Source organism: Bradyrhizobium commune, from assembly GCF_015624505.1.
In the GTDB taxonomy this organism is placed as follows: Bacteria; Pseudomonadota; Alphaproteobacteria; order Rhizobiales; family Xanthobacteraceae; genus Bradyrhizobium; species Bradyrhizobium commune.
Window position 1 is genome coordinate 5738536 of the sequence record NZ_CP061379.1, and the last position, 113679, is coordinate 5852214.

Here is a 113679-nt window from a genome sequence, read left to right on the forward strand (position 1 = left end):
GGGATGAAACGATTTTCATCCGAGCCGACAAGGCGCTGAGCTATGGCGAGTTGATGGAGGTCATGAACATCATGCGTGACGCCGGCTATCTGAAGCTGGCTTTGGTCGGGCTGGAAACTCCGGCAACGAAACCATGAACGCGCACACCCTGCATCTGCCCGAGCGGTCGGGCTTCTCGCGCTGGAGCATTGCCGGCCTGACGATCCTGTTCGCGCATGCGGCACTGGTGGCTGGTGTTGCGCTCTGGTATGCCCACCGGCCGCCGGCCGAGCCCAACATCATCCCCGCCATCACCGTGTCCCTGGCTCCGGTCGAGGCGAGCTCGCCCGAGATCCAGGACCAGGACATCGCTGTCGGGCCGGCCATGCAGCAGGCGGAGGAGGTGCCGAAGGAGCCGCCCAAGCAGGAGAAACCTGTCGAACAGGTGGAACAGCCGCCACCGCCGCAGCAGCAGGCCGAGGTCACCTTGCCGCAGGAAGCGCCCAAGCAGGTCGAAGAGCCGAAGCCTGAGCCGGAGCCGCCCGCGCCGGAAACCCGCGCGCCGCCGAAAACCGAACACATCGGACAATTCAGTCAGGCCAGCGCCAACGCCTATAACGCGCTGGTGTTCGGCCACCTGCAACGGTTCAAGCGCTATCCCGCCGCCGCGCGCGGCGCCGCCGGCACGGTGACCGTGCGGTTTGAACTGAATCGTGCCGGCGACGTCATCGACAGCGAGGTGGCAAAGTCTTCCGGCAATGCGGTGCTCGACCACGAGGCGCTCGACCTCCTCCAGCGCGCCAGCCCGTTCCCGGCATTTCCGGCCGCCAAGCCGGGGGCGCGAGACAGTTACCTCGCGCCCGTGAGTTTCGCCCGCTAAGGCTGCTCTACTGAGGCTGTCACCGACAGTCGCGCGGGCGTCGAAAAGCAAACGCCATACGTCAAGAACTGAAACGATGATTTTCTACTATTTCCGTTTCGCCAGCCGAGCCGCCAACACATCATTGCTCCACAGACAGGAGCTTCCAATGACCCAGCAGGCCAGCAAGACCAGCCCCCCGCTATCGGTGGGCGCCGATGTGAGCGGGATCGAGACACTGCTCGTCCGCAATCTTCCTGAGGTCTTCGGCGAAGGCGATCCGGAGCGCCGACGGCGCGCCATCCGGGACCTCTACGCCGAGGACTGCGTGCTGTATGTCCCGCCCGGCACGTTCGTCGGTCACGACGCGCTGGACAAGTTCGCCGGCGACCTTCGCGCAACGCATCCGCATTTCGTCTACACGCCGCTCGGCGCGCCTCAGGCGCTGCACAATTCAGGACGTTTGGCCTGGGGATCGGGGCCGAAAGGCGAGACGCCTGCCTACACTGGTGTCGATTTCGTCATCGTGCGCGACGGCAAGATCGCGGCGCTTTACGTCTATCTCGACCAGCCGCCGACATGACGCACAAGCAGGAAGCACGTCGGTTACCTCGTCGCGCGCGAGCCGTTTCTCAAATCGCCACTGGTCCACGGGAAAAGGACCGTTCGAGGTCTCCGATAACATGACGAAGGTGCCGGCCAGGCGCCAACCGCTCTTTTCGTAGAACCGCGCCGCCCGCGTGTTGCCGATCGCGCATGCGAGCCACGCCGTCTCCACGCCGCGCGCGGCGAGCCGCGCCTCCGCGTCGGCGATCAGCGCCGGAGCGACACCCGTGCCGTGCGCCTCGAGCGACACGAAGAGCTGGTACAGCTCGTCACCCCTGAGGACACATAGGCCGAGCGGTGCGCCGACTGGCCCGATGGCATAGACATCGGGACGCGCGGCCGCGAGCCGATCGCGAAAACTGGCAAGCGTGCGGAGGCGGATCAGCTCAGGCGGCGCAAAGCGCGCATGCGAATCATGCCAGACGTCGTGCCACAGTCGTGCGAGACGATCGATCTCATCGGCGCCAGCGGACCTTACTTGCATCTGCATCACTCCCTCAGTCCGCCGAAGTCGCGCATCTCCCAGTTCCGAAACAGTTGCAATACCAGTTGCTCGCGCGCTATCTGGACACCTGGGTTTGATATCAGCTACCCCCGCGCCTTGCTCCAGTCGGGGCCGACCACACCGGAGACGCCCTCGAAGGCGCCGTCGACGAGCTCGAACACGAGGACGCGGGCGGCATCGACCGGGCCCGGCATGGTGATGCGGCCCTTGGGCACGGACTTGAAGCCGACCCGGCTGTAATAGGGCTCGTCACCGACCAGCAGCACGATGGCGTGGCCCTTTTCTTTCGCGTCCTTGAGTGCACGCTCCATCAGCAGGCGGCCGACGCCGCGGCCGCGGAACGGCGGCTCGACGGTCAGCGGCCCGAGCATCAGTGCCGGCGTGTCGCCGATCAGGATCGGCATCTGCCTGACGGAGCCGACCAGCAGCGTGCCGATGCGGGCGGTAAAGGAGATGTCGAGCAGATGGTCGACGTGCTCGCGGATGCGATAGGCGCTGAGCACGAAGCGGCCGGGGCCGAAGGTGCGCTCGTGCAGCCGTTCGATCGCCTGGGCGTCGCCGGCAGCTTCGGGAGAAATGGTGAATGAGAGATCGTTCATCTTGCCTGGCGAATTAGCATCTGGACGTCGAGACGTCCATGGGAGCGCCGCGCGTCAGTTCCTTTTCAGCGCCGGCTGCGACAGGTAGGCCAGCATCTTCATCTCGCGCCGGCCTCGCGTGACCGTGTCGAGCACGAGTCCGGACGAGACCGACAGCAGGGCCACGATCATCAATCCCATCGACAGCACGGCGGTCGGCAGCCGCGGCACCAGGCCAGTCTCGATGAAGGTGACGATGATGGGGATCGCGAGGATGATCGCGGCCAACGCCAGCAGAATTCCGATCACGGTGAAGAAGCGCAGCGGCCGCTCCGAACGATACAGCTTCAGCATGGTGCCGAGAATGCGGAAACCGTCGCGCCAGGTGTTGAGCTTGGAGAACGAGCCTTCGGGGCGTGCGTAATAGGGCGTCTCGACCTCGGCGACCGGCAGCGACAGCTCCAGCGCGTAGACCGCGAGCTCGGTCTCGATCTCGAAGCCATCGGAGAGCACGGGGAAGGATTTGACGAAGCGACGTGAGAACACGCGGTAGCCGGACAGGATGTCCTTGAAGGCATGGCCGAAGGTGGATGACAGGAAACCGGTCAGCATGCGGTTGCCGGTGCGGTGACCGAGCCGGTAGGCGGCCTCGGCCCGATCGATGCGAAGGCCGACCACCATGTCGAGATGCTCGTCGACGAGCTTGTCGATCATGCGCGGTGCGCTCGGCGCGTCGTAGGTCGCATCGCCATCGACCAGCACGTAGACGTCGGCCTCGACGTCGGCGAACATCCGGCGCACCACGTGGCCCTTGCCCTGCCGGCGTTCGCTGCGCACGATGGCGCCGGCGTCGCGCGCCACCGCAGCGGTGCGGTCGCGCGAATTGTTGTCGTAGACGTAGATCTCGGCCGACGGCAGCGCCTTGCGGAAATCGGCAATCACGGTCGCAACCGCCGCTTCCTCGTTGTAGCAGGGCACCAGCACCGCGATGCGAAGTGGCGTGGACGTCATCGCGACAACACTCCGAGGCTTGTCTGCTCGCGCCGGATTGGCGCGGCCTGCCGTGCATCTTGTTGCTGCTGCATCAGACAGGCGAACGATACGCTCCACAGCGACAGCATCGCGATCGGCACCACGTAATAGGGCGTGAAGACGGGGTGGCTCAGGAAGAAGACGAGATTGACGGCGAGGTTGGCGGCGACGACGAGCGCAACCTGCCGCACGCTGCCCTCGCCGGCCCGCAGCAGCCATGCGGTTGAGCCGATCGCTAGCAGCATCAGCACGAACTGCATGTCGCGCAGATAGTGGCCGAGCACGGCGAGGTCGAAGGCCGGCGCGACCACGTCGGCGCTGCCATAGGTTGTGGCGAGCGGGCTGCCGGCATTGATGGCCTGGGCGATCAGGGTCGGGGCCATGCCGATGAGCACACCAGCGCCGAAGCCGAGACCCTGCAAGAAGGTGGCGAGCTTGCGCGACCACACGAAGGGAATGCCGAGGAAGAGGAAGTAGCCGGCCGCGAGCAGCGCGTTCGGCAATCTGAAATTGACGGAGGCGCCGAGCAGGAGACCGATCAGCGCGATCAGCCAGACGCTGCGTTTCTCCCTGCTCAGCCACAACGCGGTCAGGAATCCCGCGACAGCGCACAGCGCCATGGTCGGCGCGACCGAATAGCTCGCCTTGGCGGGATTGATCATGAGGTAAACGGACAACCCGCCGAACACACCGGCACCGAGCGTCGACGGGAGCGTGCGCGCCATGAAAATCCCGAGCAGCGCAAGGCCGCACACGATCAGGCTCGCAGCCACATAGAGCGGCACCACCTGATGGCCTTCCGGGAACAGCGCCAGCAGGAATCCGGTGCCCGGCGGATATTGTGTCACGACCTTGCCGCTTGGCATCGGGTTGTGACAGGGCCATTGTAGCGGGTCCTTCCACGCGGCGTAGCCGATCTCCTTCATCTTGCCTTCGAAATAGCGATCGTCGTCCCTGACGGCATCGGTGTTCAGCCCGTCGGCGCCGAAGCGCTGGAACAGATGCGCCTGCCGGAGATAGCAGATGTCGTCATAGACCCCGCGCGCCTCACTCCAGCGCGACATCGTCACGATGTTGCTGGCGAGGATCGCGAGGCAGATCAGGCCGAAGGCAAGCTTTGCGAGTTTCATCCGGTTTCCGTGGCGGCCGTTCGGGCCGGTTACTAGCATAGCCCGCCGTCAACGCCACGTCGCCATCGGCGGCTTGCCGTCCAGGACCTCCGCCAGCCGCAGCCGCGTCCCTAGCGTGGTCTCCTCGGGCAGGGAATCGGCTGCGAAGAAGCCGCATTCGACGATCTCGCGATTGGGCTCCGGCAGACGATCCTGCCTGAACTGCCTGATGACGTAGACCGCCACATGGTCGCGGCGGGAGACGTGGCTGTTGAGGAAGATGCCGTGCAGCAAGGCCTCCCCGGTGAGGTCGATATCGCCCTCCTCCTTGAGCTCGCGCCGCATCGCCTGCTCCATGGTCTCGCCGTAGTCGACACCGCCGCCGGGCAGATGCCAGCCGGTGACGTAGCTATGCCTGACCAGAAACACCTTGTTGTCGGCGTCCAGCACCACGGCTCGGACGCCGAGCGTCATGCCGCGGACCACCAGGAAATAGGCGTGGAAGAAGCGCCGCAGCAGCGGCTCGAATTTCCGTCGCGCGCGGTTCACGAGATCCGCCATCAGGCTCCCTTGATGCCCCGTGTCAGGCTTCCCTTGCGTGACGAGCGCGACCTTGCCATTACAGCAGGGGAATAGCGAGGCAATCGCGCGCCATGGCACCTTTCACGCTCGCCCATCTCTCCGACCCGCATCTGCCGCCGCTGCCGAAACCGCGGTTGATCGAGCTCGCCGGCAAGCGTGTGCTCGGCTACGTCAACTGGACGCGCAACCGCCATAAATATCAGCGCCGCGAGGTGCTCGACGCACTCGTTGCCGATGTCCAGGCGCAGGCGCCCGACCACATCGCGGTGACCGGTGATCTCGTCAATCTGGCGATGGAGGCGGAGTTTGCGCCGGCGCGCGCCTGGCTCGACGGCGTCGGCCCGCCCGACCGCGTCACCACGATTCCCGGCAATCACGACGCCTATGTGCGCGCGACATATCATCGCTTCGGCGAGACCTTTGCGCCCTATCTTGCGAGCGACGACGGCAGCATCGGTTTTCCCGCGATACGTCGTCGCGGGCCGGCGGCGCTGATCAGTCTCTCCAGCGCCGTGCCGACGCCGCCCTTGATGGCGACGGGCACGCTCGGGCGCGATCAGCTGGCCTCTCTCGAACAGGTGCTCGGCCGGCTCGCGGCCGAGGACGTCTTCCGCGTGCTGCTGGTGCATCATCCCCTGATGTCGAACGCGCGGCAGAAGCGGCTGACAGATTCCGCAGCGCTGCTGGCGCTGTTGAAACGTCATGGCGTCGAGCTGATCCTGCACGGGCACGACCACATTCATTCGACGATGTGGTTCGAAGGCCCCAACGGCAACATTCCCGCGATCGGCGTGCCGTCGGCCTCCGCGCTCGCGCACGGGCGCTATCCCGCGGCCGCGTATAATCTGTTCGCGATCGAGAAGGACAATGCCGGCTGGCGCTGCGAGCAGATCGTGCGGAGCCTCGATCACGGCTTGCAGATCCGGGAGATCAAGCGGGCGCGAGTGATTTAGTTCGTCGTCATTGCGAGCGAAGCGAAGCAATCCAGAGTCTCTCCGCGGAAACATTTCTGGATTGCTTCGCTTCGCTCGCAATGACGGAGACAGCCTCACCAGCTCCGCAGCGCCGCCAGCACGGCGACGCCGAACAGAGCGGCGGCGCCGAGGATGAAGCCGAGCACGAACGGCCAGATGCGCGAGCGCCGCGGCGGCTCTGCCGCGGCGGGCGCGGGCTCCGGCTGCACCACCATCGCGTGCTCGCGCTCGATCATGCGGCGGGCAACATAGTCGGTCACGGCATCGACGATGACGGCCGTGTCGTGCGATTCGGCGAGCACGATGCGGCCGAAGCGGGTGTCCTGGACGAAGCGGTACATGCGCTTGTCGCGCCCCATCATGATGTGGGCGACGACATCGATCCACAGCCTAGGCGTATCGCCCTGGCTGATGCCGCGGTCGAACAAATCGATCTGCTCGGGCACCTGCGCGAACAGGGGATCGAGCGCGTCGTTGAGGATTTCCAGCCGCGCCACCTCGGCGTCCCTGAGATCGACGACGACCCCGGTCCGGTCGGCGGCCTCGATCCGCGCGCGCAACAGCGCATCGCGTAGCCGCACCGGGCGCGGCTGGCCGGGATGGGTCCCGCTGGTCTCGGGCTCTGACATTGTCCGCCTTGTCCTCGACTTTCCGCCATTAACCTATCAGCAACCATTACGTCCGCAAAGGGCCCATCATTCCAGAGACTTACAGCACCCACAGGGCGTTGACCTGTGCCAAAAACAGACGATCCCACCCGGCTTGCGCCGGATGGGACCCTCCGTCCTTGGACGTCTTCTTGAGTTAGTCAGGCGGCCGTCAGGCCGAGACCCGCGACGGCTCTTCCACGATCGAGAAGCGGACGCCGGCCTTGTGGCGGTTCTCTTCCGAAACCGAACGCCAGGCGTCTTCGGCCTCCTTGCGGGTCTTGAAAGGACCCTGGACCTGGGCCGAGCCTTCCACGAGCTTGTGGAAGTTCATCGAGCCGAACTCGCCGCCGATCACCCAGAAATTGCTGCCTTTGGTCATTGTCAGTCTCCTGTTGGTTGGCGTGACGCGTTAGCCGAACTGGTTCATGGTATTGTGGGCGCCGCCCGCCTTCAGGGCAGCTTCACCTGCGAAATATTCCTTGTGGTCGTCGCCGATGTCGGAGCCGGCCATGTTCTGGTGCTTGGCGCAGGCGATACCCTGACGGATCTCCTGGCGCTGGACGTTCTTGACGTAGCCCAGCATGCCCTGCTCGCCGAAATACTCGCGTGCGAGATTGTCGGTCGAGAGCGCAGCCGTGTGGTAGGTCGGCAGCGTGATCAGGTGATGGAAGATGCCGGCGCGCTTGGCCGAATCCGCCTGGAAGGTACGGATGCGCTCGTCGGCTTCAATCGCCAACGGCGTATCGTCGTACTCCGGCTTCATCAGCTCAGCGCGGTTGTACTTGCTGACATCCTTGCCGGCTTCCTTCATCGCGTCGTAGACCTGCCAACGGAAGTTGAGGGTCCAGTTGAACGACGGCGAGTTGTTGTAGGCGAGCTTGGCGTTCGGGATGACCTTGCGGATGCGGTCGACCATCTTGGCGATCTGCTCGATATGCGGCTTCTCGGTCTCGATCCACAGCAGATCCGCACCGTTCTGGAGCGAGGTGATGCTGTCGAGCACGCAGCGGTCCTCGCCCGTACCGGGACGGAACTGGTAGAGGTTCGAGGGCAGCCGCTTCGGACGCATCATCTTGCCGTTGCGATTGATGATGACGTCACCGTTGCGGGCATTCTCCTCGGTGATTTCCTCGCAATCGAGGAAGCTGTTGTACTGGTCGCCGATATCACCGGGCTTGTGGCTGACCGCGATCTGCTGCGTCAGGCCGGCGCCGAGCGAGTCGGTGCGGGTGACGATGACGCCGTCTTCGACGCCGAGCTCGAGGAAGGCATGGCGGCAGGCGCGGATCTTGGCGATGAACACCTCGTGCGGCACGGTGACCTTGCCGTCCTGATGACCGCACTGCTTCTCATCAGAGACCTGGTTCTCGATCTGGAGCGCGCAGGCGCCCGCTTCGATCATCTTCCTGGCAAGCAGATAGGTCGCCTCCGCATTGCCGAAACCGGCATCGATGTCGGCGATGACGGGGACGACGTGAGTCTGGAAGTTGTCGATCTTCTCGATCAGCTCCTTCTCACGGGTCGTGTCGCCTTCCTTGCGCGCCTTGTCGAGGCTGCGGAAGATGTCGTTGAGCTCGCGCGAGTCCGCCTGACGGAGGAAGGTGTAGAGCTCCTCGATCAGGGCCGGCACCGAGGTCTTCTCGTGCATCGACTGGTCGGGCAGCGGACCGAACTCGGAGCGCAGCGCCGCGATCATCCAGCCGGAGAGGTACAGATAGGTGCGATCGGTCTTGCCGCCGAAGTGCTTCTTGACCGAGATCAGCTTCTGCTGGGCGATGAAGCCGTGCCAGCAGCCGAGCGACTGGGTGTACTTGGTCGGATCATTGTCATAGGCGGCCATGTCGGCCCGCATCAGCGCCGCAGTGTAGCGGGCGACGTCGAGGCCGGTCTTGAAACGGTTCTGAAGCCGCATGCGCGCGACGGCTTCGGCCGACACCCCGTTCCAGGTCGGCTGATTGTTGAGGAGCGCCTGGGCCGCCTCGACCTCGCTCTGGTACGACGCGGGACCCTGGAGGGTGCTGATGCCACGGGGCTGGTAGTTCATGTGTTCGATCCTTTCGCGCTCGATGGCTCGGTTTGCCATCGACAATCTTGACAATGCATTGCGAAATGCGTGTCAGGAGCTAAACGCGAGAAAGGGAAGTTCGTACAGTGGGCTTGTAATTGAATGGTGATGTCATGTAACATCGGAACATGTAATAGATGTTATTTTGTAAATTTTGTAAAATTTATAGGTCAATAAAGCTGCCCTTAACACGCCTGGAGACCTAAAGATGCCCGCCGAGTCCGGGAAGAAACTGTTCGTCGGCCCGCGCGTTCGGCGGATCAGGCAGCAATTGGGGCTGTCGCAGACCCAGATCGCCGAAGGGCTCGGGATCTCGCCGAGCTACATCAACCTGATCGAGCGCAACCAGCGTCCGGTGACCGCACAGATCCTGCTGCGGCTGGCCGAGACCTACGACCTCGATTTGCGCGACCTTGCCACCGCCGACGAGGACCGCTTCTTCGCCGAGTTGAACGAGATCTTTTCCGATCCGCTGTTCCGCCAGATCGACGTCCCCAAGCAGGAACTGCGCGACCTCGCCGAACTCTGCCCCGGCGTTACGCACGCGCTGCAGCGGCTCTATGCCGCTTATACCGAGGCGCGCCAGGGCGAGACGCTGGCGGCAGCGCAAATGGCCGACCGCGATGTCGGCACGCGCTACGAGGCCAACCCGGTCGAGCGCGTGCGCGAGCTAATCGAGGCCAACCGCAACTATTTTCCGGAGCTCGAGCAGGCCGCCGAGACTCTTCGCGACGAGCTGAACGTGCCGGCCGAAGGGCTGTACGCCGCGCTCGCGGCGCGATTGCGCGAAAAGCATTCGATCCAGACCCGCATCATGCCGGTCGACGTGATGCGCGAGACGTTGCGCCGTTTCGACCGCCATCGCCGCCAGCTCCTGATCTCGGAGCTGGTCGACCTGCCCGGCCGCGCCTTCCAGCTCGCCTTCCAGCTCGGGCTTGGTGAATGCGCGCAAGCCCTGGAGACCATCATCGGCCGCGCCGGCCCGCTCGACGACGCGCCGCGGCGGCTGTTCCGCATCACGCTCGGCAACTACTTTGCGGCGGCCGTGATGATGCCCTACCCGGCGTTCCTGGCTGCAGCCGAAGCGCTCAACTACGACATCCATGTGCTGGCGCAGCGCTTCAATTCCGGCTTCGAGCAGGTCTGTCATCGCCTCACCACGTTGCAGCGGCCGAATGCACGCGGCATTCCGTTCTTCCTGCTCCGCGTCGACAATGCCGGCAACGTGTCGAAGCGCTTTTCGTCGGGCACGTTCCCGTTCTCAAAATTCGGCGGCACGTGTCCCTTGTGGAACGTGCACTCGACCTTCGACACGCCGGATCGCCTGTTGAAGCAGGTGATCGAACTCTCCGACGGCACGCGCTATTTCTCGATCGCGCAGATGGTGCGCCGGCCGGTGGCGCCGCACCCGCTGCCGCAACCGCGCTTCGCCATCGGGCTCGGCTGCGAGATCCGCCACGCCGCGCGCCTGACTTACGCCGCCGGCATCGATCTGGAAAAGACGGAAGGCACGCCGATCGGCGTCAACTGCCGCCTCTGCGAGCGCGAAAACTGCGCCCAGCGCGCCGAGCCGCCGATCACGCGCACGCTGATTCTGGACGAGACGACACGGCGGGTCAGCTCGTTTGCGTTCTCGAACGCAAGGGAGTTGTGAGCGGCGGCGGAAGGCGCAAGCCACAAACTCAGTGTCGTCCCGGCGAAGGCCGGGACCCATAACCACAGGCCATAGTTTAGCGAAGACAGATCATTTCCGATCTTGCGCCACAACTTCCGCCTCGGCGTATAGGTCCCGGCCTTTGCCGGGACGACATAAGAGGGAGTTCGCGCCAACGCTACGCCAGCGTGTGCACGATCACAGGCCCCGCTGCGGCGCTGGCGTGGCCGGCGAGCAGCGGGCCGAGATCCTTCTCGATCCAGGCGATCGCGCGCCGGTTCGCCTCCTCCGCCTGCTCGAACTTGTCGAAGATGGAAATTGCGGTCACCGTGTCGTCGCCGGCATAGACGACGTAATAGGCCCGAAAGCCGTCGACGTCGCTGATGATCGGAACGGCGCCGTCCTTGATGCGGCGCGCCAGCTCTTCCGCACTCCCGCTTTTCGCCTTGGCCTGACGGATGGCGGCATACATGGCTTCCTCCCTTCCGGCTACTTGAACAGGGCCTGATGCCCAGGGGCGGATGTTACGCCGAAGCGCGCGGCCGATCTACGCCTTGGTTAACCCGAGGCTAATCCGTCTCCGCGATCTGCAACCAACGATTAAGCACGCCTCAACATCGGTGCCTTAGTCTCGCCCCACTCACTTTTCGCAAACAACGGCAGCCTATCCTGCCGCGTCAAGTGACATCAGGGGGTTCATCATGCGCATTGCGTTGCTGCTGACCGCGACCGTTGTCGGCGCGCTCTTTGCCAATCCATCCAACGCCGGATCGCTCGACGCCGGCGCGGCGCAGGCGCTGCCGCCCGGCTTCCAGAGCTACCGCGGCTACATGTTCGACCTGTCGGAGAACTCCGACCGCAAGGATGTCGACAAGCTCACCGACAATGTGAAGCAGCAGATCGACGTCGTCGAAGCCTCCGGCCTCTCGCCGCGCGTGCTGCGCTTCTTCCGCACCGTCCCGATCGTCGCGAGCGAGATGGCCTGCCTCGACGAAGGTGCCGCAACCGCGTGCTACGGCCGGGTCACGCCGGACATCCAGCGCACCGCGCCCCGGGCGCTGACCGTGTGGGACCATGACAAGCAGCGCTGGACCAATCCGAATGCCGTCGACCTCGCGGTCGATTCGGGGCTCGGCGTCATCATGCTGCGCCCGGACATGATGCGATACGAGAAGGAGGCCGTGCTGCTTCACGAGCTCCTGCACGCCTATCACGCGCGGCTGTTGCCGGACGGCTACGCCAACAAGGGCGTGATCGGCTACTACGCCTTGGCCAAGTCCAAGGACCAGCTGCCCAAGGAATCCTATGCGATGAAGAACCCCATGGAGTTCTTTGCGGTGACCGGGAGCATTTTTCTGTCCGGAAAGAGCGAATTCCACGATCCCAAGACCCGCGAAGCGCTCAAGGAGAAGATGCCGGACTACTACAAATATCTGGTCGGTGTGTTCGGCTTCGACCCGGATCCGGCGGCTTCGAGCGGACCGGTCGCGTCGCTGAAGTGACACCGGCGCTCAGGCGCCAGGACGACCCCAAGGGCCGCGCGAAAAGCGCGGCCTTTCTGTTTTGCAAACCGGAAGCTGCGGATGACGCCCGGCCGGCAATTGCCAAGGTAGGGCCCGATCTGCATAGTCCCGCGCGCATCGATATCGTTTCAAGAGGATGGAAGAACATGGCGGACGCCGACCTGGATGTCGTGATCCGGCAACTGGCCAGACAGCTGCATACGGGCCTGATGACCCGCGCCAAGGAGCGGCGGGACCGCTTCAACGGCCTCGCGGCCAAGGCCAAGGGCAAGGAGACCGGCGACCGCTTCAAGATGATGGCCAAGGCCACGATGGAGCAGGCCACCGCCGCCGCCAGGCGCCTGCAAATGTCCGCCGATAACGTCGCCGACAGCTATGCGAGATCGATGCGGCTCGCCGCCAGCACGCCGGTTCCGGCGAAGGCGGAGAAGACGCCGGCGAAGGAAAAGCCGGCGAAGAAGGCGAAGAAGAAAACCAAGAAGGCGTAGCCGCTGCGGAGAGAGACTTCTCTCACCGCCGCGGCACGGAGAGACGCCTGGGCTCGGCGCTTGACAGCTCCGCAAGTTTCGCGCGCGCAGCGTCATGCGCCCTTGTGTCCCGGCCCGCGGGCAGCGCCAATGCCGCTTCGAAATCGGTGCGGGCATCGTCGGCCTGGCCGCGGGCGAGGTACGCCAGGCCGCGGTCAAGGCGGACCTGCGCGTCGGCCGGGTCGAGACGGACGGCGGTGCTGTAGCTCAGGATGGCGCGGTCGAGATCGCCCTTGGCGGCCAGCGCAACGCCGCGCTCGTGATAGGGCTTGGCAAGCTTGGGGTCGAGCGCAATCGCCTCGTCATAGTCGGCAATCGCGAGCTCCGGCTCGCCGTTCTGCCGGTAGGCCTGCGCGCGGTCGCGATAGAGCGAGGCGCGGTTGGGATTGAGATGGATGGCCTCGTCGAAATCGGAAATCGCGCGACCGTAGTCGCCGTGGCGCAGCGCGATCCGACCGCGCCCCTCATAGGCAAAGGCGATCAGCGAGCCGCGGAACGGCGAGAAGCCGATCACGGCCGAGCAGATGTCTGGCTCGTCTTCGTCGCCGCAATTCACGACCGTATGCGTGGACAGCCCAACGAGCACGCCCAGGACGATCAGCAATGGCACGGCAGCTTTGGTCATCTTCGACGGTGGCCGGCGAGAGGCCAGCCACGCATCCCCTTTCGAAGGAACACTCCGGAAAAGTGTTAACACCGGCGGGGACGACACACTGTGCGCCAGATCACAAAGGCGGCGTGATGTTATCGCGTCGCAAAAACAGCCATTGTGAAATAGGGCCGCCTGAGAACTCGGCCAAGGACTAGGCCAAGACCCAGAAAAAACCCTTCCAGATCATCATAGCAAGAAAACCGCACCAGCAGATCGTCACCGCGGCCAGTGACGTCAGCAACAAAGCGCCTTCCATGCGTTCGGAAAGGCCGTCCCGCGGCGCAATATCGCGTTCGACCACCTGCTCCATCTGCAACGGTACCATGCGAACCTCCGGCAATTTTGCATTCGCAAAAGTCTGCCACTCGGCAAGCATTCCAACCTGTTGCTCCCCCAGCCAAGGCGAGCATCACTGGTCTGGCGCAACGCGCGACAAAGCGCAATAGACATTTCGGATAGTGCGCAGCAGCAATCTACAGCCTGACGATGATGTCAGCCGATGCCGGCAATGCGGCGTTGAATCAGAAATTTCGCGCCTGAATTGCAGCGTCGAAAATATGCGCGACCGCTGCGGCTCGCCGCCGCCTCATCCCCAAGGACCACGTGAAGGACCACGTGAAGGACCGCGCGAGGACGAGCGGCCCCACGGGCTTTGCGGCGGATAGTTTTCATTGGCGCCGACCGAGGGCGCGGCATGCGCGCCGAGCTCGGACGCCAATTGCTGGAGCGCCGCGATACGGTTCTGCGTCGAGGGATGCGTGGCGAAGAGACTGTCGACGCCATGGCCCGACAGCGGATTGATGATGAACATGTGCGCGGTCGCAGGATTGCGTTCGGCATCATGGTTCGGCACCTGATGTGCGGCGCCTTCGATCTTCACCAGCGCCGAGGCGAGCCACATCGGCTGGCCGACGATGCGCGCACCGAGATTGTCGGCCGCATATTCGCGGGTGCGGCTGATCGCCATCTGCACCAGCATGGCGCCGAGCGGCGCCAGGATCATCATCAGGATCGAGCCGACGATGCCGGGGCCGTTATTGTCGCGGTTGCCGCCGAAGAACATGCCGAATTGCGCCAGCATGGAGATCGCGCCCGCAATGGTCGCGGTGATCGTCATCAGAAGCGTGTCGTGATGCTTGATGTGTGCGAGCTCGTGCGCGATCACGCCGGCGAGCTCCTCGCGGCTGAGCTGACGCATCAGGCCGGTGGTGACGGCCACGGCCGCGTTCTCGGGATTTCGCCCCGTGGCGAACGCGTTCGGCTGCGCCTCGTCCATCAGGAACACGCGCGGCATCGGCAGCGCGGCGCGGCCGGCAAGCTCGGCGACGAGGCCGACCAGCTCCGGCGCGCTTTGCCGGTCGACCTCATGGGCCCCGTACATCGAGAGCACCATGCGGTCGGAGTTCCAGTAAGTGAACAGATTGGTTGCCGCAGCAATGACAAGCGCGATCATGGCGCCGGCAGCGCCGCCGATCAGATAGCCCACGCCCATGAACAGGGCGGTGAGGCCTGCGAGAAGCATCGCGGTACGAAGATAGTTCATGGCCGTCTCCCAAGGCGGCCGCAGGAGCCGAAGCGCTGCGGGCCACCAAAGAGGAGGTAGGAATTCCCCCGGCCGGCCCGCAAGGTTTCAGGGTGCGTCGCGGAGCCGCGGCACTTGACCCGGCCCGGGACACCCGGGCACGATCGAGGGCATGCGCTTCGAAATTCTCGGCGAGATTACCGAGGTCGAAACCTTCGCCAGCGGCTCGGATATCCGCGAGATAGCCCGGCTCCGGCGAATCTATGGGCGAGGACGTTGGCGAAAGCGCAAGGGCATCGCTCAGGTGCGATTATCAGATGGCTCTACCCATCTCGCTGAGATACATTGGTACGAGGCCGCCGGCCTTGGCCGCAAGGAATTCAAGATCAAGAACCTGCTCTGACAATCATGACGAAATCGCGAAGCAAGCAACTGGTGATCTGCGTGGACAATGAGGGCTACGCGGCGTCGCTCGAGAAGCGCAAGATCTATGTGGCGCTGCGCGATCCGGTGGCCGAGAAACTCGACATGCTGCGGATCGTCGATGAGTCCGGCGAGGACTACCTCTATCCGAAGACCTTCTTTCGCGAGATCGCCCTCCCCCTCGCTGTGAAACGCGCCGTATTGGCGGCCTAGCAGCTCCCCGACAGCACCAGAGATATCGATGCCGATGAACTGCCTTGGTTCTCGCCTTGCGGTCGTGACGATCGCGGTCTCATTCGCCCTCGCCCTTCCTGCCTCCGCCCAATTCGCGCCGCCGCCCGCAAAGCCCGCCGCTCCCAGAGCCACGGCACCCTCGCAGCGCGCGGCATCGTGCCACAATGGCGCGAGCTTCGATCGCTTTCTTGCCGACGTGAAGAACCAAGCGCTTGCCGCCGGTGTGTCGCAGCGGGCGCTGAGCGAGGCCTCGCCCTACCTCGTTTACGACCAGGGCATCGTCAACCGCGACCGTGGCCAGCGCGTGTTCGGCCAGCTCTTCACCGAATTCGCCGGCCGCATGGCCGCGCCCTACCGGATGCAGAACGGCCAGCAGCACATCAAGCAATACGCCGCCGCGTTCGCGCGCGCGGAGAAGGAGTATGGCGTGCCGCCGGCGGTGATTGCCGCGTTCTGGGGACTGGAAAGCGATTTCGGCGCCAATATGGGCAATTTGCCAATGCTGAAATCGCTGGTGTCGCTGGCCTATGATTGCCGCCGCTCGGACATGTTCGTGGGCGAGACCATTGCCGCGCTGAAAGTCATCGACCGCGGCGATCTCACACCGGACGAGATGATCGGCTCCTGGGCCGGCGAGCTCGGCCAGACGCAATTTCTGCCGACGCATTACGTCAACTACGCCGTCGATTATGACGGCGACGGACGGCGCGATCTGTTGCGCAGCGCGCCCGATGTGATCGGCTCGACCGCGAACTACATCGCCAACGGCTTGAAGTGGCGACGCGGCGAGCCTTGGCTGGAGGAAATCAAGGTGCCGCCGAACCTGCCCTGGGATCAGACCGATCTGACCGTACAGCAGCCGCGCTCAAAATGGGCACAGCTGGGCGTCACCTACGCGGACGGACGGCCGTTGCCGAACGACAATCTTGCCGCCTCCGTGCTGCTGCCGATGGGACGGACCGGGCCGGCCTTCATGGCCTATGCGAATTTCGCGGCCTACACCGAATGGAATAACTCGCTGATCTATTCGACAACGGCCGGCTATCTCGCCTCGCGCATCGCAGGCGCTGCGCCGATGCGCAAGCCCGCCGGGCAGGTCGCGCAATTGCCGTTCAACGAACTGAAGGAATTGCAGCAGCTTCTGGTGCGCGCCGGCTTCAATGTCGGCAAGGTCGACGGCGTGCTCGGCCAGCAGAGCCGCGCCGCCGTGAAAGCGATGCAGATCAAATACGGCCTGCCGGCCGATTCCTGGCCGACCGCCGAGCTTCTGGCGCGCATGCGCGGCGGCACGGCGCAGGCCCAGCCGGCGGGCATGGTGCGGTAGAATTTTCGCACCGCACAAGGCGCTTCCGCGATTGTAATTTTCCATGAGGCTCCCATGTGAGTGGCTCAGGTTTCCCCTGAGATTTCCCCTCATTCGAGCGAGCACCACATGTCCTTCTACGACGCCGTCGTCCCCGCCTATTTGCAAATGCTGAACAGCCTGACCGGCCTTCTGACGAAGGCTGAGGCGCATTGCGCGGCCAAAAAAGTCGACCCGAGCGTGCTGCTGGGATCTCGCCTGTACCCGGACATGCTGCCGCTGTCGAAGCAGATCCAGCTCGCCAGCGACTATCCGACCAGGGGTTGTGCGCGGCTGACGCACAGCGAGGTACCGTCGACGCCCGACACCGAGACGACGTTTGCGGAATTGAAGCAGCGGCTGGCGAAGACGATCGATTATGTCAAATCGTTCAAGCCTGAGCAGTTCGAGGGCGCCGATACCAAGGACGTCACCTTCCCCGTCGGCCCTGACAAGACCATCACGATGAAGGGGCAGCAATTCCTGAGCACGTTCTCTCTGCCGAACTTCTATTTCCACGCGGCGACCGCCCACGGCATCTTGCGTCACAATGGCGTCGAGATCGGCAAGCGCGATTTCCTCGGCGCGAACTGAGCCCGCGCCGCGACGGCAGTGGAAATCCGCTGCCGTGGCTTCCATTGCACACGAATTATGCTACGCGGGTCTGGCCGCGTAGCTCGCCTGCACTTTCCGAATGGCTCCTCCCTTGCGCTGATTGCCGCAATGCACAAGTGTTCCAGATCTCTCACCCCCTGGAAGCATCCCCCATGAGCCGTCCGACCAAATTGTTTGAGACCTACAAGCTTGGCCCGATCACGCTGGCCAACCGCCTGGTGATGGCGCCGCTGACGCGCAACCGCGCCGCGCCCGGCACCTTCGTACCCTCCCCACTCGCCGCAGATTATTACGGCCAGCGCGCCTCGGCAGGCCTTCTCATTACGGAAGCGAGCCAGGTCTCCCAGCAGGGCCAGGGCTACCAGGACACCCCCGGCATCTATTCGAAGGACCAGGTCGCCGGCTGGCGCAAGGTCACCAACCAGGTGCATGAGCGCGGCGGCAAGATCTTCATCCAGCTCTGGCATGTCGGCCGCATCTCGCATGTCGACCTCCAGGCGGATGGCGCAGCCCCGGTCGCGCCGAGTGCGATCCGCGCCAAGGGCAAGACTTTTGTAAACGGCGGCTTCGCCGACGTCTCCGAGCCGCGCGCGCTCGAACTCTCCGAAATTCCAGGGATCATCGACGACTTCAAGCGCGCCACGAAGAATGCGCTGGAAGCCGGCTTCGACGGGGTCGAGATCCATGGCGCCAACGGCTATCTGCTGGAGCAGTTCGCCAAGGACGGCGCCAACAAGCGGACCGACGCCTATGGCGGCTCCATCGAAAACCGCGCCAAGCTGATGCTGGAAGTCTCCAGGGCCGTCGTGGCGGAGGCTGGCGCCGAGCGCACCGGCATCCGCATCTCGCCGGTGACGCCGGCCAACGACATTTCCGACTCCAATCCGCAAGCGCTGTACGACCACATCGTCGACGGCCTCAGCGCGCTGAAGCTCGTCTATCTGCATGTCGTCGAAGGCGCCACCGGCGGCCCGCGCGACATCGCACCGTTCGACTATGCGAGCCTGCGCAAGCGCTTCGCCGGAGCTTACGTCGCCAACAACGGCTATGATTTCGAGCTCGCGACCAAGGTGCTGGATGCGAATGCGGCAGACCTCATCGCCTTCGGCAAGCCGTTTATCTCCAACCCCGATCTGGTCGAGCGGTTGAAGGCGGGCGCCCCGTTGAACGACTGGGACAAGAACACCTTCTACGGCGGCGGCGCGAAGGGATATACGGATTATCCGGCGCTCGCGGCGGCGAAGTAGTTGCTCTCGCTCTCCCTCTCTCCGCACATGCGGGGAGAGGGAAGGCGTCCTGTATTGCTGGGTCGTCGCATCCTTGCTCTAATGCAGCCATGGACGACACCGAGACACTCATTCGCCGCGCGACTGTAGCGGTCAATTCGGGCAAGCCGGATGAAGCGCAACGTCTGTGCGAACAGGGCCTCGCACGTGATCCCGGCGATCCCGTACTGCATCATCTGCTGGCCGCCGTATTGTTCTCCAGGGGTGTCATGGCCCCGGCTCGTGCGCATATCGACGTCAGTCTTGCCAAGCGGCCGAACAACGCTCCGGCCCGGCTACTGGCCGCCCGCATCGCGCGCAGCGAAGGTCAATTCGACGCCGCGCTCTTGCATCTCGATGCCGCGATCGCCGCAGGCCCGCAGCGCGAGATGTTCATCGAGAAGGCACGAACGCTCGATATGGCTGGGCTGCGAGATCAGGCACGCGGAGCCTGGCAGGCGATCCTCAAGGTCATCCCTGGTCATCAAGAGGCAACGGCGCGGCTTGGCCTGCTGGCATGGGAGGACGGCGACCCCGCCACCGCCGCAAAACTGCTCGCGCAAGCGACCGCGACGAATGCGCCGGCATCCGTGTGGTTCAATCTAGGCCTCGCGCGACAAGACCTGCGTGACCACCGTGGCGCGGCAAGCGCCTATTGCAAGGCGTTCGAGCTCAAGCCCGACCATGCCGAAGCTGCACTCAATCTCGGCATCTCCCTCCAAGAGGTTGGAGGCCTTGACGCCGCGATGGACGCGTACGGGAAGGCCTATCGCCTGCGCCCACAGCTGTTCGGCTCCATCGCGATGGCACTGACCTCAGCCTCTCACGGCCGGTTGTGGCTCGACGAGGACCAATTACGCCGCGCCTTAGGAGGTTAGGCGCCCGCGTTTCGCTCGAAAATGCTTGCGGTAGACGTTGGGCGCAGCCAGCACATCGGCAACGACCTTCGCGTAAGCTTGCTGATGCGCCTCGTCGAAGGGCTCGAACACCAACTCCGGCGCTTGTCGCGGAACGGCAAAGCACTGCGCAATCGGCGTGCCTTTTGCCAGGACCCCTGAGAAATCCGGTTTGATCCATACCGCCGGAAAGTTGATGCCGCCGTCGTGGAATCGGTCGGCGTCGACCAGGCCCGAAACGAGGCGGAATGGCAGATCATCGCGGTTGACGGGATGCGTCGCGAACAGCGACCAGCCGGGCTCGAGCTCGATGGTCCAGAAACTGTTGAACTTGAGCGCAGATCGTCCGTTGGCGAAAGGCGCAGCGGCGAATTGCGCGGCCGGATGGAAGCTGAGAGGCGCGCGTGGATGTCCGGCCGTTTCCGGCTCGGGGATGTCCCAATCCCATGAAAACCCTCCAGCCTCGATCCGGATGTCGCACGGCAGCGGAATCATGATCCCGTAGGCCATCGCATCGACGAAGGGCGGACATTGCTTGACCGTGCGGATGTCCCGGCCGTGAATGTCCGAGTGCGCTTTCGTCGGCATCGCGCGCAGCCAGTCGGGCAACGCCGTGCGCGCGGGGTAGGGCCGGACCAGATGATCGGCCAGCCTGGGATCGCAACGGAACGTCATGCGCATGGCGAAGTCTCGTCTCCGGATCTTTATCCGTTAATTCAGATCACAGCCGTCAACAAGGCAAGGGGGCCACAAGACAAAAGGCCGGGATCGCTCCCGGCCTCCCGCTTTCTGGACGGCCGGGACGAAACCCGGCCATCACAATGTCTGGCGAATTACTTCGCTTCGGCGCGCTTCGGCGGCGAGGCCGGCCACGACTTGATCAACGTGTCGTAATCGACGGTTTCGCCCTTCGGCTTCTCGTTCGCCAGCTTGCGCTGGGGAGCAATGTTGCCGTCCTTGGCCGATTTGGCGAACCAGTATTCGGCCGTCTCCTTCTTGTTGAGCTTCGGACCGCAGGCACCCTGCACGCCCGACTTCTCGAGACGCTCCATCACCGAGTCCTGAGCGGCTGCCAGCGCATCCATCGCCGCCTGCGGCGTCTTCGCACCGGACGACGCGTCGCCGATGTTCTGCCACCAGAGCTGAGCAAGCTTCGGATAGTCAGGCACGTTGTTGCCGGTCGGGGTCCACTGCACGCGCGCGGGCGAGCGGTAGAACTCGATCAGGCCGCCGAGCTTCGGCGCACGCTCCGTGAACGACTTGTCCCAGATGTCGGATTCACGGATGAAGGTGAGACCGACATGGCTCTTCTTCAGGCTCACCGTCTTGGAGACGATGAACTGGAGATAGAGCCAGGCCGCCTTGCGGCGATCGGCCGGGGTCGACTTGAGCAAGGTCGCCGATCCCACGTCCTGGTAGCCGAGCTTCATGCCTTCCTTCCAGTACGAACCGTGCGGCGACGGGGCCATACGCCACTTCGGCGTACCGTCCGCGTTCATCACCGGCAGGCCGGGCTTCACCATGTCGGCGGTGAAGGCGGTGTACCAGAAGACCTGCTGGGCAATGTTGCCCTGCGACGGCACCGGACCCGACTCGGAGAAGGTCATGCCCTGCGCCTGCGGCGGAGCATACTTCTTCATCCAGTCGAGATATTTGACGATCGAGTAGACCGCCGCCGGGCCGTTGACGTCGCCGCCACGCTCGACGCTCGAGCCGACCGGACGGCAGCCTTCCATGCGGATGCCCCACTCGTCGACCGGAAGGCCGTTCGGAATGCCCTTGTCACCATTGCCGGCCATCGACAGCCAGGCGTCGGTGAAACGCCATCCGAGCGAAGGATCCTTCTTGCCGTAATCCATGTGGCCATAGATCCGGGTGCCGTTGATCTCCTTGATGTCGTTGGTGAAGAAATCAGCGATATCTTCGTAAGCCGACCAGTTCACGGGAACGCCGAGATCGTAGCCGTACTTGGCCTTGAACTTGGCCTTGTAGTCGGGGTTGGTGAACCAGTCGTAACGGAACCAGTAAAGGTTCGCGAACTGCTGGTCGGGCAACTGATAGAGGTGGCCGTTCGGTGCGGTCGTGAACGACTTGCCGATGAAGTCGTTGACGTCGAGCATCGGGTCGGTGACGTCCTTGCCGTCCTTCGCCATCCAGTCGGTCAGGTCGACGGCCTGGCCGTAGCGGAAGTGCGTTCCGATGAAGTCGGAGTCGTTGATCCAGCCGTCATAGACGTTCTTGCCGGACTGCATCTGGGTCTGGATCTTTTCGACGACGTCACCTTCCTGGATGATGTCGTGCTTGACCTTGATGCCGGTGATTTCCTCGAACGCCTTGGCGAGCGTGCGGGATTCGTATTCGTGGGTCGTCAGCGTTTCGGAGACGACGTTGATCTCCATGCCCTTGAAGGGTTCAGCGGCCTTCATGAACCACTGCATTTCCTTCATCGCATCGTCCTTCGACAGGGTCGACGGCTGGAATTCGCTGTCGATCCACTTCTTGGCGGCGGCTTCGTCCGCGCGCGCCGGCGCGGCAATCGTCATCGAAGCTGCGATCAGCGCGAGCGCGCTGGTCATGGTCAGAAGACTGTCCTTGGTCGTCCTCAAGTGTCGCATATAATGTTTCCTCCGGTTGCAGCGACAAACTAAATCCAGGCCCGGGTAGACCCCGGATCTGCTCTTTCTCGCCTGCTTCAGACGGTGCGAAAAATCACCGCGCCTGAAACAAGCGAAATCACGGTTGCGAGCCAAAGGCTCGTAATCTCAACTCCCTCTTCCCCGATAGGCAGAGTAGCAATCGGGTCGGTGCCCACGAGACCGATCCACAACAGGTGGATGACGGCAGCCACGATCAGCGAGACGAACAGGCGATCGCCGCGCGTGGTCGGAATGCGCAGCACGCCGACGCGTTCGGCCTCGGGATACGCGGCCCCAAGCCAGGTCATCACGGCAAGCGTGCAGGCGAGCGCCGCAAAGAAGATCGCGGTCGGCAGCGTCCAGGCCATCCATGCGATGGATTCCATTGTCGCCTCCCTAGACCCGGCCGAGCGCGAAGCCGCGCGCGATATAGTTGCGGACGAACCAGATCACGAGAGCTCCCGGAATAATGGTGAGCACACCGGCTGCCGCCAGAAGCCCCCAGTCCATGCCCGCCGCCGACACCGTTCGCGTCATGACTGCCGCGATCGGCTTGGCGTTGACCGAGGTCAGCGTGCGCGCCAGCAGCAGTTCGACCCAGGAGAACATGAAGCAAAAGAATGCCGCGACGCCGATACCGCTCGCGATCAAGGGCACCAGGATCCTGATGAAGAAGCGAGGGAAGGAATAGCCGTCGAGGAAGGCAGTCTCGTCGATCTCGCGCGGCACGCCGGAGACGAAGCCCTCGAGAATCCATACTGCCAGCGGCACATTGAAGATGCAGTGCGCGAGCGCTACCGCCCAGGGCGTATCGAACAGCCCGATCGCCGAATAGAGGTTGAAGAACGGCAGCGCATAGACCGCCGCCGGCGCCATCCGGTTCGACAGCAGCCAGAAGAACAGATGCTTGTCGCCGAGGAAGCGATAGCGCGAAAACGCGTAGGCCGCCGGCAACGCCACGGAAATCGAGATAATGGTGTTGATAACCACGTATTCCAGCGAATTGACGTAACCGGAATACCAGCTCTCGTCGGTGAAGATGCGCTTGTAGTGCTGGAGCGTCGGGGCGTGCGGCCACAGCGTCATCGTCGAGACGATCTCGGCGTTGGTCTTGAAGCTCATGTTGACGAGCCAGTAGATCGGCAGCAGCAGGAAGATCAGGAACAGCCCCATGATGAGGCGGCGGCCGGGGATCGAATGCATCACACGGCTCCTTCCTGCGGCTTCCGCTCAGCGCCGGCATTGGTCATGACGGTGTAAAATATCCAGCAGACGATCAGGATGATGAGATTGTAGACCAGCGAGAGCGCGGCCGCCTTGCCGAGGTCGAACTGGCCGAGCGCAATCTTGACGAGCTCGATCGACACGAAGGTCGTCGAGTTGCCGGGCCCGCCGCCGGTGACGACGAACGGCTCGGTATAGATCATGAAACTATCCATGAAGCGCAGCAGCACCGCGATCAGCAGCACGCGGTTCATCTTCGGCAGCTGGATCGCCTTGAACACGGCCCAGCGCGAGGCGCCGTCGATCTGCGCAGCCTGATAATAGGCCTCCGGAATCGACTTCAGGCCGGCATAGCAGAGCAATGCGACGAGGCTGGTCCAGTGCCAGACGTCCATCACGATAACGGTGACCCAGGCATCGATGTCGTTGGAGACGTAATTGTAGTCGAGCCCGATGTGGTTGAGGACATAGCCGAGCAGGCCGATGTCGGGCCGACCAAAAATCTGCCAGATCGTACCGACCACGTTCCATGGAATCAGCAGCGGCAGCGCAAGAGTGACGAGGCAAGCCGCAACCGTCCAGCCCTGCCGCGGCATCGACAGCGCGACAACGATGCCGAGCGGCACTTCGATCGCAAGGATCACCAGCGAGAAGAACAGATTGCGGCCGAGCGAGGCGAGGAAGCGGCCGCCGAGATCGGTCGAGGGATCGAGCAACTCCTTGAACCAGCCGACACCGTTCCAGAAGAACTGATTGTTGCCGAAGGTGTCCTGCATCGAATAGTTCACCACCGTCATCAACGGCAGCACCGCCGAGAAGGCGACGACCAGGAACACCGGCAGCACCAGGAACCAGGCTTTTTGGTTGACGGTCTTGTCCATCAGGCGGCCCCCTCCACCAGAAGGCTGTCCGCATAGACGTGGACATGCGACGGATCGAACTTCAGCCCGGTGTTGCCATCCGAGCTCGCGAAGCCGGCAGGCGCGCGCGCGGCGAGCTTGGCGTCACCGAGACGCGCACGGGCAAAGCGGATGCGGCCGAGATCGTCGATGCGTTCGATCTTCGCCGTCAACAGGCCGGGTGCGGGCGCAACGGCCTCGACGAATTCTGGGCGTACACCGATCTCGATCTTGGCGCCCGCCGGCAGATTGTCATAAGCGCGATTGAGCGCGATGACGTGGCCGTCGATCCGTGCCTCCCGCCCCTTCACCTCGGCCGGCAGGATGTTCATGCCCGGCGAGCCGATGAAATAGCCGACAAACGTGTGCGCGGGCTTGTCAAATAGCTCGGCCGGCGTGCCGCTCTGCACCACGCGGCCGTCATGCATGACAACGACCGTGTCGGCGAAGGTCAGCGCTTCGGTCTGGTCGTGGGTGACGTAGATCATCGTGAGGTCGAGCTCGCGATGCAGCGCCTTCAGCTTGGAGCGGAGCTGCCATTTCAGCTCGGGATCGATCACGGTGAGCGGCTCGTCGAACAGCACGGCAGCGACGTCGGCGCGGACGAGGCCGCGCCCGAGCGAGATTTTCTGCTTGGCGTCGGCGGTGAGGCGCGTGGCCTTGCGGTTCAGATAGGGTTCGAGATCGAGCAGGCGGCCGATCTCGGCGACGCGCTTGTCGATCTCAGCCTTCGGCACCCCGCGGTTCTTCAGCGGAAACGCCAGGTTCTGCCCCACCGTCATGGTGTCGTAGATCACCGGAAACTGGAACACCTGGGCGATGTTGCGCTTCTGGGTCGACAGCGGCGTGATGTCCTGGCCGTCGAACAGGATCTTGCCGCGCGATGGCGTGATGATGCCGGAGATGACGTTGAGGAGCGTGGTCTTGCCGCAACCCGACGGCCCCAGCAGCGCATAAGCGCCGCCCTGCCGCCAGGTCATGGTCACCGGCTTCAGCGCAAAGCTCTCCTGCGGCGCATCATTGCCGCCGTAGGAGTGCGCGAGATCGACGAGGTCAATGCGTGCCATGGCGCATCCCCCCTTACGAGCTCGGAGCGGCGACCAAACGGTCGGCCGCATCGAAGACAAAAACGTCATTCGGATCGAGCACGGCATCAATGGTCTGGCCGGGCTCGAATTCGTGCACGCCGTGCAGCACCGCAACCCAGTTCGATCCGTCGCGGGTCAAATGCACGAAACTCTCCGAACCGGTGATCTCGGTCACCGTCACCGTGGCATGGAAGGCATGGCGGTCGGCCTCGCCATTGGCAAGCGCGAGCTGATGCGCGCGAAAGCCGACGCGGTAGGCGCCGTCGGCGAGCGACGAATAGAGGCCCGAGGCCGGCGAGGCCGTGCCGCCGGCATATTGCACAGAACCGTTCTTCTTCTCGATCCCGACGAGGTTGAGCGGCGGATCGGAGAACACCTGCGCGACGCGCAGGGTCTGCGGCCGGCGGTAGACATTGGGCGTCTCGCCGATCTGGAGCGCCTGGCCCTCCCACATGCACACCGTGTTGCCGCCGAGCAGAAGCGCCTCGCTGGGCTCGGTGGTGGCATAGACGAAGATCGCGCCGGAGGCCTCGAAGATGCGCGGCAGCTCGGCGCGCAGCTCCTCGCGCAGCTTGTAGTCGAGATTGGCGAGCGGCTCGTCGAGCAGCACGAGGTCGGCGCCTTTGACCAGCGCGCGTGCGATCGCGGTGCGCTGCTGCTGGCCGCCGGAGAGCTGGAGCGGCGTGCGCTTCAGGAAAGGTTCGAGCCGCAGCAATTTTGCGGCTTCCGCCACGCGCGTCTCGATCTCGGCGCGCGGCTTGCCCTGAACGCGCAGGGGCGAAGCGATGTTCTCGTAGACCGTCAGCGAGGGGTAGTTGATGAACTGCTGATAGACCATGGCGACCGAACGCTGGCGCACGTCGGCGCCGGTGACGTCCTTGCCGTTGACCAGAACCCTGCCCGTGGTCGGCTTGTCGAGGCCGGCGAGCAGCCGCATGATCGAGGTCTTGCCCGACAGCGTCGGCCCGAGCAGCACGTTGAGCGTGCCGCTCTCAAACGTCAGCGAGACGTCGCGGATGTGCGCGACCCCGTCGACGGTCCGGGTCACGTGATCGAGTGTCACGCTCATGAGCGTCCTCCTGCTTCCAGCAGCGGACTTTGCGGCACGGCGTGGGTCCTGATCCAGTCGTCGAGAGCGGCAATTTCGTCGGCAGATAGTCGCAGGCCGAGCTTGGTGCGGCGCCAGACAATGTCCTCGGCGGTCACCGCCCATTCATTGGCCATGAGGTAGCGCACCTCGCGTTCGGTCAGTGTTGCGCCAAAGGCCTGGCCGAGATCGGCGGCCGATCTTGCATCGCCGAGCAGCTTGATGGCGCGGGTGCCATAGGCGCGCGCAAGCCGCCGCGCATGCTCATGGCCGAGGAAGGGATAGCCGCGTTGAAGCTCGCCTATCAGGCCGTCGACGGCCGACACATCCATGTCGCCGCCGGGCAGCGGCCATTTGCCGGTCCAGCCCTCGCGCGCCTTCGCACTGCGAAGATAGGGCGAAAGCCGTTCCAGCGCCTCTTCGGCGAGACGGCGATAGGTCGTGATCTTGCCGCCATAGATCGACAGCAGCGGCGCGCCGCCGGGCGTGTCGAGCTCGAACACATAGTCGCGGGTCGCAGCCTTCGCCTCGCTGGCGCCGTCGTCATAAAGCGGACGCACGCCGGAATAGGTCCAGACCACGTCGTCTTGCGTCACCGGCTTGGCGAGATATTCGCTTGCAGCGGCACAGAGATATTGGATCTCCTCCGGCGTTGCCTTCACCTTCGACGGGTCGCCGTCATAGTCGCGGTCGGTGGTGCCGATCAGCGTGAAATCGTCCTGGTAGGGGATGACAAAGATGATGCGGCCGTCGGCGTTCTGGAACATGTAGGCGCGGTCGTGGTCGTAGAGCTTCTTCACCACGATGTGCGAGCCCTGCACCAGGCGCACCTTTGCTTTCGCGTTCACGCCGGCGCCGCGGCCGAGCACCTCCTCGACCCAGGGGCCGCCGGCATTGACCAGCGCACGGGCCTGGACCTGCGAGCGCGCGCCGGTCAGCGCATCGACCATGCTCACGGTCCAGACGCCGTCGGACTGGCGGATCTCGGTGGCGCGCGTGCGGGTGCGGATCTCAGCGCCCTTGTCGGCAGCGTCGCGCGCGTTGAGCACGACGAGACGGGCGTCATCGACGAAGCAGTCGGAATATTCGAACGCGCGGCTGTAGCGATTCGGAATCAGTGGTTTGCCGACCTCGTCGCGCCGGAGATCGACCGAGCGCGTTGCCGGCAACAGATGACGGCCGCCAATATGGTCGTAGAGGAAGAGGCCGAGGCGTAAGAGCCAAGCGGGCCGCAGCCCCGCGTGATGTGGCAAAACGAAGCGTAAAGGGCGGATAATGTGGGGCGCGATGCCCCAGAGAATTTCACGCTCGATCAGCGCCTCGCGGACCAGCCGAAACTCGTAATATTCGAGATAGCGCAGACCGCCATGCACCAGCTTGGTCGACCAGGACGACGTCCCGCTCGCCAGATCGTTCATTTCGCACAGGAAAACCGTGTTGCCGCGGCCCACCGCGTCGCGCGCGATGCCACAGCCGTTAACACCGCCTCCAATGATGGCGAGGTCGAAAATACGCTCCAACAGACGCATCCCCCGGCGACCCGCTCGTTCCGTCGAGCGGCTACTTTCGTTTTTGATTAGATCACACCGAAAAACGAAAGCAAGACGAAAGAGAGGGGACAGGAAATGAAAATGGAACTTTTTAATGGGCAATCGGCCGTTCGACTGAGCAGCCTGGGGGCAGCTCGACAGGCAAATCGCTCTTGAAATCGCCACGCCGTAGCTAATATAGTTATAATAGTCATATTGGTCCGCATCAGAATGACAGATCACAGCACCGCGCCCGATTCACCCGCGACGGATACGTGGACGCTTGCCAATGCCAAGGCACGACTGTCCGAAGTGATCGACCGTGCCCAAACCGGCCCCCAGATCATCACCCGCCATGGCAAGCCGAATGCCGTGGTCGTTTCCGCGGAGGAATGGTCGCGCAAGACCGCGCGCAAAGGCACGCTGGCCGAATTCCTGCTGGCCTCTCCGCTGCACGGGGCCGACCTCAAGCTTGAACGCATGCACGACGTCCCCCGCGACGAGATGCCGTGAACCTGCTGCTTGATACCAACGTGCTGTCCGAGGTTCAGCGACCGATGCCCTCTCCCAAGGTCTTGGCATGGCTTGATACGATCGACGAGGATCGCGCGTTCATTAGTGTAGCCTCGATTGCCGAACTTCGCCGTGGCATCGCATTACTGGAGGATGGCCGCCGGCGCACGGCGCTGGCCACCTGGTTGGCTCACGATCTACCAGAGCGTTTTGCCGGGCGCATGCTGCCGATCGACCACGCTGTGGCTGAGCGCTGGGGTGACCTGATGGCGGAGAGCCGCAGAAGCGGCGTCGCGCTATCGGTCATCGACGGCTTCTTTGCCGCCACCGCACTTGCAAATGGCCTCACGCTCGTCACGCGTAATGTAAAGGATTTTGCAGCATTCGGCGTGCAGCTATTCAATCCCTGGGACGACGTATAGGAATCTATCTTAACCGCACCACAGGCGCGGCTTCAGGCGCCGCATCCTGCGCATCGGCCTGGCCATCGTCGATATCCGCCCCCTTCGGCATCGCCTCGACCACTTCGATGCCCTTGCTGTGGCAGATGGTGGCGAGGCGCTCGGGCAGCTCCTGGTCGGTGACGAAGGTCTGGATCTGGGTCATGTGGGCGATGCGGACCGGCGCGCTGCGCCGCAGCTTGGTCGAATCAGCGACCAGCATGACGCTGCGGGCATTGGCGATGATGGCCTGCGCCACCTGCACCTCGCGGTAGTCGAAGTCGAGCAGCGCGCCCTCCTCGTCGATCGCGGACGCGCCGATGATGGCGTAGTCAACCTTGAACTGGCCGATCAGCTGTGTCGCGGTCGAGCCGACCACGGCGCCATCGGCGCGCCGCACCGTGCCGCCGGCGACCACCACCTCGATGCGCGGATGGCGATAGAGCAGCATCGCGACGTTGAGATTGTTGGTGATGACGAGCAGATCCTCATGCGAGGTCAGCGCGCTCGCGACCTCCTCGGTCGTGGTGCCGATGTTGATGAAGAGCGAGCAGCCATTCGGGATCAGGGATGCGGCCGCCGCCCCAATCGCCTTCTTCTCGTCGGCCGCGACGAAACGGCGCGCCTCATAGGCGAGGTTTTCGACGCCGGAGGCGATGATCGCGCCGCCATGAATGCGGGTCAGCGAGCGCCGTTCGCAGAGATCATTGAGATCCTTACGAATGGTCTGCGCCGACACTTCGAACCGGCGCGCGAGCTCTTCGACCATGACGCGGCCCGAGGCGCGCGCGATGTTGAGGATTTCGGCTTGGCGATGGGTCAATCCGGTCACGGCAAATGGCCTCAAATCAGAATGATGCATGGTGCGGCGGTTCGCGCGCGCGGTCAATGCGCGCGCCGATCACGGTTAATGGATGACGCCCCTCACCACGCCATGACACGCGCCAGGCGTGCGAGCAGTTCGGGATCGTCGAAGGCACTCGCGGAGGCGACCGCGCCGGCGGCAACAAGGTCAGCATCGCTGAGGCTGGTCCGGATGCCGATGGTCGGAATGCCGGCGGCGGTTGCCGATTGCACGCCGGAGCGGGAATCCTCGAACGCGATCGAGGCAGCCGCACTGGCGCCGACAAAACGCAGGCCCTCCTGATAGGGCAGCGGATGCGGCTTGCCGTGCGGCAGCTCGTCGCCGATCACGAGCGCCTTGAAGCGGTGCATGATGCCGAGGCCAGACAGCAGCAGCTCGGCGTTCAGCCGCGGCGCGTTGGTGACAGCGACCATGGGAATGCCGGCGGCATCCGCGCGGTCGAGCAACGGCATCAGCCCGGGCAGCGGCTCGATCTGCCCCGCGACGAGGGTACGGAACACTTCCTCCTTCTCGCCGAGGATCGCGGCGCGCCTGTCCACAGTTTCGTCGGGCAGAAAGCGCTCGCCAATCGACGCATTGGCAAAGCCTTGTAGTTCCCTCGAGAAGCGCGCGTGATCGAAGACATGGCCGCGAGGACCGAGCACGTGGTTGAACGCCTTCAAATGTAGCGGGTCGGTGTTGGCGAGCGTGCCGTCGATGTCGAACAGCAACGCCTTTCTCATCTCCCTGCCGAGAGTCTCGATCATGTCCGTACTTTCCAGAATGCGCGGCGCATCAATGCAGAAGGCGTATCAATAGAGCTTCGCGCGTGCAATGGCGCATCCACATGACCATGCGGTGACACTCGACAAAGCCGCGTGCGGCTGCAACACTCACGGCAAGATCAAAAAGGAGGAAACGATGACGATCAACCGGCGCGACCTGGCGCTCTCGACTCTTGCTGTCTCGGCCCTTGCACTCGCAACACCGGCGCTAGCGGCCTCTGCCGACGAAGACGCCGTGGCGAAGAAGGTCGAGGCCTTCCGCCTCGCCCAGATCGCGGCCGACCCGAAGGCGCTCGGTGCGCTGTGCTGGGACGATCTCAGCTACAGCCACTCCAGCGGCAAGGTCGAGGACAAGGCGACCTTCATCGCGAATGCCACCGACGGAAAATCGAAGTTCCTGTCGATCGACTACAAGGACCCGACCATCAAGGTCATCGGTCCCGCCGCGATCGTGCGCTTCCATTGGATCGCGGAACAGGAGATGGCGGCCGATGGGAAAAAAGTGCCGACCAATCTTCACATCCTGATGAACTGGCAGAAGCAGGGCGACGAGTGGAAGCTGTTGTCGCGGGCGGCAACGAAGTTGTGATCGTTTGCTTTCCCTCTCCCCTTGTGGGAGAGGGTGGCTCGCCGCGATAGCGGCGAGACGGGTGAGGGGTTGCCGCAACGAGCACCCCTCTGACTTTTGAATTTGTGGAGATACCCCTCATCCGGCGCTTCGCGCCACCTTCTCCCACAAGGGGAGAAGGGATGACGGAGTTCGCGGCGCCTACGCCGCCTCCTTCACATCACCGTTAACCAGCTTGCGCGCGGCGCGCTCGGCTTCGCGGGCGTTGCGGAAGAGCTGGCCTTCGAGGCGATTGAATTGATGAGACGAGGCGAAGAAGCAGTAGCCGCCTTGGCCGCGAACGACGATACCCGCGGTCTGCGAATTGACTTCAATGATGTAGCTGTCCGGCATGCCCGTAGATTCCTCAGTGCGGGCAAATAACGGTACATCTGCCCAAAGGTTCCTGAGGGCAAATGAACCGGTTTCCACCCCGAATCGACACGCGATTGAGTACGCCGGGACCTCATCCCTTTTATGACCCGTTCTTGGCAAAGAAGCGACGCGATGACTTAGTGATGCCGTGATCGCTAACAGCAATGACATCGAGGATGAGGGACCGCGCCGCGCGCTTACTTCGCGATCGGTGTGTCGATCGAGCGAACGGGCTGCGGGCGGCCATGTTCGTCGATCGAGACGTAGGTGAAATTGCCGTCGGTCACGAGGAACGGATGCTCCTCGCCGCGGCGAAGCGCCCAGGCTTCGAGATGCACCGTAAGCGAGGTGCGGCCCACGCGCACGAGATTGGCGTGGACCGAAACGAGATCGCCGACATAGACGGCTTTACGAAAATTCATCGCCTCGATCGCCACCGTCACGGTGCGCGACTTCGCGACCTTCGAGGCGAACACGCCGCCACCGACGTCCATCTGGCTTAGCAGCCAGCCGCCGAAGATATCGCCATTGGCATTGGTGTCGGCGGGCATCGCCAGCGTGCGGATGCAGAGATCGCCGCTTGGCTCGGTGTCGGCCTGTTCGCTCATGTGCCTCTCACTTGAAGTGGTCCCAGCCCGCATCGGGCGCGAAGCGTCCGCCGAATCGCTCAGTGAGCGCCTGCAAGGTGGATACGACATTCTCCACGCCGCGTGTGCGCGCATAGTTCACCGGACCGCCTCGGAACGGTGCATAGCCCGTACCGACGATCATGGCGCCGTCGACTGCATCCGGATCGTCGACGATGCCCTCACGCAATGCCGCAACGCAGACATTGGACATCGGCAGCACCAGACGGTCGATCATCAGGTCGGTGACGCGCGGGCCGGTCTCCGGCAGCGGTGATTTCTCCGCCTTGCCATCCTTCCAGGTGTAGAAGCCCTTGCCGGTCTTGCGGCCAAGCTCGCCCTTGGCGACCTTCTCGCGCAGCCAGGCCGGTGTCGGCGGCAGCAGGTCCCCGAACTTGGTGCGCAGCATGTCGCCGACGTCGAGACAGATATCGAGCCCGACCTGGTCGGCCAGCTCGATCGGGCCCATTGGCATGCCGAACTGCTCGGCGGCGGCATCGATCAGGCGCTGGTCGGTCTTCTCGTCCAGCATCACCATCGCTTCCAGCATGTAGGGCGTCAGCGCGCGGTTGACGAGGAAGCCGGGCGAGCTCTTCACCGCGAGCGGCAGTCGATCGATCGCGCCGACAAAGGCGAGCGCCTCCGTCAGCACCTGCGCGTCATTGCCGTCGTGGCTGACGACCTCGACCAGTTGCAGCCGCGACACAGGATTGAAGAAGTGCAGGCCGACCAGCCGCTCCGGCCGCGCCAGCGTGGTGCGCAAATCCTGGAGTGGAATGCTGGACGTGTTGGTCGCAAGGATCGCGCCCGGCTTCATCCGCGGCTCGAGCCCGGCATAGACCTTCTGCTTGAGCTCGAGCTTTTCCGGGACAGCCTCAATGATGAGATCGGCGTTGCGCACGCCCTCACCGTCCATGTCGGGGATCAGGCGATCGAGCGCGTCGCGTACCTCGGTCGGCTTGCGGATGATCTTGCCGTAAAGCTCGGCGGCGCGCTTGACCGCGCCCGCTATCGGCTCCGCCTTCATGTCGGCGAGCGAGACGCGCAGCCCCTGCCCCGCGCACCAGGCGGCGATGTCACCACCCATGGCACCGGCGCCGATGACGTGGACGTGCTTGACCGTGTTGCCGCTACCGGCCGCCTTCCTCATCTGCTCGCGCAGGAAGAACACGCGGATCAGATTCTGCGCCGTCGGCGTCACCATCAGCTTGGCAAAGGAGGCCTGCTCCGCCTTCAGCATCGCGGCCTTGCTGCCGCCATGCGTCTCCCAGAGATCGATCAGCGCGTAAGGCGCGGGATAGTGCTCGCGGGGTGCGGCCTTCGCCGCCTCCGAGCGCATGCGCTTAGCCAGCAGCCCACGCACGGGACCGAGATTGGCCGCGCGCGTCAGCAGCCCGGGCTCGGCTCGCTTCAAGCGGCCGAACAGCACATCCTTCACGGCGCCACGGACATGGCGCTCCTGCGTCACGGTGTCGACGAGGCCGAGCGACTTAGCGCGCCGCGCATCGATGGTCCGTCCGGTCAGCATCAGCGCCATCGACTGGGTGGGGTTGACCAGCGCGGTGAAGCGCGCGGTACCGCCGAGACCGGGATGCAGGCCGAGCATCACCTCGGGAAAGCCGAACCGGGCGCCGTCGATGGCGATGCGCGACTGACAGGCGAGCGCAACCTCGAGCCCGCCGCCGAGGCAGAAGCCATGGATCACCGCGACTGTCGGCAGCCTCAAGGCCTCGAGATGATCGACCACCGCATGCGCGGCGCGGATACGCGTCTCCACCATCTCGGGATCTGACGCGCCCCGGAATTCGTTGACGTCGGCCCCGGCAATGAAGCCAGACGGTTTGGCCGAGCGGATCACGAGACCGGCGGGACGCTCGGTCTCGATTGCCGCAAGAACGGTGTCGAACTCCTCCATCAATTCGGCGGACAGCGTGTTGGCGCTGGCGCCGGCGCGGTCGAACAGGAGCCAGGCAACGCCATCGGCATCGCGCGTCAGCTTGAAGTTCTTGTACGGACCGTCGGCTGCGGGCTCAGGCCCGAGCGTCAGCACGCGGTCGCCGAGCGCGGTCATGATCTTCGAATCCATGGTCACACCGCCTCGATCAGCATGGCGCCGCCGAGCCCGCCGCCGATGCATTCGGTGGCAACGCCCCGCCGCGTGCCGAGCCGCTTCATCGCGTTGACGAGATGCAGCACGATGCGGTTGCCGGAGGTGCCGACGGGATGGCCGAGCGAGATCGCGCCGCCATCGACATTGAGTTTTTCGCGGTCGATCTCGCCGGCGGCGCCGTCGAGGCCGAGAATCTCGCGGCAGAATTTGTCGTCGTTCCAGGCGGCGAGACAGCCGAGCACCTGGGTGGCGAAGGCTTCGTTCAGCTCCCAGGTTTCGACGTCCTTGATGGTGAGGTTGTTGCGTGCGAGCAGCGGCGTTGCCGACATCACGGGACCGAGCCCCATGATGCTCGGATCGAGCGCGGCCCAGTTGCTGTCGACGATCACGGCCTTTGGCGTCAGCCTATGCTTTGCCACCGCCTCGTCGGAGGCGAGGATCACCCAGGAGGCACCGTCGGTGATCTGCGAGGAATTGCCGGCGGTGACCTGGCCCCAGGGACGCTCGAACACTGGCCGGAGTTTTGCGAGCGTCTCGGTCGTGGAGTCCGGCCGCACGCCATCATCATGATCAAAGAACTTTCCGTCGCGGGAGAATGCTGTCTCGACCTCGCCCTTCAGAAAGCCCGCGCCTTGCGCATGCGCAAGCCGGCGATGGCTTTCGGCGGCGTAGGCATCGGACTGTGCGCGCGTGATGCCGAAAAGATGGCCGACGACCTCGGCGGTCTGGCCCATGTTCAATTCGGTGATGGGATCGGTCAGTCCGCGCTCGAGGCCGATGATCGGCTTGAGATAGCGAGGTCGCAGCCTGAAGGCAGCCGCAAGCTTCGCGGCCACGCCCTTGGCGGTGGCAAGGCCGGCGAACCAGCGCACGCCGGAATTGGGCCAAACCAGCGGCGCGTGGCTGAGCGCCTCGGTACCGCCGGCCAAAATCATGTCGGCATGGCCCTCGCGGATATAGCGGTAAGCCGTGTCGATCGATTGCATGCCGGAGCCGCAATTGATCTGCACGGTGAAGGCGACCATGTCCTCGCCCATGCCGAGCCGGAGCGCCGCGACGCGCGCCGGATTCATCTCGTCGGCGATCACGTTAACGCAGCCGAGGATGACCTGGTCGAAGGTGTCGGGCGAAAACGGCTGGCGCGCCAAGAGCGGCCGGCCGCATTGCACGGCAAGATCGACCGGCGTGAAGGGGCCCGGCCCCGAACGCGCCTTCAGAAACGGCGTCCGGCTGCCGTCGACGATGAAAACCGGTCGTGCCATTAGCTCGCCGCCCTCTGTTCACCGAGTTCCTGGAAGAACTGATGCACGTCGCCGGTTTTCTTGTAAATCGGCGACAGCGCCTCCGGCGCGAAATCATCGACCTCGACGACTTTTTTGACGGCCTCGTGAGCAACTGCAAGCTGTTCGCCCTCGGCCTGCGTGATCACGCCCTTGGCGACCGCCTCCTTCCAGTCACGGATATGCGCGGCGCGCATGCGCTTGGCGATCGCATCGGTGGCCGCCACCAGCTTGAACGCGCGCTCCAGCCGGGCGAAGCCGCCGTCGTCGTCGACATGGGCCATACCTGGCGTGAAGCGGTCGCGCACGGCCGAGGGCTCCAGCACGAGGCTTGCGCATTGGTGCACCACGCGGTCGGAGGGGCCAAGCACGCGGGCGCCAAAGGGCTGGACCACGAGCTTGAGAATGCCGGCGACGAAGCGGTTGGGCAGATTGGCGAGGATTTCCGCCAACCTGTTCTCGATGGTCTTGAAGCCGGACGCCATGCACCATTCGAGCGCGGCAAAGTCCTCCTTCTGCCGGCCCTCGTCTTGCCAGCGTTTCAGCGCGGCCGAGAGCAGATAGAGCTCGGAGAGGATATCGCCGAAGCGCGCCGACAGCATCTCCTTGCGCTTGAGCGCACCGCCGAGCGTGAGCAGCGCCATGTCGGCGCACAGCGCGAAGGCCGATGAATAGCGCGAGAGCTGACGATAGAATTGCGTCGCATCGCCCGCATCCGGTGCCGGCGCAAACATGCCAAAGGTCCAGCTCCGGCCGAAGGCGCGGAACAGGTTCTGAAAACTGTGGCCGACATGTTTCCAGAATACCGTGTCGAAAGCGGTGAGCCCACGCTCGCGATCGGCGTCGGCCAAGGCATTCATCTCGTCGAGCAGATAGGGATGGGCGCGGATAGCGCCTTGGCCGAACACAATGAAATTGCGTGTCAGGATGTTGGCGCCCTCCACCGTGATGCCGACAGGCACGGCGCGATGCAGATTGCCGAGATAGTTTTGCGGCCCGTCGATCACAGCCTTGCCGCCATGAATGTCCATGGCGTCGTCAACCGCGATCCGCATCCGCTCGGTCGCGTGCAGCTTCATGATGCCGGAGATCACGGCGGGATGAATTTCGGCATTCAGCGCCGCGCAAGTGAGCCGCCGCGCCGCGTCGAGCTGGTAGGCGGTGGCAACGATGCGCGCGAGCGGCTCCTCGACGCCCTCGAACTTGGAGATGGAGATGCCGAACTGCTCGCGGATGCGGGCATAGGCACCGGTGGTGCGCGCGGCATAGGCGGCACCTGCCGCCGACAGCGACGGCAGCGAGATACCGCGGCCGGCGGCGAGCGCCGTCACCAGCATCTTCCAGCCCTGCCCGAGGCGCTCCTGGCCGCCAATGACATAGTCCAGCGGAATGAAGACATCGCGGCCCCAGTTCGGGCCGTTCTGGAACACCTGCATCGCCGGCAGATGGCGATGGCCGATCTCGACGCCGGGCAGATTGGTCGGGATCAGCGCAGCGCTGATCCCGAGCTCTTCCTGATCCCCCACGAGGTGGGCGGGATCATAGGCCTTGAAGGCGAGACCCAGCAGCGTCGCGACGGGACCGAGCGTGATGTAGCGCTTGTGCCAGTTGAGCCTGAGGCCTGTGACCTCGCGACCTTCAAAAATGCCCTTGCAGATGATGCCGGTGTCGAGCATCGCGGCGGCGTCGGAGCCGGCCTCGGGGCTGGTAAGGCCGAAGCAGGGAATGTCGCGGCCGTCAGCGAGCCGCGGCAGCCAACGCTCCTGCTGCTCCTTCGTGCCGAAGCGCATCAAAAGCTCTCCGGGCCCGAGCGAGTTCGGCACCATCACGGTGACGGCGGCCGCGATCGAGCGGGTCGAGATCTTGCGCACGATTTCCGAATGCGCGTAGGGCGAAAAGCCGAGGCCGCCAAATTCCTTCGGAATGATCATGCCGAAGAGTTTTTCGCGCTTGATGAAAGACCACACGTCTTGCGGCAGGTCGCGCCATTCCCAAAAAATCTTCCACTCGTCGAGCATGGCGCAGAGCTCGTCGACTGGACCGTTGAGGAAGGCCCGCTCCTCATCGGTGAGCGTCGCCTGCGGCACCTTCAAAAGCTTCCACCAGTCGGGATTGCCGGTGAAGAGATCGGCATCCCACCAGACGTCGCCGGCCTCGATCGCCTCGCGCTCGGTGTCGGACATCGACGGCAGCACGCCGCGCGCCCAGGAGAAGATCGGCTTCGTGATGGTGTCGCGGCGGAAGCTCATGGCGGACCTCATGCATCGGCGCGGTTGTCGGGCATTTTAGCGGAAACTGGCTGGCGCGAGTGAACACTTCGCCTGCAAAAAGAAGCGAATTGACGCGGCCGGGCGGCCGCCCGGACCATAACGGCCGGGGTGTGGGGGCAGTTCCGGGAGGGGATTGGGCTGAATGTCTCCCCACGTCATTCCGGGGCACGCGAAGCGTGAACCCGGAATCCATGCATCCGCAGAAGAATGGATTCCGGGCCCGTGCCTGACGGCGCGCCCCGGAATGACAGTGGGAGCGGGCCTAGTCCGGCCGGACCATCTCGAACATGTTTTCCGGCTTGATCTCGAAATAGTCGCCGCGGCGGCCGGCGCGCACGATCGGGCGGGCGGCGGCGGTCTGATAGACGCCGTCCTTGATCATGGCCTTGTCGATGTGGACGGCGACGACCTCGCCGAGCGTCAGCCAGGCGTCGGCCTCCTTGCCGTTGGCGCCCTTGAGGCGGACGATGTCGGAGACCTTGCACTCGAAGGCGACCGGGCTCTCACCGACCCGCGGCACGTTGACGAGCTTGCCGGGCACAGCGGTCAGCCCCGCGATCTCGAACTCGTCGACCTCGGGCGCAACATGCGCGGCGGTCGCGTTCATGTGCTTGGCGAGATCCATGGTGGCGAGATTCCAGACGAACTCGCCGGTCTGCTGGATGTTCTCGACCGAGTCCTTCCAGTGGGTGGAAGAGAAGCCGATGATCGGCGGCACGTAGCAGAAGGCGTTGAAGAAGCTGTAGGGTGCGAGATTGACGTGGCCCTTGGTGTCGCGGGAGGAGATCCAGCCGATCGGCCGTGGCGCGATGATGGCATTGAAGGGATCGTGCTTGAGGCCGTGGCCCTTGGAGGGCTCGTAGAAGTGGAGGTCTTTATCGATCACGCGAGGTCTTCCCTGATCCTGGTAGCCCGCCAGCGCAACGCTGAACCATCCCGGATTGCGCCTCGCTCCATCCGGGCTCCGTCAGCCTGCTTATAGGAGAAATTCCAGCGCCCGTCAGTGGCGCGGCGACAGACCCGCGATGACGAAATCGATCATCTGGTCGATGGTCGGGCCCGGCTTGGTGGCGCACTGGGCGATCATCTGGGGGTGGAAGAAGCGCATCATCGCGGTGCAGGCGCACATGGAGGCCAGCTCCAGGTCCGGGGCCTCGAACTCGCCGGAGGCCGCACCCTGCGCGATCATCTGGCCGATCGAGGTGGTGATCAGCTCCATATGGGCGACACAGACCTCCCAGTCCTCCTGCATCGCGATCTCGACCATCTCATGCAGCTTGTTGTCGCCGACATAACGCTCGGTGTTCATGCGATGGATGGTGGTGAGCAGCTCGCGGAATCGCTCCAGCACCGGACCGGGCTTGGCCACGATCCGCTGTGCCTCGAGCTCGACCTCGCCCATCAGCGAACGGGCCACCGCCTGGTGAATCGCCTTCTTCGATTCGAAGAAGCGATAGACGTTGGCGGGGCTCATCCTGAGCTCCTTGGCGATGTCGCCGACCGTGGTCTTCTGATAGCCGATCAGGCGGAACAGCCGCTCGGCCACCTCGAGGATACGGTCCCGGGTGTCGCCTTCGATATGTTCCGAAATCAGGGCCATCAGTCAGGACTCGTTCGTCAGTAGTCTTCTCACTTATTCAGCCGCTTCAGCAAGCGGAATTGCTGAATGGTCATCGCTGCCATGCTGCGACGCAGCAGGCTGTTCGGGCGTACCAGCCTCGTCCAGGCTCTTCCTGAACCACAGGGCATAGAGGCCCGGCAGGTACAGAAGCGTCAGGAATGTCGCGACGAACAGGCCACCCATGATCGTGATCGCCATCGGGCCCCAGAAAGCCGAGCGCGACAGCGGGATCATGGCGAGAATCGCGGCGAGCGCCGTGAGGACCACCGGGCGGGCGCGGCGGACGGTCGCTTCCACGATCGCCTCGCGGCGGGTCAGGCCGTGGGACACGTCGGTTTCGATCTGATCGACCAGGATCACCGTGTTGCGCATGATCATGCCGGCGAGCGCGATCAGGCCGAGCAGCGCCACGAAGCCGAACGGGGCGTTGGCCACGTTGAGGCCGAGCGAGGCACCGACGATGCCGAGCGGTGCGGTCAGGAACACCAGGAACAGGCGCGAGAAGCTCTGGAGCTGAATCATCAGCAGCGTCAGCATCACCATGACCATCAGCGGGAAGAGGATGAAGATCGAGGCGTTGCCCTTGGCGGATTCCTCGAACGCGCCGCCCGGCTCGATGCGATAGGCCGGCTCGAGGCTGTCCTTGATGGCCTGGAGTTTGGGCGTGATCTGGTTGGTGACGTCGGGCGCCTGCACGCCGTCGATAACGTCGGAGCGCACGGTGATCGCCATGTCGCGGTTGCGCCGCCACATGATCGGCTCCTCGTGGGAGTACTCGATCTTGGCGATCTGCTGGAGTGGTACGGCCACGCCGTTCTTCGAGGTGATGGTGAGATCGCCGACGCCGCCGAGGTCGAGGCGCTCGGACGGGACCGCGCGGGCGACCACGCCGACCTTCTCGATGCCGTCGCGGATGGTCGTGACCTGCGCGCCGGAGATCAGCAACGACAGCGCCTGCGACACGTCCTGCGGGGTCAGGCCCATGGCACGGGCGCGATCCTGGTCGACGACCAGCTTGAGGTAGGGCGACTGCTCGTTCCAGTCGAGCTGGACGTCCTTGACGTTCTTGTTCTCGCGCATGACGTCGCGGACCTGGTAGGCGATCTCGCGCACCTTGTTGGCGTCGGGACCGATCACGCGGAACTGCACGGGGAAACCGACCGGCGGACCGAAATTGAAGCGGTCGACGCGCACGCGTGCTTCCGTCAGCATGCCGTCGGCAACCGCACCCTCGATCTTGGCCTTGACGCGCTCGCGTGCCTCGACGCCCTTGGCGACGATGACGATCTCGGCAAAGGCCTCGTTCGGCAACTGCGGATTGAGGCCGAGCCAGAAGCGCGGCGAGCCCTGGCCGACATAGGCGGTATAGGTCTCGATATCCTTGTCGTCCTTGAGCAGCGTCTCGGCCTTCTTCACTGCCTTCTCGGTGACGTTGAAGGCAGTGCCCTCGGGCAGGCGCAGCTGGAGGAACAGCTCGGGCCGCTCCGACAGCGGGAAGAACTGCTGCTGGACGTGGCCGAAGCCGACGATCGAGGCGATGAACACGCCGACGGTCGCGACCACCACCGTGATGCGGTGGTTGACGCACCATTGCACGATGGCGCGCAGGCCACGGTACATACGGGTCTCGTAGACCGCATGCGGATCGTGATTGTGGTGTGCCTTCAGCTCCGGCAGCAGCTTGACGCCGATATAGGGCGTGAAGATCACCGCGACGAACCAGGAGGCGACCAGCGCGATCGCCACGATCCAGAAGATGCTGCCGGCATATTCGCCGACCGCGGAATTGGCAAAGCCGATGGGGAGGAAGCCAGCGGCCGTGACCAGCGTTCCCGTGAGCATCGGAAACGCAGTGGATTCCCAGGCAAAGGACGCCGCGCGCATGCGGTCCCAGCCCTGCTCCATCTTCACCACCATCATCTCGACCGCGATGATGGCGTCATCCACGAGAAGACCGAGCGCGATGATCAGCGCACCCAGCGTGATGCGGTGCAGGTCGAGCGACATGGTGTTCATGACGATGAAGACGATGCCGAGCACCAGCGGCACAGACATCGCGACCACGATGCCGGTGCGCCAGCCGAGGGCCAGGAACGAGACGAACAGCACGATGACGAGCGCTTCCATGAAGGAGTGCACGAACTCGCCCACCGCATGCTCGACCACCTTGGGCTGGTCGGCGATCAGGTTGACGTCGATGCCCTGCGGCACGGCCTTCATGAATTCGGCGGTCGCCTTCTCGACGTCCTTGCCGAGCTCGAGGATGTTGGCGCCCTTGGCGGTGACGACGCCGATGCCGATCGCGGCCTTGCCTTCCTGGCGCACGACGAAGCTCGGCGGATCGACATAGCCATGGGTGACGGTGGCGATATCGCCGAGGCGGAACACGCGGCCATTGCTCTCGACCGGGGTCTCGGCCACCGCCTTGGCGCCGTCGAGCGCACCGGTGACGCGCAGCGGCACGCGCTGCGACGAGGTCTCGACCGTGCCGGCCGGCGTCACGTTGTTCTGCTTGGCAAGCGAATCGAACAGCGCCTGCGGCGTGATGCCCAGCGTGGCGAGCTTGGCGTGGCTGAACTCGACGAAGATGCGCTCATCCTGGTTGCCATACATGTCGACCTTGGTCACGCCCGGCACCTTGAGGAGGCGCTGGCGGAAACCTTCGGCGACCTTCTTGAGCTGAGCATAGTCAGCGCCGTCGCCGGTCATCATGTAGAGGATGGAATCGACGTCGGAGAACTCGTCGTTGACGACGGGTCCGAGAATGCCGGAGGGCAGCTGGCCCTGCACGTCGACCAGCTTCTTGCGCAGCAGATAGAACAGATACGGCACGTCCTTGGGCGGCGTGGAATCGCGGAAGGTGACCTGGAGCGCGGTGAAGCCGGGCTTCGAATAGGTCTGCACCTTCTCGAAATAGGGCAGCTCCTGGATCTTCTTCTCGATGGGATCGGCGACCTGCGCCTGCATCTCCTGCGCGGTCGCGCCCGGCCACAGCACCGAGACGTTGACCACCTTCACCGTGAAGAACGGATCCTCGGCGCGACCGAGCTTCTGATAGGAGAAGAAGCCGGCGACGCCGAGCACGAGCATCAGGAACAGGACCAGCGTCGGATGGCTGACGGCCCAGGCCGAAAGGTTGAAGCGCTTCATCGCTCTCTCCGAAAAGACGATCCAATTGCCGAAACGACAGCCACTCTGTTCAAGGCGTCGTCGCGAGGCAGCGAAGCAATCCAGGGGGCTGGGCAGGTTCTGGATCGCTTCGCCGCTTCAGCCTTCGCATTTGCGCTTGGGCCGAAACTCACCTCACACGACGTAACGCGTAAGAAACACTCAGAACGACAGTGACGACACGATCCGAACCTTCTGGCTCGGATCAAGCTTCTGCACGCCGAGGGCGACGATCTTGGCACCCTCTTCGACACCGCTGGTGACGACGACGTCGTTGCTCTCGTAAGACTTCACCACGACCGGCTTCAGCGCGACCGCGCCATTGTCGTCGACGACGTAGAAGGACGGCTTGCCGCCTTCGTTGAACAGCGCCGACAGTGGCAGCCGCGCGACGCGCTCGGTTGCGGCATCCGACAGCGTCAGCGTCGCGGTCATGCCGAGTGCGACCTTGTCGTCGGCTTCGGGCAGCGAGAATTTTGCGAGATAGGTGCGCGTGGCGGAGTCCGCTGTGGGCGCGATCTCGCGCAGCTTGGCCGTATATTTCTTGCCCGGCTCCGACCAAAGAGTGACGCTGGCGGCGCCCGACTTGGCACGTCCGACCAGCGTCTCAGGGATCGCGACGACCGCTTCCTTCTCGGCAAAGCGGGCGACGCGGATCGAGGTCTGGCCTGCGGCAACGACCTGGCCGGGCTCGATCAGCGTTGCGGTGACGACGCCACGGGCGTCGGCGTTGAGCGTCGCGTAGGAAAGGGAGTTCTTGGTCAGCTCGACCGAGCGGACGGCGCGGTCGAGGCGCGCGCGGGCCTCGTCGGCGGCGGCGCGGCTCGAATCCATCGCCGCATCCGTGGTCCAGCCCTTGGCTTTCAGATCCTTGGCACGCTGCTCGGCAGCGGCGGCCTGCGCCAGCACACCGGTCGCGGCGGTCTGCTCGGCGACGGCCTGCTCAGCCTGGAGTTTCAGATCGACCTCATCGAGGGTGGCGAGTGGCTGGCCGATCTCGACGGTCTGGCCGACTTCCACCAGGCGTTTCGCAACTTTACCCGCGACTCGGAACCCCAAGTCACTCTCGATCCGGGGCCTGACCGTACCCACGAAGCTGCGCTCCGGGGTCTCGGCATCATAATGGGCGGTCGCGACCAGGACCGGCCGCGGCGGCTCGGCTTTTTGCGCCACGGTATCGTTGCATCCGGCCAGGGAGGCTGCCATCAGGGCCAGCGACACACCTGCCAAGAGCCTGGAATAGCTCGACAAAACGGACCGGACGAACATCGGAAGACACTCCTGCGGCTGCGATGAGAGGAATGTCAACTAATCACTGATAAAAGTCAATAATCGTCAGTCATCAGGAAAGCGTGATCGTTAAGGGGTGGTAACCCCTCTCTATCGCCCTGGCGAAAGCCAGGGCCCATTACCCCGGAAGTCGATTATCTTGAGAGAACGTCTCCCCGCGTGCCCCAAGAGGAGCCGCGGGATATGGGCCCTGGCTTTCGCCAGGGCGACATCTGAGCAGCTACCGCCCCTGTTCGACGAACTCGTGCTTGGTCTCGTGGCCACCCACGAACACCAGGATGCCGGCGATAAGGGGCAACACGGCAAGCACCAGAAGTCCCGTCGAGGTCTGACCGGTGGCTTCCTTGACCCAGCCGATCAGATACGGTCCGCCGAAGCCCGCGAGATTGCCGATCGAGTTGATCAGCGCGATGGCTCCGGCCGCGGCCGTGCCGGAGAGCCAGGAGGTCGGCAAGGTCCAGAACACGCCGAAGACACAGAACACGCCGATTGCGGCGAAGGTCAGCGCCACCATCGTCATGGCGGGATCGGTGAGATAGCTGGAGATCGCGAGGGCAATCGCGATCAGGATCATGGGCGCGCCGACATGCATCACGCGCTCGCGTGTGGCGTCGGAATGCCGGGCCCACAGGATCATCGCAATGGTGCCGAACACATAGGGGATCGCGGTGACGAAACCGGTCTGGGCATTGCTGAGACCAAAGGCTTTCACGATCTGCGGCAGCCAGAACTGCATGCCGTAGAGCGCGCCGACGAAACCGAAATAGATCAGGCTCAGCATGATCACCTTCGGTGAAGACAGCGCTTCGCCGAGCGTCAGATGCTTCACGGCCTGCTTGGCGGCGATCTCGGAATCGAGCCGCCCCTTGAGCCAGGCCTTCTGCTCGGCCGAGAGCCAGTCTGCCTTCTCCGGCTTGTCAGTGAGATAGAACCAGGTGACGATGCCGAGCAGCACCGAGGGGATGCCCTCGAGGATGAACAGCCACTGCCAGCCTTTGAGGCCCATCGCGCCGTCGAGCCCGAGCAGCAGGCCCGAGACCGGCGCGCCGATCACGGTCGAGATCGGCACGGCGACGGCGAAAGCCGCGAGGAAGCGGGCGCGATATTCGGCTGGATACCAATAGGTGAGATAGAGGATGATGCCTGGGAAGAAGCCGGCCTCGGCGACGCCGAGCAGGAAGCGCAGGACGTAGAAGCTCGTCGTGCCGCTCACCAGCGCCATCAGCGCCGAGATGATGCCCCAGGTCACCATGATGCGGGCAATCCAGCGGCTCGCGCCGAACTTCTCCAGCGCCAGATTGCTCGGCACCTCGAAGATGAAATAGCCAATGAAGAAGATGCCGGCGCCCCAGGAGAAGATCAGCGGCGTGAACTTCAGCTCCGCGTTCATGGTCAGCGCGGCGAAGCCGAGATTGACGCGGTCGAGATAGGAGAAGAAGTAGGCCAGCACAAGAAACGGAATCAGGCGCCAGGAGATGGCGCGGATGGTCGAGGTCTCGATTTCCGACCTGGCAGCGCCGGCGGAACCGGCATAGGTCGTGGTCTGGCTCATGGCTTCCCCCTTGGGTTGTTGCTTTTATGGGCTGAGGGGCGGTTTTCAGCATCGCGGGCGAAGAGTCAATGGAGCGAGCAATGCGCGGGGCGCAACCAGACAAATCGATTGCGCCGCTCCGGACATCGCTGCTCCGCGCCGCCCTCGCGCTGGTCGTGATCGCCTGCGGCCTGTCCCTGCGCTGGTACGGTTTTCCGCTCGGCCTTCCCGCGTTCGTGGTGAAGTATGGCGGCTCGTTGTTGTGGGCGACGATGGTGCTTTTGCTGGTCGGGGTTCTGCTGCCGCGGCTAACTCGGACGCAGATTGCCGCCATCGCGGCCGCGATTGCGATCGTGGTGGAGTTCTCCCGGCTGGTGCATGCGCCGTGGCTGGACGCGTTCCGGCTGACAACCGCCGGCGCGCTGCTGCTGGGGCGCATCTTCTCGCTGTGGAATTTGGTGGCGTATGCGGCCGGGATTGCGATTGGCCTTTGGCTCACTTCGCAAACGGCCGGCTCGACCCGCGAATGATCAGCTCCGTCGGCACGGTGAGACCACGACCGCGCTCGATCTCGTCGCCTCGCATCCGCTCCAACAGCATGGTCGCGGCATGGCGGCCCATCGCCGCCAGATCCCACGCGATCGCCGTAATCGGCGGCGTGTGCAATTCGGCGAGGTCGGAGTCGCTGCCGGCCACCACTGAAATCCGATCGCCGACGGCAAGGCCCATCGTCCGTAACGCGCGCAGGCAGCCGCCCAGCATGTCCATCGCAGCGACGAAGAGGGCCGTCGGCGGATCGGCGAGGCTCATGAGCGAGGCCGTGGCCCGATAGACGTCTTCGCTCGATAGCACATCGTCGCGCAGCAGCCGTGGATCCGGCGCGATGCCGGCCGCCGCATACGCCGCACGAAATCCCTCCACACGGCTTCGGGACGGAAAGGCCTTGGTATCGCCGACCAGCATGGCGATGCGCCGGTGTCCGAGACCGAGCAGATGGCCCGTTGCGAGGCGCGCGCCCTCGCGATGATCGGCCGTGACGCGATCGAGCGCCTCGATGCGATCGCGGTCGATGAGCAGGACCGGCATCGCCGCCTCCGACAATGCCCCGCGCACGTCCTGGTGCTGCTCGTCGCTCAACGTCATCATCACGCCGTCCACCCGGCGCCTGCGGAAGGCGCGGAGCAGGGCGATCTCGACGTCGGGGCGATTGGTCGTGCTCGCCAGCAGCAGGGTGTAACCGGCCTCGCGCAGGACCGCTTCGGCCTCCTTGATGAACAGCGCGAAGCGCGGGATGTCGAAATCGCGAATGATGCAGGCGACGAGCCGCGACCGTCCCGCACGCATGCTCTGGGCCGTGACATCGAGCTCATAGCCAAGATGCGCCATGGCCCGTTCGACGCGCTCGCGCAGCTCGGGCGTCACCGTCGGATGATCGTTGAGCACGCGGGATACGGTGCCGACCGCGACGCCAGCCTCCCGGGCGACGTCTCTGACTTTCACGGTTTGCGATCGACGGGCGTGTAACGGCATGCCATTTTATGAACCGGTTCATCAATCCAGGCAAGCTTGTGCGTTTACATTTGCCGCATATTTGGTCAGTCCGCATCCTAGCTACCTTCAAAAGCTGAAGCCAAAATGAACCGGTTCATTGACACCACGCCAGAACCCGGCACAATGGCCCTCGGCGGTGAAACGCCGCGCGAGGAGACCTCATCCATGCCGCAGCCCAAGATCGCCTTTGTTGGATTTGGCGAAGCCGCACGATGCTTTGCGACGCATCTGACGGCCCGGATCGGTACGCCAATGGTCGCGTTCTGTCAGGGCAAGATCAACATGCCGCCCTACTCCGAGGCCTTTCGAGCGCTGGCCGCCGGTTGCGGCGTCACGCTGGTCGGACGGCTCGAGGATCTGTCGGAGGCGGACGTGATCTTTTCCGCCGTGGTCGTCGCCGTCGCGGCCGAGACAGGCGAGGCCATCTCCAGGATCGTGCGTCCGGGCTCTCTCGTGGTGGACATCAACGCGGCGACCCCGCGCACGAAAAAACGTGTCGCCGAAGCCGTGGAGGCGCGCGGCGGCGTGTTCGCGGATGCGAACCTGATGGGCTCTGTCGACCTCTACGGCGCAGCAGTCCCGCTCTATGCGTCCGGCAGCGGCGCCGCACGCTTCGCGGAGGTTTTCGAGCCACTCGGCTTTCGCATCGAAGTGGCCGGTCCCGAAGCCGGAACGGCTGCCGCCGTGAAGATGCTGCGGAGCGTGGTGACGAAGGGCATGGAGGCGCTGCTGATCGAGGCGCTGACTGCTGCAACGCTCGCGGGCGTGCGCGAGGAAACGCTGCGCGGGCTTTGCGCGTCGATGGATGCCACCACGTTCAGCAAGTTCCTGGACATGTGCGTCCGCTCCGACGTGCTGCATGCCGAGCGCCGCGCCGTGGAAATGGACGGCGTGGCGGCGGGCCTGCGGGAACTGGGCTTCAATCCCCTGATGACCACGGCCACGACAGAGCGACTACGGGCCTCCGCGCAGCTAGGCTTGCGGGAGGAGTTCGCGCGGCGCTCCGGCTATTCGGCCGACGAGGTGCTGGACCGGTATGCGCACAGGCTGTCCGGGCGTTGAGACGAGCTGGGTCGCTTACTCCGCCAATTGAAACCGCTCGAAGCGATCGAGCTCGTCCTCGATCTTCTGCTTCAGCTCCTTGCGCCCCGCCGTCTTCTTGCCGCTGCCGATCCAGGTCCATTTCTGCATCAACAGCTTTTTGCCCTGCCGATCGGTCTTGAGATCGAGCGCGGCGACGAACTCGTCGCCGACCAGCACGGGGAGCGCGAAATAGCCGAGCTTGCGCTTGGCCTTCGGCACATAGGCTTCGAACAGATGGTTGTAGCCGAAGATGAGATTGGTGCGCTTGCGCTGGATGATCAGGGGATCGAACGGCGAGAGGATGTGGACCAGATCCGGTGGCACCTCGGCAGGCATGAGCGCCGCCGGCTGCGCCCAATGCTCCTGCTTACCGGCGCCGTCGAGAGTGACCGGGGCCAGTTCGCCGCGGCGGACGCGTGCGGCGATGAGCGCTGCCACTGCCTTCTTGCTCGGCGCGTCGAGATGACAGATCGAATCGAGGCTCACCAGGCCTTGCGACCGCAATGCACGATCGAGCAGATAGGCCGTGATCTCCTTCCCTGAAGCCGGCGTCGGCAGCTTGTCCCAGCCGAAATGCCGCGTCATCAGCTCATAAGTCTTGAGCATGCCCTGGCGCTCGCTCACCGTCGCGACGCCGGTATAGAAGGCGAGCTGCAAGGCCCGCTTCGAGGGTTTTCGGCTCTGCCACAAATGCTCCTTTTCGGTAAGCACGTCATCCTCGATATCGCGGATCGTCAGCGGGCCGGCGCGCAGGAGCCGCATCACCTTGCGCGTGTCGGCTGGCGTGACCGATGCGTACCATTTGTGCCCATCGCGGCGGTGCTCGCGCATCGCCGGCAGGAAGAAGCGAAAATCGTTCGACGGAACGTAGGACAGCGCATGCGTCCAGTATTCGAACACGCTCTTGTCCACGCTCTGGGCCTGGCGCAGATCGGCGCGGCGGTAGGACGGGATGCGACTGAACAGGATGTGGTGATGGCAGCGCTCAATCACGTTGATCGTGTCGATCTGCACATAGCCGAGATGGGCGATCGCATCCGCCACGGCAGCCGCGCCCTCCCCGAACGGCGCGCGCACGTCCAGCCGCTGGGCACGCAGCCAGATCTGCCGGGCCTGTGACGTTGAGAGCGGAAGGGGCTTTGGCGCGCGGGACATTGCGGGAGGGAATGTAGCGAGATTCGCGCCGGGAAAAACACACCGACGCAGGCCCACAAAAGAAAATGCCGCGCTGCCATCTGCTGACAGCGCGGCCAGATGAAGTGGCCGCGGCCTACTTCATCATCATCGCCTTCTGCGCCTTCATATAGTGCATGCAGCTGCTCTTCATCTTGCCATTGCTCATGTCGGTGTTGGCCATGGCCATTTCCTTGTTCGCGGCTGTCTTGCCGGCCGTGTCGGCGGGGCCGGTCATCATAGCCATCGATTTCATCATGTTATCGCTGGTGCACGCCATCATCGCGGCGGATGCGGGTGAAACGGACAGAGCTAACGCGACAAAGGCTGCGGCGGTGAGCAAGGTCTTCATCGAAAAGTCTCCTCAAGTAAAACGAAACCGGCGTCATGCCGGCCTTCGCAATTACGTATTCTCTCGCGCTGACGTTTCGCGGAGAAGACAATTTTCTTGCTGCGGTGCGAAGGTGGACGAGCTCAGCGGCCGTCCTTCGGCACCCTGGGCCGTTCGCTGAGGCTGCCGGTGGCGATGTCGGGCTCGCAGGAGGCCTTGCCGCGCCCCTCGGCCTGGCAGCGGTAGACGCTGCCGGTGAGGCGATCGACCAGCCACATATTCTCGTCAGTCGGACCTTCGAGACCGACATAACGGGACGAGAGTCCCGTGATCAGCGTCGAGAGCAGGATCGCCACCGCGATCATCGCCGCGCCGATATAGACGGGCATGGCGCTGAGGAACACAGTCCGATCCGGCGGGCCGCTGCGATAAGACTGGTAGTCGCTTGGCCTCGGCACTGGACGGAACTCGGCTCCCCTCGTCGGTTGGCGGTGAAGAATTCTGCTAGGCGCGCATCTGGCCGATTTCTTGTTCGCGAGCGGGCCATGCGGCGACCGCTTTGCGACGATCGGTGTGCGCAGGTTTCCAATGCAAAAGCGGCCCGGATCGGACCGCTTCGCGCATCGTGGTTAGCCAGATCAGCGTCCGAACAGGCCGCCCACCATGTGGCCCAACATAGCGCCACCCAAGCCGTCACCAAAGCCGCCACCTCCGCCGCCACCGCCACCGCCTCCGCCGCCGTACGAGCGGCGGCTACCGCCGCTGGAAGCGCGGCGACGCACCGGCTCATCGTCGGAGTCGTTGGACGCACTGGAGCGGGCCGGCTTCGTGACGGTCGGCCGATCGACGGCGGTGGCGTTGCGCGTGGTCGTGGAGGAATTGGCCTTGATCGCAGCGATGCGGGCCAGCGCCAGCGACTTGAAGGTGCCGTTGGGATAGCTGGTCAGGTAAGCGTTGAGCTCCTCGACCTTGTTGCTGTCCTTGACCGAGCGCCAGTACTCGAGCTCAACGTCGCTGGCCTGGGCCACGACCACCGGCGCTGCGCCGGCAACGGCTGCGGGCGTCGCGGTCGGATTGAGGTAGACCGCGCCGGTGAGATTGGTGTGGCCCCACGGCAACTGCGTCTTGTTCGTCTCGTAATTGACTTGGGCGCGGACCTTGGTCATGGCCTGCTGGATCTCGACGCCGGGGGAAGCGATGTTGGCGACGAGCGCGCGGGTAAAGGGGCTGTTGGTGCCGGCGTCACCATCGAGCGCGGTCTGGCCCGGTCCGGTCGCAAACGCGATAAGCGTGCCTTCGCCGGACTTCATCTCGGCAAGTCCGCTTGCAACCGTGACCGAGCGCGTCGCCTTGGCGGAACGGATCTTTGCGGCAAAGGGATTGTCGCGGCAGGCATCGAGGAACACCAGTTTCACCTTGGCATCGGCCATGGTCTGGTCCAGCGTGACATCGACATTGATCGCCGCGCCGAGCTTGACGTCCATCTCGGATTTGAGGTCGGCATCGATCGGCAGCAGATAGTTGGTGCCGTTTACTGCGATGCCGTGGCCGGCATAGAAGAACACCGCCACGTCGGCGCCTTCGCTCTTCTTGCCGAATTCGATCAGCTTCGCCGTCATGGCGTCGCGCGTAAGGTTCGCACCCTCCACCACGTCGAAGCCGACATTGCGCAGCACCTGCGCCATCGACCTGGCGTCGATCGCAGGATTGGGAAGCTGCGGGACATTCGTATAAGCGGCGTTGCCGACCACGAAGGCGACCCGCTTGTCGGCTTGCGCCGCGTTGCCGGTGAAGACGAGGGCCGCGAAGGCCGCTGCCGCGATCAGAAAGCGCATGGTCTTTTTCCTCGGATCCAGAACCATCGATGGCTGGACTCTGATCGCTTCCTTTCAGGAGGGATGTGACCTAAATCACGCAAGGATTGCGGCGGTCCGAACCGGCGCCAAAATGGGCACGACCCCTGCTATTCGCGCGGGAGGGGTGCCGGCCGGCCGGTTTGGAACGAGCTCCCAGAATTCCCGCGAAATGCGCTAGAATGGGCTCGGAAACCCGCAATTTCCAACGTGACGAGCATCACATCGGAGCATTTGAACCTGGCCTATGCTCGCAGCATCAAATCGCCATCAGGCGTAAACAGCGAGGATACGACAATGACCCATTTCAATAAGTTTTTTGGACTGAAGGCGATCACGCTCACGGCCGCTCTGTCGTTGACGGCGGGTCTGGCTTTCGCTGGCGACAACAACATCACGTCGAGCCAGATCGTGGATGCCTTGAAGCCGAAGACCGTGACCCGCGGCCTGTCCGTCGGGCCGCAGACCGATCCGACGGTGCAGGCCAAGGAAGCTGCCTTCCTGAACACCGTGCGCAACCGGCAGACCCGTTCGCTCTCGATGAACGAGCGCGATCAGATCGCCGAGCTCGCCGCAACCAAGCCGAACATCGATCTGGAGATCCAGTTCGACTACAACTCGGCCGACATCGCCAAGACCTCGGTGTCGTCGGTGCAGGCGCTCGGCAAAGCGCTGTCCGATCCGTCCTTGAAGGGCTCGACCTTTGTGGTCGCCGGCCACACCGACGCGGTTGGCGGCGATGAGTACAATCAGGGCCTCTCGGAACGTCGCGCCGATACGATCAAGAAGTACCTGGTGCAGAACTACGGCCTCAACGGCAACGAGCTCGTCACCGTCGGCTATGGCAAGACCAAGCTGAAGGACACCGCGAATGGCGCCGACCCCATCAACCGTCGCGTCCAGGTCGTGAACATGGAGACCAAGACGGCGTCCAAATGATCGCCGCAACCGACAAGCCGCCTGCCCGCAACGGCAGGCGGCTTTCCGTTGTCAGATCCAGCTCTGAAACAGCATCAGCCGGTTGAAGGCCTGCATCGAGGTGCCGATGAAGGCCGCCGAGATCGGCAGCATCACCGTAAAGCCGATCGCGGCGGCGCCGACATAGGCCCACAACAGCCAGCGCGGCAGCCCCTCTCTTCGCAGCACATAGACGAGCGCAAGCGACGCCGCGGTTCCGGCCGGCAGATAGTAATAGATGAAGCCGAGCGTCCGCGGCAGCAGCGCCCAGGCGAGCCAGGGACCCAGATAGAACGCTGCGATCAGGAACGCGTCCCATCGCCGCGCGACGACGAAATCACGCAAGACGACCACAAGCGCGAGCAGCGCTGGCCACAACACCAGCGGATTGCCGAGAAAGACGATCGCGGCGACGTTGTCTTCGGCGGTCTTGTCGAACAGGAACCACACCGGGCGCGCCAGCAACGGCCAGGACGGCCACGAGCTCATATAGGTGTGGCCGGCGATCGCGGTCGTGGTGTTGTCGGCCAAGATCCGGCGCTGCGCCTCGATCAGATCCGAAAGCGAGAACCCGTAAAGAGGAACGAAGGCTGCAAGATAGGTCACCGCCGGCAGCACCAGGAAGCAGAGCGCAACATGGTGCAGTCGAAAATCGGGCCAGAGGTCAGGCCGGTACCAGTCGCCCGGCCTCGCATCCGCAAACAGCGTGCGCCAGCTCTGCATCAGGCGGACAATTGCAACGATGACGATGCAGACGCCGAGCGGGAACAGGCCGTTCCATTTGCAGGCTGCGGCAAGGCCAAACAACGCGCCCGCGATCGCGAACAGCGCATGCGGCCGTTCTCTCCGAAAGCCGTGCATGAAGGCGGCGGTCGCGAGCAGACTGAGGCCGAGCGCAAAGATGTCGAGCATCGCAATGCGCGACTGCACGTAGAGCATCTGGTTGAAGGCCGCGATCAGCGCGGCCGCGATTGCAGGTCCCTGCGCGGAGAACAGCGCGAGTCCGCAGAGATAGATCGCGACGATCGCGAGCGCGCCGAACAATGTCGACGGATAGCGCCAGCCGAACGCGGTGTCGCCGAAGGCAGCGATCGATGTCGCGATCAGCTCCTTCGCCAGCGGTGGATGCATCGGATTGAGCATCGGTTGTGATGGCGTGAATCCCAGCATCTGCCGCGCGGCCGGCACATAGTGCACTTCATCGAAGACGAACTTCTCCGGCGCGGTCAGGCCGATCAGCAGCGCGAGATGCGCGATCAGGAAAATCGCGACGGCGATCACTGCGCTCCGCGACATCTTCGGAACTGCGGATAATTCGAGTGGATGCTGTGGGGCTATCTTGCGTGGCAAATCTGCGTCACCGCGGAGAAAAAGAAAGATCGCACTCATCATTGAACGCATTCCGCCGCAACTGTCACTAAGCATGACGCAGGTCCCGCCGCTTGTGATAATTACGCCACATCAGAAGCGCGCGCGATCCGGTACGATCAGGGACACATCGATCGGTTGCGAAATGAATTTGCGTTTTCTGCTTTTCCCCACCCTGTTGTCGGCAGCATTGTGCGCAGCGTCTGGTGCTCAAGCGCAAACGCGCGTCGGCGAAGCCGTCCTTGTCCAGAATGAGGTCGTGCGCGTGGCTGCGACCACGACGCCGATCAATGTCGGCGACAGCATGCTGCGCGACGAGACCGTGCGCACCGGCGCCGACAGCGCAGCGCGCTTCGTCATGGCCGACAGCACCAATCTGTCGCTTGGGCCGAGCGCGACGCTGAAGCTCGACCGCACCGTCTTCAACGACGAGCACAGCTATCGCGACGTCGCCATCCGCCTGGCCACCGGCGCATTCCGCTTCGTCACCGGGCATTCGGAGAAGACCGCTTACAGGATCACGACGCCGCTCGCGACCATCGGCGTGCGCGGCACGATCCTCGACATCCTCTCCCAGCGCGGCCGCTCCGTCGTTGTGCTTCAGGAGGGCGCGGCCAGCGTCTGCACGCTGAACTTCCAGTGCATTCAGCTGACCCAGCCCGGCGACACCGCGATCATCACTTCGACCGTCGGCAAGGTCACGATCACCAAGACCAGCGCGCCACCCTGGACCTTTGCTGCGACCTGCACCGCCAATGCCGGGCTATGCTCCATCAACCAATATGCCGACGCTTCGCCGACCATCACGCCCGCCGTCCATGACGACGGCATGCTGTGCGGGCGCTGATGACGGTGAAGCTCGATCTCAGACGCCTGGTCCTGGCCTGTGCGCTCGGCGCTGCCGCTGCGCTCGCACTGTTTGCGCTCGATGCGCGCCCGGCCGCAGCCCAGACCACTTGCGAGTCCGAATGCGGCGAGCCGACGCCCTCTCCGTCGCCGACCTATTCGCCGTCGCCAACGCCGAGTCCGTCGCCGTCGCCAAACCCCGATCCATCGCCAAGCCCATATCCGTCGTCAAGCCCGACGCCGACCGGCTCGGATTCCAGCAGCAACTCGGTCGGCGGCCTCGCCAATCAGCGCTTCAACCAGATGATCACCAACCGGGTGCTCGGCACGGTGCTGCTCGGCGTCAACGAGCAGGTCAATTGCAGCGACTGCATCAGCGCGTTCGGCTCGGCCGGCTCGTTCTCGGCCGGTATCCACGGCCGCAAGCAGCTCACCAACAATCTGTCGCTGCTCGCGGGCATCGCCTACACGCAATACAGCGAGGGCGGCTACCACATCACCAGCGCGCCGATCGGCGCCTTCGCGCTGCGATATGACTTCACCGACTGGGGCTCGTCGCGTCCGTTCTTCGACGTCGGCACGATCCTGACGCCCTGGGAAAAGGCGCGCTATACGCGCAGCTACAACACCAGCCTTGGACCGGTGAGCGTGACGAGCTCGACCGACGCGTCGAACTATGCGGTCTATGGCCGTGCCGGGTGGATGAGCCGCCTGTCACCGCGCGACGAGGTCGCGGCCTCCGTCGAGGTCTGGCAGCTCTGGCAGCGCGTCTCCGGCTACGCGGATAGTGCGGTGGCATTCAATCCGTTCGACGCCACCATCGCGACTGGCACTGACCGCACCAGCCTGGTCAAGATCGGCGGCCAATGGACCCATCTCTACGCCGGCAACATCGAAGCCGACATCAATGGCGGCTGGGTGCAGTCATTCGCCAGCCACAGCGGCATCGTCGCCACCGTAACCGGCGACGGCACGGTGGTGCCGACCATGGGCAACCAGGGCTGGTTCGAATATGGCGGCCGTCTCGGTTTTCGCGTGCAGAAGGGCTGGATCGTGGACCTCTTCGCCAACGGCACGCTCGGCCCGCAGCCGGTGGGCAACACCATCCATGGCGGCGTGGGGCTGAGGATCAACTACTGAGATCCTCGCACGGTCTCGTAGGGTGGGCAAAGCGGAAGCGTGCCCACCTTCTCTCTCGGCCGGGGACGGATGGTGGGCACGGCGCAAGCGCGCCTTTGCCCACCCTACGGCATCTCGCGTCACGCCGCCGACCTGCCCTCGAACGCGCGCCGCAAGACGTCCACGTCCAGCTTCACCATCTTCATCATGGCCTGCATCGCGCGCGCGGCCGCGGCCTTGTCGGGGCTGGTCAGGAAGTCGAACATCACCTTCGGAACCACCTGCCAGGACACGCCGTAACGGTCGTAGATCCAGCCGCATTGCTGCTCCTTGCCGCCATGGGCGAGAATTGCACTCCACACGCTGTCGACCTGGGCCTGATCGTCGCAATGAATCATCAGCGAGAACGCGTGGGTGTAGTCCACCTTCATCCCGCCATTGAGCGCGACCAGGGGCTGCCCGGCCACCGTGAACTCGACGACCACCACGGAGCCCTCCTTGCCGGACGGACCGTCCGAGACGTTGTGCTGGACGTGCGTGATCTCTGAATCCGGCACTAGCGAGACGTAGAATTTTGCGGCTTCCTCGGCGTCGCCGTTGAACCACATGCAGGGCACGACCTTGGACATTGTGAATGCTCCTCCTTGGCTTTTCGTAGTGGTTTCGATCAGGCGTTCGCCATGGCGGGCTGCGTCGGGGCCGCCGCGAGGTCCATCCAGTTCACACCCCACATATGACCATCAGGATCCTCGAAGCTGCGGCCGTACATGAAGCTGTATTCGTCTTTCGGACTGGGATCGGCTATCCCGCCCGCTGCTTCGGCTTTGCCGACGATGTCGTCGACCTCGTCGCGGCTGTTGGCGGACAGACAGAGCAGTACCTGGTTCGAGGTCTTGGCATCCGCGATGGGCTTAGGCGTGAACTGGCGGAATTTGTCGTGGGTCAACAGCATGGCGAAAATGGTCTCGGAGAAGACCATGCAGCTCGCCGTATCGTCGCTGAATTGCGGGTTCCTGACCGCGCCAACCGCCTCATAAAAGGCCGTGGCGCGCTTGAGGTCGGTCACCGGCAGATTGACGAAAATCATCCTGGGCATCGGAAGCTCCTTGGGAGGGGTTCCGCCCAAGGACGGATCGCCCGGCGGCCATCCGACACGGCTTCCAAATTTTTTGACCCGGGCCTGCGTAGTTCTGCCGCAGGCCCCCTCGTCAGGTCTTACTTCTTCTCGTTCGGGTCCCGGTGCACGGGATCGATCCACAGCACGGTCTCGGGCTTCTCGACCGGCTCGATGTCGAGGTTGATCGCAACCGCCTCGCCATCGCTGCGCACCAGCACGCATTCCAGCACCTCGTCGCGGCTGGCGTTGATTTCCTGGTGTGGCACGTAAGGCGGCACGAAGATGAAATCGCCGGGGCCGGCCTCGGCGGTGAATTGCAGGCTCTCGCCCCAGCGCATCCGCGCCTTGCCTTTCACCACATAGATGACGCTTTCGAGATGACCATGGTGATGCGCGCCGGTCTTGGCGTCGGGCTTGATGCTGACCGTGCCCGCCCACAATTTCTGCGCACCGACGCGGGCGAAATTGATCGCGGCTGCGCGGTCCATGCCGGCCGTCGACGGCACGTTCTTGTCAAGCTGGTTACCGGGAATGACGCGCACGCCGTCATGTTTCCAGCGATCGTCAGGATCGTGGTCATGGTGGGAATGCGAATGGTCATGGCCGGTCATGGGATTTTCTTTCTATTGGTTCCGTGCGGGCGAAACTAACCAAAGCCGCGACGTCAAGCCATACCAAAATAGGAACTCTCGTAGACGTCAAATGTTGTCCCGGCGAGCAAACTGGAAGGAGAGTTTCATGGGTAGCACGAGCGACAAGATCAAGGGCACCGCCAACGAAGCGATCGGCAAGGCCAAACAGGGCATCGGTGAAGCCACCGGTTCCGAGCGCTTGCAGGGCGAAGGCGCGGTCCAGGAGGTGAAGGGCAAGGGCCAGAAGGCCATGGGCGACGCCAAGGACACCGCGAAGGAAGCGATCGATCGCGCTGCTGCGGCCGCACGTCGCGCGGCGGAGTAGCGCGTACCGTGAGAATCGAAAAGACCGGCCTTTCGGCCGGTCTTTTTGTTCGTGCGTTTATTTCACCGCGAGCAATTCGACGTCGAACATCAGCGTCGCGTTCGGCGGGATCACGCCGCCGGCGCCGCGCGCGCCGTAGCCGAGCTGCGGCGGGATGATCAGCGTGCGCTTGCCGCCAACCTTCATCGAGGCAACGCCTTCGTCCCAGCCGGCGATGACGCGGCCCTTGCCGATCGGAAACTCGAACGGCTCGTTGCGATCAACCGACGAGTCGAATTTCTTGCCCTTCTGGCCGTTCTCGTAGAGCCAACCGGTGTAGTGCATCACGCAGATCTGGCCTGCCTTGGGCGAGGCACCGGTGCCGACGACGCTGTCGATTACTTGCAAGCCTGTAGCTGTGGTCATGGTCTTTCCTGCGGTCTGGGCCGAGGCCGTGGTGGAAACGAAGCCGGGCACGCCGCCGATCGCGGTGATCGCGAGGGCCGACGTGATGGCGAGGAGTGCGCGCTGAAAACGCATTAGACACCTTCCGTTTGAGGCGGGAGGTGTCTAGCGCAACAAGGATAACGTTTCCAGCCGTAACGTTTGCAGATCTGGCGCCTCGCTCAGTAGCCGAGCGCGCAGCCGTCCTTGCGCGGATCAGAACCCCCGGTGAGCGTACCCTTGTCCCAATCGATCCAGATCGCCTGGGCACCGCCGAGCGGGCCGACCACGTTGGTGGTCTTGTGGCCGAGCTTCTTCAGGCCCTCGACAATCTCGGCCGGGACGCTGTCCTCGAGCTGATACTGGCCCTCGTAGTGCAGGCCGCGCGGCATGTCGATCGCCTCCTGCACGTCGCAGCCATAGTCGAGGACGTTGGTGAGGAGATGGGTCTGGCCGGTCGGCTGGTACTGGCCACCCATCACCGCAAACGACATCGTCGAGCGGCCGCCCTTGGTGAGCAGGCCCGGCATGATCGTGTGGAGCGGACGCTTGCCACCCTCGATGCAATTGGGATGACCCGGCTGAATGCGGAAGCCGCCGGCGCGGTTCTGGAACAGCACACCGGTCTTGTTCGACACGATTGCCGAGCCGAAGGAATGCGCGACCGAATTGATGAACGAGCAGACATTACGGTCCTTGTCGACCACCGTGATGTAGATGGTCGAGGGATTCATCGGCGGCGCGACGTTGGGCAGGTCGAGCATGCCGTCCATGCGGATCTTGCTGATATACTGGTCGGCAAAGCCCTTCGCGAGCATCTCGGCGACGTTGATCTTCATGTGAGCGGGATCGGCCACATGCATCTCGCGATTCATATAGGCGATGCGCGCTGCCTCCGCCTCGAGATGGAAGCGCTCGACGCTGACGGGCGCGTATTTGGTCAGGTCGAAGCGCGACAGGATGTTAAGCATCAACAGCGCAGTCACGCCCGGGCCGTTCGGCGGGCACTGCCAGACGTCGTAGCCCTTGTACATGGTGCCGATCGGCGTCGTCGTTTCGGTGGTGTGTGCGGCGAAGTCGTCGAGCGTGTGCAGTCCGCCGATGCCGCGCAGGGTCTCGACCATGTCTTCCGCGACCGCGCCCTTGTAGAATGCGTCACGGCCGTCCTTGGCGATCACGCGCAGCGTCTTGCCGAGCTCGGGCTGGCGGATGACGTCACCGGCGACCGGCGGCTTGCCGCCCGGCAGCAGGTAGCGCACGGTGTTGGTGCCGCTCTTCAGCTTCTCGAACTGGTTCTTCCAGTCGAACGCGATGCGGGGCGCGACGACATAGCCCTCCTCGGCCGCCTTGATCGCGGGCTGGAGCAGCCGGTCGAAGCCGAACTTGCCGTGATCGCGCAGAACGGTCGCAAAGGCGTCGATCACACCGGGGATCGAGACCGCATGCGCCGAGGTCAGCGGCACGGAATTGATCTTGCGTTCGAGATACCAGTCGGCGTTGGCGGCCTTGGGCGCCCGGCCGGAGCCGTTATAGGCTGTGATCTTGCCTTCGCCGCGCGGCTGGATCAGCGCAAAGCAGTCGCCGCCGATGCCGGTCGATTGCGGCTCGATCACGCTGAGCACGGCAGAGCCCGCGACCGCCGCGTCCACCGCCGTGCCGCCCTCGCGCAGCACCTCGATCGCGGCCAGCGAGGCCTGCGGATGCGAGGTCGCGACCATCGCGTTGGTGGCGTGGACCGTGGACCTGCCGGGGAAGTGGAAGTTTCGCATCGAATTCTGCTCTCTTGAAGCCCTCTTGGGCCGTGGGCGCCGTCTCGGAAAAACCGGGCCTACATGACACATTCCGGCCGGTCCGGGCAATCCTGGCATACCAGAGAAATGGCTGCCATCCGCTGAGGGTATAGACGGTCATTAACCTTCGCCTCTGCGGGTTTTCTGGGCGCCGGCCGCCTGCTAAACGAGCCGGCATGACTTACAAGGTTTGCGCCTTCTACCAATTCGCCGCCCTGCCCGATTACCGCGAGCTGCGCGAGCCGCTACGGGCATTCTGCGCCGGCCTTTCGCTGAAGGGCAGCGTGCTGCTGGCCGCGGAAGGCATCAACGGCACGATTGCCGGCGCACCGGAGGCGATCGACGCCTTCGCCCATGAGCTCGCCCAGGCCGGCCTGTTCGGCGGCAGGCTGAACAATCTCGAATTGAAGTTCTCGACCGCCGAGGCGATGCCATTCGGCCGGCTCAAGGTGCGGCTGAAAAAGGAGATCGTCTCGCTTGGCGACGCTGCCGCCGATCCGACGCGGCAGGTCGGCACCTATGTCGAGGCCGCCGAATGGAATGCACTGATCTCGGCGCCCGACACGCTGGTGCTCGACACCCGCAACGCCTTCGAGGTCGCGATGGGCACGTTCGAGGGCGCGGTCGATCCCGCCATCAAGAGCTTCGGCCAGTTCAAGGATTTTGCCGCCGAGAAGCTCGATCCGGCGAAGCACCGCAAGATCGCGATGTTCTGCACCGGCGGCATCCGCTGCGAGAAGGCGAGCGCGCATCTGCTCGCGCGCGGCTTTGCCGAGGTCTATCACCTCAAGGGTGGCATCTTGAAATATCTGGAAGAGGTGCCGAAGGCGCAGAGCCGCTGGCGCGGCGAATGCTTTGTGTTCGACGAGCGCGTCGCGCTCGGGCATGGCTTGCGCGAACGGGCCCTACGTCAACAAGAATTGGACGCCGCACGTGACGAATGAGATCAAGACGCTGATCGAACGCATCGACACGCTGGAGACGCGCCTCGCCTATCAGGACGACACCATCGAGACGCTGAACCAGACCATCACTGCGCAGTGGAAGCAGATCGACGTGCTGACGCGGCAGCTCGCGCGGCTGAACGAACGGCTTCAGGAGGCCGAGGCGAACGCGCCGGGCCACGCCAACGAACGCCCGCCACATTATTGAGCGGGATTACTGCCCGGACGCCCTGGCCAGCAGGGTCGTGACCTCGCCCGACATCATCAGGCGGTCACGGCCGGCGTCCTTCGCGGCGTAGAGTGCACGGTCGGCGGCCTCCACCAGCGATCCTGCGCCCGCCGTGCGCTCGAAGGTCGGCCGGCAGGCCGCGCCGCCGATCGAGACGGTGACACAGGCCGCCGCCGGACTGGAAGCATGAACGAGACCTGCATCGTGGATGGCGCTGCGGATCCGCTCGCCGATCCGGGCGCAGCCGGCGGCATCGGTGTTCGGCAGCAGCATGGCGAATTCCTCGCCGCCGTAGCGGGCCGCGAGGTCGCCGACACGCTGCATCTCGGCCGCGATGATCTTGGCGACCACGCGCAGGCAGGCGTCGCCGGCGGGATGGCCGTATTCGTCGTTGTAGGCCTTGAAGTGATCGACGTCGATCATCAACAGGCCGAGGCTGGAGCGATCGCGATAGGCGCGCGCCCATTCCTCGTTCAGCCGCTCGTCGAAGCGGCGGCGGTTGGCAAGCGTGGTCAGGCTGTCCTCGATCGCGAGCGTCTCGAGCCTGGTCTCCAGCTGCTTCTGCTCGGTGATGTCGCGCGAGATCGCGACCACGCCGTCGACGCTGCCATTGTCCTTGCGCGTCACCCGCATGGTCGATTCGAGCCAGACCTCGCCATTCTGCCGGTGCGTGTTGCGATAGGTCACGCGGGCTTCGTCCTTCTCGCCACGCTTCATGGCATCGACGATGGCCTGGACCTGCGACACGTCCTCAGGATGGATGCCGGCGAGCGCGTTCGTGCCGATCAGCTGGTTGGCGCGCCAGCCGACCACGCGGTTCGACGACGGCGAGACGTAGCGCAGCCGCTCGTCCAGCCCGATGCGGGTGACCATGTCGCTGGAGCCTTCCGCGAGCAGGCGGAAATGCGCCTCCTTCTCGACCAGGGCGGCGGCCATGCGCTGGCCGCGCTGCAACTGCCGCACCAGCACCGCGCCGATGATCGCGATCAGCATCACCAGCGCGAGCACGTAGAGCATGCGGGAGATCGCGGCGGCGCGCCACGGCGCGAGCAGCTCTTCCTTGTCCACGGTGGCGAGCAGGACGAGCGGATAGTGGCCGGAGCGCTTGAAGAAGCTGACGCGCTCAGCGCCGTCCAGCGGCGACTTGAAATGATAGGCGCCGCTCGGCCGCTGCAGGCTGGGGTCGCGGAACAGCGGCGTGTCGGCGACGCTGCGGCCGACGAATTTCTCGTTGCTCGGGTTGCGCGCGATGATCAGGCCGTCGCCGTACATCAGCGTCACCGAGCTGTTACGGCCGATCTCGAACTGCTCGTAGAAATGCGAGAGATATTTCGAGCCGATCGCCGCGAGCACCACGCCGCCAAAGCTGCCGTCCGGCTTGTTGAAGCGGCGCGACAGGGTGACGACCCATTCGCCGTCCAACAGGCTCTTCACGGGGTGGCCGACAAAGGCCTCGCGCTTCGGCGAGAGCTGGTGGTAACGGAAGAACGCATCGTCACTGAGCGTCGAGGCGATGGTGCCGGGCGCGGTCAGCCAGTTGCCCTGATCGTCGATGATGGCGAGGCTGTGGACGCGCTCCATCGCCTTCTTGCGCGCCTCCAGCAGGTTCTTCAGCTTGGCGATCGTGGTGGGATCGGCGCCGTCCATCTCCAGCCGGCTGACGACGCCGACGACGCCGGAATCCAGCAGATCGAGGCTGTCCTCGGCATGCTGCGTCAGCGAACGGGCGACGTTCGCCATCTCGGTCTCGGCGCCTCTCAGCACGGTCTGGCGTGCCGACCATTCACTCCAGCCGCTGATGCCGAGGATTGCCACGCAGGCGAGCACGACGAACGCCGCCGCGCGCAGCGGCAGGCGGCTCCATCCGGCTCTCTGTGAGGCGACGTTCATGCGGCAAAATTCTCCGATCGGGGGAACTTCTGCCGCTTCTGTTATTGAACCCTGAAACGCTTGCCGACATTCGCCGGCATATGCGGGGGTTCCCGTACTCCTACGGACAGTAGCCTCGGCGGATCGCTAACAATGCGTTATCGAACCTGTCGGAAACCGGCGAGCCCTGAGCCTTAGCTGAAGATCGCCTTAACCTTCTCCCACAGCGACGGGTTGTCGGCATCCGCATCGGCCTTCGACGGTGTCGGCTGGGCGGCACTGACCGGATCGGACGCGGGAAAGCTGTCCTCGAGCCCGGCATCGAGCCTGGCATGGCCATCGGCCGCGAGCGCTTCGCGAAGATCGTCGGCGTGCTTGTCGTGCGGTGCGGGGTTGAATGTCTCAGCCATGGATTCCTCCTCCATTGACCAAGCCAACGCGGCGCATCTGCGCTGGTTCCTCTGTTCCCCCCGGGCCGGGCGGTGTATCAGGAACCTCAATTCTCCATCAGGACAGTTCGTGCCCCAGTCTGCGACAAAGCCCTTTATCGATGTGCTCTCCGGCCAGCGCCAGGCGATCCCGCCGGCCTGGATGATGCGGCAGGCCGGCCGTTACTTACCGGAATATCGCGAGGTCCGCGCCAAGGCCGGCGGCTTCCTCGATCTCTGCTTCAACCCGGAGCTTGCCGCCGAGGTCACGCTGCAACCGGTCCGCAGGTTCGGCTTCGATGCGGCGATCATCTTCTCCGACATTCTGGTGATCCCCTACGCGCTCGGCCGTTCGGTGCGCTTCGAGGTCGGCGAGGGTCCGCGGCTCGAGCCGCTGGATGATCCCGGCAAGGTCTCTGCGCTCGCCGCGCAGGCCGACTTCGGCAAGCTGGCGCCGGTGTTCGAGGCGCTCAGAATCGTGCGCGGCGCGCTCGATGCCAGGACCGCGCTGATCGGCTTCTGCGGCGCGCCGTGGACGGTTGCGACCTACATGGTCGCGGGCCAGGGCACACCCGATCAGGCGCCGGCGCGGATGATGGCCTACCGGCATCCGGAGGCGTTTTCGAAAATCATCGACGTGCTGGTGGAGAACTCGATCCACTATCTGCTGGCGCAGCTAGAGGCCGGTGCCAACGCCTTGCAGATCTTCGACACCTGGGCTGGCGTGTTGCCGCCAGTCGAGTTCGCGCGCTGGTCGATCGAGCCGACGCGGCGCATCGTCGAAGGCGTGCGCGCGAAAGTGCCGGATGCGAAGATCATCGGCTTCCCCCGCGGCGCCGGCGCGCAACTGCCTGGTTATGTCGAGGCGACCGGCGTCAACGCGGTCAGCATCGACTGGACCGCGGAGCCAGCGTTCATTCGCGAGCGCGTGCAGTCACGCGTCGCCGTGCAAGGCAATCTCGATCCGCTGGTGCTGATATCAGGCGGCGCGGCACTCGACCGTGCGGTCGACAATGTGCTGGCGAACTTCGCTGCGGGGCGCTTCATCTTCAATCTCGGCCACGGCATCCAGCCGGAGACGCCGATCGCTCATGTCGAGCAGATGCTGAAGCGGGTGCGGGGGTAATTTGTCCCGCCTCGAGGGCCGGAAACAAAAACCGCGAAAACAACCCCATGCACAGTACAAATCATTGAGGAATTTCGCTCTGCGCGGCCACAGGCCCAGCGGCCGCGACGTTTGACTCGTCGGGCAAAACAGGAGCACGATGGCATGACCCCGCCGATCGTGAGGGCAGCCGGCTTCAACGAGCTGCCGACTCAAGACCTCCAAGAATCTCACGGGCGCGCTTGATTGAAAAATCGATGCAACCGGCTTTTCAGTCTCGGGCGCGACCAGATAGCAATCGAACGCGCCTCCTTCCTTCGCGCAAATCTTGCTGAACATGATCTGCATGTGAAACTTCGCCGCGCTACTCCGGTCGGATCTTCGCAAGACTGATCACTCTGGCCCACTTCTCGGTTTCGCCGGCCATGACCGTGCCGAAGTCTGCGGGCGAACCGCCCAGTGCCGTCGCATCGAGGCTGCGCAGGCGCATCTTGAACCCGGAATCGGCCAATGCGGCGTTTGCCACCTTATTGAGCTGATCAACTATCCCGGTTGGCGTGTCTTTCGGCGCGCCGATGCCGAACACCGAGCTTGCCTCGTAACCGGGCACGAATTCGCCGATGGCTGGAACACTCGGCAACGCTTCGGATCGCGCTGCCGTCGTTATCCCGAGCGCACGCAGCTTGCCGCTACCGATGTACCCGATCGACGGCGCCAGGTTCACAAAGACGACCTGCACCTGGCCGCCGAGCAGATCCGTGATCGCGGGTGCCACACCTCGATAAGGCACATGCTGAAGATCAAGTCCTCCGGCTTCCTGCTTGAACAATTCCGCGGCGATATGTGTGATCCCGCCCACTCCACCCGAACCATAAGAGAGTTTTCCCGGATTGGCTTTGGCATGGGCGATGAACTCTGAAATCGTGTTGGCGGGAACCGATGGGTGTACCACCATCACCAGGGCGCCACGGGTCAGACCTGCGACCGGCGCGATATCCCGCAGGAAGTTGAAATCAAGATTTTCGTAAAGCGTCGCATTGATCGCGTTGGGCGAGCCAACCAGCAGGAGAGTGTGGCCATCCGGCGCCGCACGCACGACTGCATCAGTTGCGATGTTGCTTCCTGCTCCGGGCCGGTTCTCGACGATGAACGGCTGGCCGAGCTGCTCCGAGCACCATTGCGCCACCAGACGCGCAAGGATGTCATTTGGGCCACCCGCGGCGAAGCCAACCATGATCCGGACCGGGCGGGACGGATACGTATCCGCGCAAGCGTGGCCGGACAGCAGAGGAGGCGCGGCCAGCCCCATTGCAAGGTGCAGAAACTGACGTCGGGAGGGACGCATTGGGTTTGCTCCGTCGAACCTGCACACGCGCCGGCTCTCCTCAACGGCTGAGGATAGTTGATGCTGTCATAAGCGCATAAGGCTATTGTCGGATGACACCATCTCAAAACGGAAATGGGTGCTTTCATGCAGATGAGCGATCGCATCGGAAGACGAATGAAGCTGCACGACCTGCACGTGCTGATGGCGGTGGTGCAGGCCGGCAGCATGGGCAAGGCGGCGCTCATGCTCGATACCACCCAGCCCAATGTATCGCGAGCGATCGCGGAGCTTGAGCGTACGTTTGGCGTTCGCCTGCTGGATCGCCACCGGCGCGGCATCGAGCCGACCGAGTGCGGCCGTGCCCTGCTCGATTGCGGCACCGCCGTTTTCGACGAACTACGCCGGGGCGTGAAGAGCATCGAATTCCTGGCCGACCCCACCGCCGGAGAAGTGCGGATTGGAAGCACGGCCTTTCTGGCGGCCAGCCTTGTTTCCGCTCTCGTCGATCGGCTCTCCCGGCGTCATCCGCGGATCAAATTTCAGCTCGTGACTGGCTACATAGAGGCGCTGCACCGCGACCTGAGCGAGCGCAAAGTCGATCTGTTGTTCGTGCGGAGTGGTGGCCCGATTGCCGACGAGCGGTTGCACTTCGAGTTTCTTTTCGAAGAGCGCTATGTTGTCGCGGCGGGTGCCAAAAACCCATGGACACGGCGGCGCAAGATCCAGCTCCCCGATCTGGCGGACGAGCGTTGGGTGCTTCCACCGCGAGAGAGCGTGATCGGATCCATCATCACGCACGCTTTTCTCGCCCGCGGACTTGAGTATCCACGCGCGACGGTCGTCACCGATTCCCCCCATATGCGGGTCAGCCTGCTGGAAACAGGACGCTTTATCACGGTTTTCCCGGCTTCCGCACTGAAGTTTCTCACCAGGGGAGCGGCGCTCAAGGTCTTGCCCGTTGAACTGCCGGCGGCACGTCGACCGAACGGGATGGTCACCGTCAGGGATCGCGCCGTCAGCCCGCTTGTGCAGCTCGTCATGGACAGCGCCCGTGAGCTCGCAAAGCCAATGGCGAAACGAACGTGACAGACACAATGTCTGCTTACGGCCGTAGCAGACGTTGCCGCCCTCGGTACTGATGTTGACTTGCGACCTGTGGCTGACCTTACGCCCTTAGGTCAGAACGGCTTCGACCACGCTCACCGGCGATTGTGTCGCCACGACGCGACTGAGGCGGAAACCAGCCTTGTCCAGCAGACGGGAATACTCGGCTTCCGTGCGCTCCTGGCCGCCGATCAGTACCAGCATCACCATGTCCAGTATTTTCCCCGGATGTGGAGCGTCACCGGCAGGCAGGACCATCTCGACGATCAACAGCCGGCCGTTGGGCTTCATGGCTTTGCGGCAATGGCCGAGAATTGTCAGGCATTGGTCGTCGTTCCAGTCGTGCAGGATGTGCGACAGGAGGTAGGCATCGCCCTGTGACGGCACCGACCGGAAAAAATCACCAGCCTCGACGGTCACGCGATCGGCAACACCATTCGCTTTGAGCAACTTTTCCGCATCGGCCACGACGTGCGGTCGATCGAACAAAACGCCTCGCGGCTCCGAGTGCCGCGTCAGGATGGCGGCGAGCATATTGCCGGACGCCCCTCCGACGTCGACGACCGTCTTGAATGTTGAAAAATCATAGGCTGCCGCCACCGCCGGAGGCTCGGCTCCATGAAGCCCGACCATTGCTCCACTAAACACTGATGCGGCTTCGGGATGTTGAGCAAGATAGTCGAAAAACGGCATTCCCTGTGCTTTTTCAAATCCCGTTCGACCCGTTTGCAAGGAATGGAGAAGGTTGGCAAAGCCGCTTCCAACCCAGCTGCTGCCTGTCATGAGCAAGGTCGATCTTGCTGAGCCCGGAGCGTCTGACTTCAAAGCCTCGCCGAGCCTCGTTAACGAGAAGCGCTGTCCACCAACTTCAGTGAGAAGCCCAAGACTGGCGATCGTCCTCATCAATCTGTGCAGGGACGGCGCATGGAGTGCCAACGGCTCGGCCAGTTCGGCCGCGCTCTTTGGGCCATCAGCAAGTCTATCCGGCAACCCCAGCCTTGCGGCGATGTGCACGACATTGGCAACTGCTCCAGCTGTCCCCATTTGTATCAGCTGAACATGCGGTGAAAGGGACGGAGACGCCGCCTGAATCGATTCGATCATGACTTACTCCCGGTTCGCAGATGCATCGGGCGACATTTCGGGCCAGGCGAACGTGTCAGCGCATGGACGGGCGCGCTTAACTTGCAGCTTACTTTTTCCTTATCGGCAGCTTATTCTTTGGGTTGCAATCGGTGCTGCCCCGACGATCGGAGGCCAGCCGAGGGAGCGATAGATTGCGCTTTTTGTTCGAGAGTTTCGTATTCGATACGGACCGGCGCGAGTTGCATCGCGGCCCGGATGTTGTTGCTCTCGCACCACAAGTATTCGACCTGCTCGAGTTTCTGATCCGCAACCGGGAGCGCGTCCTCAGCAAGGATGACCTCATCAATGCCATCTGGAACGGGCGCAGCGTCTCCGACGCTGCGCTGACAACTCGCCTGAATGCTGCGCGCAGCGCGATCGGCGATTCCGGCGGCGAACAGCGCCTGATCAAGACTCTGCCGCGAAAGGGCTTCCGTTTCGTCGGACCGGTCCAGCAGGAGCATGGGTTCCCTGGTGCGCCGGTCGCCAACGACGCTCAGATCGAACCCTCGAAGCCCATTCTAGCGCTTCCAGAGAAACCTTCCGTCGCCGTGTTGCCCTTCCAGAACCTCAGCGACGACCCGGATCAGGACTATTTCGTCGACGGCATCGTCGAGGATATCATCGCGGGATTGTCGCGCTCCAGACTGCTGTTCGTGATCTCGCGAAATTCAAGTTTCACCTACCGAGCAAAAGCAATTGATATCAAGCGGGTCGGCCGTGAGCTTGGCGTTCGCTACGTGCTGGAAGGCAGCCTACGCAAGGTAGGGAAAAAAATTCGCGTGACCGCACAACTGATTGACGCAACTACCGGTGCGCACATCTGGGCGGACAAGTTCGACAGCGATCTTGAAGCGATTTTCGATGTGCAGGATCGACTGACGAGCAGCGTGATCGGCGCGATGTCTCCACAACTCGAGCGCGCCGAGATCGAACGCGCACGGCGCAAGCCGACGGAAAGCCTCCAGGCCTATGACTATTATCTGCGCTCCAAGTTCAACATCTACCAGTGGACCCGGGAAGGCAGCGATAGAGCTCTCAGGATGACGAGACTGGCCATCGCGCTCGATCCTGAATTTGCCGTTGCCTACGCTTCCGGGGCCAACATCTTCGGTCAGAAGAAGGGGTTCGGTTGGATCGAGGACGCGGCAAAGGAACGGGCTGAAAGCCGACAGCTGGCCGAACGGGCGATGCAACTTGACCAGGACGATCCGCTGGTGCTTGCGCACGCAGCCGAAGTGTATTCCTACGTGCTTGAAGAGCCCGAGACCGGTTCGGCTTTGGCCGCAAGGGCGGTCGCACTCGATCCCAACCTGGTGATGGCGCGCCTTTGGGCCGGCTGGGCACAGGTTTATCTCGGCGATCATGACGCGGCGATCGAGCAATTCTCGGCGGCCATTCGCTTAAGTCCCATCGACCCCCATCTGTTCGTGCCGCAAACAGGAATGGCATTCGCTCATTTCTTTGCCGGGCAGTATGAAGAAGGTCTGTTCCTGGCCACGAGAGCGATCCAGCGCCAGCCGAATTTTCCGGGCGCACAGCGAATACGAATGTCGAGCCTGGCGATGGCCGGGCGCATGGACGAGGCCCGTTGCGCTTGCGACGCAGTTCTGCGAGCCGACCCTGCCTTGCGGGTTTCCAGCATCAAAGCCGCGCCATTTCGCCGACACGAAGACGTCGGGAAATTGAGCGAAGCTTGGCGAATAGCCGGCGTGCCCGAATGACCGCTTATGGTCGGCGCCAACTGGCTCGCTCGAAAGCTTATCGTTAACCCTTAGGAACGTCCGCATACAGCTTCGGTTGGCGGGCCCGAGGTCAAGCGCTTTGTGGACCATCGCGACATATTGCGATGCCGCGTCAACTTTGTCGCTGCAGGTGCAAAGCGGGCGTTGCCTTGGCCGCATCAGCCCACTGGATTTATGGGCAGACGACCTAGCCCGGCCGGCTGCGGTCGATGATCTCGGCGGCGCCCTTGTCCAACAGATCCAGTCCGACGCTACGGCCGAGCTCACGCGGCCGGTTGGCGGGGCCTGTGCGCGACGCCTCGATGATGGTGTTGCCGGAGAGATCGAGCACGGAGGCCGTCAGCGACATCTGGTCGCCGGCGATGGTCGAGAAGCCCGCGACCGGCGAATTGCAGTGACCGTTGAGCACCCACAGCACCTCGCGCTCGGCATCGGCGCAGGCGTGCGCTGAGGGATCGTCGATCGATGACAGGATCTTTCGCGTTTGCCAGTCGTGCGCCGCGCATTCGACGGCAACGATGCCCTGCCCGGCCGCGGGCAGCATTTCAGCTGCCGTAAACTCATAGGCCATGCGATGCGAAAGACCAACGCGGTCGAGGCCCGAGCGCGCCATGATCAGCGCGTCCGCGGGACCGACCGCACCGCCATCCGGCAATTTCTGCTTCTCGCCATTATCGAGCTTTCGCACGCGCGTGTCGGCGGCGCCGCGGAAGTGGATCACTTCGACATCCGGGAACAACCGCCGCGCATAGGCGGCGCGGCGGACGGCGTTGGTGCCGATCTTGAAACCCTGGCCGCGCGACTGGCGCAGTGCTTCCAGCGTCACGCCGTCGCGCAACACCAGCGCGTCGCTCGCGGGATCGCGCGACAGCGTGGCGCCGATGACGAGGCCGGGCGTGTCCTCGTTGCCGGGCATGTCCTTCAGCGAATGCATCGCCGCCTGGAGCTCGCCCGACAGCACGGCGGCGCGGATCTGCGCGACGAAGGCGCCGCCCTTGCCGCCATGGGGCAACAGCTTGCTGGTCTGGTCGAGATCGCCGGTCGTATCGAACTTGACGATCTCGACCTCGAGATCGGGCATGGCGGCGGTCAGGCGGCGCGCGATCTCTTCCGTCTGGGCCAGCGCCATCGCGCTCTTGCGTGTGCCGATCTTCAGTCGAATAGCCAAGCTCTTGTCCCCTCGAGACGCGCGGATTTACCGCGCATCCTCCAATATCATGTCGGAGGCCTTCTCCGCGATCATGATGATCGGCGCGTTGGTGTTCCCCGACACCAGGTCCGGCATGATCGACCCATCGACCACCCGGAGACCTTCGAGGCCTCGCACCTTCAGCCGCTGGTCGACCACCGCGAGCGCGTCGTTGCCCATACGACAGGTCGAGGTCGGATGGTAGATGGTGCTGCCGCGGTCGCGGCAATAATCCAGAATCTCGGCGTCCGTGGATACCTTCGCCCCGGGATCGTACTCGCCAGTCACGAACGGCTTCATCGCCGGCGCGTTCAGGATCTTGCGCAGGATCTTGATGGCTTCGACGTTGGTGGTGCGGTCGGTCTCGGTCGACATGTAGTTGATGCGGATTTCCGGCGGCACGGTCGGGTCCGCGCTCTTGATGCGCAAGGAGCCGCGGCTTTCGGGGCGGAGCTGGCAGATCGACGCGGTGAAGCCGGAAAAATCATGCAGCTTCTCGCCCATCTTGTCGGTCGAGAACGGCAGGAAGTGAACCTGGACGTCGGGCGAGGCCAGCCGTGGATTGGTCTTGAAGAACGCGCCCGCGGTGCCCGCCGCGATCGTCAGCCAGCCCTTTCGGAACAGCGCATAGCGCGCGCCGGCGAGCGTACGGCGGAGCGGATTGTTGACGGTGTCGTTCAGCGTGATCTTCTGCGAGCAGCGCATCACGATGCGGATCTGCATGTGGTCCTGGAGATCGTGGCCGACGCCTTGCGCGTCGAGGACCACGTCAATGCCGTGCTTGCGCAGGAGATCGCCGGGGCCGACGCCGGAGAGCTGCAAGAGCTGCGGCGAGTTGTAGGCGCCGCTCGACAGCACGATTTCCTTCCGCGCCCGCGCGCGGCGCACATTTGCGCCCTGCCGGTACTCGACGCCGACCGCGCGGCGACCCTCGAACAGCACGCGCTGGCCGAGCGCTTCGGTTTCAACCTTGAGATTGCCGCGCGTCTTTGCAGGCCCGAGATAGGCCATCGCCGTCGAGGCGCGGCGGCCGTTGTGCGTCGTGGTCTGGAACAGGCCGACGCCTTCCTGCGTGGCGCCGTTGAAATCAGGATTGTAGGGCAGACCGGTCTCGACGGCAGCGTCGATAAAGCCTTTCGACAGCGGATCGGTCACCACCATGTTCGAGACCGGCAGCGGACCACCGGTGCCGTGATATCGATCGGCGCCGCGCGTCTGGTTCTCGGCCTTCTTGAAATAGGGCAGCACATCGTCATAACCCCAGCCGGCATTGCCGTGCTGGCGCCAGCGATCATAGTCCTCGTGCTGGCCGCGGACATAAAGCAGGCCGTTGATCGAGCTCGATCCGCCCAGCGTCTTGCCGCGTGGCTGGAACACCTGACGGCCCTTCAGCTCGGGCTCCGGCTCGGTCTGGTACATCCAGTTGACGGTCTTTTCCTTGAATAGCTTGCCGTAGCCGAGCGGCACGTGGATCCAGATGTTGGAGTCCTTGGGGCCCGCCTCGAGCAGCAGCACACTGTGCCTGCCGTTCGCCGACAGACGGTTGGCGAGCACGCAGCCGGCGGAGCCGGCGCCGACGATGATGTAGTCGAATTCGGGATCTGACGGCGCGAGGGAGGAATTTGCGTTCATGCGCTACTGTTCTTCTTGTTGGCGTGGGCGTTTCCAGTGTCTCCTCACTTCTCCCCATGGGAAAGGTGAACCGAGTTCTGTGTTGGCACCGTCCACATAACTCATTCGTCACTGGGCGTGTATCATGAAATGCTCAGCGGTCCCGATCTTCGCTCTAGGGCGTGGAGCGGACATCGCCCCGAGGCCCTGGGGGCAGCCTCCTGATCCAAAGCGGAAGCTGCTTCAAGCCGCGTATGCGGACGTTCGCTTCGCTGTCACTCAACGGGAGAATTGAACAGAGAGGAAACTCTGCGTCTCCTCGACTGCCTTCCTGGCCGCTTCCGCATCGTACTTGAGCCAGTGCCCGTACATTTCCCTGCCGTCGGCGAAAGCCGGGACGCTAAAGGCGTGATAGGCACCGGGATAGACGACCAGCTTAACGGGTGCACCCCTGTCGGCCCGCCTCTTCATCCAGAGTTCGCAGTCCCTCGCAGGCAACCAGTCGTCGAGTTCGCCGATCAGGATTAATGTGGAAACGACGAGTTCCTCGGAAGCAAAGCCGCACGCCGGAAAATAGGCCACCGCGGCCTTGAACTTTAGATCCCGAGGAGCGTCGAATGTTTCCACGTGGTGGGGCGACGCTAATTCCAGCGCAACCGTTGCACCCATCGATCCTCCAAGGACAGCGATACGTTGAGGATCGACAAAAGGAAGTTTGGAAAGATAGGATAGAGCGCCTAAGGCATCCCCTTGGCGGGCAAGCATCAGGGCAGGCATCGGTTTGGTGCAGGCGTCCTTGATGCCACGGGTCGCAAAGCTATCGACTGCAAGTGACACATACCCCAAACCGGTCACGGATTGAGCGATGGACTTTCGGTCATCTTTCGAAAGTCCATCGCATCCATGGAGAGACACAATGGCTGCGAATGGGCCGTCGCCCTCAGGTTTCGCGAGGTAGCCCTCGATCGTATCCGCCGTCTTCGGGGCTTCGCCACGCTCACGCGCCAAGCGCTGCTGGAGCTGGCCAACGCGGACTGGAGCACTTTCGAACCTGACCAACTCTTGTGCCATGGTGACGGCGTTCGTGCAAACGCACGTAACCAATACTGCTAAACGAAGACATGCTCCGGCTCGTGTGCCCATTTTACCTCGCCCCGTCTTCGTAACAGGGTCAACGTACCAGAGTTATGTCAGTCCATCCAAAGCGTAAATTCAGGACTGAAGACATGCGTCGCTTGAGCCATTGTTAAACTTGGTACCGCGAAGTCCGCCTTTGGCTGTAAAGCCGACAGCGGTCTAGGAGTACGCGCCCCAGCAGAATCACGCGCGCAGACGCAGCGCCTCGACCAGCGACTTGAACGCACGGGCATATTCCGCGCCCGCCCTTGCGATATCGGCGCGTCCGGCGCAGGCGACCGCGGCTTCCGTCACCGCGCCGAGCAATAGCCGCGCCAGCGGCTCGACCGGCTGCTTTGCAATGAGGCCGGCCTCCATCGCCACCGCGAGCGCGCGCGGCATTTTTCCGCCAAAATGCTGCGCGTCGATCTCGCGCCAGCGCTCCCAGCCGAGCACGGCGGGGCCGTCGCGCAGGATGATCTGGCCGGTCGGGCCCTTGGCGGTGGCGGCGAAATAATGCTGGGTGCCGGCGACCATCGCCGCCAGCACGTCCTTCTCGGCGCGCGCGGTGCGGTCGATCTCCGCGACGAGATCGCGCGAGACCAGGTCGAACACCGCTTCGAACACCGCCTCCTTGGTCTTGAAGTGATGATAGACCGCGCCCTTGGCGACGTGGGCTCCTTCCGCGACCTCGTCCATGGTGGTCGCGGCAAAACCGCGGCTCCCGAACAGGCGGCGCGCCGCGTTAAGGATCGCCTCTGTTGTCGCCGCCCGCCGCTCCGCCTGTTTCGCCATATGGCTCTCGTCTACAGCGCGATCAGTTGAAGGGGGAGCGAGTTCGGCCACGAGCGGCGCTCTTTCCGTTCCCTCCCCCCTTGTGGGGGAGGGTCAGGGAGGGGGGTGCCACACGGGGACTCTATCGATCGCACATCCGCTCGGTGCATCTTCAACAACTGGCACTCTTTGCTGGGCTACCCCTCTCCCTAGCCCTCCCCCACAAGGGGGGAGGGAACGCACCTTCGTCGGCGCGTGAGCCGGGTCTAATCCTCACAGGCTCTAATCGAATTCGCACCTCGCGGCCAGTTGACTTTTCGACCATCGGTCGGTATTTACCGACTATCAGTCGGTTTTAAGTGGGAGGTGCACCATGCCGAGCCGTGACATTGTCGAAGCGTTTGTAAAGCGGCTGGAGGACGGGGATTTCGTCGGCGCGATCGAGCAGTTCTATACGATGGATGCTGCCACCTACGAGAACAACGCCGCGCCGACGGTCGGGCGGGACAGACTGGCAGCGAAGGAGCGCGGCGTGCTGGCTGCCTTCAAGGAGGTCAAGGCCGTCCGTGTCGGGCCGAGCATGATCGAGGGCGATCATGTCGCGACACGCTGGACATTCAGCTTCACCAACGCGGAAGGCACGACGCGGATTCTGGATGAGATCGCGTGGCAGACCTGGCGGGGGGACGAGCTGATCGAGGAGCGGTTCTACTACGACCCGAAGCAGCTGGGGCGGTGACCTCCGCAGACGTCAGGATGTCCCGGCGCAATCCCGAATAGACGCAGAGGCAAAAGTTGGCCCGCAATTGCCTGCGGGCCAACTCTCCGCAACCATCAGACGACGCCGGTAGCGCGCGATCCGATGCCGTAACGCGGTGCCGGCTTCGCATTGCGAAACTTCGGCGATATCTCCCGGCGATCTGCTTCCCAGCGCGTCCACAATTGCGCGTCATGCAGACCCGGAATGGTCACGAGCTCACCGGCGTCGAGGCCGGCCAGCGCCGCGTCGACGCAGTCTTCCGCAGACATGGTGATCTCGGACGTCTTCTGCGGCGGGTAGCCGGCGACGTCCCAGAACTCGGTCGCGGTCGCGCCGGGCAGCACCGTCTGCACGCGCACACCCTTGTCAGCCAAATCCTTTTGCAGCGAATGACCGAAGCTCAGCACATAGGATTTCGATGCGCTGTAGACGCCGTTCAGCGCCTCGACCGCGATGCCGACCACCGAGGAGATGTTGACGATCGTCCCGGCGCCACGGGCCACGAAGGCCGGCGCAGCCGCATAGGTGAGACGGGTGAGTGCGGTGACGTTCAGATCGATCATCGCCTCCATCGTGTCGACGTCGGCCTGAAGGATCGACGCGACGGAGCCGACGCCCGCATTGTTGACGAGCATGGTGATGGCTGGATTGTCGCGCAGCACCGCCTCGACCTTCGCAAGGCCGGCCTTCTCATTCAGATCGGCGGACAACACCGCGACATCGCGACCGGTCTCGCCGCGAAGCTTGTCGGCGACCGCAGTCAGCCGCTGCTGGTTGCGCGCGACCAGGATGAGGTCGCAGCCGCGTTTGGCGAGACGATCGGCGTAGACCGCGCCGATGCCGGACGATGCCCCGGTGATCAGGGCGGTGCCTTTGGGAGTGGTCATGGGTGTCTTCCTTTCATCGTCGCTCGGGATCGAGCGCTTGGAAGGACAAATACGGTTGAATCCTCACGTCTCAAATGTCATATAAACGGCGATTTAGGACATTAAGTTGGAACATCGAGGCATCCGCCATGCGCGACATCGCGTTCGTTGTGTACCCCGGCTATTCCGTGATGGCGCTGGCCGTCGTTACGGCGTTCGAGGTCGCCAACATTCTGGCTGACGAGCCGCTCTACGACCTCCACTTCGTCTCGGAGCGAGGGGGCAAGGTCAAAACCTCCGCCGGCATGATGCTCGACAGCGAGCCCTTTACCGACAAACCATTCGACACGCTCGTGATTGGCGGAGCGACGACCCTCGTCCCGTTGTCGCCCGAGTTGATCGCCTTTACGAAAGACGCACCCAAGCGGCACCGCCGCATCGCCGCGGTCTGCACCGGAGCTTTCGTGCTGGCAGAAGCCGGCCTGCTCAACGGACGACGCGCCACCACGCACTGGATGCACGCGCGGGACATGCAGCGCCAATTCCCCGACGTGAAGATGGATGAAGACCGCATCTTCATCAATGACGGGCCGATCTGGACGTCGGCGGGAATGACGGCCGGCATCGATCTCGGCCTGGCTTTGATCGAGAACGACCTTGGGCCGGAGCTGGCAAAATCCGTCGCCCGCAAGCTCGTGGTCTATCATCGGCGCGGCGGCGGACAGTCGCAGTTTTCGGCGTTGCTCGAGCTGTCGCCCAAGTCGGATCGCATTCAAACGGCGCTCGCCTATGCGCGGGACAATCTGCACAAGCCCCTGACCGTGCCCGAGCTCGCCGATGCGGCGCATCTCAGCCCGCGGCAGTTTAGCCGGGCATTCCACGCCGAAACCGGTCAGTCGCCGGCCAAGGCGATCGAAAATCTGAGGGTCGAGGCCGCACGCAATCTCATGGAGCAGAGCCGTCACTCGATCGACATCGTCGCGCGCCAGACCGGCTTCAGCGACCGCGACCACATGCGCCGCGCCTTCCTGAGGGCCTTCGGGCAGCCGCCACAGGTGCTGCGCCGTCACGCGCGGCTGGAAGCGATCGATGATCCGCGGCCTGCCGATAACAGATAGCACACCAGGACTCGTGCAACAGGCCTGCCGTTACAGCCGTAACGCGGGGCGCCGCATTTGTATCGATTTGTTATCGATACTCCGGCTTGAACACGCAGAAGTGGTCACGGCGGCCGTGACGAACGGGGATAATTCATAGTTCGTCAAAGGTTTGCGGCGAATTCTCCCGATTGAGCCGAAACCAACGGCCCATGCTGCTGCAGGCTCTGGAATGCGGACTCAATCGACCACCATTTTCGCGCGGCTGTTTGCCGGCGATCTGTCCGTCTTCGGCGGTCCTGCAACCGACGAGGCGATTGCCGGTCATATCCGCGCCGAACAGATGTCGCTGGTGCTCGGCTATTCCGTCGGCATCATGCTGGCGAACGCCTGCAACGCCGCCGTGCTCGTGGTGGCGCTGCGGCACTCGCCGGACTGGACATTCGCGCTGGGCTGGGCCGTCGTCGTGGCCGGTGCGGCCATCACCTTCGGCCTGCAATCGCATGCCGCGCGGCGCATCACCAAGCCACAATTCGTCTCGCGCCGGGCCATGCACCGGCTGGTGCGCAACGCATCCATGCTCGGGGCCGCCTGGGGCATCGTGCCGGTCGCCTTCTTCGCGAATGCCTCCGCCGGCGGACAACTTGTCATCACCTGCCTCTGCTCCGGCATGCTGGCCGGCGGCGCACTGGCCTTTGCCACCATCCCGATCGCGGCCATCGCGTTCACGACGCCCATCTTCATCGGCATCGCGATCTGTCTCAGCCGCGACGGCGACCCGGCCTATGTGCTGATGGCCGTGCTGGTGGTGGTCTACGGCACCGTTCTGCTGCGCGCCGTGTTCGTCAATTCGTTCGCGTTTGCCCGGCGCGTGATCCGGCAGATCGAGGCCGAGCGCACGGTGCGGCAGGATCCGCTCACGCACCTGCCCAACCGCTTCGCCTTCAACGAGACGCTCGATGGCGCGCTCAAGCGCCTGGCGCTGTCCGGCGAGGAATTCGCCGTGCTGCTGCTCGATCTCGATCGCTTCAAGGAGGTCAACGACCGCTTCGGCCATCCCGCCGGCGACGAATTCCTGGTCCAGGTCGCGAACCGCCTGCAACGCTGCACCCGCGCGGCCGAGCATGTCGCGCGCATCGGCGGCGACGAGTTCGCGCTGGTGATGGCCAATCTGGCCCGCCCCGAAGATGCGCTCGACATCGCCGAGCGCTTTGTCGCGTCCTTTACCGAGCCGTTCCTGATCGAGGGCTGCGAGATCGTCGGCGCAACCAGCGTCGGCATCGTGCTGGCGCCGCGCGACGGCACCACGCCGCTCGACATCATGAAGAACGCCGACGCCGCGCTCTACCGCGCCAAGAAGGCGGGACCCGGCACGGTCTGCTTCTTCGAGGAGGCCGACGACAAGGCCTCGCGCGACCGCAAGGCGCTGCAAGCGGACCTCGCCGGCGCCGTCGCGCGCGACGAGCTGTTCCTGGTGTTCCAGCCGTTCCTCGATCTCGACGACAACCGCATCACCGGCTTCGAGGCGCTGTTGCGCTGGCAGCATCCGTCGCGCGGCCTGGTGCCGCCGAGCGAGTTCATTCCGATCGCCGAGGAGACCGGCCTGATCCACGAGATCGGCGAATGGGTGATCCGCCGCGCCTGCGCGACGCTTGCCCATTGGCCGGAAGACATCCGGGTCGCCGTGAATTTTTCGGCCGCGCAGTTTCACAGTGCCGGCATCCTCCAGACCATCGTGCAGGCGCTCGCCGACGCCAAGGTCGCCCCGCACCGGCTCGAGATCGAAATCACGGAATCGATGCTGCTGTCGAAATACGGCTCCGCCGCCTCGATCCTGAATGCGCTGCTGCAGCTCGGCGCCACGGTGGCGCTCGACGATTTCGGCACCGGCTTCTCGTCGCTGACGTACTTGCGCAAGCTGCCGTTCAGCCGCATCAAGATCGACCAGTCCTTCATCCGCGACATGCTGGTGCAGCCCGACTGCGCCGCGATCGTGAAGTCGGTGATCTCGCTCGCGCGGGACTTGCAAATCGGCGTGGTCGCCGAAGGCGTCGAGACCGCCGACCAGCTCGAATATCTGCGGCAGTTCAGTTGCGATGAGGTGCAGGGCTATCTGATCGGCCGGCCGGTATCGGCGGTGGACGTTCTGGCGCTGCTCGAGACGAGGAAGTTTCGGGCGATTTACGCGGCCTAGGCGCCCTCAGATCGCATCCGCCCGCAGCAGCGTGTCCACCGTGATCGTGCCCCGCGCGCGAGAGACGCAGGCGCAGATCTTCGCGTTGCTTTGCTTCTGATGATCGCTGAAGAAGACGTCGCGATGATCGATCTCGCCGTCGACGGCGACGACGTCGATGGCGCAGAGGCCGCATTCGCCGCGCTTGCAGTCGTACATCACCTCGTGGCCGCTGGCGTTGAGCACGTCCAGCATCGAGCGCTCGCGCGGGATCTCGAGCTCGACATCGGAGCCCTTCAGGCGGACGCGAAACGTCTCGGTCGGCAGCGTGCCGCTGGAGCCGAAGGTCTCGTAGCGGAGATCGGGAAGCGGGTGGCCGGCGCCAATCCAGGCGTGGCGGGCGGCATCGAGCATCCGCATCGGGCCGCAGAACAGCGCGAGCGCGGCTTTCGGCAATGAGGCGAACAGCGCGTCGAGATCGAGCCGCCGGCCTTCGTCGCTGGCATGGACCACCAGGCGGTCACCAAGCATCGCGGCGAGATCGTCGAGATAGGCGGCCTCGCTCCGCGAACGCACGGCATAGTGCAGCGTGATATTTGCCCCGCGCCGCGCCAGCGCCTGCGCGGCCCCGAAAATCGGCGTGATGCCGATGCCGCCGGCAACCAGGCAATAGGTTTCGCGCGTCCAGTCGACGGCGAGGAGCGACGACGGTTGCGTGATGTCGAGCCGCGCGCCGGGCGCGAGCTGCCACATGTAGCGCGAGCCGCCGCGGGAATCCTCAGCGCGGCGCACTGCGATCCGCAAGCCGCGCGGCGAGGCCTCGCCGACCAGCGAATAGGAGCGCGTCTCCGGCTGGCCATCGATGGGGACGCTGACATTGATGTGGCTGCCGACCGGATAGGCGGCGCCGTCGAACTGATCGGGCCTAATCAGGAATTCGCGGATGCCGGGGGCGAGGTCGCGGGTCGCGACGAGCGTGGCCGGAGTCCAGGTTTCGATGAAGCGCATGGTGACTGCCCTCAATCGGTTGCGGTCTTGATCAGCGCAAGCGCCGGCAAGAGGTCGAGATGGGTGCGGTTGCGCAGCGCCAGCCGCAAGTTTCGTACGGCGAGCCGTGCGTGCTCGCGCATCACGGCCTCGGCGCGGGCGCCCTCGCGGTTCTCGATCGCGTCGATCACGACACGGTGGTGTTCCTGCCCGATGATCAAGATCTGCTGCGCCTCCGGCAATGCTGACTGCGCCATCACAAAACCGCTCGGGGATGCGAACGGCAGCGCCGAGGCGCGATCGATCTGCCGGATCAGCGGCGGGCTGCGCGACAATTCGGTGAGCAGCGCGTGGAAGCGCGCGTTCAGCGTGACGTAGGACGAGAAGGCATCGACCGAGATCGGCACCTGGCGCAGCAATTCGTCGATCGCGGCAAGGCATTCCTTCAGCGGCTCGAGCTCACGCGCGGAGACGCCGCGCTCGGCGGCGAAGCGTGCGGCGAGGCCTTCCAGCGTGCCGCGCAGCTCGATGGAATCGGAGATGTCGCGCTCAGAGAACGCTTTCACCATGAAGCCGCCGGAGGGGATCGCCTCCAACAGCCCCTCTTCCTCCAGCCGCACCAGCGCCATGCGCACCGGGGTGCGCGAGGCGCCGGTGGTCTCGACCGCCTGGAGCTCGGAGATGCGTTCGCCGGGGCGCAAAGATCCCGCCAGGATCTGGTCGCGCAGCGCGAGCTGCGCCTTCACCGTCTGCGAGACGGAGCGGTCGACCTCGCGCTCGGCCATGCCCTACTCCGCGGCCTGGAGATGCTGAGGGGTGTTTTCCTTCGCGACCAGCTTGTCGATCAGCTTGCGCGTCCACATCGCGCCGGCGTCGATATTGAGGTTGTAGAAGACGCGATCCGGATTCTCGTCCATCGCGCGCTGCTGCGCCTCGAGGATCAGCTCGTCTTCGTGGAAGATGCCGGAGACGCCTTCGCGGATCTCGGTGGTGATGCGCTGCTCGCCGAGCTGATAATTGCGGACGAAGGCCCAGAAATAGTGGCAGGTCTTCTCGGTCTCCGGCGTGACGGTGTTGAGCACAAAGCCGTTGACGCCCTGCGAGCGGTCGCCTTCTGGCGCGCCGGTGCCGGCCGGCGCGACGCCGACGTCGATGGCAATGGTGCACGGCGCCTCGAAGCGGATGATCTGCCAGCGGTCGACCAGGCCGGACTTGCCGAGTTGCTTGGCCCAGAACGGCGGCGCCTCGATGCCGTGCATCCAGCGCGTCACCGTCACCGTCTTCTCGCCATGGGTGACGTCGAACGGCGCCTCGGCGACCGCGTCATTGCCGATGGAGGAGCCATGCACGAAGGTCTCGTGGGTGAGGTCCATGAGATTGTCGAGCACGAGGCGGTAGTCGCAATTGACGCGGATGGTCTTGCCGTCGCCGGCCCAGGCCGGGTCGTGGTTCCAGTGCATGTCGGGGACCAGGGCGGGATCGGCGAGTGCCGGATCGCCCATCCAGAGCCAGATGTAGCGGTGACGCTCGACCACGGGATAGGCGCGCACGCAGGCCGACGGGTTGATGGTCTCCTGCGAGGGCATGAAAGTGCAGCGCCCCTGCGCGTTGTATTTGAGGCCGTGATAGCCGCAGACGACGGTGTCGCCTTCGAGCCGGCCCTTGGACAGCGGCACCAGGCGGTGCCAGCAGGCGTCCTCCAGCGCGGTCACCGCGCCATCGGCCTTGCGGTACATCACGACACGCTTGCCGCAGATCGTGCGCGGCAGCAGCGCCGCCTTCACGTCGGCGTCCCAGGCGGCGGCGTACCAGGCGTTCATGGGGAATGGTTTTGTCACCGGCGATCTCCCAGGGTTTATGTATGCGTTATGTATACAATAGCTGGGAGATAGAATCGTTCAAGGCTAACTTTGGCGTATCAAAATACCTCTATCTAGTTTGCTGTATACATATGTAACGTTAGTATGGAAGGGGGCGGGGCGGCCCGCCTCGGACCCTACCTCCCGAACACCTTGTTCAGCCCGGCCTGGGCCTCGTCCTGGATCCGCTTCAGGTGCTCGGTGCTGCGGAAGCTCTCGGCGTAGATCTTGTAGACGTCCTCGGTGCCCGAGGGCCGCGCGGCGAACCAGCCGAAATCGGTCTCGACCTTGATGCCGCCGAACGGCTGGCCGTTGCCCGGCGCCTTGCTCAGCGTGGCGCGGACGGGGTCGCCGGCGAGATCCTTGAGGCCGAGCTGCTCGGGCGTGACGGACTTCAAAATGTTCTTCTGCGGCGTGGTGGCGGCGACGTCGATGCGGGCGTAATGGGGTACCCCTAACTCGGCGGTGAGGTCGTTGAAGAGCTGGCTCGGGTCGCGGCCGGTCTTCGCCATGATCTCGGCAGCCAGCAGGCCGAGGATGACGCCGTCCTTGTCGGTGGTCCAGACCCCGCCGTCGCGGCGCAGGAACGAGGCCCCTGCACTCTCCTCGCCGCCAAAGCCGAAGCCGCCGGTGAGGAGACCATCGACGAACCACTTGAAGCCGACCGGCGTCTCGACCAGCTTGCGGCCGAGCTTCTTGGCGACGCGGTCGATGATCGAGCTCGACACCACGGTCTTGCCGATTGCGGCATCCCGGCCCCAGTTCGGACGGTGCGCAAACAGATAGGAGATCGCGGTCGCCAGATAATGGTTCGGATTCATCAACCCGCCGGTGCGCGTGACGATGCCGTGACGGTCGGCGTCGGTGTCGTTGGCAAAGGCGACGTCGAAGCGGTCGCGCATGGCGATCAGGCTCGCCATCGCGTAAGGAGACGAGCAGTCCATGCGGATCTTGCCGTCCCAGTCCACCGTCATGAAGCGGAAGGTCGGATCGATCGCCTCGTTCACGACGGTCGCCTTGAGGCCGTAGCGTTCGATGATGGGGTGCCAGTAATGCACGGCGGCACCGCCGAGCGGATCGATGCCGATGTTGATGCCGGCGGATTTGACCAGGTCGAGATCGACGACATTGCCGAGGTCGGCGACGTAAGGCGTGATGAAGTCGTAGGCGTGGACGTGCCCGGATTTCTTCGCTTTCGCATAGTCCATGCGCGCGACGCCCTTCAGCCCATCGGCGAGATAGGCGTTGGCGCGCTTTTCGACGATTCCGGTCACATCGGTGTCGGCCGGGCCGCCATGCGGCGGATTGTATTTGTAGCCGCCGTCTTCGGGGGGATTGTGCGAGGGCGTGACGACGACGCCGTCAGCCAGCCCCGATGTGCGGCCCTTGTTGTAGGTCAGGATCGCGTGCGAGATCACCGGCGTCGGCGTGTAGCCGCCGTCCTTGTCGACCATGACATCGACGCCATTGGCCGCGAACACTTCCACCGCGCTGGCGAGTGCCGGCTCGGCCAGCGCATGGGTGTCGATGCCGATGAAGAGTGGGCCGGTCAGCCCCTTCTCCTTGCGGTAATCGCAGATCGCCTGCGTGGTGGCGAGGATGTGGCCCTCGTTAAACGTGTTCTTCAGCGAAGTGCCGCGATGGCCGGATGTGCCGAACGCCACCCGCTGCGCGGGATCCGATGCATCCGGCTTGTTGGCGAAATAGGCCGTCACCAGCCGCGGAATGTTGGCGAGCGCGTCCGGCGAGACCAATTTGCCCGCCGCGGGATGAACATCAGCCACTGGGAATATCCTCGTCCTGTCGAGATTGCAGGCCAGCATAGCATCGGCCGGGCCCCCGCCAAGGCCACAACACGCGCGAGGGGGATGGTGTTCCTTGCCGTAGCGTTGATCGTGCTATGATCCGCACCATCACGGCCTTTCGAATCGTCCCATGGCTCTTGCGCGAAAACTGTTTCCGCTGATCGCCTGGCTCATCCTGGCCGGCACGCCTTTGCGCGCCGCGGAGTACTACACCGAAGACCTCCGCATCCCGATGGCGGAGACCGGGCCGCAGGGGCTGGAGGCGTTCCTGGTTCGCCCGGCGGGGACAAAGCGCTATCCGCTGGCGCTGCTGAGCCACGGCTCGCCGCGCAGCTTTGACGACCGCGCGACGATGTCGGCGCACAAATATTACGGCATTGCGCTGGAATATGCCCGGCGCGGCTTTGCCGCGCTGATCGTGCTGCGGCGCGGCTACGGCACGTCGCCTGGCGGGCGCGTCGACAGCGTCGGCGGCTGTGCCAATGCCAATTATTTGCCGGCGACAGCCGTTGCGGTCGCGGATTTGCGCGCGGCGATCGATGCGATGGCCAGGCGGAGCGACGTCACGACATCGGGCATGATAGCGGCCGGCCATTCCACCGGCGGGCTTGCCACCGTCGCGCTGACCGCGCAGGCGCCGGCGGGCCTCGTGGCCGCGATCAGCTTCGCCGGCGGCCGCGGCTCGCGCGACGACGACGACGTCTGCAACGAGGATGGGCTGGTGCAGGCCTTCGCCACCTTCGGCAAGACCTCGCGGGTGCCGATGCTGTGGGTCTATGCGACCAACGATCTCTACTTCGGGCCTGATCTGGCGCGCCGGCTCTATGACGGGTTCCGCGCCGGCGGCGGCAACGCAAAGTTCGTCGCGGCGCCGCCTTATGGCGATGACGGCCATTATCTCTATTCGGTGGTGAGCCGCCCGCAATGGACGCCCTATCTCGACGCCTTCCTGCGCGAGCGCGGGCTCGCTCACGAGATCCTGAGCCCTCCCGATCCGCTGCCGCCACCGGCCCAGTTCAACGAGGCCGCGAAGGCCGAGTTCTCGCGCTATCTCGCCAGCGCCATGCCGCACAAGGCCTTTGCGGTGTCACCCAATGGCGGATACGGCTGGCGTTCGGGCCGCGCCACGACCGACGACGCGCAAAGCGACTCGCTCGCGGCCTGCATGAAATGGTCGCCGACCTGCACGCTCTATGCGGTCGACGACCGGCTCGCCGGCACGCGACAGACCTCCACCGACCAGGGCTCGCGCGCGCGATAGCCATGCCATCGCCCAAGCCCCCTGCGCCGATGTCAAATCGGTTGTTAACTCGGACGATATAAGACGTCACCCATGCTGCAGGACCTCGCACATCCAAAACACCACGCGACGTGGCGACACGCCACGATGGCCGTGCTGTTGCTGGCCTCGACCTGCGTGCATGCGGCGGACGATGTTGCGAATGACGTCGACACGACGTCGGCGATCGCCCGCGACAATGCCGATCTCGGCGCCGGCGAGACGGCAACCTCACGGGCCGCGATCCGAAAGATCATCGAGCGCGAAACCGCCAGGACCAATCTGCCGGCCGACATTGCCGAGGCCGTGGTGTTCGTCGAGAGCGGATACAATTCAGCCGTGGTCGGCAGCGTCGGCGAAGTCGGCCTGATGCAGGTGCGGCCCGAAACCGCGGCGATGCTCGGATTTCGGGGCAACAGTTCAGAGCTCGCAGAGCCGGATATCAACATCCATTATGGCGTGATCTATCTCAGCCGCGCCTGGCGCCTCGCCGCCGGCGACCTCTGTCGCGCGCTGATGAAATACCGGGCGGGCCACGGCGAGGAGACGATGACGGCGCGTTCGCAGGTCTATTGCAATCGCGCCCGCAACCGTCTTCTTGCGATGAACTCGGCGGCGCTGGAGACCCCGATTGCGGCCGTCCCGGATGTGGCACCGACGCCAACAGCGGCAGCACCGGCAAAGGCAGCGGTGACGACAACAAAATCAGCGCGCGATCCGAAGGTGCTGGCGCAGCCGAAGGACGTTTATGCGCGCTACCGTCAAGGCACGGCAGCCGCAAGCCGCGCCTATTGGGCCGCGCAGGAAGCCCGGGTCAGCCTCATCAAGGCGCGCATCGAAGCCAGGTGGAAACGGGTTGCATCGCGCTGAACCCTTGACGAGCCCGTCAAGGCCGATGGAAGATTGCTGACGCCCATTGTTCGGGCGGCCGTACCGATTGGACGAAGTGTTTTTTGCGTAAACCCGAATAGAGACCATGCACAACAGTTTGAGAGTATTGTTCGCGATCTTCGCGACCGCAGCCGTGGCGACATCCACCTTCATCGCCATCCGGCTCGTCGTCGGCTTCAGCGGCTGAACCGGCGCCGCTAGAGCCGCTCGCTGAGCGCGAGCTTGTAGCCGACGCCGGTGACGGTGGCGATCACGGGTGTGCCGCTGCCGACGAGCTTGCGGCGCAGCCGCGCCACCAGCGCGTCGACCGTGCGGATGTCGACCTCGGCCTGACGGTTGCTGACCACCTCGATCAGATAATCGCGGCTGAGCGGACGGCCGTCGGCGCCGACGAGTGCGGCGAGCAGATCGAATTCGGCGCGCGTCAGCGCCACCGGCTTGCCGTCGCTGCCGAGCAGCTCGCGCCGCGTCAGGTCGATGATCCAGTCGCCGAAGGCGATCGAATTGTGGTTGCGCGCCGCCTTGCGGTCGATCGAGCGCCGCCGCAGCACGCTGCGCGCACGCGCGAGCAGGTCGCGCAGATTGATCGGCTTGGTGACGTAATGGTCGCCTGCGATCTCGAGGCCGAGAATGCGATCGACGTCGGTGTCGCGGCGGGTCACGAAGATGATGCCCGCGTTGCTGGTGGCCTGAATCTCCTTGGCGAGGTCAAAACCGTCGCCGTCGGGCAGCTGCACGTCGAGGAAGACGAGATCGGCGCGGCCGCGCAGCGCCTGCCGGCATTCCGCGCAGGAGCCGGCGCCGACCACGTCGAAATTGTTGTCGCTGAAATAGCCGACCAGCATGGTCCGCGTCACCGGATCGTCTTCGACCACGATCAGTCGCTCGCGCCCGAGGGGGCGCAATTCGTGGAGTGCGGATTCAGCCACGATGTTGGATATCCTGTGTGCCTGCGACCCGGACTGGAAAGTCAGGTCGTCGCGCGATGCGCTGTCCTGTGAACGGGCATTCACGGCCTGATCGAGCCCCCGAAGCTGCCTGGCGGAATACTAGGCTTGTTGTGCTGCCCAAACAATATTGGTCATGGTATTGAAGTATTAACTATGAATTGCCCCACACTTCTCACTGGGCGCATCTTTACGGGTGTCCCTGCTTGCAAGAACAGCCTGCACGCCTCGGCACCAACAGCCCCGCACATGAGGCCTCGGACTCAACCGCCGGTTAACGTAAAAAAAGGCTTCAGCTTCGGTTTGGCCCGCCCCGCCTCTATGCTTGCTCATCGCAAGCGCGAGAGAAACGCGTGACCACGGAGCAGGCGTGATGCAGGGGCAGGCCCGGTTGGCTGCCGGTCGGACCGATCAGGGTGCAACGCGCTTCGGTCGTTCGCATACGCTCGACGTCCTGCGTGGCATCGGCATCGCCGGCGTGATGGCGATCCACATCTCACAGTCGTTTCCGTCGAACATCCGCGCGATCGACTTCGCCTTCATGTGCGGCTGGGCCGGCGTCAACGTGTTCTACTTCGTCAGCGCCATGACGATGTGCCTGATGTGGACGCAGCGCACCGAAACGAATCCCACCCGCAAATTCTACATCCGGAGATTTTTGCGCATCGCGCCGCTGTTCTGGCTCGCGATCCCAGTCTATCTCGTCATCAACGGGACGGGCCCGAGCACCAACGCGCCAAACGGCATCGGGCCGCTCCAGGTGATCATGACCGCGACGTTCCTGCACGGCTTCTGGCCGGACAGCGTCAACAGCGTGGTGCCGGGCGACTGGTCGATCGCGGCCGAGATGATGTTCTATCTGATCTTCCCGTTCGTGATCGCGGCGTTCGGGTCGCGCCGGCATCTCTATCTCGCGCTCGCGCTTCTGCTGCATCTGATCAATGTCTGCCTGTTCAAGCCGTGGGCGTTCGCGCTGTTCTCGGCCTATTACGGCCCCGGCCACGAGGCCTTCGTCTGGAACGCGCTGCATATCAGCTTCCTGAACCAGCTCCCGATCTTCCTGGTCGGATGTGCATTGTTCTTCGCGCTTCGCGACGGCTTTGCGAAGTTGGATGCCGCGATCTTCGCCGGCTTCATCGTGCTGTCCTTTGTCGCCAACCGCGCGACCGGCTCGCACGAATTCAACTATCTGATGATCAATCTCGTGCTCGGTGCGCTGGTGTTCTGGTGCATCCGCTTTGCGATCCGCTCTGGGCCGATCGAGGCGCTCGGCCGCAACTCCTACTCGATGTACCTGTCGCACTTCGCGGTGATCTTTGGCCTGCGCCAGGTCTGGCCGCTCGCGGACGGGCTGCCCTCGTTGCTGCTCGCGTATGTCGTCACCGCCGCGCTCAGCTATCTCGTCGCGCGCGCGACCTGGCATCTGGTCGAACGTCGCGCGCAGGATCTGGCGCATCGGCTGACGGCGTTGGCGGCCAAGCCCGTGCCGCGCGCGGAGGCTGTGACGACGGCGAGCATCGCCATGAACGGCCGCAGCGCCGGCGTCTAAACGACGGGCCTCAGGACGTCCCGACCTCGATCCGGAATGACAATCCTTCCTCGGCACCGGGCGCGATGAGCATCAAGCCCGGCTTGTCCGTGAATTCGCCGTCGAAGCCTTTGGGGCTGGCATAGCCCCGCCAGGGCTCGATGCAGAGGAACGGCGCGCCTGAGGGCTTTGACCAGACGCCAAGCTCGCGAAAGCCGCGCCAGGACATCTTCAGCCACGGCCCGCCGCCCTGCCCGGCCGCGTAGCGGACCGCGTCGCTGTTGACGGGATCGATGATGACGGCGTCGGTGGCAAACAGGGATTCCGACAGCGCAAGCACAGTGCCCCGCACGGGGCTAGGATCCGGCGCCGCGAGCAACAGTCCACCCTCGACACGGCGGATCGGTGATGGCTCCTCTTTCGCGAAAGTCAGCGCGTAGCTCTCTTTCGGCAACCCAGGCTGAAGCGGCCAGTTGAAAGCGGGATGGCCACCGACCGACACCGGCAGCGTCTGCCCGCCGGGATTGACGATCGAAAGCGCCAGATCGAGACCCGCGTCGTCGATCGTATAAGTCGCCGTCAGGCGGAACGCGAACGGATAGAGCGCGCGCGTCGCATCGCTGTCCTCGAGCACCAGCACGCAGCGGCGCTCGCCCCGCTCCGCCCACGCAAAACGGCTGTCGCGCGCAAAGCCGTGCTGGGTCATCCGATACGTCTTGCCTTGGTGCCGCAACTCGTCATTGGCGAGACGGCCGACGATCGGAAACAGCAGCGGCGCATGACGCGGCCAGGCCGGGCCCGCCTGCCAGAGGAATTCGGTGCCGGCGGCGTCTTTCAGCGAGCATAGCTCGGCGCCGTGGGCCTTGATGGTGGCGGTGAGGCTGGCACTGCGGATGGTGCGGGTGTCGTCGGTCATGATTAGAGATCTCCAGACTTTCCGAACTTTTCACACCAGCACTTAAGCAACGACTGGATTGGGCAACTCACCATTGGCCGAGCGGCACACAGGCTCGATCAAATTGGGTTCGTTCTGCCAAATTTGCGTTTGCTCCTCAACTCCGCCATCCATCAGTTCCGTGCCGCAAAGCCGGCCTGCCGCGCTACGGCGTTGCCTATGGGCTCGACATTCGTAGCGTTCCAATGCCACCAAGCGCCGCACCTGTTCCAGGGACGGAGACTGCAGATCTAGTGCTGCGAGTAAGGCTTTCCGCACAGCTGCAACCCGCAGCAATTGCGCTTGGGCTCGTGCCACTTCCAGCGCTGCCAGCATTTGCATCTGGCTGGCGCCTTCCGGCGTCAACAGTTCTGCCAAACTGTAAGCTTGCGTCCCGACTGGAAGATCAGCGGCTGCGGGAAGTGAAAGACCATGGCGCAGGGCATTGCGGCTCGACCTTAACCGTCCGGCTAGACTTTTCGGCCCGGTACTCCGCTTGGCATTCTCGCGGTTCGCTCTGATCTGCTTTTCAGCGGCCTCGGGTCATTGGTCCAGTTAGATTGCAGCGTGATAGTCACATGTATGGGGCAAGGGCGGCTGCGATGTCGGGCGCCTTGGCCCGCAGGGTCTCAGCATCGTACGGCATCCGCCCTGCAGAGAACTCACGCTCCAACTGCCTGAAACTCGGGCCTGCCTTCTTGGCCGAAGCCGTCTTGGCCGGTTCACGGGGCGTTTTTTGAGTTTTGACAATCGAGGGCGTCACGACCTGTGGCGCGGCCGCCTTGGCAGGTTCGGGCTGCTTGGGAGGCTCGATATTTTGGACAGCTGTCTCGACCGGCACCGGCTTCGCTTCGGGCACCGGCTTCGCTTCGGGCAGCGACTTCGCTTCGGGCACCGGTTTCGACTCCGACCTGACTTCCTCCAACTTGGGTTCCGAACCAGCCGCCGCCTCAACGACCGGCGACGTGGCAACGACGACCGGCGCCTCCAAGGGCACAGCGGTTGGCGCGGGGCGCTCGGGGATGCCCCGCTCGGACGTCTGCAGCGGAGCCGGGGCGGAAGGTGTCACCGGCTCGGCCAAAGCCCCAGAGTGGGTTGGTTCCACCGGCTCGGTCGAAGCCGCGGGGTGGGTTGGTTCCATCGCTTCGGACGTCGATGCTGACGCGAGGGCAGGTCCCGTCGTGGGTTGCGCTTGGCGCTGCAGCACGGCGTCTCGCGCCTTGGCTGTAAATTCGGACTGCGCTTTTGCCAACAGGGCATCAGAGGCGCCGCTAGGCTGGTAGTAAAGCGCAGTCACCACGACCGACAATGCAATGGCAGTTCCGATAGCGATCCCGAGCTTGCTCATTTTAGTCTCCCCTTGATGGGACTGTCTTAGCCGGTGGCTCCGGTTGTGGCTGTGACGTTGGTCACAGGACGTTCGGTCGTAGCGGCGAGCGCAACTTTGTTACCGCGGATGTTGCCAATGACCTCATCACGCGGGCCCTGGATAATCGCCTGCCCGAACGACATCACCAGCAGCTTGTCGACATGCGAAAGTAGCAGGTTACGGTGGGTAACGGCAATCACCGTGCAACCGGCGGCCTTCATCGCCACCATGGCCCGGCCGAGAGCCCTCTCGCCCTCCTCGTCTAGATTGGAGTTGGGCTCGTCGAGAACGACAAGGCGCGGCCTGCCGTACAGCGCGCGGGCGAGACCAACGCGCTGGCGCATCCCGCCTGACAAGGCCACTCCGCCCTCGCCAAGCAGCGTATCGTAGCCATTGGGCAATCGCAGGATCACCTCATGGGCGCCCGCCGCCTGCGCAGCCGCAACGACGGCGTTTGGTTCAACCTTCCCGAGGCGAGCAATGTTCTCGGCAACAGTCCCGGAGAACAGCTCGATGTCTTGCGGCAAATAGCCGATGTGTTTGCCGAGCCGGTTCTGATCCCACTGGCTGTATTCGGCGCCGTCGATCCGCACCGTACCCTCTCGCAGCGGCCACACGCCGGCAAGCGCGCGAGCAAGTGTCGATTTGCCGCTGCCCGAGTTGCCGATGATCGCCATACTCTCGCCGGCTTGCAGGCTGAGCGACACACCCTTGACGGCGGGGCGGCTCGCATTGGGCGGCCAGACGACGGCATTGGTGACTTCGAGGTTGCCCTTTGGAGCAGGAAGCTCCGTCGGTGTTTCACCGATCGGGAGAGCCTGAAACAGGTTCTCGAGGCGGTTGTAGGACGTTCTGAAGGCGACGATTCGTTTCCACTGACCGATCACCTGCTCGATCGGCGCGAGGGCGCGGCCCATAATGATGGATGCGGCCATCATGGCACCGGGTGATATCTCCTTGTCAATGGCGAGCCATGCGCCGACGCAAAGAAGCGTTATCTGCACTGTGAGCCTGGCAAATTTCACCAGCGCATGAAGCGCGGCGCCCCGCTCAGTGGCAGCGCTATGAACGGCGATATGGGCATATTGGGCGCCGGCCCAGCGGTCGAGTACAACATCGCCCATGCCAAGACCGCGCACGACCTCGCCGTTGCGCAGCGCCGACGCCGCAAAGCGGTTCGCCTCGTTCGCCAAACGACTCGCTTCATTGACGCTGGCACGCGTCATAATTTCGGTGATGATTGCCAGACTGAACAGCACGGCGGCTCCGACAAGCGCCACCATGCCGAGCATGAAATGCTGCAGGAAACAGAGAATGACGAACAGCGGCGTCCAGGGCAAATCGCACAAGTTGGCAGCTAAGCCGCCCGTCAGGCACTCGCGGATCGTTTCGGCATCGCGGATCACCTGCTGACCAAGCCGATGCTGCGGCGACAACTCGGCCTTCATCATGGTTTCGAACAGAGGCCGCCGCAAATGGTTTTCGAACTGCACGCCGGCTCGTGCCAGCACGCCTGATCGAACGAACTCAAGAACGCCGTAAAGGATCAGGAAGACCACGACGATCGAAGTCAGCATGACGAGTGTCGTAACGTTGCGGCTTGTCAGCACGCGATCGTAAATCTGCATCGAATAGAGCGGCGACACCAACATGGTTGCATTGATGAACATGCTGATGACAAACGTAGCGCCCAGCGCGGGATAACAGGCCTTCAAGGCCTGCGTAAGCGGCGAGCGGTTCGTTGTCTGCGCGGCCATGTCCGGTCCCCCTAGGACAACGCGACGATGCGCCGCGCAATTGAAATTGACTGTGACAGAGGTCACAAACCTAATAAATTACAGCATCTTTTTTTATGTGATGCTACGCACACCCCCAGCCGTCGTTCTGGAGGTAGAGTATGCATATCACGTTCGGTGTCGGGGGACAGCCATGACAGTCATTTCACCAGACCCACAGCCTATGTCCGGGAACATCGGCGACCATCGCGGCTACGCGCGTCTGGGTTTCGCGGCGATCGCCCTGGTATTCGGCGGTTTCGGCTTCTGGGCTGTTTTTGCTCCTCTTGACCGCGCGGCTGTCGCGCAAGGGCAGGTCGCTGTCGAAAGCAACAACAAGCCGGTTCAACATCTCGAGGGCGGCATCGTCCGCGAAATTCTGGTGCACGATTCGCAGCAAGTGAAGGAAGGCGATGTGCTGTTCCGCCTGCAGCCGACCACCGCCCAGGCCAATCTCGACCTGCTGCGCAAGCAGATTGATGCCGACCTCGCCCGCGAAGCGCGACTGGTCGCTGAGAAGACGCAAGCCATTCAGATCAGTTTTCCCGCCGACCTGCTGACACGCCGCGACATCAAAGAAACGGATCAGGCGATCAGGGATCAGGAACGGGTGTTCCAGGAGAATCGGGAGAAGCTAAACGGCGATCTCGGTATTCTGGGCTCCCAGATCGCGCAGAAACAGGCGGACATCGATGGACGCCAACGGCAGAGGGAATCGCTGGCATCTCAGATGGCGAGTTACAAGGCTGAGATGACGTCGGTCTATCCCCTGGTCGAAAAGGGCTACTATGCCCGCAACAGATACCTCGAGCTTCAACGCAACGAGCAACACGTGGAAGGCGATCTCGCCATTGCCGAGAGCGACATTGCGCGTCTCAGCAAGGGCGTGGAAGAAGCCAGGCTTCAGATGCAGCAGACGCGATACAAGTACGACCAGGATGTCTCGAACGAGCTGAACGAGGTTCGCGGCAAGCTGTCGGATGCACGCGAGAAAGTCTTGATCGCACAGGATGTGCTGACGCGCGTCGATGTTCGCGCGCCACGAAGCGGCACCGTGTTTGGAATGAAAGTGCATGGCATCGGCGAAGTCGTCAAACCCGGCGATACGCTGGCCGAAATCGTGCCGCTTGGCGAAGGCCTGATGATCACGGCGAAGGTATCGCCAAACGACATCGAAAGCGTCGAGATCGGCCAGTCGGCCGAGGTGCGCTTCCCCAATTTCTCGACGCGGCAAACCTCGGTGATCATCGGCAAGGTCGTCAGCCTGTCTCCCGACGCGATGGTCGATCCTGCAGGCGGCAGCCAGCAGCAGCAGCCGTATTTCACGGCAAAAGTGGTGATCGACTACAGCGTGGTGCCGGATGAGATTGCCAAGAAGATTCAGCCTGGCATGCAGGCCGAGTTGCTGATCTCGACCGGTGAGCGCACCGCGCTGGCTTATTTCATCGGACCGCTGAAGAGCAGCTTCGCCAAGGCCTTCCGCGAGAAATGATACGGCCTCGATCCGGCCATCCCTCGACGTACGAGCAACACGCTCAGGCCGGCGATCCGGCGGTCGCACCAAGCCGCGCCCGGCTGGTCATGAAGACGTCGTGCTTTTCTCCATTCGGGGCGGAGAACGAAGCGGCTTCCATCGCACCGGCGTCGATGCCGCCTGCGTATATCGCCGCAGGGACCGCCGCGAGCTGGTATTTGCGGCTCTCGGCGAGCCGCGAAAATCCCTCAGCGCCGTCGATGGCCGGGCCAACGGCCGTGAACGGTTTCGAAGCCCCTGCTCCAATCCGGCCTAGATAGGCGGTTCCCAATGTCAGGCCCATGGCGACGGCAATCGGCTGACCGAACTCGGCGGAAAACCGCTCGTTCAAACGATCAAGCGCAACGTCTATATCTGCGGCAGCCGCAAACGCGGCCCTGCACGCGTCCTTGGTCGAGGTAGTTGCAGCCTTTGCAGTTTGGACTGAACCAGATTGGGAAGAGGCCGCCTGGGGCAGGTCATCCTGGCCAAACACCGCAATCATGCCGCTTTCGGTGGTCCGCATGATTGCGCCATTGTTTTTGACGATGGCGGCATGGACCATGTCGAGAAACTCGTTGAGGAAGAAGATCGCATCATAGGCCGGCCGCGAGTTCACAAGAGCAGCATGGCCTTGCAATCTGACACTGAAAGCCACGACCTGCCGTTCGATCCCCGCAGTGTCCAACTCCGGCGCCGCCTCTACGTCGGAAGCGTCACCTGCATCGTCAGTGGCAGTTAGCCGGGTCACCGTCAACGCGGCCGTTGGCGTGATCTGACAGGCGAGCCGGATACGCTGGTCGTCCCCACCAAGCTGCGCCAGTTCGGCAGCCGTCCGCGGCGGCAGCGCGCCTTCGCCCTGCTCTATTCGCACGCTGCATGCCGTGCAACGGCCGCGGCCGCCGCAGGTGTTGGCGTGCGGAACCCCATTCAGAAGGCTGATCTCGAGCAAGGTCGCGCCCGTGGAGGCTTTCAGCTTTGGGCCTTTGACATACGTCACGTCGATCTTCGGCGCGACCAGGATCCGGAGGAACCGAATGACGAGTGCGCCGGCGGCAAGCACGAGCAGCGCACCGTAGCACCCCAACGCCATCAACCGATAGCCCGACAGGGACTGCTCTGCGTCGGCCGAAGGCCAATGGGTCGCGGCGCGAACCTGCTCCGCAAAACTATTCTCGGCCATCAGCACGGCGACAATGCGCGCCGCGGCAATCACGCCCGCGAGTGCGGCTATGGGGATTGCCAGCGCGATCACGGCCAGGCCTGGCGCAACCGAACGATAGCCGGGCGACAGCCGCAACCACCGATGGATGCCTATGCAGCCGTGGCCCCACACCAGCACGATCAACGAGACAAAAGCCAGATTATGGTCGGGCCACAGCTTGGCCAGCCGGTAAAGAATGTCGTCGTCCACGCCGAACTTGATGTTCGCCAGCCTGGTATCGACGAGATAAGGCAGAAGCAGCAGGGGGACGAGTATACCGCTTGCGATCAGCGCGGCATCCCCGAACGACATCCGCAGGGTCGCACGGCGGGCGGTGAACCACAGCGTCGACAGGACATGGCAGACACAGGCGCTGCATAGGATGACAAGCCCGGGCCACGAGCGGGTGAAGCTCAGTTGCCACGCCGCGATATCGCCCATGGTCTGCAGCGAGACGAGCCCGACCGCATCGCTGCAAAGCTCCATCGCCGCAAACAGAAATAGGACAAGACCAGAAATGAGCGTGACGATTCGACCGGCGCGTTCCATACGACGGGCGCTCATCGCGCCACTCTCCATGCTCATCCCGAAACGAGGGTAATCTGTACTATCTCCCTCGCGTCCGTCTACATGGAAATTCCGCGGCCATTGGCTCTGGCTATTTGACTTTGCTCATCCTCGCAGGCAGCCGGCACGTCCCGCTCAGTTTGCAAGACATGCCGGCTGACGCCTCCAGCATCAGATCGTGTGCCAGTTGATGGAGTGGGAACCGACAGTCTCGTTGTCGGTGACGTGGTCGCCGTCCATCTGCAGCTCGGAAACGTGACCGCTGGCGTTCTGAAGCAACACGTCCGCCTTGCCGTCATGGTTGTAGTCGCCGGTGCCGATCACTGTCGAGCCGGGCGCATTGCCCACGGTGGTGTTCGAGGCGATGTGGTCGCCGTTCATCTGCCACTCTGCAAGCTTGCCGTTGGCATTCTGCCAGAGCACGTCGGTCTTGCCGTCGCCGTTGAAGTCGCCGGTGCCGGCCACCTTCCAATCGGATCCGACCGAGCTAACCGTCGTGTTCGAGGCGATGTGGTCACCGTTCATCTGCCACTCCGCCACCTGGCCCTTGCTGTTCTCCCAGAGGACGTCGGCCTTGCCGTCGCCGTTGAAGTCGCCGGTGGCGATCGCATGCCAATCGGTTCCGACCGAGCCGACCGTGGTGTTGGAGGCGATGTGGTCGCCATTCATCTGCCACTCCGCCACCTGGCCCTTGCCGTTCTCCCAGAGCACGTCGGCCTTGCCGTCGCCGTTGAAGTCGCCGGTGCCGATGGCATGCCAATCGGTTCCGACCGAGCCGACCGTGGTGTTGGAGGCGATATGGTCGCCGTTCATCTGCCACTCCGCCACCTGGCCCTTGCTGTTCTCCCAGAGGACGTCGGCCTTGCCGTCGCCGTTGAAGTCGCTGATGCCGATCGAATGCCAGTCGCTACCGACCGAACCGACCGTGGTGTTCGAAGCGATGTGGTCGCCATTCATCTCCCACATCGCGACGCTGCCCTTGCCGTTCTCGAACAAGACGTCGCTGATGCCGTCGCCGTTGAAGTCGTTGGCGACATGATGCGTGACGGGGGCGACGGGATGCGCGTCCGAGGAACTCGTATCCGAAGAATGCGTATCCTGGGAATGCGTATCCGACTGTGGGACGGTGGTCTTGTCGCCGGTCGAGACGGCGCCCGGCGTAAAATCCTGCGGGTTGAAGTGCTTGATGCCGTCGGCGAATTTGAGGAGCTCGATGTTCTTGAGCGTGTCGGTGCCGTCCGGCGAGCCGGCGCGTAGGTCCGTGATGGTGGTGACGCCATCGACGACGGTGATCTTGTAGTCGGCAAAATTGCCGCTGTAGACTGCCTCGTTGAGACCACCCTTGCCATCCAGGGTGTCGTTGCCTCCACCCCCGGTCAGGGTGTCCGCGCCGGCGCCGCCCGTGATGACGTTGTCGAGCGAGTTGCCGACGCCATTGAAGTTGCCGGTGCCGACATAGGTCAGGTTTTCAATGTTGCCCTTGTTGAAGATTCCCGCCGCATGGGTGTCGGGCAACGCGTAGCTGGACAGCGTCGTCCGCACTTCATCGATTCCGCCCATGTCCCCGACGTTGAGCATCGACGGCCCGTTGTTTCCGTACTCCGTCACGGTGTCGGCGGCGTTGTCGACATAGTAGATGTCGTTGCCGGATCCACCGATCATCAGGTGCGCGCCACCGCCGCCAACGATGACGGCATTGGTGACATGCTCAGCCGAGAGAACCTCGCTGCCGCTTCCGCCGAAGACGACCGTGGAGTGAGTAGCGTCCGTGTAGGCCTTGAGGTCACTGACATTGACCGTCTTGTCAGCGAACTGAATGTGCTGGATGTTCTTGAGCGTGTCGGTTCCGTCCGGCGAGCCCGGAACGTTCCAGCCAAGCGACCGCTGGTCGGCAACGGTCACCGATCCGTCCGCGTTGAAGGTGACGTGATAATCGGCCTCGTTACCGGTAAACTTCGCCGTATTGTCGCCGGAGCCGCCGTCAAGCGTGTCATTGCCCTTGCCGGTGACCAGCGTGTCGTTGCCGTCGCCACCGAGCAGCGTGTCGCCGCCGCTGCCGGCCTTGATGAGGTCGTTGTTGGCCGTTCCCATCCAGGTGTCGGCATGCGTGCTGCTGCTGCCGTCGATCAGGTTCATTCCGTCCGTCGTCAAGCGGTAGATCGTGACCGAGTTCGTCACGGTCTGGGAGTCATAGTCGACCCAACGCTCCTTGATCACGTCGCCGCCATTGTCGACGACCTCGATCTGACCGGGGTGCATGCCGTCCGCATTGAGGCCAGCGACCACCGTGGTCGTGTGAAATCCACCGCCATGAGCGGAGTCCCAGCCCATACGGACAATGTCGCCCGGCTTGACCAGAGTCTGCCAGTTTGACACCGCGCCACCATCGGACCCGCGATACGCGATCCGCCAGAAGCCGCCTTCCTGGTTGGTGGCCGGTGTTTCCGTAACGATGTCCTTGCCGGCGACGATCATGTCTGTTGACTGCTGCGTCACGGGATCAAGCGGCGCGCCGGCAGCGGCCGCGATATCCATTGCAATCCAATGGCAATCATTCTTGTCCGCCACGCCATTCTCGAGCGCAGCGAAGTGCTGCGCAGCAGCAACAACCTCGGCTGCGGTTGGAACATGGGAGGCGACGAAGCCGGCCTTGAGCGTGTTCACGAGGGTCGTATCGACCGGCGTCGTCGACATGCCGGGAAACTGCCTGAGCTGGCCATCGCCCAAAGCGCTGGTGAAGGGAGAGTGGAAAGTCGCATTAGGGTCGAGCGTATGAGAAAGGCCGTTATTGCCGGTGAGAATCGAGACCGAAGGCGTGGCATGTGTATCGCCGAGCAGATAGGTGGCCTGGTCAAATTGCTTCGGAATCGAGCTGACGTTCAGCTCCTGGTAGTCGGTGCTGCCATCGCTATTATGGGCAATCGGGACCTGAACGAAGACGTTCGGCATGATGTTGTTGCCGACCTTGATCATCACGTTTGCAAAGTCAGAGCTTTGGACGGTGACCGGCTGGAAGCCACCCTTCTGTGTGCTGGCTTTAATATTGTCCCCCACCACCGAAGTGACCGTCTGGTGCGCCGGATCCCAATAGGAAAACGGATCCAGCGCTGTGCCCGCCTTGTCGGTTCTATTGGCGAAATAGTCGGAGCCCCAATACCCGATGTTCACGCTCGTAATCGAGCTGGCTTGGTCGCCATAGGCCTGTTTCAAAAGATCCAGCAGGCTCACCTCGCTAACGCCAGGTGTCCCGGTGATGGTAACGGGAAGTGCGTCTCCGAAATAGGTATTGTCCACCATGGTAACCCCCCTTGTCCGTCGTGTTTCCCGATGCGATGTAGGAACTCTATCCTTGGGCTGGACGAATGATTGCAATCCAGATCACACAATGCGGCCGGCGATGCCCAAGATTGAAAGTGACGTGCCTCACGCTGATGCCGAGACTGCCTTTGTGGCTATGATCAGGTAGCCGAGACCACTGGTATCGGCTACCGCTCTTAATCATCCTTACCGATCTTGCCTGAGACCGTTTGCTCAGATCGTGTGCCAGTTGATGGAGTGGGAACCGACAGTCTCGTTGTCTGTGACGTGGTCGCCGTCCATCTGCAGCTCGGAAACGTGACCGCTGGCGTTCTGAAGCAACACGTCCGCCTTGCCGTCATGGTTGTAGTCGCCGGTGCCGATCACTGTCGAGCCGGGCGCATTGCCCACGGTGGTGTTCGAGGCGATGTGGTCGCCGTTCATCTGCCACTCTGCAAGCTTGCCGTTGGCATTCTGCCAGAGCACGTCGGTCTTGCCGTCGCCGTTGAAGTCGCCGGTGCCGGCCACCTTCCAATCGGATCCGACCGAGCTAACCGTCGTGTTCGAGGCGATGTGGTCACCGTTCATCTGCCACTCCGCCACCTGGCCCTTGCTGTTCTCCCAGAGGACGTCGGCCTTGCCGTCGCCGTTGAAGTCGCCGGTGGCGATCGCATGCCAATCGGTTCCGACCGAGCCGACCGTGGTGTTGGAGGCGATGTGGTCGCCATTCATCTGCCACTCCGCCACCTGGCCCTTGCCGTTCTCCCAGAGCACGTCGGCCTTGCCGTCGCCGTTGAAGTCGCCGGTGCCGATGGCATGCCAATCGGTTCCGACCGAGCCGACCGTGGTGTTGGAGGCGATATGGTCGCCGTTCATCTGCCACTCCGCCACCTGGCCCTTGCTGTTCTCCCAGAGGACGTCGGCCTTGCCGTCGCCGTTGAAGTCGCTGATGCCGATCGAATGCCAGTCGCTACCGACCGAACCGACCGTGGTGTTCGAAGCGATGTGGTCGCCATTCATCTCCCACATCGCGACGCTGCCCTTGCCGTTCTCGAACAAGACGTCGCTGATGCCGTCGCCGTTGAAATCATTGGCGACGTGATGCGTGACGGGAGCCGGCGCGACATCGTCATTGATGATATTGCCGGTGCCCTGGGCGTGCGAGATCGTCGCACCATTGGTCGCATCCGAGAGGTTGACGTGGAAATTCTCGTTACCCTCGACTTTGGTGTCGCCGTTGACGACGATCGACACCGTCTGGGTGTTGACGCCATCGGCAAAGTGCACCGTGCCCGACTTGGCGACATAGTCGCCGTCAGCGGTGGTGGCCGAGCCGTCCGCCGTCGCAAAGTGCACGTCGAACGCAGCGCTACCGCCGGCGCGGGTCAAGGTAAAGGTCTCGATCTGCTGGCCGTTGTTGCCTTCCGTGATCTGTACGTCGTTGATCGACACCGAGCCGGCGACCGGGGCGACATCGTCATTGACGATGATGCCGGTGCCCTGAGCGTGCGAGATCGTCGCACCGTTGGTCGCGCCCGAGAGGCTGACATGGAAGTCCTCGTTGCCCTCGACCTTGGTGTCGCCGTTGACGACGACCGACACCGTCTGGGTGTTGACGCCATCGGCAAAGTGCACCGTGCCCGACTTGGCGACATAGTCGCCGTCAGCGGTGGTGGCCGAACCGTCCGCTGTCGCAAAATTCACGTCGAACGCAGCGTTGCCGCCGGCGCGGGTCAAGGTAAAGGTTGCGATCTGCTGGCCGTTGTTGCCTTCCGTGATCTGTACGTCGTTGATCGACACCGAGCCGGCGACCGGGGCGGCATCGTCATTGACGATGATGCCGGTGCCCTGAGCGTGCGAGATCGTCGCACCGTTGGTCGCACCCGAGAGGTTGACGTGGAAGTTCTCGTTGCCCTCGACCTTGGTGTCGCCATTGATGACGACCGATACCGTCTGGCTGACAGCGCCCTGGGCAAAGTGCAGCGAGCCGGACTTGGCGACGTAGTCACCATCAGCCGTGGTGGCCGAGCCGTCCGCTGTTGCGAAATTCACGTCGAAGGCAGCGTTGCCGCCGGTGCGCGTCGCGGTAAAGGTCGCGACCTGCTGGCCGTTGTTGCCTTCCGTGATCTGCACGTCGTTGATCGACACGGAGCCGGCGACCGGAGCCGGCGCGGGAGCCGGATTCGGATCGGGAGCCGGCGGCGTCGGCGAGAGATCGACCGTCTGATCGTTGAACTGGATCTTCTCGACCGAGACCAGCTTGTCGGTCACGCCATGACCTGAAACGGACACGCTACCGTCGGCATTATGGACGATCTGGTAGTCGGCCTTGTTGCCAGCGAGCACCGCGGTGTCGATGCCGGCGCCGCCCTGCACGGTGTCGCTACCGCTGCCGACCTTGATGAGGTCGTTGAAGTTGTCGCCCTGAATGGTGATGTTGTGCGTTTCCGTGCTCTGATCGATCAGATATTGGCCATCGGTCGTGAGCCGGTAGATCGTGACACTACCCGCAATGGTGTTGAGGTCGGCCGGGTGCTCGCTGATGACCCCGTTCGAGTTGTCGACAACCATGATCTTGCCGGGGTTGTGCGGGTCCGAATTGAGGGCGCCGGTCACGGTGACGGTGTGTTCGGTGACGCTGCCGTTCCCGTTCACCACCCTCATGCGGACGATATCGCCGGCCTCCACCTGGCTCTGCCAGGCATCACCACCGCCGATGCCGGAAGCAGCGATTCGCCAGAAGCCCCCCGCCTCGTTCGCCGGCTCGCCAGTCAGGCCCGTGCTACCCGTGTTTGAGTCGAGCGTCGCTCCGGCAGAAGCCGCGATGTCGCTCGCGATGCCGTGGCAATCGTTAGAGTTGGCGACGCCACCTTCGGTGCTCGCGAACATCTTCGCGGTCGACACGATATCGGCCGCGGTCGGCACGTGGTCGGCCGGGAAATTCGCATCCAGGTTTTGCTGAAGGGCTGTGACGCTGAGCGTACGCATGGCGTCCCAGTTGCTGTTTTCCGGCAGCGTCACGAAGATGTTCGAATTGATGTTGTTGCCGATCGTGATCTGCACGTTCTTGAAGTCGGCGAAGTTGATGGTTCCGGTGGCGCTGATCTGGGTCGCGTGCGGATCAGCCGGATTCCAGTAGCTCCCGAAGACGGGGTTCTGGCCAACGAAAACGCTCTGGATCTGATTGACGTTGTCGCCGTACGCCTGCTTCAGCATGTCGTACAGGCTCACTGTCGAGCCTACTTGGCCACTGATCGCAACCGGCGCCGCATCCTGATAATTCGTACCCATGATAATTCTCCAGCCCTAACGGCATCCGGTCCGTCATCCGGCGATGGTCGTCCCCCACCGCATGCAGCAATCCTAGAAGCGAGTTCTCCGTCTGGTCGTGATCGTCATCACACTCTGAGTTTTGTGACCGACCTCACACCGCGCATCCGCTGTCCAGTGCCCCTCACCTGCATCTGTCGTCTGCGCGAGCAAGGGCAGCCTACGGTGACTCCGTTTCAGCTCGACTTCACGGAGATAGCGCTTCGGTTTCAAACCCACCGTTTTGGGTCTGCGCACTCTTCGTGACCTCCATCACAATCGCAATCTCCGTCGTGACGTCCATCACAGTCGCGATGAGCGGGTCGTGGCAAATCTCGCTCATCATTCAACGGATGGAGGGTTCCATGTCTTTCGGCAGTTTTTTAAGTGGAGTTGCCAAGGTCGTCACCGCGCCGGTGAAAGCCGTCGTCAATACCGTGGAACATGCGGTCAGCGATGCTGGTCACGCGGTCAGCGACGCGACTCATGCGGTCGGTTCGGGTCTGAGCAGCATCGCGCACACCGTCGAAAATGGCGCGAGTTCGGCGTTCACGACCGTCCTCGGCGGAGCGCAAAGCATCGTCAATCTCGGACTGCACGAAGGCGCGGCGATCGGCTCGGCCGTCGGCCACAGCTTCTACAATATCGGCTCATCGGTGGGCTACGGGGTGGTCAGCGGCTTCAAGACCATCGGGGACGCGGGCCTCAAGTTCGGCTCCGAACTCGGTCATACGGCCAGCAGTTTCGGCTCCGCGATCGGACATGGCATGAGCTCCATCGGCAGTGGCTTCGTGCATACCGCCACTGACGTTCTCAGCACCGGCGTCAAACTTGGTGGCGACGTTTTTCACACCGCCGGCAACGTCGGCGGAGACGTTTTCCACGCCGTGGGCAATCTCTCGCAGGGCAACGTTGGCGGCGCGTTCGGCGACCTCAGCCACGCCGGCAAGGATGTCTTCAGCGGTGCCAGCCATATTGTCACCGATACGGCGCACGGCGTCACGAACGTCGCTGGCGACGTCGGGCACACGGTGACGGGTCTCGGCCATGCAGCGGTCGAAGGCGGCGGTGCGCTGGCCTCGGGTGCATTGCAGATGGGCGGCACGGTTCTCGGTGCGGCGGGCGATCTGGCCAAGAATTACGAGCACACGATGGGCACCGTCCTGGTGAACGGCGTGGACGCGCTGGGTGCGATCGCCAAAGGCGAAGTCGCTTTCGGCTACGGCACGGCGGGAATCGTCGCACACACGGTCGGCACGCCGGTCGGCGACTTCTATGCCAACGTTTTCAAGCACTACAGCGACGCCGCAACCGGCACCCTGGATCACGTCAACAATGCGATCGACGGCGCCGTCAACAAGGCGACGACCTATGGCGGCGACCTCGCCAATTCGCTCGGACATGGCGCCGACAAGCTCGGCCATGACGGCGGCCAGGTGATCAGCGACATCTCCCACGGCAACTTCTCTACCGCGGCTCATGACATCGGTCAGTTCGGCAGCGATCTGTTCGAGGCTGGCAAGCAGTTTGCCGGCGCGGAAAAGGAAGGTATTGAAGCGCTGGCCGCAGTCGCCAACGGCATCAACACCACGCTGAACGGTCTGAACGAAGCGATGGCGCGGGCCGGTGGCGGCTTCGTCTCGGCGATCGGCGAAACGATCGGCGGTCATGCCGGTCACGTGATCTCCGATGCCGGCGACGGGCTCGGCAAGGCCACGGCGATGACCTCCGACCTCGTCCAGGGCAATTTCGAGGGCGCGGCCAAGGAAGGCGCCAAGGAGCTTGGCGGAATCGCCGGCGAGTGGGTTGGCGACCAGGTCAAGCATGTCGCCAACGATCTCGGCGACAAGGTCGGCGGCATTTTCGGCGATGGCATCAAGGCTCTCGGCGGTGCCGCGGTCGACGGCTTCAAGGACTTGGGCAAGTCAGCGGCGGGCGCCGCGGCCGACAAGGGTCTCGATATGGTCAAGGGCGGCGACGATCATTCGCCGAATACGGATAAATCCGCCGACGGTTCTCATTCTCAGTCGACGGAACACACGAGCAACAACGACTCCCTGCTCGACAAGGCGTTGCACGCCGCCGAACAGGCCAAGGATGATGCGATCCACAAGGCGACCGACCTCATCGACAAGGTGAGCCACGATCCCCAGGTGCTGCTCAACATGGCTGCCGACGCGCTCAAGGACCACCTCATCAAGGATCCGAGTGCTGCGCTCAACAAGCTGTTCGCGACAGCGGCAAATGCCAGCTCGCATGGTCAGGCCGATGCGCACACTGCGGACGCAACGACGGGAACGTCGCATGCCGCCCTGACTGCCGACACCCACGGTACGGTGCCGACTTTCGGCGGCGACTCGGTGGAAAGCCTGTTCGCCCAGCACACCACGGCTGGCAGCCACGGCGCCGTGACGGTTCAGGACGTGCTGCACACGATCTCGGAGCTCAATCCGATCCTGGTGTCGGCGCTCCATGCCGTGGACGCCGGGCATGCCTCGGGTTCGGAAGCCAATCTCTTCGGCAGCCACGACCTGCTGGCGTCGCATCCCGCCGTTCCGCACTTTGACGCGGGCATATCAATCCACTCGGAACTGATGCCGACGTCGCCTACTGAGCACGCTCATCAGCTCTTCGGCTAAATGCGGTCCATGACTAGGATTGGCCCCGTCTCTGCCATGGCGGGGCCGATTACATTTCGGCGCAAGCAAGACCGCATAGTTGATCGGTCAAGGAGCGGCCCAGCGAGCACAATCAGTTGCTGGCGCTTTGCGCGGCCGTCGAGATCGTGAAGGCCGTATGCCTCCTTCGCGAGCATACTGTTGAGATGGAGAAGACGTTCAGGTCGGCGCAGCGCCACGCTTCGCGAAAAGTCCGTTTGGGCAGCTGACTTAGTTACCGCCATTGGCCCTTCGCGTCATTTCGCTGCGCTGTGGAATTTGGTCGCAATCGGGGCGGACTCTGGCAAGTCGTCCGCCCAGGGGTGGGCAGCGGAAATCCAGGATGCTCCGATGCGCGCGAACCGGCAGCACGATGTTCTGGCTTCCGCCTTCATGGAAGCCTGGTCTCGCCTCTTCCGCGCTCGCGCAGGGAGGATGCGGTCGTGGAGGGAGCAGTCGGCCGGCGATCGCAAGCAGCAGCGGAGGATGGCGCCGAGCCAGGCCCTGCCTGCCTGCCAGACGATTTGGGCGCCATCTTTGTACTTGAGCGAGCACATCTCGGCGCCTCGCGCTTTGATGGCCGCGGAGACGCAACCGCTGCCAATACTGTAGGGGTCCTCGGTCATGAGTAAAGATTTCAAACGTTTCCGACCTTCTTAGACTAGCAGGCTTAGACTAGCAGGTCACCGAAGCCGCGCAACTCACCCACGTCCCGGGCCCTTCGCAGGCACAGACAAATTGGGTTCGTTTTGCCAGTTTTCTACCCAACTATGGGTCCGGTGTGCTGAAGCATGCCTGCCGCTCGACGGCGTTGCCTATGGGCTCGACACTCATAGCGCTCCAATGCCACCAGGCGCCGCACTTGCGTAAGAGACGGAGATTGCAAATCCAGCGTTGCGAGCATGGTTTTTCGTACAACTGCAACTCGCAGCAACTGCGCTTGCGCTTGTGCAATTTCGAGCACCGCCATCCGCTGTAACTGGCTAGCGCCTTCCGGGATCATAAGCTCCGCGAGCCTGTATTCCTGTATCCCGGCCGGCGGATCAGCGTCTGGAGACGTTGCCAAACCATGGCGCAGTGCATTGCGGCTTGACCTTGAACGACCGGCTGCGCTCTTTGGCCCTGTACTCCGCTTGGCATTCTCGCGATTGGCTCTGATCTGCTTTTCAGTGGCCATGGTGATACGCGCCTAATTCACTGGCCAGTTTTGCTTTCGCCTCTTGGCAAGACCGAGTTGGCTAGTTTGATGAACATCTCCTCGCCGCTCGATGCCTCGCTCAATTCGTGGGAGGGCAGAGCGTGACCATGATGATGTGCATCACAATTGTCGTTCGCTCCCCTATTCAGCTCTTGGCAAGGCCCGTTCACCTCTTGGCAAGGCTGGGGACCACCCTCATGACCCGCAGTGACATCGCCACGCGATTCTGACTTCACCTCTTGGGAAGGGCGGCGCCTTCTTATTTCGTTTTGAAGCTTTCGGCGGCTGCGCTCCCGCGATGAGACCATCCCCTCCAACATCAAGATGGCGTCGCTGTTGTTCTGCGCCGACCGGGCGAGCAGCTCTGCTTCCGTGATTCCAAACTTCGCAAGCCGCGATCGAACTTCTTCTCTTTCTTTCTTGGTCGCGCTGAAATACCTGTTCGCCCAGCGATCTGCCTTGCCTACCTGCGACTTCGATCCATCTTCCCCGGGCGGGATCTCAGTCAAGAACTGCTCCACTGCAAGCCGCTGGCCGCCGCGGATAATGGCGTTAGTAGCGCGCCGATAAGTACGTTCTTCCCATAGCTTCGTGACAAGGTCGTTAAGCGCGATCCAATCCAGCAAAGATTCCGGCCGGTGCTCGTCGATCATCGCGGAGAGGATGTTCCAATAGAGACTCGGGTCTTCGCCCTCGAGCAGGACAGGCTCAACGAAAAGTCCGATGATGTGATCCGGGATCTTGTTGGCCAAAACGTGCGTAGCTTTAGTCTGGGCTTCGACTCGTACTCGCATTGTTACTCCGATTGCTGGCCCGACGAATCAAACCATACTGTTTATCCGCCGATATTCCAGAGGCGCGAGAGGTGATATTTTTCTCCGTTAATTTCGCTTAACGAGTTCGCTAGTCGAAGCTGTCCAGCGCGCGGATCATTCGTTCACATCCTTCTCGTCCTTCTGATCCAACATGTGACAGTCTTGTGCGCTTTGGTCAAAACCATGGAGAGGTCAATGCGTTTTCGAAGCACGCGGCGCGGTTGCGCGTGCTTGGTGCGGACGCCGATCTTTGCGCCACGGTGCTCGTAGTCCAAATAGTCGCTATAGCCGCTCCACCTATGAACTCGCGCCTGTTCATATCGCACCACCAATGCCTCACGTGCGCACGCGCGTTAAGCGCATGGTCCAAGCATAAGGCAGCATACCCGAGATCAGGCTTGGCGTTTCCTGTGGGTCTTGGTTGTGTAAAAACACACCGTCTTAGATGAGCCGATAGCAAGCCAAGGCCGGTTCGGTCTCAGGCCGCGATCGCATAGCTCAGCGGCCTGATCCCGACGATGTTGATGACCCGTGTTAGGTTATAGGCCAGAACCGAGAGTGCCATCTCGGCGGCTACTTTTGGGAGCGTTTTAGTTAGGAAGTGTGTCGCTCCCATGCGGGCCTTCATCGTGCCAAACGGATGCTCGACTGTCTCGCGACGTTGGCGCATAGCGAGCGGGTTCGCATCAAGGCGCTGCTGAACAGCATCGAGCAATGCTCATGCTCCCATCTTGGAATCCGCCGCTCTGGCCCGGTCGTGCATTGAGATTTGAGCGAACAATTTTGACAGGCCGTGGTCCAGTAGCGCCTTATCCGCTTGCCATCTTCCTCGCCCGTAAAGCGATACGGCAGTTGCTCCCCAGCCGGACAGCGATATGCGTCTTCCTCCGGCAAATAGACAAAGTCCTGCTTGCCGAAGCGTCCATCCGACTTGGCGCCCGACGTTTGCGGCTTGGGCAGAGTTACCGTGATGCCGGCCTCGTGGCAGGCGAGGATCTCCGGACTGCTGAAGTAGCCGCGATCGGCAACGGCCTCGAGCGTCTCGGTCTTTAGAACAGCCTTTGCCTGCCTGGCCATATTGGCAAGCTGAGCCCGATCCGAGCCGCTGTTCGTTACCTCATGCGTGACAATCAGATGGTGCTCGGTATCCACGGCGACTTGCACGTTGTATCCGACAACACCGGACCCGCGGCCGCTGGTTGCCATCGAGCGGCTATCCGGATCAGTCAGGGAGATTTGCTGGTCGGGCGAAGCCAGCATCTGCTTCTCGTAAGTAGCAAGCTTGCCCATTTCGTCCTTCAGTTTTGTGAGCTTCTCATTGAGCCTCGTCACCTTCGCGGCCAGCGCTTCGGTCGGCTCGTGTCGGTCAGCCGTGTCAAGCTGGCTCAGATACCGCGCGACGCTCTCCTCCAGCTGAGCACGACGCCGTTCCACCTTCGCTCGTGTGAAGTTCCTGTCCCGGTTGTTCACGGCTTTGAACTTGCTGCCATCGATCGCAACGCTCGCCGTCGCCAGTAAACCTATCTCTCGGCAGAGTTCAACGAAGCGCGCACATACCTTGCGGAGTGCCAGGCCGCTGTCCTTGCGGAAGTCGGCAATCGTCTTGTGATCGGGAGCCAGACGACACAGCAGCCACATCACCTCAACATTGCGGCCGGCTTCCCGTTCGAGCCGTCGGCTCGATTGCACCCGGTTCAGATAGCCATAAATGTAGAGCTTCAGGAGAACCGAGGGATGATACGACGGCCGACCCGTTGCGGCCGGCTCCGCTCCCTCAAAGCCCATCTCGGCCAAATCGAGCGCATCGACAAACACGTCGATCACTCGAACAGGGTTGCTCTCGTCAATGAAATCATCGAGGCATTCGGGCAATAACGTCAATTGCCCACGATCAGCCTGCTCAACGAAGCGCCTCATCAGCTTCCCCCGCAGAATCACGAGAGAATCATACCAAAGCAGTGGCGTTTTCACACAGCCAGGGTCAGTAGCGGAAATACTCGCACCGAGTTCATCTGGTCCGGTTTGCCTCGGAAAGCGGACGTCCCATCGCACGGTTTACGAGCACTCGCCCTAGATGATGTCTCATAGTGCAGGAAATCGTTCGGCAGTAATAAGCGGGCGGTCATCATCATCGCTCGGATCGCACCGACCTAGTCATGCAGCAAGAAAGGGCGCAGCTACGGCATCAGGCCCTGCATCAAGTGGGGCGAAAACTATTGACCCCTTCTTGGTTTTGACCCTTTGAACGACTCTGAGTTTTTCCAGATCAGAAACGCACTGTTTGCGGCTTTCGATCGGCCTTCTGACGCGCCGGTGTCTGAGATCGGCTTTTTGAGGCCAGAGTTGCAGACGAACCGGAATCGCGCCGTTGCTGACCACGTGAATAATATCTGCTTCATCGTCCATGCGATCACGTGGCGTGGAATTGTGCCTCGGGCGCGCAGCGGTTCCTCGGTCATTGTCCTGATCGGATGACTCCAGGCAAATGCGTGACACCAACCCGGTTACTTTTTCGAGGAGGATCTCCAACCGTTGCTGTTCTTGACGGACTAGCGAAAGGCGACAAACGATTGATCACCGAGCTTTTCGCCACACCGTCCAAAAAAGCCCACCCCGCCGCCGCCAGCTTGTCCCTGCGTTTGCCGCGGGGCAGCGCGCCGATGCCGAACAACAGTTCGGCGATGCTGACGCTGGAGAGAAACACCGTCTCAGCCGCCTGGGCGTCGAGCCAGTCGCCGACCGATGGATGCAGTTCGGGCTTCATCGCCTCGGAGACCACATTGGTTTCGAGCAGGATCATTCGAAGCGCATCGGCTCAGCGGCACGTGCGTGGCGGCCGTGTTCAAGCGCCTCGACATCGGAATTGGTGGGACCGGCCTTCCGGCTCATCTCTGAACGAACGGGGCCGAGCCGCAGCTGGCTCTCGGGACGCGCGGCGGCGGACTTTCAGGGCGCGATGGGCCTCCTCGGAGAGGTTTCGGATGGTGACCCAGCCAAAGCATTGTTCGGTTTTCGGCTGCTTTGATATCATTTTCAAGAGTGATCGCCGCGGCTTACGCGCCACCGAACCGCCAGATCGGGACGCCGAGGCTCCTCGTTAAAGCGATCCCGCCACTCGCTCAATTGACATAGACGTTCGCGTATTATACGTATAATATGTATATTGATGGTTCTTTGAGGTACCCTGCCATGGTCCGAACGACCGCTTTGGAGTTCCAACGCAAATTCGGCGAGTTTCAACATCAGGCGCGGCGAGAGCCCGTGGAGATTACGCGCCATGGGCGGCGGGAGTCCGTGCTGATGTCGGCGGAGCACTATGACTGGCTGACGGCGGCGGCAAAGCGCAGCCACCGGACGACCGACGCGACGGACGCGGTGGTCGATGCGGTTCAACGGGCCGAGATGGACCCGCAACATAGCGCGCTCGACGAGTTGCTCAAGTAAGCGAGCTGCATGGCCTTTCCAGAACCCAAACCGGGCCTTGTCGTCCGTTATGATTATCTCTGGACTCATGAAGCTGCTGCAGGACACGATCAAGGAAAGGATCGTCCGACTTGTCTCGTCGCCGCCAGCGACAGCCAGAGCAATCCACGCTTTGTGGTCCTGCTGCCGATCACCCATATGCGGCCGGGAGGCGATACAGTCGGCATCGAGATCCCCGCAAAAGTCAAACAAGCGATCGGCCTCGACGACACGCCGAGTTGGGTCATCGTCTCCGAACACAACGTTGACGAATGGCCGAATGCTGGTCTCTCACCTGTCCCGGGCAAATTGGGAGTGTTTGGTTACGGCTTCATTCCGCCAAGCCTGTTTGCCCAGATAAAGGCCAAATTTCTCGAGCTGGCGCGGCAGAACAAGAGCAGCGCGGTGCGGCGCTGATAGAGCGGAGCGCTACGAAAAAGCCCAGACGAAACGGATGGTAGGCATTACACGAAACGTTTCACCCACCGTTTCAGAAACGGCCCTAGATACAGAGCAGAGTTAGAGACAGAGATCAGCTGGTCTCGCTCCAGGGATCGATGATCATTAGACCTGCGGCTTGAACGCATTCGTGTCGCGCGATGCCACGGCGAACCCGTGCGCGCCGACGATCACATCACCCGCGCTCGTCTCGCCTCCGCTATCCCGGCCAGCTCCGACGAGACGAGCGCTACCGTCAAACACCGACGCACGAAAGGGTCAGGGCTCCCTACTAGCTTCGCCAGCGCCCCGTGCTGCGGCCGGCGCAAGTTCGTTGCGGGCTGCCCGGAGGACGGGCCGGTTCCTATGGGTCCAGCCGTGCGTGCAGCGTTTGCAGGAGTTCGGCCGGCAAGCGATTCCGTCGCACCCGACCTCGAGACCGATCGGCTTTACGGCGCAGGCCAGGTCCATGGGCGCCGCCAACGGACCCTAGCAACTAGCGCTGTGGGCGCCTTAGCCGTCCGGCTTTGCACTCAAAGCAGCGAATGAGTAAGCGGCTAACCCGGAATCCAGTCGCATCCGACAACAGGAACGATGCGGTGGCGCGATGATTGAGTGCCAACATATCAACCCGTCGGAGGCACCATGGAAAAAGATCTCAACGCTTTGTTTCTCGATACCCTGAAGGACATCTACTACGCCGAAAAGCAAATCTACAAGTCGCTTCCGAAAATGGCGGAGGCCGCAAATTCGGACAAGCTCAAGGCCGCATTCGAAAAGCACCATGAGGAGACCGAAGGTCAGATCGAGCGGCTCGAACAGGTTTTCGAACTCCTCGGCAAGGCCGCCCGGGGCAAAAAGTGCGATGCCATCGAAGGCATCCTTGAGGAGGGCAAGGAGATCATGGAGGAGTATGAGGACGAGCCGGCGCTGGATGCCGGGCTTTTGGCGGCGGCGCAGGCCGTCGAACATTATGAGATATCGCGCTACGGCACGTTGAGATCATGGGCCGCCAAGCTTGGAATGAAGGACGCGGTGAGGCTCCTTGACCAGACACTGGCCGAGGAAAAGAAGACCGACGACACCCTGACCCAACTCGCCGACAGCGAAGTCAACGCGGTCGCGCAAGCCGCCTGATCGATCCTGGAAGTCCCGGTCCGGCCGGGGCTTCCTTCTTCTAATCTTATGGACCTAGCCGAAGACTTTTGCGCGCAAGGCGGTGAACCAGCCCCAGAGCTGGGCGAACCACGGCAGCGTCAGCAGCTTGGGTTTGACGATCCTGAACAACCGTTCGACAAGCAGCAAACTGGCGCCGTACGCCACGACGATCATTGCAGTGCCGGTGACCCAGTTCCCATCGCCGGCGACGGCAACCGCGATCAGCTTCAAAGGCTCGACGACGCTGGCGGGCAACAGCAGCAGCGCCAAGGATTGATAAGGGCCGAGCAGCTCGATGCGGGCACGAAGTTTCTTCCCGCCCCCCTCGGTGCCGGCTTTTCTGCGCAAGTCCATCATCAAAACATCGGGCCACAAACGATTCGGCGTCGCGAGCTCCAGGTGCAGCACGCGACGCCGAATGGCAACGATTTACGACCTCCGCGCCGCTCAGTGGTGCAGCAGCATGATCAGGATGATGAGCGGGATCGGAATTCCAAGCAACCAAAGCAGAATAGGCATCGATCTCTCCTTTTCCAAAGTTAGCGATTAAATGCGGTCTTGCCGTAGCTCTTCTTTCCCCACGTCCCGTCGCGGAGCCCGCCGCCTTCCATCGCCGCAGCCGCGGCGGAGAACGCGCCGATGAACAGCGACAGCGTCAGCCAGATCGCAAGCTGCATGGCCGTCTTGCGCGCGCGATCGAGGTCGGCCTTGACCTGATTGGACACGTCGTTGACGCGCTTCTCGGCGTCGCCCTGGCTCAAGCCCGTCCGCGCCGAGACCACCTTGGCGACGTAGGCCCGGTCGGCGGGATCGAGACCGCCGTCCTTGCGGAAGCTGGTCGTGAACAAACGGACCATCTGGGCGTGGGTGTCGGACGAATCCTGCTGCGCTTGAGCGGACGGATTATCGGAGCGAAGCAGCGTGTCGACGTATCCATCCATCGGCGATGATTGCGCAGAACTCGTCGCCGCCGCGGTCGTCCCGGAAGCCGCCCCGCCGATCAGCGAACCGGCCGGTGACGCAAGAACCATCGCGCCGAAGACCGATGCGACCGCCCACGCCAAAAAGCCGTGCGCCGTGTCGCGGAATTGCACTTCGCCGGTATGGATTCCCGTCCATTTGGTCCGCAAACGGCCTGCCAG

106 protein-coding genes and 2 pseudogenes (2 of these 108 cut by a window edge) are annotated in these 113679 nt (G+C 63.4%); 38 read left to right on the forward strand and 70 right to left on the reverse strand.

Annotation, left to right across the window (positions count from 1 at the left end; translation table 11 throughout):
* The 3 genes from exbD to IC761_RS26995 all read left to right on the forward strand — a co-directional run.
* Nucleotides 1-137, forward strand: the 3' end of a protein-coding gene (gene exbD, locus IC761_RS26985) for a TonB system transport protein ExbD (protein WP_195799720.1). 298 nt of this gene lie to the left of the window's left edge; the window shows 137 of its 435 coding nt (coding positions 299-435); the start codon falls outside the window, past its left edge; the stop codon is at nucleotides 135-137.
* Nucleotides 134-859: an energy transducer TonB family protein gene (locus IC761_RS26990; protein WP_195799721.1), complete on the forward strand. Its 726-nt coding sequence runs from the start codon at nucleotides 134-136 to the stop codon at nucleotides 857-859. The genes exbD and IC761_RS26990 overlap by 4 nt, the downstream gene beginning before the upstream one ends.
* Before the next feature lie 148 nt (nucleotides 860-1007).
* Nucleotides 1008-1421 carry a nuclear transport factor 2 family protein gene (locus tag IC761_RS26995; protein WP_195799722.1) on the forward strand — a complete coding sequence of 138 codons (414 nt, stop codon included), beginning with the start codon at nucleotides 1008-1010 and terminating at the stop codon, nucleotides 1419-1421.
* A gap of 177 nt (nucleotides 1422-1598) precedes the next feature.
* Here the strand turns inward: IC761_RS26995 and IC761_RS27000 are convergent.
* The 5 genes and pseudogenes from IC761_RS27000 to IC761_RS27020 form a co-directional block, all read right to left on the reverse strand.
* A pseudogene (locus IC761_RS27000) lies at nucleotides 1599-1934 on the reverse strand (GNAT family N-acetyltransferase); the annotation flags it as partial.
* A gap of 98 nt (nucleotides 1935-2032) precedes the next feature.
* Nucleotides 2033-2548 (reverse strand): GNAT family N-acetyltransferase, encoded by a 516-nt coding sequence (locus IC761_RS27005; protein WP_195799723.1) that lies wholly within the window; start codon nucleotides 2546-2548, stop codon nucleotides 2033-2035.
* A 54-nt stretch (nucleotides 2549-2602) separates the two neighbouring features.
* Complete coding sequence (locus IC761_RS27010) at nucleotides 2603-3538, reverse strand: glycosyltransferase family 2 protein (RefSeq protein WP_195799724.1); 936 nt, start codon at nucleotides 3536-3538, stop codon at nucleotides 2603-2605.
* On the reverse strand, nucleotides 3535-4689 hold the full coding sequence (locus IC761_RS27015) for a hypothetical protein (RefSeq protein WP_246791323.1): 1155 nt from the start codon (nucleotides 4687-4689) through the stop codon (nucleotides 3535-3537). The genes IC761_RS27010 and IC761_RS27015 overlap by 4 nt, the downstream gene beginning before the upstream one ends.
* A 48-nt stretch (nucleotides 4690-4737) precedes the next feature.
* Nucleotides 4738-5229, reverse strand: a complete 492-nt coding sequence (locus IC761_RS27020) for an NUDIX domain-containing protein (RefSeq protein ID WP_195799726.1) — start codon at nucleotides 5227-5229, stop codon at nucleotides 4738-4740.
* 92 nt (nucleotides 5230-5321) lie between these two features.
* On the opposite strand from IC761_RS27020, the gene IC761_RS27025 reads away from it, so the two are divergent.
* Complete coding sequence (locus tag IC761_RS27025) at nucleotides 5322-6203, forward strand: metallophosphoesterase family protein (RefSeq protein WP_195799727.1); 882 nt, start codon at nucleotides 5322-5324, stop codon at nucleotides 6201-6203.
* 95 nt (nucleotides 6204-6298) lie between these two features.
* On the opposite strand, the gene IC761_RS27030 is transcribed toward IC761_RS27025, so the two are convergent.
* The 3 genes from IC761_RS27030 to IC761_RS27040 all read right to left on the reverse strand — a co-directional run bounded on the left by IC761_RS27030 (nucleotide 6299) and on the right by IC761_RS27040 (nucleotide 8918).
* Entirely contained in the window at nucleotides 6299-6853 is a 555-nt protein-coding gene (locus IC761_RS27030; RefSeq protein WP_195799728.1) for a hypothetical protein, read from the reverse strand.
* Between the two features lie 190 nt (nucleotides 6854-7043).
* Entirely contained in the window at nucleotides 7044-7253 is a 210-nt protein-coding gene (locus tag IC761_RS27035; RefSeq protein WP_008137787.1) for a DUF4170 domain-containing protein, read from the reverse strand.
* 30 nt (nucleotides 7254-7283) lie between these two features.
* The gene (locus IC761_RS27040; RefSeq protein ID WP_195799729.1) at nucleotides 7284-8918 is read right to left on the reverse strand and encodes an isocitrate lyase; all 1635 of its coding nucleotides are present in this window, start codon (nucleotides 8916-8918) and stop codon (nucleotides 7284-7286) included.
* A gap of 229 nt (nucleotides 8919-9147) precedes the next feature.
* Here IC761_RS27040 and IC761_RS27045 point away from each other — a divergent pair, with 229 nt between their 5' ends.
* A complete protein-coding gene (locus IC761_RS27045; protein ID WP_195799730.1) occupies nucleotides 9148-10593 on the forward strand; it encodes a helix-turn-helix domain-containing protein in 1446 nt (481 codons plus the stop codon).
* 178 nt (nucleotides 10594-10771) lie between these two features.
* Here the strand turns inward: IC761_RS27045 and IC761_RS27050 are convergent, their stop codons facing one another.
* Nucleotides 10772-11065, reverse strand: a complete 294-nt coding sequence (locus IC761_RS27050) for an antibiotic biosynthesis monooxygenase (protein ID WP_014497428.1) — start codon at nucleotides 11063-11065, stop codon at nucleotides 10772-10774.
* A 229-nt stretch (nucleotides 11066-11294) separates the two neighbouring features.
* On the opposite strand from IC761_RS27050, the gene IC761_RS27055 reads away from it, so the two are divergent.
* Nucleotides 11295-12095 carry a hypothetical protein gene (locus IC761_RS27055; protein ID WP_195799731.1) on the forward strand — a complete coding sequence of 267 codons (801 nt, stop codon included), beginning with the start codon at nucleotides 11295-11297 and terminating at the stop codon, nucleotides 12093-12095.
* 167 nt (nucleotides 12096-12262) lie between these two features.
* The gene (locus IC761_RS27060) at nucleotides 12263-12604 is read left to right on the forward strand and encodes a hypothetical protein (RefSeq protein WP_195799732.1); all 342 of its coding nucleotides are present in this window, start codon (nucleotides 12263-12265) and stop codon (nucleotides 12602-12604) included.
* A gap of 22 nt (nucleotides 12605-12626) precedes the next feature.
* Here the strand turns inward: IC761_RS27060 and IC761_RS27065 are convergent, their stop codons facing one another.
* The 3 genes from IC761_RS27065 to htpX form a co-directional block, all read right to left on the reverse strand.
* The gene (locus IC761_RS27065; protein ID WP_195799733.1) at nucleotides 12627-13268 is read right to left on the reverse strand and encodes a tetratricopeptide repeat protein; all 642 of its coding nucleotides are present in this window, start codon (nucleotides 13266-13268) and stop codon (nucleotides 12627-12629) included.
* A 178-nt stretch (nucleotides 13269-13446) separates the two neighbouring features.
* Nucleotides 13447-13671 (reverse strand): hypothetical protein, encoded by a 225-nt coding sequence (locus IC761_RS27070; RefSeq protein WP_195799734.1) that lies wholly within the window; start codon nucleotides 13669-13671, stop codon nucleotides 13447-13449.
* Nucleotides 13672-13881: 210 nt separating this feature from the next.
* Nucleotides 13882-14838 carry a zinc metalloprotease HtpX gene (gene htpX, locus IC761_RS27075; protein ID WP_195799735.1) on the reverse strand — a complete coding sequence of 319 codons (957 nt, stop codon included), beginning with the start codon at nucleotides 14836-14838 and terminating at the stop codon, nucleotides 13882-13884.
* 151 nt (nucleotides 14839-14989) lie between these two features.
* On the opposite strand from htpX, the gene IC761_RS27080 reads away from it, so the two are divergent.
* From IC761_RS27080 to IC761_RS27105, 6 genes are all read left to right on the forward strand, one after another.
* Nucleotides 14990-15220: a hypothetical protein gene (locus IC761_RS27080; protein WP_195799736.1), complete on the forward strand. Its 231-nt coding sequence runs from the start codon at nucleotides 14990-14992 to the stop codon at nucleotides 15218-15220.
* A gap of 5 nt (nucleotides 15221-15225) precedes the next feature.
* On the forward strand, nucleotides 15226-15453 hold the full coding sequence (locus IC761_RS27085) for a hypothetical protein (protein WP_195799737.1): 228 nt from the start codon (nucleotides 15226-15228) through the stop codon (nucleotides 15451-15453).
* Between the two features lie 34 nt (nucleotides 15454-15487).
* Complete coding sequence (locus IC761_RS27090) at nucleotides 15488-16798, forward strand: lytic murein transglycosylase (protein WP_438265150.1); 1311 nt, start codon at nucleotides 15488-15490, stop codon at nucleotides 16796-16798.
* Between the two features lie 108 nt (nucleotides 16799-16906).
* Nucleotides 16907-17410 carry a DUF1993 domain-containing protein gene (locus IC761_RS27095; RefSeq protein WP_195799739.1) on the forward strand — a complete coding sequence of 168 codons (504 nt, stop codon included), beginning with the start codon at nucleotides 16907-16909 and terminating at the stop codon, nucleotides 17408-17410.
* A gap of 173 nt (nucleotides 17411-17583) precedes the next feature.
* Nucleotides 17584-18678 (forward strand): alkene reductase, encoded by a 1095-nt coding sequence (locus IC761_RS27100; RefSeq protein WP_195799740.1) that lies wholly within the window; start codon nucleotides 17584-17586, stop codon nucleotides 18676-18678.
* 89 nt (nucleotides 18679-18767) lie between these two features.
* Nucleotides 18768-19574 (forward strand): tetratricopeptide repeat protein, encoded by an 807-nt coding sequence (locus IC761_RS27105; RefSeq protein WP_195799741.1) that lies wholly within the window; start codon nucleotides 18768-18770, stop codon nucleotides 19572-19574.
* Here the strand turns inward: IC761_RS27105 and IC761_RS27110 are convergent.
* From IC761_RS27110 to glpD, 8 genes are all read right to left on the reverse strand, one after another.
* Nucleotides 19563-20273, reverse strand: coding sequence for a hypothetical protein (locus tag IC761_RS27110; RefSeq protein ID WP_195799742.1), 711 nt, complete (start codon nucleotides 20271-20273; stop codon nucleotides 19563-19565). The genes IC761_RS27105 and IC761_RS27110 overlap by 12 nt on opposite strands.
* Nucleotides 20274-20425: 152 nt before the next feature.
* Nucleotides 20426-22207 carry an ABC transporter substrate-binding protein gene (locus IC761_RS27115; protein WP_195799743.1) on the reverse strand — a complete coding sequence of 594 codons (1782 nt, stop codon included), beginning with the start codon at nucleotides 22205-22207 and terminating at the stop codon, nucleotides 20426-20428.
* A 77-nt stretch (nucleotides 22208-22284) separates the two neighbouring features.
* Entirely contained in the window at nucleotides 22285-22614 is a 330-nt protein-coding gene (locus IC761_RS27120; protein ID WP_195799744.1) for a DUF2160 domain-containing protein, read from the reverse strand.
* Nucleotides 22615-22624: 10 nt separating this feature from the next.
* Nucleotides 22625-23431, reverse strand: a complete 807-nt coding sequence (locus IC761_RS27125; RefSeq protein WP_195799745.1) for a carbohydrate ABC transporter permease — start codon at nucleotides 23429-23431, stop codon at nucleotides 22625-22627.
* On the reverse strand, nucleotides 23431-24333 hold the full coding sequence (locus IC761_RS27130) for a carbohydrate ABC transporter permease (protein WP_195799746.1): 903 nt from the start codon (nucleotides 24331-24333) through the stop codon (nucleotides 23431-23433). Before IC761_RS27130 ends, IC761_RS27125 begins: the two co-directional genes overlap by 1 nt.
* Nucleotides 24333-25418 carry an ABC transporter ATP-binding protein gene (locus tag IC761_RS27135; RefSeq protein ID WP_195799747.1) on the reverse strand — a complete coding sequence of 362 codons (1086 nt, stop codon included), beginning with the start codon at nucleotides 25416-25418 and terminating at the stop codon, nucleotides 24333-24335. The genes IC761_RS27130 and IC761_RS27135 overlap by 1 nt, the downstream gene beginning before the upstream one ends.
* A gap of 13 nt (nucleotides 25419-25431) precedes the next feature.
* Nucleotides 25432-26508, reverse strand: a complete 1077-nt coding sequence (locus IC761_RS27140) for an ABC transporter ATP-binding protein (RefSeq protein WP_195799748.1) — start codon at nucleotides 26506-26508, stop codon at nucleotides 25432-25434.
* Nucleotides 26505-28055, reverse strand: coding sequence for a glycerol-3-phosphate dehydrogenase (gene glpD, locus IC761_RS27145; protein ID WP_195799749.1), 1551 nt, complete (start codon nucleotides 28053-28055; stop codon nucleotides 26505-26507). Before glpD ends, IC761_RS27140 begins: the two co-directional genes overlap by 4 nt.
* Before the next feature lie 231 nt (nucleotides 28056-28286).
* Between glpD and IC761_RS27150 the strand changes: the two genes are divergently transcribed.
* Together IC761_RS27150 and IC761_RS27155 are read left to right on the forward strand one after the other, a co-directional pair.
* Nucleotides 28287-28568, forward strand: a complete 282-nt coding sequence (locus IC761_RS27150) for a type II toxin-antitoxin system Phd/YefM family antitoxin (protein WP_195799750.1) — start codon at nucleotides 28287-28289, stop codon at nucleotides 28566-28568.
* Nucleotides 28565-28990, forward strand: a complete 426-nt coding sequence (locus IC761_RS27155; RefSeq protein ID WP_195799751.1) for a type II toxin-antitoxin system VapC family toxin — start codon at nucleotides 28565-28567, stop codon at nucleotides 28988-28990. The genes IC761_RS27150 and IC761_RS27155 overlap by 4 nt, the downstream gene beginning before the upstream one ends.
* A gap of 4 nt (nucleotides 28991-28994) precedes the next feature.
* Here the strand turns inward: IC761_RS27155 and IC761_RS27160 are convergent, their stop codons facing one another.
* Both IC761_RS27160 and IC761_RS27165 read right to left on the reverse strand, forming a co-directional pair.
* Complete coding sequence (locus IC761_RS27160) at nucleotides 28995-29840, reverse strand: DeoR/GlpR family DNA-binding transcription regulator (RefSeq protein WP_195799752.1); 846 nt, start codon at nucleotides 29838-29840, stop codon at nucleotides 28995-28997.
* A 92-nt stretch (nucleotides 29841-29932) separates the two neighbouring features.
* The gene (locus tag IC761_RS27165; protein WP_195799753.1) at nucleotides 29933-30619 is read right to left on the reverse strand and encodes an HAD family hydrolase; all 687 of its coding nucleotides are present in this window, start codon (nucleotides 30617-30619) and stop codon (nucleotides 29933-29935) included.
* 154 nt (nucleotides 30620-30773) lie between these two features.
* Between IC761_RS27165 and IC761_RS27170 the strand changes: the two genes are divergently transcribed.
* Entirely contained in the window at nucleotides 30774-31226 is a 453-nt protein-coding gene (locus IC761_RS27170) for a nuclear transport factor 2 family protein (RefSeq protein WP_195799754.1), read from the forward strand.
* A 180-nt stretch (nucleotides 31227-31406) separates the two neighbouring features.
* Here IC761_RS27170 and IC761_RS27175 read toward each other — a convergent pair whose 3' ends face one another.
* The 10 genes from IC761_RS27175 to IC761_RS27220 all read right to left on the reverse strand — a co-directional run bounded on the left by IC761_RS27175 (nucleotide 31407) and on the right by IC761_RS27220 (nucleotide 45536).
* The gene (locus IC761_RS27175) at nucleotides 31407-31598 is read right to left on the reverse strand and encodes a hypothetical protein (protein ID WP_195799755.1); all 192 of its coding nucleotides are present in this window, start codon (nucleotides 31596-31598) and stop codon (nucleotides 31407-31409) included.
* Nucleotides 31599-31816: 218 nt separating this feature from the next.
* Nucleotides 31817-32227, reverse strand: a complete 411-nt coding sequence (locus tag IC761_RS27180; protein ID WP_195799756.1) for an acyl-CoA thioesterase — start codon at nucleotides 32225-32227, stop codon at nucleotides 31817-31819.
* 7 nt (nucleotides 32228-32234) lie between these two features.
* Complete coding sequence (locus tag IC761_RS27185) at nucleotides 32235-34331, reverse strand: 3-hydroxyacyl-CoA dehydrogenase NAD-binding domain-containing protein (RefSeq protein ID WP_195799757.1); 2097 nt, start codon at nucleotides 34329-34331, stop codon at nucleotides 32235-32237.
* 2 nt (nucleotides 34332-34333) lie between these two features.
* Nucleotides 34334-35617, reverse strand: coding sequence for an acetyl-CoA C-acetyltransferase (locus tag IC761_RS27190; protein WP_195799758.1), 1284 nt, complete (start codon nucleotides 35615-35617; stop codon nucleotides 34334-34336).
* Entirely contained in the window at nucleotides 35617-37884 is a 2268-nt protein-coding gene (locus IC761_RS27195) for an acyl-CoA dehydrogenase (protein WP_195799759.1), read from the reverse strand. Before IC761_RS27195 ends, IC761_RS27190 begins: the two co-directional genes overlap by 1 nt.
* Nucleotides 37885-38167: 283 nt before the next feature.
* Complete coding sequence (locus IC761_RS27200; RefSeq protein ID WP_195799760.1) at nucleotides 38168-38791, reverse strand: flavin reductase family protein; 624 nt, start codon at nucleotides 38789-38791, stop codon at nucleotides 38168-38170.
* Between the two features lie 114 nt (nucleotides 38792-38905).
* Nucleotides 38906-39505 (reverse strand): TetR/AcrR family transcriptional regulator, encoded by a 600-nt coding sequence (locus IC761_RS27205; protein WP_195799761.1) that lies wholly within the window; start codon nucleotides 39503-39505, stop codon nucleotides 38906-38908.
* Between the two features lie 33 nt (nucleotides 39506-39538).
* Nucleotides 39539-42676, reverse strand: coding sequence for an efflux RND transporter permease subunit (locus tag IC761_RS27210; protein ID WP_195799762.1), 3138 nt, complete (start codon nucleotides 42674-42676; stop codon nucleotides 39539-39541).
* Between the two features lie 180 nt (nucleotides 42677-42856).
* Nucleotides 42857-43963, reverse strand: a complete 1107-nt coding sequence (locus IC761_RS27215) for an efflux RND transporter periplasmic adaptor subunit (RefSeq protein ID WP_195799763.1) — start codon at nucleotides 43961-43963, stop codon at nucleotides 42857-42859.
* Between the two features lie 241 nt (nucleotides 43964-44204).
* Entirely contained in the window at nucleotides 44205-45536 is a 1332-nt protein-coding gene (locus tag IC761_RS27220) for an MFS transporter (protein WP_195799764.1), read from the reverse strand.
* Between the two features lie 80 nt (nucleotides 45537-45616).
* Here IC761_RS27220 and IC761_RS27225 point away from each other — a divergent pair, with 80 nt between their 5' ends.
* The gene (locus IC761_RS27225) at nucleotides 45617-46045 is read left to right on the forward strand and encodes a ribosomal maturation YjgA family protein (protein WP_195799765.1); all 429 of its coding nucleotides are present in this window, start codon (nucleotides 45617-45619) and stop codon (nucleotides 46043-46045) included.
* On the opposite strand, the gene IC761_RS27230 is transcribed toward IC761_RS27225, so the two are convergent.
* Nucleotides 46011-47015 carry a LacI family DNA-binding transcriptional regulator gene (locus tag IC761_RS27230; RefSeq protein ID WP_246791324.1) on the reverse strand — a complete coding sequence of 335 codons (1005 nt, stop codon included), beginning with the start codon at nucleotides 47013-47015 and terminating at the stop codon, nucleotides 46011-46013. The two genes, IC761_RS27225 and IC761_RS27230, sit on opposite strands and share 35 nt — an antisense overlap.
* Before the next feature lie 135 nt (nucleotides 47016-47150).
* Between IC761_RS27230 and IC761_RS27235 the strand changes: the two genes are divergently transcribed.
* Complete coding sequence (locus IC761_RS27235; protein WP_246791325.1) at nucleotides 47151-48128, forward strand: NAD(P)-dependent oxidoreductase; 978 nt, start codon at nucleotides 47151-47153, stop codon at nucleotides 48126-48128.
* 15 nt (nucleotides 48129-48143) lie between these two features.
* Here IC761_RS27235 and IC761_RS27240 read toward each other — a convergent pair whose 3' ends face one another.
* The 4 genes from IC761_RS27240 to IC761_RS27255 form a co-directional block, all read right to left on the reverse strand.
* The gene (locus IC761_RS27240; RefSeq protein ID WP_195799767.1) at nucleotides 48144-49304 is read right to left on the reverse strand and encodes a winged helix-turn-helix domain-containing protein; all 1161 of its coding nucleotides are present in this window, start codon (nucleotides 49302-49304) and stop codon (nucleotides 48144-48146) included.
* Nucleotides 49305-49419: 115 nt separating this feature from the next.
* Complete coding sequence (locus tag IC761_RS27245; RefSeq protein ID WP_195799768.1) at nucleotides 49420-49674, reverse strand: hypothetical protein; 255 nt, start codon at nucleotides 49672-49674, stop codon at nucleotides 49420-49422.
* Nucleotides 49675-49796: 122 nt separating this feature from the next.
* On the reverse strand, nucleotides 49797-50042 hold the full coding sequence (locus IC761_RS27250) for a hypothetical protein (protein WP_195804782.1): 246 nt from the start codon (nucleotides 50040-50042) through the stop codon (nucleotides 49797-49799).
* 249 nt (nucleotides 50043-50291) lie between these two features.
* Complete coding sequence (locus tag IC761_RS27255) at nucleotides 50292-51488, reverse strand: caspase family protein (protein ID WP_195799769.1); 1197 nt, start codon at nucleotides 51486-51488, stop codon at nucleotides 50292-50294.
* Between the two features lie 315 nt (nucleotides 51489-51803).
* Here IC761_RS27255 and IC761_RS27260 point away from each other — a divergent pair, with 315 nt between their 5' ends.
* Nucleotides 51804-52445 carry an OmpA family protein gene (locus IC761_RS27260; protein ID WP_195799770.1) on the forward strand — a complete coding sequence of 214 codons (642 nt, stop codon included), beginning with the start codon at nucleotides 51804-51806 and terminating at the stop codon, nucleotides 52443-52445.
* Between the two features lie 51 nt (nucleotides 52446-52496).
* Here the strand turns inward: IC761_RS27260 and IC761_RS27265 are convergent, their stop codons facing one another.
* On the reverse strand, nucleotides 52497-53759 hold the full coding sequence (locus tag IC761_RS27265) for a phospholipid carrier-dependent glycosyltransferase (RefSeq protein ID WP_246791326.1): 1263 nt from the start codon (nucleotides 53757-53759) through the stop codon (nucleotides 52497-52499).
* 217 nt (nucleotides 53760-53976) lie between these two features.
* Between IC761_RS27265 and IC761_RS27270 the strand changes: the two genes are divergently transcribed.
* Together IC761_RS27270 and IC761_RS27275 are read left to right on the forward strand one after the other, a co-directional pair.
* On the forward strand, nucleotides 53977-54678 hold the full coding sequence (locus IC761_RS27270) for a FecR family protein (protein ID WP_195799772.1): 702 nt from the start codon (nucleotides 53977-53979) through the stop codon (nucleotides 54676-54678).
* Nucleotides 54678-55817: a hypothetical protein gene (locus tag IC761_RS27275; RefSeq protein ID WP_195799773.1), complete on the forward strand. Its 1140-nt coding sequence runs from the start codon at nucleotides 54678-54680 to the stop codon at nucleotides 55815-55817. The genes IC761_RS27270 and IC761_RS27275 overlap by 1 nt, the downstream gene beginning before the upstream one ends.
* 119 nt (nucleotides 55818-55936) lie before the next feature.
* On the opposite strand, the gene IC761_RS27280 is transcribed toward IC761_RS27275, so the two are convergent.
* The 3 genes from IC761_RS27280 to IC761_RS27290 form a co-directional block, all read right to left on the reverse strand.
* Nucleotides 55937-56425, reverse strand: coding sequence for a VOC family protein (locus tag IC761_RS27280; RefSeq protein ID WP_195799774.1), 489 nt, complete (start codon nucleotides 56423-56425; stop codon nucleotides 55937-55939).
* Between the two features lie 38 nt (nucleotides 56426-56463).
* Nucleotides 56464-56892, reverse strand: a complete 429-nt coding sequence (locus IC761_RS27285) for a VOC family protein (RefSeq protein ID WP_195799775.1) — start codon at nucleotides 56890-56892, stop codon at nucleotides 56464-56466.
* Between the two features lie 119 nt (nucleotides 56893-57011).
* Nucleotides 57012-57524: a cupin domain-containing protein gene (locus IC761_RS27290; protein WP_195799776.1), complete on the reverse strand. Its 513-nt coding sequence runs from the start codon at nucleotides 57522-57524 to the stop codon at nucleotides 57012-57014.
* A 127-nt stretch (nucleotides 57525-57651) separates the two neighbouring features.
* Here IC761_RS27290 and IC761_RS27295 point away from each other — a divergent pair, with 127 nt between their 5' ends.
* Nucleotides 57652-57870 (forward strand): CsbD family protein, encoded by a 219-nt coding sequence (locus IC761_RS27295; RefSeq protein WP_195799777.1) that lies wholly within the window; start codon nucleotides 57652-57654, stop codon nucleotides 57868-57870.
* Nucleotides 57871-57927: 57 nt separating this feature from the next.
* On the opposite strand, the gene IC761_RS27300 is transcribed toward IC761_RS27295, so the two are convergent.
* Nucleotides 57928-58389 carry an FKBP-type peptidyl-prolyl cis-trans isomerase gene (locus IC761_RS27300; RefSeq protein WP_195799778.1) on the reverse strand — a complete coding sequence of 154 codons (462 nt, stop codon included), beginning with the start codon at nucleotides 58387-58389 and terminating at the stop codon, nucleotides 57928-57930.
* Between the two features lie 86 nt (nucleotides 58390-58475).
* Nucleotides 58476-60062, reverse strand: a complete 1587-nt coding sequence (gene ggt, locus IC761_RS27305; RefSeq protein WP_195799779.1) for a gamma-glutamyltransferase — start codon at nucleotides 60060-60062, stop codon at nucleotides 58476-58478.
* 197 nt (nucleotides 60063-60259) lie between these two features.
* On the opposite strand from ggt, the gene trhO reads away from it, so the two are divergent.
* Together trhO and IC761_RS27315 are read left to right on the forward strand one after the other, a co-directional pair.
* Complete coding sequence (trhO, locus tag IC761_RS27310; RefSeq protein ID WP_195799780.1) at nucleotides 60260-61027, forward strand: oxygen-dependent tRNA uridine(34) hydroxylase TrhO; 768 nt, start codon at nucleotides 60260-60262, stop codon at nucleotides 61025-61027.
* Nucleotides 61017-61235 (forward strand): SlyX family protein, encoded by a 219-nt coding sequence (locus tag IC761_RS27315; protein ID WP_246791328.1) that lies wholly within the window; start codon nucleotides 61017-61019, stop codon nucleotides 61233-61235. The genes trhO and IC761_RS27315 overlap by 11 nt, the downstream gene beginning before the upstream one ends.
* 6 nt (nucleotides 61236-61241) lie before the next feature.
* Here the strand turns inward: IC761_RS27315 and IC761_RS27320 are convergent, their stop codons facing one another.
* Both IC761_RS27320 and IC761_RS27325 read right to left on the reverse strand, forming a co-directional pair.
* Nucleotides 61242-63146, reverse strand: a complete 1905-nt coding sequence (locus IC761_RS27320; protein ID WP_195799782.1) for a diguanylate cyclase — start codon at nucleotides 63144-63146, stop codon at nucleotides 61242-61244.
* Nucleotides 63147-63319: 173 nt separating this feature from the next.
* Complete coding sequence (locus IC761_RS27325; protein WP_195799783.1) at nucleotides 63320-63535, reverse strand: hypothetical protein; 216 nt, start codon at nucleotides 63533-63535, stop codon at nucleotides 63320-63322.
* 109 nt (nucleotides 63536-63644) lie between these two features.
* Here IC761_RS27325 and hemE point away from each other — a divergent pair, with 109 nt between their 5' ends.
* Entirely contained in the window at nucleotides 63645-64679 is a 1035-nt protein-coding gene (gene hemE / locus IC761_RS27330) for a uroporphyrinogen decarboxylase (protein WP_195799784.1), read from the forward strand.
* Nucleotides 64680-65022: 343 nt separating this feature from the next.
* On the opposite strand, the gene IC761_RS27335 is transcribed toward hemE, so the two are convergent.
* Complete coding sequence (locus IC761_RS27335; protein WP_195799785.1) at nucleotides 65023-66003, reverse strand: Bug family tripartite tricarboxylate transporter substrate binding protein; 981 nt, start codon at nucleotides 66001-66003, stop codon at nucleotides 65023-65025.
* Between the two features lie 156 nt (nucleotides 66004-66159).
* Between IC761_RS27335 and IC761_RS27340 the strand changes: the two genes are divergently transcribed.
* Entirely contained in the window at nucleotides 66160-67071 is a 912-nt protein-coding gene (locus IC761_RS27340; protein WP_195799786.1) for a LysR family transcriptional regulator, read from the forward strand.
* Between the two features lie 87 nt (nucleotides 67072-67158).
* Here IC761_RS27340 and IC761_RS27345 read toward each other — a convergent pair whose 3' ends face one another.
* Nucleotides 67159-68193 carry a methyltransferase gene (locus tag IC761_RS27345; protein ID WP_195799787.1) on the reverse strand — a complete coding sequence of 345 codons (1035 nt, stop codon included), beginning with the start codon at nucleotides 68191-68193 and terminating at the stop codon, nucleotides 67159-67161.
* 173 nt (nucleotides 68194-68366) lie between these two features.
* Between IC761_RS27345 and IC761_RS27350 the strand changes: the two genes are divergently transcribed.
* The gene (locus IC761_RS27350) at nucleotides 68367-69938 is read left to right on the forward strand and encodes a winged helix-turn-helix domain-containing tetratricopeptide repeat protein (RefSeq protein WP_195799788.1); all 1572 of its coding nucleotides are present in this window, start codon (nucleotides 68367-68369) and stop codon (nucleotides 69936-69938) included.
* 208 nt (nucleotides 69939-70146) lie between these two features.
* Here IC761_RS27350 and hemC read toward each other — a convergent pair whose 3' ends face one another.
* The 4 genes from hemC to IC761_RS27370 all read right to left on the reverse strand — a co-directional run bounded on the left by hemC (nucleotide 70147) and on the right by IC761_RS27370 (nucleotide 74670).
* Nucleotides 70147-71127: a hydroxymethylbilane synthase gene (hemC, locus tag IC761_RS27355; RefSeq protein ID WP_195799789.1), complete on the reverse strand. Its 981-nt coding sequence runs from the start codon at nucleotides 71125-71127 to the stop codon at nucleotides 70147-70149.
* Between the two features lie 27 nt (nucleotides 71128-71154).
* Nucleotides 71155-72780, reverse strand: coding sequence for a GMC family oxidoreductase (locus tag IC761_RS27360; protein ID WP_195799790.1), 1626 nt, complete (start codon nucleotides 72778-72780; stop codon nucleotides 71155-71157).
* Nucleotides 72781-73038: 258 nt separating this feature from the next.
* Nucleotides 73039-73830, reverse strand: coding sequence for a dienelactone hydrolase family protein (locus IC761_RS27365; protein ID WP_246791329.1), 792 nt, complete (start codon nucleotides 73828-73830; stop codon nucleotides 73039-73041).
* A 249-nt stretch (nucleotides 73831-74079) separates the two neighbouring features.
* Nucleotides 74080-74670, reverse strand: coding sequence for a TetR/AcrR family transcriptional regulator (locus tag IC761_RS27370; protein ID WP_195799792.1), 591 nt, complete (start codon nucleotides 74668-74670; stop codon nucleotides 74080-74082).
* A 352-nt stretch (nucleotides 74671-75022) separates the two neighbouring features.
* Between IC761_RS27370 and IC761_RS27375 the strand changes: the two genes are divergently transcribed.
* Nucleotides 75023-75388 (forward strand): nuclear transport factor 2 family protein, encoded by a 366-nt coding sequence (locus IC761_RS27375; protein WP_195799793.1) that lies wholly within the window; start codon nucleotides 75023-75025, stop codon nucleotides 75386-75388.
* 95 nt (nucleotides 75389-75483) lie between these two features.
* Here IC761_RS27375 and IC761_RS27380 read toward each other — a convergent pair whose 3' ends face one another.
* Entirely contained in the window at nucleotides 75484-76296 is an 813-nt protein-coding gene (locus IC761_RS27380; RefSeq protein ID WP_195799794.1) for an SDR family NAD(P)-dependent oxidoreductase, read from the reverse strand.
* Nucleotides 76297-76424: 128 nt separating this feature from the next.
* Between IC761_RS27380 and IC761_RS27385 the strand changes: the two genes are divergently transcribed.
* Both IC761_RS27385 and IC761_RS27390 read left to right on the forward strand, forming a co-directional pair.
* Nucleotides 76425-77393: a GlxA family transcriptional regulator gene (locus tag IC761_RS27385; RefSeq protein ID WP_195799795.1), complete on the forward strand. Its 969-nt coding sequence runs from the start codon at nucleotides 76425-76427 to the stop codon at nucleotides 77391-77393.
* Nucleotides 77394-77604: 211 nt separating this feature from the next.
* Nucleotides 77605-79566, forward strand: a complete 1962-nt coding sequence (locus IC761_RS27390; RefSeq protein ID WP_195799796.1) for a putative bifunctional diguanylate cyclase/phosphodiesterase — start codon at nucleotides 77605-77607, stop codon at nucleotides 79564-79566.
* 6 nt (nucleotides 79567-79572) lie between these two features.
* On the opposite strand, the gene IC761_RS27395 is transcribed toward IC761_RS27390, so the two are convergent.
* The 4 genes from IC761_RS27395 to pgm form a co-directional block, all read right to left on the reverse strand.
* On the reverse strand, nucleotides 79573-80553 hold the full coding sequence (locus IC761_RS27395) for a PDR/VanB family oxidoreductase (protein WP_195799797.1): 981 nt from the start codon (nucleotides 80551-80553) through the stop codon (nucleotides 79573-79575).
* Nucleotides 80554-80564: 11 nt separating this feature from the next.
* The gene (locus tag IC761_RS27400) at nucleotides 80565-81317 is read right to left on the reverse strand and encodes a GntR family transcriptional regulator (protein WP_195799798.1); all 753 of its coding nucleotides are present in this window, start codon (nucleotides 81315-81317) and stop codon (nucleotides 80565-80567) included.
* Nucleotides 81318-81320: 3 nt separating this feature from the next.
* Nucleotides 81321-82370 carry an aromatic ring-hydroxylating dioxygenase subunit alpha gene (locus IC761_RS27405; protein ID WP_195799799.1) on the reverse strand — a complete coding sequence of 350 codons (1050 nt, stop codon included), beginning with the start codon at nucleotides 82368-82370 and terminating at the stop codon, nucleotides 81321-81323.
* Nucleotides 82371-82528: 158 nt separating this feature from the next.
* Complete coding sequence (pgm, locus tag IC761_RS27410) at nucleotides 82529-84175, reverse strand: phosphoglucomutase (alpha-D-glucose-1,6-bisphosphate-dependent) (RefSeq protein ID WP_195799800.1); 1647 nt, start codon at nucleotides 84173-84175, stop codon at nucleotides 82529-82531.
* A gap of 151 nt (nucleotides 84176-84326) precedes the next feature.
* Between pgm and IC761_RS27415 the strand changes: the two genes are divergently transcribed.
* Nucleotides 84327-85457: an alpha/beta hydrolase family protein gene (locus IC761_RS27415; protein WP_195799801.1), complete on the forward strand. Its 1131-nt coding sequence runs from the start codon at nucleotides 84327-84329 to the stop codon at nucleotides 85455-85457.
* A 72-nt stretch (nucleotides 85458-85529) separates the two neighbouring features.
* Nucleotides 85530-86345 (forward strand): lytic transglycosylase domain-containing protein, encoded by an 816-nt coding sequence (locus IC761_RS27420; protein WP_195799802.1) that lies wholly within the window; start codon nucleotides 85530-85532, stop codon nucleotides 86343-86345.
* A gap of 218 nt (nucleotides 86346-86563) precedes the next feature.
* Here IC761_RS27420 and IC761_RS27425 read toward each other — a convergent pair whose 3' ends face one another.
* A complete protein-coding gene (locus IC761_RS27425) occupies nucleotides 86564-87379 on the reverse strand; it encodes a response regulator transcription factor (protein WP_195799803.1) in 816 nt (271 codons plus the stop codon).
* A 307-nt stretch (nucleotides 87380-87686) separates the two neighbouring features.
* Between IC761_RS27425 and IC761_RS27430 the strand changes: the two genes are divergently transcribed.
* Complete coding sequence (locus IC761_RS27430) at nucleotides 87687-88862, forward strand: acyltransferase family protein (RefSeq protein WP_195799804.1); 1176 nt, start codon at nucleotides 87687-87689, stop codon at nucleotides 88860-88862.
* 10 nt (nucleotides 88863-88872) lie between these two features.
* Here IC761_RS27430 and IC761_RS27435 read toward each other — a convergent pair whose 3' ends face one another.
* The 4 genes from IC761_RS27435 to IC761_RS27450 form a co-directional block, all read right to left on the reverse strand.
* A complete protein-coding gene (locus tag IC761_RS27435; RefSeq protein ID WP_195799805.1) occupies nucleotides 88873-89757 on the reverse strand; it encodes an aldose 1-epimerase family protein in 885 nt (294 codons plus the stop codon).
* A gap of 42 nt (nucleotides 89758-89799) precedes the next feature.
* Nucleotides 89800-90153, reverse strand: coding sequence for a hypothetical protein (locus IC761_RS27440; protein ID WP_195799806.1), 354 nt, complete (start codon nucleotides 90151-90153; stop codon nucleotides 89800-89802).
* A gap of 196 nt (nucleotides 90154-90349) precedes the next feature.
* The gene (locus IC761_RS27445; protein WP_195799807.1) at nucleotides 90350-91123 is read right to left on the reverse strand and encodes a hypothetical protein; all 774 of its coding nucleotides are present in this window, start codon (nucleotides 91121-91123) and stop codon (nucleotides 90350-90352) included.
* A 26-nt stretch (nucleotides 91124-91149) separates the two neighbouring features.
* Complete coding sequence (locus tag IC761_RS27450) at nucleotides 91150-92901, reverse strand: type I secretion system permease/ATPase (protein ID WP_195799808.1); 1752 nt, start codon at nucleotides 92899-92901, stop codon at nucleotides 91150-91152.
* Between the two features lie 172 nt (nucleotides 92902-93073).
* On the opposite strand from IC761_RS27450, the gene IC761_RS27455 reads away from it, so the two are divergent.
* A complete protein-coding gene (locus IC761_RS27455) occupies nucleotides 93074-94411 on the forward strand; it encodes an HlyD family type I secretion periplasmic adaptor subunit (RefSeq protein ID WP_195799809.1) in 1338 nt (445 codons plus the stop codon).
* A gap of 43 nt (nucleotides 94412-94454) precedes the next feature.
* On the opposite strand, the gene IC761_RS27460 is transcribed toward IC761_RS27455, so the two are convergent.
* The 3 genes from IC761_RS27460 to IC761_RS27470 form a co-directional block, all read right to left on the reverse strand.
* The gene (locus IC761_RS27460) at nucleotides 94455-96200 is read right to left on the reverse strand and encodes a 2Fe-2S iron-sulfur cluster-binding protein (protein ID WP_195799810.1); all 1746 of its coding nucleotides are present in this window, start codon (nucleotides 96198-96200) and stop codon (nucleotides 94455-94457) included.
* Nucleotides 96201-96374: 174 nt separating this feature from the next.
* Complete coding sequence (locus IC761_RS27465; protein ID WP_195799811.1) at nucleotides 96375-99500, reverse strand: FG-GAP-like repeat-containing protein; 3126 nt, start codon at nucleotides 99498-99500, stop codon at nucleotides 96375-96377.
* Between the two features lie 234 nt (nucleotides 99501-99734).
* The gene (locus IC761_RS27470; protein ID WP_195799812.1) at nucleotides 99735-102791 is read right to left on the reverse strand and encodes a Calx-beta domain-containing protein; all 3057 of its coding nucleotides are present in this window, start codon (nucleotides 102789-102791) and stop codon (nucleotides 99735-99737) included.
* Between the two features lie 383 nt (nucleotides 102792-103174).
* Between IC761_RS27470 and IC761_RS27475 the strand changes: the two genes are divergently transcribed.
* Entirely contained in the window at nucleotides 103175-105448 is a 2274-nt protein-coding gene (locus IC761_RS27475) for a hypothetical protein (protein ID WP_195799813.1), read from the forward strand.
* 1212 nt (nucleotides 105449-106660) lie between these two features.
* Here IC761_RS27475 and IC761_RS27480 read toward each other — a convergent pair.
* From IC761_RS27480 to IC761_RS35945, 4 genes and pseudogenes are all read right to left on the reverse strand, one after another.
* A complete protein-coding gene (locus IC761_RS27480; RefSeq protein ID WP_195799814.1) occupies nucleotides 106661-107416 on the reverse strand; it encodes a hypothetical protein in 756 nt (251 codons plus the stop codon).
* A 541-nt stretch (nucleotides 107417-107957) separates the two neighbouring features.
* Nucleotides 107958-109396, reverse strand: a pseudogene (locus tag IC761_RS27485) (IS1182 family transposase).
* Nucleotides 109397-109633: 237 nt separating this feature from the next.
* A complete protein-coding gene (locus IC761_RS27490) occupies nucleotides 109634-109885 on the reverse strand; it encodes a hypothetical protein (protein ID WP_195799815.1) in 252 nt (83 codons plus the stop codon).
* A gap of 49 nt (nucleotides 109886-109934) precedes the next feature.
* A complete protein-coding gene (locus IC761_RS35945) occupies nucleotides 109935-110279 on the reverse strand; it encodes a PIN domain-containing protein (protein WP_246791330.1) in 345 nt (114 codons plus the stop codon).
* A gap of 389 nt (nucleotides 110280-110668) precedes the next feature.
* On the opposite strand from IC761_RS35945, the gene IC761_RS27500 reads away from it, so the two are divergent.
* The 3 genes from IC761_RS27500 (at nucleotide 110669) to IC761_RS27510 (ending at nucleotide 112516) form a co-directional block, all read left to right on the forward strand.
* Entirely contained in the window at nucleotides 110669-110923 is a 255-nt protein-coding gene (locus tag IC761_RS27500) for a type II toxin-antitoxin system prevent-host-death family antitoxin (RefSeq protein ID WP_195799816.1), read from the forward strand.
* Nucleotides 110924-110932: 9 nt separating this feature from the next.
* On the forward strand, nucleotides 110933-111358 hold the full coding sequence (locus tag IC761_RS27505) for a hypothetical protein (protein WP_195799817.1): 426 nt from the start codon (nucleotides 110933-110935) through the stop codon (nucleotides 111356-111358).
* A 666-nt stretch (nucleotides 111359-112024) separates the two neighbouring features.
* Nucleotides 112025-112516, forward strand: coding sequence for a YciE/YciF ferroxidase family protein (locus IC761_RS27510; RefSeq protein ID WP_195799818.1), 492 nt, complete (start codon nucleotides 112025-112027; stop codon nucleotides 112514-112516).
* 54 nt (nucleotides 112517-112570) lie between these two features.
* On the opposite strand, the gene IC761_RS27515 is transcribed toward IC761_RS27510, so the two are convergent.
* Both IC761_RS27515 and IC761_RS27520 read right to left on the reverse strand, forming a co-directional pair.
* Entirely contained in the window at nucleotides 112571-112894 is a 324-nt protein-coding gene (locus IC761_RS27515) for a hypothetical protein (RefSeq protein WP_246791331.1), read from the reverse strand.
* A gap of 182 nt (nucleotides 112895-113076) precedes the next feature.
* Nucleotides 113077-113679, reverse strand: partial view of a hypothetical protein gene (locus IC761_RS27520; protein ID WP_246791332.1) — the 3' portion only. The gene runs 276 nt beyond the window's last position; 603 of the gene's 879 nt are visible here — the last part of the coding sequence; its start codon lies off the right edge, out of view — the gene reads right to left on this strand; the stop codon is at nucleotides 113077-113079.

Bases quoted from the DNA above. Each gene is read 5' to 3' on its own strand.
- IC761_RS26990 (WP_195799721.1), top strand. From the start codon at position 134: ATGAACGCGCACACCCTGCATCTGCCCGAGCGGTCGGGCTTCTCGCGC.
- IC761_RS26995 (WP_195799722.1), top strand. From the start codon at position 1,008: ATGACCCAGCAGGCCAGCAAGACCAGCCCCCCGCTATCGGTGGGCGCC.
- IC761_RS27005 (WP_195799723.1), bottom strand. From the start codon at position 2,548: ATGAACGATCTCTCATTCACCATTTCTCCCGAAGCTGCCGGCGACGCC.
- IC761_RS27010 (WP_195799724.1), bottom strand. From the start codon at position 3,538: ATGACGTCCACGCCACTTCGCATCGCGGTGCTGGTGCCCTGCTACAAC.
- IC761_RS27015 (WP_246791323.1), bottom strand. From the start codon at position 4,689: ATGAAACTCGCAAAGCTTGCCTTCGGCCTGATCTGCCTCGCGATCCTC.
- IC761_RS27020 (WP_195799726.1), bottom strand. From the start codon at position 5,229: ATGGCGGATCTCGTGAACCGCGCGCGACGGAAATTCGAGCCGCTGCTG.
- IC761_RS27025 (WP_195799727.1), top strand. From the start codon at position 5,322: ATGGCACCTTTCACGCTCGCCCATCTCTCCGACCCGCATCTGCCGCCG.
- IC761_RS27030 (WP_195799728.1), bottom strand. From the start codon at position 6,853: ATGTCAGAGCCCGAGACCAGCGGGACCCATCCCGGCCAGCCGCGCCCG.
- IC761_RS27035 (WP_008137787.1), bottom strand. From the start codon at position 7,253: ATGACCAAAGGCAGCAATTTCTGGGTGATCGGCGGCGAGTTCGGCTCG.
- IC761_RS27040 (WP_195799729.1), bottom strand. From the start codon at position 8,918: ATGAACTACCAGCCCCGTGGCATCAGCACCCTCCAGGGTCCCGCGTCG.
- IC761_RS27045 (WP_195799730.1), top strand. From the start codon at position 9,148: ATGCCCGCCGAGTCCGGGAAGAAACTGTTCGTCGGCCCGCGCGTTCGG.
- IC761_RS27050 (WP_014497428.1), bottom strand. From the start codon at position 11,065: ATGTATGCCGCCATCCGTCAGGCCAAGGCGAAAAGCGGGAGTGCGGAA.
- IC761_RS27055 (WP_195799731.1), top strand. From the start codon at position 11,295: ATGCGCATTGCGTTGCTGCTGACCGCGACCGTTGTCGGCGCGCTCTTT.
- IC761_RS27060 (WP_195799732.1), top strand. From the start codon at position 12,263: ATGGCGGACGCCGACCTGGATGTCGTGATCCGGCAACTGGCCAGACAG.
- IC761_RS27065 (WP_195799733.1), bottom strand. From the start codon at position 13,268: ATGACCAAAGCTGCCGTGCCATTGCTGATCGTCCTGGGCGTGCTCGTT.
- IC761_RS27070 (WP_195799734.1), bottom strand. From the start codon at position 13,671: ATGCTTGCCGAGTGGCAGACTTTTGCGAATGCAAAATTGCCGGAGGTT.
- htpX (WP_195799735.1), bottom strand. From the start codon at position 14,838: ATGAACTATCTTCGTACCGCGATGCTTCTCGCAGGCCTCACCGCCCTG.
- IC761_RS27080 (WP_195799736.1), top strand. From the start codon at position 14,990: ATGCGCTTCGAAATTCTCGGCGAGATTACCGAGGTCGAAACCTTCGCC.
- IC761_RS27085 (WP_195799737.1), top strand. From the start codon at position 15,226: ATGACGAAATCGCGAAGCAAGCAACTGGTGATCTGCGTGGACAATGAG.
- IC761_RS27090 (WP_438265150.1), top strand. From the start codon at position 15,488: ATGAACTGCCTTGGTTCTCGCCTTGCGGTCGTGACGATCGCGGTCTCA.
- IC761_RS27095 (WP_195799739.1), top strand. From the start codon at position 16,907: ATGTCCTTCTACGACGCCGTCGTCCCCGCCTATTTGCAAATGCTGAAC.
- IC761_RS27100 (WP_195799740.1), top strand. From the start codon at position 17,584: ATGAGCCGTCCGACCAAATTGTTTGAGACCTACAAGCTTGGCCCGATC.
- IC761_RS27105 (WP_195799741.1), top strand. From the start codon at position 18,768: ATGGACGACACCGAGACACTCATTCGCCGCGCGACTGTAGCGGTCAAT.
- IC761_RS27110 (WP_195799742.1), bottom strand. From the start codon at position 20,273: ATGCGCATGACGTTCCGTTGCGATCCCAGGCTGGCCGATCATCTGGTC.
- IC761_RS27115 (WP_195799743.1), bottom strand. From the start codon at position 22,207: ATGCGACACTTGAGGACGACCAAGGACAGTCTTCTGACCATGACCAGC.
- IC761_RS27120 (WP_195799744.1), bottom strand. From the start codon at position 22,614: ATGGAATCCATCGCATGGATGGCCTGGACGCTGCCGACCGCGATCTTC.
- IC761_RS27125 (WP_195799745.1), bottom strand. From the start codon at position 23,431: ATGCATTCGATCCCCGGCCGCCGCCTCATCATGGGGCTGTTCCTGATC.
- IC761_RS27130 (WP_195799746.1), bottom strand. From the start codon at position 24,333: ATGGACAAGACCGTCAACCAAAAAGCCTGGTTCCTGGTGCTGCCGGTG.
- IC761_RS27135 (WP_195799747.1), bottom strand. From the start codon at position 25,418: ATGGCACGCATTGACCTCGTCGATCTCGCGCACTCCTACGGCGGCAAT.
- IC761_RS27140 (WP_195799748.1), bottom strand. From the start codon at position 26,508: ATGAGCGTGACACTCGATCACGTGACCCGGACCGTCGACGGGGTCGCG.
- glpD (WP_195799749.1), bottom strand. From the start codon at position 28,055: ATGCGTCTGTTGGAGCGTATTTTCGACCTCGCCATCATTGGAGGCGGT.
- IC761_RS27150 (WP_195799750.1), top strand. From the start codon at position 28,287: ATGACAGATCACAGCACCGCGCCCGATTCACCCGCGACGGATACGTGG.
- IC761_RS27165 (WP_195799753.1), bottom strand. From the start codon at position 30,619: ATGATCGAGACTCTCGGCAGGGAGATGAGAAAGGCGTTGCTGTTCGAC.
- IC761_RS27170 (WP_195799754.1), top strand. From the start codon at position 30,774: ATGACGATCAACCGGCGCGACCTGGCGCTCTCGACTCTTGCTGTCTCG.
- IC761_RS27175 (WP_195799755.1), bottom strand. From the start codon at position 31,598: ATGCCGGACAGCTACATCATTGAAGTCAATTCGCAGACCGCGGGTATC.
- IC761_RS27180 (WP_195799756.1), bottom strand. From the start codon at position 32,227: ATGAGCGAACAGGCCGACACCGAGCCAAGCGGCGATCTCTGCATCCGC.
- IC761_RS27185 (WP_195799757.1), bottom strand. From the start codon at position 34,331: ATGGATTCGAAGATCATGACCGCGCTCGGCGACCGCGTGCTGACGCTC.
- IC761_RS27190 (WP_195799758.1), bottom strand. From the start codon at position 35,617: ATGGCACGACCGGTTTTCATCGTCGACGGCAGCCGGACGCCGTTTCTG.
- IC761_RS27195 (WP_195799759.1), bottom strand. From the start codon at position 37,884: ATGAGCTTCCGCCGCGACACCATCACGAAGCCGATCTTCTCCTGGGCG.
- IC761_RS27205 (WP_195799761.1), bottom strand. From the start codon at position 39,505: ATGGCCCTGATTTCGGAACATATCGAAGGCGACACCCGGGACCGTATC.
- IC761_RS27210 (WP_195799762.1), bottom strand. From the start codon at position 42,676: ATGAAGCGCTTCAACCTTTCGGCCTGGGCCGTCAGCCATCCGACGCTG.
- IC761_RS27215 (WP_195799763.1), bottom strand. From the start codon at position 43,963: ATGTTCGTCCGGTCCGTTTTGTCGAGCTATTCCAGGCTCTTGGCAGGT.
- IC761_RS27220 (WP_195799764.1), bottom strand. From the start codon at position 45,536: ATGAGCCAGACCACGACCTATGCCGGTTCCGCCGGCGCTGCCAGGTCG.
- IC761_RS27225 (WP_195799765.1), top strand. From the start codon at position 45,617: ATGCGCGGGGCGCAACCAGACAAATCGATTGCGCCGCTCCGGACATCG.
- IC761_RS27235 (WP_246791325.1), top strand. From the start codon at position 47,151: ATGAACCGGTTCATTGACACCACGCCAGAACCCGGCACAATGGCCCTC.
- IC761_RS27240 (WP_195799767.1), bottom strand. From the start codon at position 49,304: ATGTCCCGCGCGCCAAAGCCCCTTCCGCTCTCAACGTCACAGGCCCGG.
- IC761_RS27245 (WP_195799768.1), bottom strand. From the start codon at position 49,674: ATGAAGACCTTGCTCACCGCCGCAGCCTTTGTCGCGTTAGCTCTGTCC.
- IC761_RS27250 (WP_195804782.1), bottom strand. From the start codon at position 50,042: ATGCCCGTCTATATCGGCGCGGCGATGATCGCGGTGGCGATCCTGCTC.
- IC761_RS27255 (WP_195799769.1), bottom strand. From the start codon at position 51,488: ATGCGCTTTCTGATCGCGGCAGCGGCCTTCGCGGCCCTCGTCTTCACC.
- IC761_RS27260 (WP_195799770.1), top strand. From the start codon at position 51,804: ATGACCCATTTCAATAAGTTTTTTGGACTGAAGGCGATCACGCTCACG.
- IC761_RS27265 (WP_246791326.1), bottom strand. From the start codon at position 53,759: ATGTCGCGGAGCGCAGTGATCGCCGTCGCGATTTTCCTGATCGCGCAT.
- IC761_RS27270 (WP_195799772.1), top strand. From the start codon at position 53,977: ATGAATTTGCGTTTTCTGCTTTTCCCCACCCTGTTGTCGGCAGCATTG.
- IC761_RS27275 (WP_195799773.1), top strand. From the start codon at position 54,678: ATGACGGTGAAGCTCGATCTCAGACGCCTGGTCCTGGCCTGTGCGCTC.
- IC761_RS27280 (WP_195799774.1), bottom strand. From the start codon at position 56,425: ATGTCCAAGGTCGTGCCCTGCATGTGGTTCAACGGCGACGCCGAGGAA.
- IC761_RS27285 (WP_195799775.1), bottom strand. From the start codon at position 56,892: ATGCCCAGGATGATTTTCGTCAATCTGCCGGTGACCGACCTCAAGCGC.
- IC761_RS27290 (WP_195799776.1), bottom strand. From the start codon at position 57,524: ATGACCGGCCATGACCATTCGCATTCCCACCATGACCACGATCCTGAC.
- IC761_RS27295 (WP_195799777.1), top strand. From the start codon at position 57,652: ATGGGTAGCACGAGCGACAAGATCAAGGGCACCGCCAACGAAGCGATC.
- IC761_RS27300 (WP_195799778.1), bottom strand. From the start codon at position 58,389: ATGCGTTTTCAGCGCGCACTCCTCGCCATCACGTCGGCCCTCGCGATC.
- ggt (WP_195799779.1), bottom strand. From the start codon at position 60,062: ATGCGAAACTTCCACTTCCCCGGCAGGTCCACGGTCCACGCCACCAAC.
- trhO (WP_195799780.1), top strand. From the start codon at position 60,260: ATGACTTACAAGGTTTGCGCCTTCTACCAATTCGCCGCCCTGCCCGAT.
- IC761_RS27320 (WP_195799782.1), bottom strand. From the start codon at position 63,146: ATGAACGTCGCCTCACAGAGAGCCGGATGGAGCCGCCTGCCGCTGCGC.
- IC761_RS27325 (WP_195799783.1), bottom strand. From the start codon at position 63,535: ATGGCTGAGACATTCAACCCCGCACCGCACGACAAGCACGCCGACGAT.
- IC761_RS27335 (WP_195799785.1), bottom strand. From the start codon at position 66,003: ATGCGTCCCTCCCGACGTCAGTTTCTGCACCTTGCAATGGGGCTGGCC.
- IC761_RS27340 (WP_195799786.1), top strand. From the start codon at position 66,160: ATGAAGCTGCACGACCTGCACGTGCTGATGGCGGTGGTGCAGGCCGGC.
- IC761_RS27345 (WP_195799787.1), bottom strand. From the start codon at position 68,193: ATGATCGAATCGATTCAGGCGGCGTCTCCGTCCCTTTCACCGCATGTT.
- IC761_RS27360 (WP_195799790.1), bottom strand. From the start codon at position 72,780: ATGAACGCAAATTCCTCCCTCGCGCCGTCAGATCCCGAATTCGACTAC.
- IC761_RS27365 (WP_246791329.1), bottom strand. From the start codon at position 73,830: ATGGCACAAGAGTTGGTCAGGTTCGAAAGTGCTCCAGTCCGCGTTGGC.
- IC761_RS27370 (WP_195799792.1), bottom strand. From the start codon at position 74,670: ATGGCGAAACAGGCGGAGCGGCGGGCGGCGACAACAGAGGCGATCCTT.
- IC761_RS27375 (WP_195799793.1), top strand. From the start codon at position 75,023: ATGCCGAGCCGTGACATTGTCGAAGCGTTTGTAAAGCGGCTGGAGGAC.
- IC761_RS27380 (WP_195799794.1), bottom strand. From the start codon at position 76,296: ATGACCACTCCCAAAGGCACCGCCCTGATCACCGGGGCATCGTCCGGC.
- IC761_RS27385 (WP_195799795.1), top strand. From the start codon at position 76,425: ATGCGCGACATCGCGTTCGTTGTGTACCCCGGCTATTCCGTGATGGCG.
- IC761_RS27390 (WP_195799796.1), top strand. From the start codon at position 77,605: ATGCGGACTCAATCGACCACCATTTTCGCGCGGCTGTTTGCCGGCGAT.
- IC761_RS27395 (WP_195799797.1), bottom strand. From the start codon at position 80,553: ATGCGCTTCATCGAAACCTGGACTCCGGCCACGCTCGTCGCGACCCGC.
- IC761_RS27400 (WP_195799798.1), bottom strand. From the start codon at position 81,317: ATGGCCGAGCGCGAGGTCGACCGCTCCGTCTCGCAGACGGTGAAGGCG.
- IC761_RS27415 (WP_195799801.1), top strand. From the start codon at position 84,327: ATGGCTCTTGCGCGAAAACTGTTTCCGCTGATCGCCTGGCTCATCCTG.
- IC761_RS27420 (WP_195799802.1), top strand. From the start codon at position 85,530: ATGCTGCAGGACCTCGCACATCCAAAACACCACGCGACGTGGCGACAC.
- IC761_RS27430 (WP_195799804.1), top strand. From the start codon at position 87,687: ATGCAGGGGCAGGCCCGGTTGGCTGCCGGTCGGACCGATCAGGGTGCA.
- IC761_RS27435 (WP_195799805.1), bottom strand. From the start codon at position 89,757: ATGACCGACGACACCCGCACCATCCGCAGTGCCAGCCTCACCGCCACC.
- IC761_RS27445 (WP_195799807.1), bottom strand. From the start codon at position 91,123: ATGAGCAAGCTCGGGATCGCTATCGGAACTGCCATTGCATTGTCGGTC.
- IC761_RS27450 (WP_195799808.1), bottom strand. From the start codon at position 92,901: ATGGCCGCGCAGACAACGAACCGCTCGCCGCTTACGCAGGCCTTGAAG.
- IC761_RS27455 (WP_195799809.1), top strand. From the start codon at position 93,074: ATGACAGTCATTTCACCAGACCCACAGCCTATGTCCGGGAACATCGGC.
- IC761_RS27460 (WP_195799810.1), bottom strand. From the start codon at position 96,200: ATGAGCGCCCGTCGTATGGAACGCGCCGGTCGAATCGTCACGCTCATT.
- IC761_RS27465 (WP_195799811.1), bottom strand. From the start codon at position 99,500: ATGGTGGACAATACCTATTTCGGAGACGCACTTCCCGTTACCATCACC.
- IC761_RS27470 (WP_195799812.1), bottom strand. From the start codon at position 102,791: ATGGGTACGAATTATCAGGATGCGGCGCCGGTTGCGATCAGTGGCCAA.
- IC761_RS27475 (WP_195799813.1), top strand. From the start codon at position 103,175: ATGTCTTTCGGCAGTTTTTTAAGTGGAGTTGCCAAGGTCGTCACCGCG.
- IC761_RS27490 (WP_195799815.1), bottom strand. From the start codon at position 109,885: ATGGACGATGAAGCAGATATTATTCACGTGGTCAGCAACGGCGCGATT.
- IC761_RS35945 (WP_246791330.1), bottom strand. From the start codon at position 110,279: ATGATCCTGCTCGAAACCAATGTGGTCTCCGAGGCGATGAAGCCCGAA.
- IC761_RS27500 (WP_195799816.1), top strand. From the start codon at position 110,669: ATGGTCCGAACGACCGCTTTGGAGTTCCAACGCAAATTCGGCGAGTTT.
- IC761_RS27505 (WP_195799817.1), top strand. From the start codon at position 110,933: ATGGCCTTTCCAGAACCCAAACCGGGCCTTGTCGTCCGTTATGATTAT.
- IC761_RS27510 (WP_195799818.1), top strand. From the start codon at position 112,025: ATGGAAAAAGATCTCAACGCTTTGTTTCTCGATACCCTGAAGGACATC.
- IC761_RS27515 (WP_246791331.1), bottom strand. From the start codon at position 112,894: ATGATGGACTTGCGCAGAAAAGCCGGCACCGAGGGGGGCGGGAAGAAA.